Annotated in this window: 99 protein-coding genes and 1 pseudogene (2 of these 100 only partly in view); 49 read left to right on the plus strand and 51 right to left on the minus strand. The window is 62.2% G+C overall.

Features of this window, described 5'->3' with window-relative positions; genetic code table 11:
- Positions 1-137, minus strand: partial view of a MarR family winged helix-turn-helix transcriptional regulator gene (locus tag J2J99_RS23590; protein WP_168301926.1) — the 5' portion only. The gene continues 349 nt to the left of window position 1, outside the view; the window shows 137 of its 486 coding nt (coding positions 1-137); it begins with the start codon at positions 135-137; the stop codon falls past the left edge of the window.
- Between the two features lie 198 nt (positions 138-335).
- Between J2J99_RS23590 and J2J99_RS23595 the strand changes: the two genes are divergently transcribed.
- The 7 genes from J2J99_RS23595 to J2J99_RS23625 all read left to right on the plus strand — a co-directional run bounded on the left by J2J99_RS23595 (position 336) and on the right by J2J99_RS23625 (position 10428).
- Positions 336-1919, plus strand: coding sequence for an AMP-binding protein (locus J2J99_RS23595; protein WP_168301925.1), 1584 nt, complete (start codon positions 336-338; stop codon positions 1917-1919).
- A gap of 50 nt (positions 1920-1969) precedes the next feature.
- On the plus strand, positions 1970-2794 hold the full coding sequence (locus J2J99_RS23600; protein WP_168301924.1) for a p-hydroxycinnamoyl CoA hydratase/lyase: 825 nt from the start codon (positions 1970-1972) through the stop codon (positions 2792-2794).
- A gap of 56 nt (positions 2795-2850) precedes the next feature.
- The gene (locus J2J99_RS23605) at positions 2851-3957 is read left to right on the plus strand and encodes an NAD(P)-dependent alcohol dehydrogenase (RefSeq protein ID WP_168301923.1); all 1107 of its coding nucleotides are present in this window, start codon (positions 2851-2853) and stop codon (positions 3955-3957) included.
- A 20-nt stretch (positions 3958-3977) separates the two neighbouring features.
- Positions 3978-5417: a coniferyl aldehyde dehydrogenase gene (locus J2J99_RS23610; protein ID WP_168301922.1), complete on the plus strand. Its 1440-nt coding sequence runs from the start codon at positions 3978-3980 to the stop codon at positions 5415-5417.
- A gap of 441 nt (positions 5418-5858) precedes the next feature.
- Positions 5859-7748, plus strand: a complete 1890-nt coding sequence (locus tag J2J99_RS23615) for a diguanylate cyclase (RefSeq protein WP_168301921.1) — start codon at positions 5859-5861, stop codon at positions 7746-7748.
- Positions 7749-7861: 113 nt separating this feature from the next.
- Positions 7862-10156 (plus strand): FdhF/YdeP family oxidoreductase, encoded by a 2295-nt coding sequence (locus J2J99_RS23620; protein WP_168301920.1) that lies wholly within the window; start codon positions 7862-7864, stop codon positions 10154-10156.
- Entirely contained in the window at positions 10153-10428 is a 276-nt protein-coding gene (locus J2J99_RS23625; protein ID WP_168301919.1) for a hypothetical protein, read from the plus strand. Before J2J99_RS23620 ends, J2J99_RS23625 begins: the two co-directional genes overlap by 4 nt.
- Positions 10429-10482: 54 nt before the next feature.
- Here the strand turns inward: J2J99_RS23625 and J2J99_RS23630 are convergent, their stop codons facing one another.
- From J2J99_RS23630 to J2J99_RS23660, 7 genes are all read right to left on the minus strand, one after another.
- Entirely contained in the window at positions 10483-11481 is a 999-nt protein-coding gene (locus J2J99_RS23630; RefSeq protein WP_168301918.1) for an AraC family transcriptional regulator, read from the minus strand.
- A gap of 764 nt (positions 11482-12245) precedes the next feature.
- The gene (locus tag J2J99_RS23635; protein ID WP_246735455.1) at positions 12246-12587 is read right to left on the minus strand and encodes a hypothetical protein; all 342 of its coding nucleotides are present in this window, start codon (positions 12585-12587) and stop codon (positions 12246-12248) included.
- A gap of 249 nt (positions 12588-12836) precedes the next feature.
- The gene (locus tag J2J99_RS23640; RefSeq protein WP_168301917.1) at positions 12837-13913 is read right to left on the minus strand and encodes a quaternary amine ABC transporter ATP-binding protein; all 1077 of its coding nucleotides are present in this window, start codon (positions 13911-13913) and stop codon (positions 12837-12839) included.
- Complete coding sequence (locus tag J2J99_RS23645; RefSeq protein WP_168301916.1) at positions 13906-14793, minus strand: ABC transporter permease; 888 nt, start codon at positions 14791-14793, stop codon at positions 13906-13908. Before J2J99_RS23645 ends, J2J99_RS23640 begins: the two co-directional genes overlap by 8 nt.
- A gap of 94 nt (positions 14794-14887) precedes the next feature.
- Positions 14888-15889 carry an ABC transporter substrate-binding protein gene (locus J2J99_RS23650; protein WP_168301915.1) on the minus strand — a complete coding sequence of 334 codons (1002 nt, stop codon included), beginning with the start codon at positions 15887-15889 and terminating at the stop codon, positions 14888-14890.
- A gap of 68 nt (positions 15890-15957) precedes the next feature.
- The gene (locus J2J99_RS23655) at positions 15958-16752 is read right to left on the minus strand and encodes a pyrroline-5-carboxylate reductase family protein (protein ID WP_168301914.1); all 795 of its coding nucleotides are present in this window, start codon (positions 16750-16752) and stop codon (positions 15958-15960) included.
- A 13-nt stretch (positions 16753-16765) separates the two neighbouring features.
- Complete coding sequence (locus tag J2J99_RS23660) at positions 16766-17395, minus strand: TetR/AcrR family transcriptional regulator (RefSeq protein ID WP_168301913.1); 630 nt, start codon at positions 17393-17395, stop codon at positions 16766-16768.
- A gap of 146 nt (positions 17396-17541) precedes the next feature.
- Here J2J99_RS23660 and J2J99_RS23665 point away from each other — a divergent pair, with 146 nt between their 5' ends.
- The 9 genes from J2J99_RS23665 (at position 17542) to J2J99_RS23705 (ending at position 27054) form a co-directional block, all read left to right on the plus strand.
- The gene (locus tag J2J99_RS23665) at positions 17542-19578 is read left to right on the plus strand and encodes an NADH:flavin oxidoreductase (RefSeq protein WP_168301912.1); all 2037 of its coding nucleotides are present in this window, start codon (positions 17542-17544) and stop codon (positions 19576-19578) included.
- A 58-nt stretch (positions 19579-19636) separates the two neighbouring features.
- Positions 19637-20242: a dimethylsulfoniopropionate lyase gene (locus J2J99_RS23670; RefSeq protein ID WP_168301911.1), complete on the plus strand. Its 606-nt coding sequence runs from the start codon at positions 19637-19639 to the stop codon at positions 20240-20242.
- A 99-nt stretch (positions 20243-20341) separates the two neighbouring features.
- Positions 20342-21103, plus strand: a complete 762-nt coding sequence (locus tag J2J99_RS23675) for an electron transfer flavoprotein subunit beta/FixA family protein (protein ID WP_168296686.1) — start codon at positions 20342-20344, stop codon at positions 21101-21103.
- 25 nt (positions 21104-21128) lie between these two features.
- Positions 21129-22058, plus strand: coding sequence for an electron transfer flavoprotein subunit alpha/FixB family protein (locus tag J2J99_RS23680; protein ID WP_168296685.1), 930 nt, complete (start codon positions 21129-21131; stop codon positions 22056-22058).
- Between the two features lie 14 nt (positions 22059-22072).
- Entirely contained in the window at positions 22073-22765 is a 693-nt protein-coding gene (locus J2J99_RS23685; protein ID WP_168301938.1) for a dimethylsulfonioproprionate lyase family protein, read from the plus strand.
- A 90-nt stretch (positions 22766-22855) separates the two neighbouring features.
- Positions 22856-23983 carry an S-(hydroxymethyl)glutathione dehydrogenase/class III alcohol dehydrogenase gene (locus tag J2J99_RS23690; RefSeq protein WP_168301939.1) on the plus strand — a complete coding sequence of 376 codons (1128 nt, stop codon included), beginning with the start codon at positions 22856-22858 and terminating at the stop codon, positions 23981-23983.
- A gap of 3 nt (positions 23984-23986) precedes the next feature.
- Positions 23987-24820, plus strand: coding sequence for an S-formylglutathione hydrolase (gene fghA / locus J2J99_RS23695; protein WP_168301940.1), 834 nt, complete (start codon positions 23987-23989; stop codon positions 24818-24820).
- A 55-nt stretch (positions 24821-24875) separates the two neighbouring features.
- Positions 24876-25448 (plus strand): S-(hydroxymethyl)glutathione synthase, encoded by a 573-nt coding sequence (gene gfa / locus J2J99_RS23700; RefSeq protein ID WP_168301941.1) that lies wholly within the window; start codon positions 24876-24878, stop codon positions 25446-25448.
- A 592-nt stretch (positions 25449-26040) separates the two neighbouring features.
- Complete coding sequence (locus tag J2J99_RS23705) at positions 26041-27054, plus strand: GlxA family transcriptional regulator (RefSeq protein ID WP_168301942.1); 1014 nt, start codon at positions 26041-26043, stop codon at positions 27052-27054.
- A 215-nt stretch (positions 27055-27269) separates the two neighbouring features.
- Here J2J99_RS23705 and J2J99_RS23710 read toward each other — a convergent pair whose 3' ends face one another.
- Positions 27270-28922 carry an acyltransferase gene (locus J2J99_RS23710; RefSeq protein WP_168301943.1) on the minus strand — a complete coding sequence of 551 codons (1653 nt, stop codon included), beginning with the start codon at positions 28920-28922 and terminating at the stop codon, positions 27270-27272.
- A gap of 67 nt (positions 28923-28989) precedes the next feature.
- Entirely contained in the window at positions 28990-29484 is a 495-nt protein-coding gene (locus J2J99_RS23715) for an Lrp/AsnC family transcriptional regulator (protein ID WP_168301944.1), read from the minus strand.
- 174 nt (positions 29485-29658) lie between these two features.
- On the opposite strand from J2J99_RS23715, the gene J2J99_RS23720 reads away from it, so the two are divergent.
- From J2J99_RS23720 to J2J99_RS23730, 3 genes are all read left to right on the plus strand, one after another.
- Positions 29659-29865 (plus strand): hypothetical protein, encoded by a 207-nt coding sequence (locus J2J99_RS23720; RefSeq protein WP_168301945.1) that lies wholly within the window; start codon positions 29659-29661, stop codon positions 29863-29865.
- Between the two features lie 28 nt (positions 29866-29893).
- The gene (gene putA, locus J2J99_RS23725) at positions 29894-33604 is read left to right on the plus strand and encodes a trifunctional transcriptional regulator/proline dehydrogenase/L-glutamate gamma-semialdehyde dehydrogenase (RefSeq protein WP_168301946.1); all 3711 of its coding nucleotides are present in this window, start codon (positions 29894-29896) and stop codon (positions 33602-33604) included.
- 368 nt (positions 33605-33972) lie between these two features.
- Complete coding sequence (locus J2J99_RS23730; protein WP_168301947.1) at positions 33973-36513, plus strand: methyl-accepting chemotaxis protein; 2541 nt, start codon at positions 33973-33975, stop codon at positions 36511-36513.
- 37 nt (positions 36514-36550) lie between these two features.
- On the opposite strand, the gene J2J99_RS23735 is transcribed toward J2J99_RS23730, so the two are convergent.
- Complete coding sequence (locus J2J99_RS23735; RefSeq protein ID WP_168301948.1) at positions 36551-37876, minus strand: NAD(P)/FAD-dependent oxidoreductase; 1326 nt, start codon at positions 37874-37876, stop codon at positions 36551-36553.
- A 231-nt stretch (positions 37877-38107) separates the two neighbouring features.
- Here J2J99_RS23735 and J2J99_RS23740 point away from each other — a divergent pair, with 231 nt between their 5' ends.
- On the plus strand, positions 38108-38584 hold the full coding sequence (locus tag J2J99_RS23740) for an Lrp/AsnC family transcriptional regulator (RefSeq protein ID WP_064693246.1): 477 nt from the start codon (positions 38108-38110) through the stop codon (positions 38582-38584).
- Positions 38585-38923: 339 nt separating this feature from the next.
- On the opposite strand, the gene J2J99_RS23745 is transcribed toward J2J99_RS23740, so the two are convergent.
- The 10 genes from J2J99_RS23745 to ltnD form a co-directional block, all read right to left on the minus strand.
- Positions 38924-40579 (minus strand): ABC transporter ATP-binding protein, encoded by a 1656-nt coding sequence (locus J2J99_RS23745; protein WP_168301949.1) that lies wholly within the window; start codon positions 40577-40579, stop codon positions 38924-38926.
- On the minus strand, positions 40576-41442 hold the full coding sequence (locus J2J99_RS23750; protein ID WP_168301950.1) for an ABC transporter permease: 867 nt from the start codon (positions 41440-41442) through the stop codon (positions 40576-40578). Before J2J99_RS23750 ends, J2J99_RS23745 begins: the two co-directional genes overlap by 4 nt.
- Positions 41439-42389: an ABC transporter permease gene (locus tag J2J99_RS23755; RefSeq protein WP_168301951.1), complete on the minus strand. Its 951-nt coding sequence runs from the start codon at positions 42387-42389 to the stop codon at positions 41439-41441. Before J2J99_RS23755 ends, J2J99_RS23750 begins: the two co-directional genes overlap by 4 nt.
- Positions 42390-42462: 73 nt before the next feature.
- Positions 42463-44073 carry an ABC transporter substrate-binding protein gene (locus tag J2J99_RS23760; RefSeq protein ID WP_168301952.1) on the minus strand — a complete coding sequence of 537 codons (1611 nt, stop codon included), beginning with the start codon at positions 44071-44073 and terminating at the stop codon, positions 42463-42465.
- A gap of 62 nt (positions 44074-44135) precedes the next feature.
- Entirely contained in the window at positions 44136-44849 is a 714-nt protein-coding gene (locus tag J2J99_RS23765) for an HAD-IA family hydrolase (protein ID WP_168301953.1), read from the minus strand.
- Positions 44850-45068: 219 nt separating this feature from the next.
- A complete protein-coding gene (locus J2J99_RS23770) occupies positions 45069-46445 on the minus strand; it encodes an aspartate aminotransferase family protein (RefSeq protein WP_168301954.1) in 1377 nt (458 codons plus the stop codon).
- Between the two features lie 11 nt (positions 46446-46456).
- Positions 46457-47293, minus strand: a complete 837-nt coding sequence (locus tag J2J99_RS23775) for a GNAT family N-acetyltransferase (protein WP_168301955.1) — start codon at positions 47291-47293, stop codon at positions 46457-46459.
- Positions 47294-47440: 147 nt separating this feature from the next.
- Entirely contained in the window at positions 47441-48721 is a 1281-nt protein-coding gene (otnK, locus tag J2J99_RS23780; RefSeq protein ID WP_168301956.1) for a 3-oxo-tetronate kinase, read from the minus strand.
- A gap of 3 nt (positions 48722-48724) precedes the next feature.
- Positions 48725-49501, minus strand: coding sequence for a 2-oxo-tetronate isomerase (gene otnI, locus J2J99_RS23785; protein ID WP_168301957.1), 777 nt, complete (start codon positions 49499-49501; stop codon positions 48725-48727).
- An 11-nt stretch (positions 49502-49512) separates the two neighbouring features.
- Positions 49513-50457 (minus strand): L-threonate dehydrogenase, encoded by a 945-nt coding sequence (ltnD, locus tag J2J99_RS23790; RefSeq protein WP_168301958.1) that lies wholly within the window; start codon positions 50455-50457, stop codon positions 49513-49515.
- Between the two features lie 199 nt (positions 50458-50656).
- Here ltnD and J2J99_RS23795 point away from each other — a divergent pair, with 199 nt between their 5' ends.
- The 4 genes from J2J99_RS23795 to J2J99_RS23810 all read left to right on the plus strand — a co-directional run bounded on the left by J2J99_RS23795 (position 50657) and on the right by J2J99_RS23810 (position 54489).
- The gene (locus J2J99_RS23795; RefSeq protein ID WP_168301959.1) at positions 50657-51655 is read left to right on the plus strand and encodes a LacI family DNA-binding transcriptional regulator; all 999 of its coding nucleotides are present in this window, start codon (positions 50657-50659) and stop codon (positions 51653-51655) included.
- 15 nt (positions 51656-51670) lie between these two features.
- Positions 51671-52339 (plus strand): 3-oxo-tetronate 4-phosphate decarboxylase, encoded by a 669-nt coding sequence (gene otnC, locus J2J99_RS23800; protein ID WP_168301960.1) that lies wholly within the window; start codon positions 51671-51673, stop codon positions 52337-52339.
- A 193-nt stretch (positions 52340-52532) separates the two neighbouring features.
- Positions 52533-53201: a haloacid dehalogenase type II gene (locus J2J99_RS23805; protein WP_168301961.1), complete on the plus strand. Its 669-nt coding sequence runs from the start codon at positions 52533-52535 to the stop codon at positions 53199-53201.
- A gap of 13 nt (positions 53202-53214) precedes the next feature.
- Positions 53215-54489, plus strand: a complete 1275-nt coding sequence (locus tag J2J99_RS23810; protein WP_207600976.1) for an NAD(P)/FAD-dependent oxidoreductase — start codon at positions 53215-53217, stop codon at positions 54487-54489.
- Between the two features lie 90 nt (positions 54490-54579).
- On the opposite strand, the gene J2J99_RS23815 is transcribed toward J2J99_RS23810, so the two are convergent.
- From J2J99_RS23815 to argE, 6 genes are all read right to left on the minus strand, one after another.
- Complete coding sequence (locus J2J99_RS23815; protein WP_168294263.1) at positions 54580-56037, minus strand: NAD-dependent succinate-semialdehyde dehydrogenase; 1458 nt, start codon at positions 56035-56037, stop codon at positions 54580-54582.
- A gap of 65 nt (positions 56038-56102) precedes the next feature.
- Positions 56103-57146 carry a tartrate dehydrogenase gene (locus tag J2J99_RS23820; protein ID WP_168294264.1) on the minus strand — a complete coding sequence of 348 codons (1044 nt, stop codon included), beginning with the start codon at positions 57144-57146 and terminating at the stop codon, positions 56103-56105.
- 9 nt (positions 57147-57155) lie between these two features.
- The gene (locus J2J99_RS23825) at positions 57156-58619 is read right to left on the minus strand and encodes an aldehyde dehydrogenase family protein (protein ID WP_168294265.1); all 1464 of its coding nucleotides are present in this window, start codon (positions 58617-58619) and stop codon (positions 57156-57158) included.
- Positions 58620-58832: 213 nt separating this feature from the next.
- Positions 58833-59186 (minus strand): cupin domain-containing protein, encoded by a 354-nt coding sequence (locus J2J99_RS23830; RefSeq protein ID WP_168294266.1) that lies wholly within the window; start codon positions 59184-59186, stop codon positions 58833-58835.
- Between the two features lie 39 nt (positions 59187-59225).
- Positions 59226-60149, minus strand: coding sequence for a 2-hydroxyacid dehydrogenase (locus tag J2J99_RS23835; protein ID WP_168294267.1), 924 nt, complete (start codon positions 60147-60149; stop codon positions 59226-59228).
- A gap of 23 nt (positions 60150-60172) precedes the next feature.
- Positions 60173-61297 (minus strand): acetylornithine deacetylase, encoded by a 1125-nt coding sequence (argE, locus tag J2J99_RS23840; protein ID WP_168294268.1) that lies wholly within the window; start codon positions 61295-61297, stop codon positions 60173-60175.
- A 265-nt stretch (positions 61298-61562) separates the two neighbouring features.
- Here argE and J2J99_RS23845 point away from each other — a divergent pair, with 265 nt between their 5' ends.
- Positions 61563-62465 carry a GNAT family N-acetyltransferase gene (locus tag J2J99_RS23845; RefSeq protein ID WP_168294269.1) on the plus strand — a complete coding sequence of 301 codons (903 nt, stop codon included), beginning with the start codon at positions 61563-61565 and terminating at the stop codon, positions 62463-62465.
- Between the two features lies 1 nt (position 62466).
- Here the strand turns inward: J2J99_RS23845 and J2J99_RS34140 are convergent, their stop codons facing one another.
- Positions 62467-62688: a hypothetical protein gene (locus J2J99_RS34140; RefSeq protein WP_168294270.1), complete on the minus strand. Its 222-nt coding sequence runs from the start codon at positions 62686-62688 to the stop codon at positions 62467-62469.
- Positions 62689-63001: 313 nt separating this feature from the next.
- On the minus strand, positions 63002-63313 hold the full coding sequence (locus J2J99_RS23850; protein ID WP_168294271.1) for a hypothetical protein: 312 nt from the start codon (positions 63311-63313) through the stop codon (positions 63002-63004).
- A 257-nt stretch (positions 63314-63570) separates the two neighbouring features.
- Between J2J99_RS23850 and J2J99_RS23855 the strand changes: the two genes are divergently transcribed.
- Positions 63571-64476, plus strand: coding sequence for a LysR substrate-binding domain-containing protein (locus J2J99_RS23855; protein WP_168294272.1), 906 nt, complete (start codon positions 63571-63573; stop codon positions 64474-64476).
- 58 nt (positions 64477-64534) lie between these two features.
- On the plus strand, positions 64535-65665 hold the full coding sequence (locus J2J99_RS23860; protein WP_168294273.1) for an HPP family protein: 1131 nt from the start codon (positions 64535-64537) through the stop codon (positions 65663-65665).
- Positions 65666-65725: 60 nt separating this feature from the next.
- Here J2J99_RS23860 and ydiJ read toward each other — a convergent pair whose 3' ends face one another.
- The 4 genes from ydiJ to J2J99_RS23880 form a co-directional block, all read right to left on the minus strand.
- Positions 65726-68794, minus strand: a complete 3069-nt coding sequence (ydiJ, locus tag J2J99_RS23865; protein WP_168294274.1) for a D-2-hydroxyglutarate dehydrogenase YdiJ — start codon at positions 68792-68794, stop codon at positions 65726-65728.
- Between the two features lie 119 nt (positions 68795-68913).
- Positions 68914-69180 carry a hypothetical protein gene (locus tag J2J99_RS23870; protein ID WP_168294275.1) on the minus strand — a complete coding sequence of 89 codons (267 nt, stop codon included), beginning with the start codon at positions 69178-69180 and terminating at the stop codon, positions 68914-68916.
- Positions 69181-69237: 57 nt separating this feature from the next.
- Positions 69238-70866 (minus strand): chaperonin GroEL, encoded by a 1629-nt coding sequence (gene groL / locus J2J99_RS23875; protein WP_207600977.1) that lies wholly within the window; start codon positions 70864-70866, stop codon positions 69238-69240.
- Positions 70867-70914: 48 nt separating this feature from the next.
- Positions 70915-71229: a co-chaperone GroES gene (locus J2J99_RS23880; RefSeq protein WP_168301210.1), complete on the minus strand. Its 315-nt coding sequence runs from the start codon at positions 71227-71229 to the stop codon at positions 70915-70917.
- 352 nt (positions 71230-71581) lie between these two features.
- Between J2J99_RS23880 and J2J99_RS23885 the strand changes: the two genes are divergently transcribed.
- From J2J99_RS23885 to J2J99_RS23900, 4 genes are all read left to right on the plus strand, one after another.
- On the plus strand, positions 71582-71872 hold the full coding sequence (locus tag J2J99_RS23885; protein ID WP_168301209.1) for a hypothetical protein: 291 nt from the start codon (positions 71582-71584) through the stop codon (positions 71870-71872).
- 83 nt (positions 71873-71955) lie between these two features.
- On the plus strand, positions 71956-72312 hold the full coding sequence (locus J2J99_RS23890) for a hypothetical protein (protein WP_168301207.1): 357 nt from the start codon (positions 71956-71958) through the stop codon (positions 72310-72312).
- Positions 72313-72357: 45 nt separating this feature from the next.
- Positions 72358-72684, plus strand: coding sequence for a DUF2934 domain-containing protein (locus J2J99_RS23895; RefSeq protein ID WP_168301205.1), 327 nt, complete (start codon positions 72358-72360; stop codon positions 72682-72684).
- 5 nt (positions 72685-72689) lie between these two features.
- On the plus strand, positions 72690-73109 hold the full coding sequence (locus tag J2J99_RS23900; protein WP_168301202.1) for an HD domain-containing protein: 420 nt from the start codon (positions 72690-72692) through the stop codon (positions 73107-73109).
- A 54-nt stretch (positions 73110-73163) separates the two neighbouring features.
- On the opposite strand, the gene J2J99_RS23905 is transcribed toward J2J99_RS23900, so the two are convergent.
- Positions 73164-74267, minus strand: coding sequence for a flavodoxin family protein (locus J2J99_RS23905; RefSeq protein WP_168301195.1), 1104 nt, complete (start codon positions 74265-74267; stop codon positions 73164-73166).
- A 256-nt stretch (positions 74268-74523) separates the two neighbouring features.
- Here J2J99_RS23905 and J2J99_RS23910 point away from each other — a divergent pair, with 256 nt between their 5' ends.
- Complete coding sequence (locus J2J99_RS23910; RefSeq protein WP_246735434.1) at positions 74524-76878, plus strand: PAS-domain containing protein; 2355 nt, start codon at positions 74524-74526, stop codon at positions 76876-76878.
- A gap of 18 nt (positions 76879-76896) precedes the next feature.
- Positions 76897-77430: an HIT family protein gene (locus J2J99_RS23915; protein ID WP_168301193.1), complete on the plus strand. Its 534-nt coding sequence runs from the start codon at positions 76897-76899 to the stop codon at positions 77428-77430.
- Here the strand turns inward: J2J99_RS23915 and J2J99_RS23920 are convergent.
- The 7 genes from J2J99_RS23920 to J2J99_RS23950 all read right to left on the minus strand — a co-directional run bounded on the left by J2J99_RS23920 (position 77427) and on the right by J2J99_RS23950 (position 85496).
- The gene (locus tag J2J99_RS23920; protein ID WP_168301190.1) at positions 77427-79286 is read right to left on the minus strand and encodes a DUF2264 domain-containing protein; all 1860 of its coding nucleotides are present in this window, start codon (positions 79284-79286) and stop codon (positions 77427-77429) included. The two genes, J2J99_RS23915 and J2J99_RS23920, sit on opposite strands and share 4 nt — an antisense overlap.
- A 76-nt stretch (positions 79287-79362) precedes the next feature.
- Positions 79363-80637, minus strand: coding sequence for an ABC transporter substrate-binding protein (locus J2J99_RS23925; RefSeq protein WP_168301188.1), 1275 nt, complete (start codon positions 80635-80637; stop codon positions 79363-79365).
- Positions 80638-80672: 35 nt separating this feature from the next.
- Positions 80673-81386 (minus strand): DUF624 domain-containing protein, encoded by a 714-nt coding sequence (locus J2J99_RS23930; protein ID WP_168301186.1) that lies wholly within the window; start codon positions 81384-81386, stop codon positions 80673-80675.
- An 18-nt stretch (positions 81387-81404) separates the two neighbouring features.
- Positions 81405-82514 (minus strand): ABC transporter ATP-binding protein, encoded by a 1110-nt coding sequence (locus J2J99_RS23935; RefSeq protein ID WP_168301182.1) that lies wholly within the window; start codon positions 82512-82514, stop codon positions 81405-81407.
- A 15-nt stretch (positions 82515-82529) separates the two neighbouring features.
- Positions 82530-83702, minus strand: coding sequence for a glycoside hydrolase family 88 protein (locus J2J99_RS23940; protein ID WP_168301180.1), 1173 nt, complete (start codon positions 83700-83702; stop codon positions 82530-82532).
- A gap of 4 nt (positions 83703-83706) precedes the next feature.
- A complete protein-coding gene (locus J2J99_RS23945) occupies positions 83707-84543 on the minus strand; it encodes a carbohydrate ABC transporter permease (protein WP_168301178.1) in 837 nt (278 codons plus the stop codon).
- On the minus strand, positions 84540-85496 hold the full coding sequence (locus tag J2J99_RS23950) for a carbohydrate ABC transporter permease (protein WP_168301176.1): 957 nt from the start codon (positions 85494-85496) through the stop codon (positions 84540-84542). Before J2J99_RS23950 ends, J2J99_RS23945 begins: the two co-directional genes overlap by 4 nt.
- Positions 85497-85709: 213 nt before the next feature.
- Between J2J99_RS23950 and J2J99_RS23955 the strand changes: the two genes are divergently transcribed.
- The 4 genes from J2J99_RS23955 (at position 85710) to J2J99_RS23970 (ending at position 90565) form a co-directional block, all read left to right on the plus strand.
- Entirely contained in the window at positions 85710-87506 is a 1797-nt protein-coding gene (locus J2J99_RS23955; RefSeq protein ID WP_168301174.1) for a heparinase II/III domain-containing protein, read from the plus strand.
- A 67-nt stretch (positions 87507-87573) separates the two neighbouring features.
- A complete protein-coding gene (locus J2J99_RS23960; RefSeq protein ID WP_168301172.1) occupies positions 87574-88410 on the plus strand; it encodes a carbohydrate-binding protein in 837 nt (278 codons plus the stop codon).
- Positions 88411-88506: 96 nt separating this feature from the next.
- Positions 88507-89175 carry a response regulator gene (locus J2J99_RS23965; protein WP_168301171.1) on the plus strand — a complete coding sequence of 223 codons (669 nt, stop codon included), beginning with the start codon at positions 88507-88509 and terminating at the stop codon, positions 89173-89175.
- Complete coding sequence (locus tag J2J99_RS23970; RefSeq protein WP_168301170.1) at positions 89165-90565, plus strand: sensor histidine kinase; 1401 nt, start codon at positions 89165-89167, stop codon at positions 90563-90565. The genes J2J99_RS23965 and J2J99_RS23970 overlap by 11 nt, the downstream gene beginning before the upstream one ends.
- Positions 90566-90815: 250 nt before the next feature.
- Here J2J99_RS23970 and J2J99_RS23975 read toward each other — a convergent pair whose 3' ends face one another.
- From J2J99_RS23975 to J2J99_RS23995, 5 genes are all read right to left on the minus strand, one after another.
- Positions 90816-91697 carry an ABC transporter permease gene (locus J2J99_RS23975; protein WP_168301168.1) on the minus strand — a complete coding sequence of 294 codons (882 nt, stop codon included), beginning with the start codon at positions 91695-91697 and terminating at the stop codon, positions 90816-90818.
- Between the two features lie 12 nt (positions 91698-91709).
- Positions 91710-92528 carry an ABC transporter ATP-binding protein gene (locus tag J2J99_RS23980; RefSeq protein WP_168301163.1) on the minus strand — a complete coding sequence of 273 codons (819 nt, stop codon included), beginning with the start codon at positions 92526-92528 and terminating at the stop codon, positions 91710-91712.
- Positions 92529-92625: 97 nt separating this feature from the next.
- Positions 92626-93639, minus strand: a complete 1014-nt coding sequence (locus J2J99_RS23985; protein WP_168301160.1) for an ABC transporter substrate-binding protein — start codon at positions 93637-93639, stop codon at positions 92626-92628.
- A 287-nt stretch (positions 93640-93926) separates the two neighbouring features.
- Positions 93927-94655: a FadR/GntR family transcriptional regulator gene (locus tag J2J99_RS23990; RefSeq protein WP_168301221.1), complete on the minus strand. Its 729-nt coding sequence runs from the start codon at positions 94653-94655 to the stop codon at positions 93927-93929.
- 295 nt (positions 94656-94950) lie between these two features.
- Entirely contained in the window at positions 94951-95958 is a 1008-nt protein-coding gene (locus J2J99_RS23995) for a LacI family DNA-binding transcriptional regulator (RefSeq protein ID WP_168301157.1), read from the minus strand.
- A gap of 208 nt (positions 95959-96166) precedes the next feature.
- Between J2J99_RS23995 and J2J99_RS24000 the strand changes: the two genes are divergently transcribed.
- From J2J99_RS24000 to J2J99_RS24015, 4 genes are read left to right on the plus strand one after another with little or no spacing between them, the layout of a single operon-like run.
- Entirely contained in the window at positions 96167-97489 is a 1323-nt protein-coding gene (locus J2J99_RS24000; protein WP_168301155.1) for an alpha-L-fucosidase, read from the plus strand.
- A gap of 49 nt (positions 97490-97538) precedes the next feature.
- Positions 97539-98762, plus strand: coding sequence for an ABC transporter substrate-binding protein (locus J2J99_RS24005; RefSeq protein WP_168301147.1), 1224 nt, complete (start codon positions 97539-97541; stop codon positions 98760-98762).
- Between the two features lie 37 nt (positions 98763-98799).
- Positions 98800-99726, plus strand: coding sequence for a carbohydrate ABC transporter permease (locus J2J99_RS24010; RefSeq protein WP_168301219.1), 927 nt, complete (start codon positions 98800-98802; stop codon positions 99724-99726).
- Positions 99716-100600: a carbohydrate ABC transporter permease gene (locus tag J2J99_RS24015; RefSeq protein ID WP_168301144.1), complete on the plus strand. Its 885-nt coding sequence runs from the start codon at positions 99716-99718 to the stop codon at positions 100598-100600. The genes J2J99_RS24010 and J2J99_RS24015 overlap by 11 nt, the downstream gene beginning before the upstream one ends.
- Positions 100601-100621: 21 nt before the next feature.
- Here J2J99_RS24015 and J2J99_RS34510 read toward each other — a convergent pair.
- Together J2J99_RS34510 and J2J99_RS24025 are read right to left on the minus strand one after the other, a co-directional pair.
- Positions 100622-100835 (minus strand): annotated as a pseudogene (locus tag J2J99_RS34510) (methyl-accepting chemotaxis protein); the annotation flags it as partial.
- Positions 100836-100958: 123 nt separating this feature from the next.
- Positions 100959-102221, minus strand: a complete 1263-nt coding sequence (locus J2J99_RS24025) for a DUF3422 domain-containing protein (protein WP_168301142.1) — start codon at positions 102219-102221, stop codon at positions 100959-100961.
- A 111-nt stretch (positions 102222-102332) separates the two neighbouring features.
- Here J2J99_RS24025 and J2J99_RS24030 point away from each other — a divergent pair, with 111 nt between their 5' ends.
- Positions 102333-102620, plus strand: a complete 288-nt coding sequence (locus J2J99_RS24030) for a hypothetical protein (protein WP_168301140.1) — start codon at positions 102333-102335, stop codon at positions 102618-102620.
- 85 nt (positions 102621-102705) lie between these two features.
- On the opposite strand, the gene J2J99_RS24035 is transcribed toward J2J99_RS24030, so the two are convergent.
- Complete coding sequence (locus tag J2J99_RS24035; RefSeq protein ID WP_168301139.1) at positions 102706-103992, minus strand: ABC transporter substrate-binding protein; 1287 nt, start codon at positions 103990-103992, stop codon at positions 102706-102708.
- A gap of 190 nt (positions 103993-104182) precedes the next feature.
- Between J2J99_RS24035 and J2J99_RS24040 the strand changes: the two genes are divergently transcribed.
- From J2J99_RS24040 to J2J99_RS24065, 6 genes are read left to right on the plus strand one after another with little or no spacing between them, the layout of a single operon-like run.
- Complete coding sequence (locus J2J99_RS24040) at positions 104183-106705, plus strand: hypothetical protein (RefSeq protein ID WP_168301137.1); 2523 nt, start codon at positions 104183-104185, stop codon at positions 106703-106705.
- A gap of 16 nt (positions 106706-106721) precedes the next feature.
- The gene (gene bglB / locus J2J99_RS24045; protein ID WP_168301134.1) at positions 106722-107816 is read left to right on the plus strand and encodes a beta-galactosidase BglB; all 1095 of its coding nucleotides are present in this window, start codon (positions 106722-106724) and stop codon (positions 107814-107816) included.
- Positions 107813-109177: a polygalacturonase PglB gene (gene pglB / locus J2J99_RS24050; RefSeq protein ID WP_168301132.1), complete on the plus strand. Its 1365-nt coding sequence runs from the start codon at positions 107813-107815 to the stop codon at positions 109175-109177. The genes bglB and pglB overlap by 4 nt, the downstream gene beginning before the upstream one ends.
- On the plus strand, positions 109165-110271 hold the full coding sequence (locus J2J99_RS24055; protein ID WP_168301130.1) for an ABC transporter ATP-binding protein: 1107 nt from the start codon (positions 109165-109167) through the stop codon (positions 110269-110271). Before pglB ends, J2J99_RS24055 begins: the two co-directional genes overlap by 13 nt.
- Before the next feature lie 2 nt (positions 110272-110273).
- Positions 110274-111260, plus strand: coding sequence for a carbohydrate ABC transporter permease (locus J2J99_RS24060; protein WP_168301128.1), 987 nt, complete (start codon positions 110274-110276; stop codon positions 111258-111260).
- A 1-nt stretch (position 111261) separates the two neighbouring features.
- A complete protein-coding gene (locus J2J99_RS24065) occupies positions 111262-112320 on the plus strand; it encodes a carbohydrate ABC transporter permease (protein ID WP_168301126.1) in 1059 nt (352 codons plus the stop codon).
- Positions 112321-112485: 165 nt separating this feature from the next.
- Here the strand turns inward: J2J99_RS24065 and J2J99_RS24070 are convergent, their stop codons facing one another.
- A complete protein-coding gene (locus J2J99_RS24070; RefSeq protein WP_168301124.1) occupies positions 112486-113637 on the minus strand; it encodes an ROK family transcriptional regulator in 1152 nt (383 codons plus the stop codon).
- 264 nt (positions 113638-113901) lie between these two features.
- Between J2J99_RS24070 and J2J99_RS24075 the strand changes: the two genes are divergently transcribed.
- Positions 113902-114921 (plus strand): AraC family transcriptional regulator, encoded by a 1020-nt coding sequence (locus J2J99_RS24075; protein WP_168301122.1) that lies wholly within the window; start codon positions 113902-113904, stop codon positions 114919-114921.
- 33 nt (positions 114922-114954) lie between these two features.
- On the opposite strand, the gene J2J99_RS24080 is transcribed toward J2J99_RS24075, so the two are convergent.
- Positions 114955-115343, minus strand: the final stretch of a protein-coding gene (locus J2J99_RS24080; protein WP_168301110.1) for a LacI family DNA-binding transcriptional regulator. Its footprint extends 649 nt past the window's final position; the window shows 389 of its 1038 coding nt (coding positions 650-1038); its start codon lies off the right edge, out of view — the gene reads right to left on this strand; it ends in the stop codon at positions 114955-114957.

A 115343-nucleotide genomic window follows, 5' to 3' on the forward strand; every position in this document is an offset into this window, starting at 1 on the left:
GCGAAATCGCGATAGATCGCGACATGCGCCATACGCAGGTGAAAGCCCAGGAGATCGCCAAGCCGGCCGACGTCGAGCGGCGGCGCCAGCGTGGTCTCTTCGCCTTCTAAATCATCCTGCGGCGGTTTTGCAGCCATCGTTCCTCTCGCATCGTCAAGCGTCATAACCATCAATATCAGCGGGTTAGTCAATATCCGCTATGCCGATTCCCCTGCCTGAAATCAAATGACAGGATTTGCCGTGAACAGCCTCTTGCATTGTCGGAGAAAAATATTAGTATGTGTTACATACAAAATTGATGCCTGTCGGAGGAGCGGCTGGCATGGGAGGAGAAAATGGCGCATTCCTTTTCCGGGGTGGTTTCGTCGGCGGATTGCGGGCTCGTCACCGATGATCCGGTCCTTTACCGCGCCCGCGTCGCGCCGGATCGTCGGGCACTGTTCGAAATCGCCACCGGCCGGCAAATGACCTATGCCGAGCTCGATCTGCGGATCGCCCGCTGCGCGGGGTTTCTCGGTGCGGTGCTCGGTCCGCGCCGGGACGGCGCCCGTGTTGCCATGCTGGCGCGCAATGCGATGGATTCCATCGTGCTAGCCTTTGCCTGCCAGCGCGCCAACGCCATTTACGTGCCGCTGAACTGGCGCCTCAACGCCGCCGAGCTTCGCCCGATTCTTGCCGATTGCGCCCCGGCACTCCTGGTTCGCGATGACGAGTTTGCCGCCACGGCAGCGGACATCGCCGCGGCTGAATCCGAGATGATGGTGATATCGACGGCCGACGGACCGGCCGGGCTTGCGGCACGGATCGAGGCGAGCCTTCCGGCGGCTCCCGTGTCTTGCGACGCGGATCAGCCTTGCGTTCTTCTCTACACGTCGGGCACGACGGGACAGCCGAAGGGCGTCGTCATCACCCGCCGCAACGCCTTCTTCGCCGCCGTCAATTTCTCCTTCGTCGGAGAGATCGGGCAGGGCTCCGTCGCGCTCTGCGACCTGCCGTTCTTCCACACGATCGGGCTGATCGCGGTGGCGCGCACGACGTTGATGCTGGGCGGCACGCTCGTCGTCTCCGATCGCTTCACGCCGGCGCGAACGCTTGCCGCCCTTTCAGACCGGCAGCACGCCGTCACCCACTATTTCGCCGTGCCGCAGATCGCGCTCGCCCTGCGCAACGACCCTGCCTATAGCGCCACCGCCCTTTCAGGCCTGCATGCGCTGTTCGTCGGCGGTGCGCCGCTGACGCGGGCGCTGATCGAAAGCTATATCGAGGACGGCGTCGCGCTGGTCAACGGTTATGGCATGAGCGAGGCGGGAACCGTGCTGCACGTGCCGATCGACCGGCGCGCGGTGCAGGAAAATCCCGGCAGCGTCGGTCTTCCCGCGCCGCTGCTCGACATCCGTATCGTCGGCGAGGATGGCCGCGACGTCGGGGACGGCGAAATCGGCGAGCTCTGGCTGCGCGGGCCGGCGGTGACGCCGGGCTATTGGAACAAGCCGGCAGAGACGGCCGCCGCCTTCGCCGACGGCTGGTATCGGACGGGCGATCTCGGCCGGCGCGAAGCCAACGGTTTCTATCGCATCGTCGACCGGTTGAAGGACATGTATATCAGCGGCGGCGAGAATGTTTATCCCGCCGAGGTCGAGGCGGCGCTCTCAAGCCACCCCGATATTCTCGATGTCGCTGTCGTCGGCGTTCCCGACGACAGATGGGGCGAATGCGGCATTGCCTGTGTCGTGCTGCGGCCGGGTGCTGCAGCAACGAGCGAGGTCATCGCCGGCCATTGCGCGGCAAGGCTTGCCGCCTTCAAACGCCCGGCGCGCATCCTTCTTGTCGACGCCATCCCCCGCACCGCCTCCGGTAAGGTGCAGAAACATGTGCTGCGCCAGTTCCATTCCGAAGCCCTTCAACGACAGGCCTTGTGAGGCCTTGTGACGCCGACCCCGGCATCATGCCGAAACCAATGGAGTGACCCATGACTGAAAAGACATCGCCGGTTCTGGTCGAATTCGACAGCGGCATCGCATTCGTGACCCTCAACAGACCGGAAAAGCGCAATGCGATGAATCCTGCACTCAATGCCAGGATGCTCGAAGTGCTCGACGAACTCGAAGGCGACGAGCGCTGTGGCGTCCTCGTCCTGCGCGGCGCCGGCGAGTCCTGGTCCGCCGGAATGGATTTGAAGGAGTATTTCCGCGACAACGACGACAAGCCGCGCGACGCCACGCTGAAGGCGCGGCGCCAATCCGGCGGCTGGTGGGGCCGGCTGATGTATTTCGAAAAGCCGACGATCGCGATGGTCAACGGCTGGTGCTTCGGCGGTGCCTTCACGCCACTCGTTTCCTGCGATCTCGCCATCGCTGCCGAGGAAGCGAATTTCGGCCTCTCGGAGATCAACTGGGGCATTCTGCCGGGCGGCAACGTCACGCGCGCCGTCGCCGAGGTGATGCGCCATCGCGATGCCCTTTATTACATCATGACCGGCGAATTGTTCGGTGGGCGCAAGGCCGCCGAAATGGGCCTCGTCAACGAGGCTGTACCGCTGGCGGAACTCGAAGCCCGCGTGCGCAAGATCTGCGCCAGCCTGCTGGAAAAGAACCCGGTGACGCTGAAGGCGGCCAAGGACACCTACAAGCGCGTCCGCAATCTGCCGTGGGATCTCGCTGACGACTACATCTACGCCAAACTGGAGCAGATGCTGTTTCTCGACAAGACCAAGGGGCGCGACGAGGGGCTGAAGCAGTTCCTCGACGACAAGACCTATCAGCCCGGGCTCGGCGCCTATAAGCGCGACCGCTGAGGTCAGGCCCGGCTTGCCGGGCCGGTCGCAGATAAATAATCGGGGGGGAGAATGAAATGAAGATCCATGCCGCGGTGGCGCGAGCGCCGCATATGCCGTTTTCGCTGGAGAGCCTCGATCTGGAAGAGCCGCGCGAGGGGGAAATCCTGGTCCGCGTCGTCGCAACAGGGGTTTGCCACACCGACATCGTCATGCGCGACCAGCACCTGCCGGTGCCGCAGCCGGTGGTGCTCGGCCATGAGGGCGCCGGCATCGTCGAGCGCGTCGGCCCCGGTGTCGCCAAGGTGAAGCCGGGCGATCATGTGGTCATGACCTTCAATTCCTGCGGTCACTGCCCGAGCTGCAACGATCACGAGGAGACCTATTGCCACGAATTCTTCCCGCGCAATTTCTTCGGTTCGCGGGCCGATGGTTCGAGCGGGCTCTCCCACGGGGGAGAGCGGGTGAACGGCAATATTTTCGGACAGTCCTCTTTTGCGAGCCATGCGCTCTGCCATGAGCGCAACATCGTGAAAGTGCCTGAGGACGTCGATCTGGCGCTGCTCGGGCCGCTCGCCTGCGGCATCCAGACCGGCGCCGGCGCGGTCATGAATGCGCTGAAGGTCGAGCCGGGGAAAGTGCTTGCGGTTTTTGGCATGGGGTCGGTCGGCCTTGCCGCCGTCATGGCGGCGCGGGTCGTCGGCGCTTCCAGGATCATCGCGGTCGACGTCAATGCAGCGCGGCTGGCGCTTGCGGCCGAGCTCGGCGCGACAGAAATTGTCGACGCCAAGGCCGGCGATGCGGTCGCCGCGATTATGGCGCTGACCGGCGCCGGCGTCGATTATGCGATCGATGCCTCCGGCGTGCCCGCCGTCATCGACCAATGCGTGCGGGTGTTGGCGCCGCGTGGCACCTGCGGCATCGTCGGGGCGTCGCCGCACGGTGCGACGCTGACGCTCGACCTTACCCACATCCTGTCCGGCGGTCGCCGGGTCCGCGGCATCGTCGAGGGTGATTCCAATCCCGACGTGCTGATCCCGCTTTTGATCGACCTCCACAGACAGAGCCGCTTCCCCTTCGACAGGCTCGTCACCTTCTATGATTTCGCCGACATCAATCAGGCGGTGGAGGATGCGGAAAAGGGCATCGTGCTGAAACCGGTCGTGCGTCAGCCGGCCGCCTGACATCTTCAAGGGAGGAAAGAATGAACACCGTCAGCCCAATCGCGACCGATACCAGCCCCGACGTCATGAAGGCGCTGCTCGCCCGGCAAAAGGCGTCTTTCCTGAAGGACGGGCCGCCGAGCATTGCGACCCGCATCGATCGCATCGATCGCGTCGTTGCCCTTCTCGTCGATCATAAGGATGCAATTGCCGCCGCCCTATCGGAGGATTTCGGCAGCCGCAGCGTCGAGGCGAGCCTGCTTCTCGACGTTTTCACCTGCGTCGGTTCGCTGAAATATGCCAGGGCCAATGTGGCCGAGTGGCTGAAGCCCGAGCAGCACGAGGCCTTGTTCCCGGATGCGGTCGCCGAGGTGATCTACCAGCCGAAAGGAGTGATCGGGATACTCAGCCCGTGGAATTTCCCCTATCAGCTCGCGCTTGCCCCGTTGGCCGGCATTCTCGCCGCGGGCAATCGCGCCATGATCAAGCCGTCGGAGGTGACCCCGGCGTCGGCAGCCTTGATGGCGCAACTCATCGCAGGCTCCTTCGACGAAACGGAAATCGCCGTCGTTCAGGGCGGGCCGGCCACCGGCACGGCCTTTACATCGCTTGCCTTCGACCACCTGATCTTCACCGGCGGCACCGCGATCGCCCATCATGTCATGCGCGCGGCGGCGGAAAACCTGACGCCGTTGACGCTCGAACTCGGCGGCAAGTCGCCCGTCGTCATCGGCCGTTCGGCCGATCTTGCAGATGCGGCGCGCCGGGTCATGGCGGTCAAGACACTGAATGCCGGCCAGATCTGCCTGGCGCCGGACTACGCCTACGTGCCCGAGGAAAGCGTGGCGGCTTTCGCCGAACATGCAGTCGCCGCGGTCGGCGCGATGTATGCGGGATTGAAGGAAAATCCTGATTACACCTCGATCGTCAATGCCCGCCATCACGCCCGCGTCCAGGGGTTGATCGACGACGCCAGGGCCATGGGCGCCCGTGTCGTCGAGATCAACCCGGCGGCCGAGAATTTTTCCCAGCAATCGGCCCACCGCATGCCGCCGACCCTGATCCTCGATCCCACGGAAGACATGCGTGTGCTGCAGGAGGAGATCTTCGGGCCGGTGCTGCCGGTCATCGCCTATCGGAATCTCGCCGATGTCATCGACCGCATCAATGCCAAGCCGCGCCCGCTTGCGCTCTACTTTTTCGGCCGAGACCCCGAGGAGGAGCGCCGTGTGCTCGACAACACGACCTCCGGCGGCGTGACGGTCAACGACTGCATGAGCCACGTAACAGCCGAGGGCCTGCCCTTCGGCGGCGTCGGCCATTCCGGCATGGGCGCCTATCACGGAAAGTTCGGCTTCCTCGCCTTCTCGCATCCTCGCGCCGTCTATCACCAGAGCAGGATGGTGGAAGCCGAATACATGATGCGGCCGCCTTTCGGCGAGGCGATGCGCGGCTTTCTGGCCGCCGCAATCTGCAAGTAGCGGAGAGTGTGCCTGGTGAACGGGGCATTCTGCGTTTCGAGACAAGGTGCCGCGAACTCCTGTCTGCGTCCGGCAATGGGGGACCCGGCAACTGCCGATACATGCATGATCTTCTCTTGTGCACGCAAAAATGGTCCGATTGCGCAGCTTCTATCCGAATAGCGCATCGTTGCGTCTTGGCTGTACTGATCTCGGCGATTATCGGGCGTTATTAAGCATGCCTTATGTTCTGTGTGACAGCGTGTCGTGGTCGATCGTCCGTGCCGTCCCATGAGATCGGAAGACGCTGCGGTATGAGCTTCGGCGGTTCGATCGGGGGCGAACCGTTACCCGTGAGCTTTCGCAACGGAACACAGTTCGATCGGTTCCGATTTAACCAAGCTCAAACCAGTTTTGCCTATGATGAGTCCGTGACTTGGTTTGGAAGGTGGACCCAACGCGGTGAATGGCATTTGGACGCAATTTGGTGGCAACCTTTCTTTCGTGTGCTTAGCCATTGCGCTCTGGGCGCTTTTTTCGATTCAGTTTCAGCGCCGTTCGTTCAGGCTGGAAAAGATCGCGTTCGGAATCATAGCTGGCTGCGCCTCCATCGGATCCATCTTGCTGGCCATTGAATTCCATCCCGGCATCTACATCGACCTGCGCTTTGCGCCGCTCGCATTGGCCGGCATGTTCGGCGGTCCGATTGCGGCGGGTCTCGCCCTATCAATGGCGGCGGCCTTTCGCTTCGTCGTCGGCGGCACAGCCATGGTCGACGGCATCACAACGATGGCTGCCGCGGCCGGCATCGGCATGGCCGGGCATTTCTGGAGCCGCAAGCGGTCACTTGGGCTCTTGGATGTTGCTCTGCTGGGCCTTGCTGTTGGCGGTGTTCTGGTCGTGTCGATGGCCTTGCTTCCCACCCTCGTGATAGCACATGTGCTTTCCGGCGTCGGTTTCCCGCTGACGGCTTTGAATTGCATGGCGACTGCACTGGGCGGTTTCGTGCTCTTGAAGACGCAGCAATGGGAGTTGGAGCGGAGCATATTGGTGACGGCATTCTCGCAGTCGCCCGACTATCTCTATGTGAAGGACCGGAACAGCCGGTTCATTACTGTTAATGAAAACATGACCCGCCTCTTCCGTTTCCGATCGACGGCGGAAATGACTGGCTTGTCCGATTTCAATCTGCTGTCACGGCCGCTCGCCGAGGAATTATATTATCTTGAGCAGCAAGTGATGGATACCGGAGTGCCTCTGATCGATTCCAATGAACTGATCGAAGGCCGCTGCCTGCTCGCCTCCAAGGTCCCGGTGAGGGACAAGCAGGGGCGGGTGATCGGCCTTGCGGGCGTAACACGCGATGTGACCGAGCGCACCACGCTCGAGCGCGAATTGCGCGAAAGCAAGAATCTGCTGTCGCACGCGATGGCGAATATGTCCGACGGCATCGCCATGTACGACAGCAGGGGATTCCTGATTTTTTGCAATGAGCAATATCGCAGCGCCTTTCCGCTGTCGGGGGACGCCCGTGTGGTCGGCGCCCATATCAGCGACATCCTGCGGCGCATCATTGAAACAGGCGAGCGGCCCGACATCCCGGACGGCGACCCGGAAGAATGGATCAAGGCCGCCAGCACTTCCCTGCACAGCAACAAGGATGAGGAGGTCCAGCTTCACAACGGCGACTGGCGCAGCATCCGCACGAGGCTTGCCGAGGACGGCACGGCGATGGCCGTCGTCTCGAACATCACCGCGACGAAGGAGGCGGAAATCGCGCTCAGACTGTCGGCGGAGCAACTGAAGAATTTGGCCGAGACTGACGGGCTCACGGGAATGGTGAACCGCCGGGCTTTCGACGAAGCCTTCGCCCGCGAGACGGCCGGCAGCGCCCGAAAGAACACGCCGTTCAGCCTTCTGATGGTCGATGTCGACCGCTTCAAGGCCTATAATGATACTTATGGTCATCCCGCCGGCGATCAGTGTTTGCGTACCGTCAGCAAGTGCCTGCGCCAGTCCGTCAGCCGGCCGGCGGACATCGTCGCGCGCTACGGCGGCGAGGAGTTCGTCGTGTTCCTGCCCGACACCAGCGCAAAGGGGGCAATGATCGTTGCCGAGCAATTCGCGCGGCGCCTCGGCCAAGAGAATATCAATCATTCCGGCAGCGAATTCGGTCGGGTGACCGCGAGCATCGGCATATCGTGTGCAACGGGGGCCGTCCTGCGCACCAATCCGAATCGTCTCCTGACCGAGGCGGACGCCGCGCTCTACGACGCCAAATCGCAAGGGCGCAATCGCATTCTGGCCCATTCGCCAAATCCCGAACGGCACGCGCTGAAGGACGTCGGGTGATCGACCAACCGGATCGACCTTTGGCGTACTCCTTCTAATTCGATAGGTTTTTTCTATCGAACCATCGTTCTCGTGGCCTTGATGTCTTCGTCGCTTCGACAATAGAGGAGCGCATGGACACGAAATTTATTGGCAAGAAATCGGCGGCAGCCGGCGGTTGGGGCGCTCTGAAGAGTTGCGGCAGGCAATTGCTGCAAAGCGGCATGCCCATTTCAGGGGCACGGACGATGCTGAAGGCGAACCAGCCGGATGGCTTCGATTGCCCGGGTTGCGCCTGGGGCGATCCGGAACATGGATCGTCTTTCGAATTCTGTGAGAACGGCGTGAAGGCTGTCGCCTGGGAAGCGACGGAGAAGCGGGCGACACCCGGCTTTTTCGCGGCGAACACGGTATCCGATTTGCGTCGGCTCGGCGATTACGAACTGGAACGCAACGGCCGCCTCACGCATCCGATGCGCTACGATGCGGCAAGCGACCGTTACCTGCCTGTCGCGTGGGAGGATGCCTTCGCAGAGATCGGCCGCATCCTCAAGGGGCTCGATAATCCGGATCGTGCGGAATTCTATACGTCCGGCCGGGCCAGCAACGAGGCCGCCTTCCTCTATCAGCTATTCGTGCGCGTCTACGGCACCAATAATTTTCCCGATTGCTCCAACATGTGCCACGAGGCCAGCGGCATCGCCATGCGCCATGCGGTCGGCGTCGGCAAGGGCACCGTTCTTCTGGAGGATTTCGAGCAGGCCGATGCGATTTTCGTCATCGGACAGAACCCGGGCACCAACCATCCGCGAATGCTCGGCGACCTGCGCCGGGCAGCCCTTCGCGGCGCGCGCATCGTCGTCTTCAATCCGATCCGCGAGCGCGGCCTGGAGCGCTTCTCCGACCCGCAGGACAAGATCGAAATGCTGCGCGGTGCTTCGACCGATATCGCCAGCCATTATCTGCAGCCGCATCTCGGCGGCGACATGGCAGCGGTGCGGGGGATGGCGAAGGCCGTGCTGGCTGCGGAAGACGCAGCCGTGGCCGCCGGTCTGTCGCCGGTTCTCGATCATGTGTTTCTTGCCGGACACTGCGGGGGTTTTGCCGAATACCGGGCGGCTGTGGAGGCGACGTGCTGGGCCGACATCGAAGACCAGTCGGGGTTAAGCCGAGAGGAGATCGAACGGGCCGCCGATGTCTATATCAAGTCCGAAAGGGTGATCTGCACCTGGGCGATGGGCGTCACCCAGCATCTGCATTCGGTGGCGACGATCCGCGAGATCGCCAACTTCATGTTCCTGCGCGGCAATATCGGCCGGCCCGGCGCCGGCCTTTGCCCGGTGCGCGGCCATTCCAACGTGCAGGGTGACCGAACTGTCGGCATCGACGAAAAGCCTGCGGACGATTTCCTCGATGCGCTGGAGAAGCATTTCCGCTTCGCTGTCCCGCGCCAGCACGGCCATAACGTGCTTGCCGCGATCGGGGCGATGCTCGACGGCTCGGCCGAGGCCTTCATCGGACTTGGCGGCAACTTCGCCCGCGCCACACCCGACAGCACCCTCGTCGAAAGAGCGCTTCGCCGGCTGAAACTGACGGTGCATATCGCGACCAAGCCGAACCATTCGCATCTGATGCCGGGCGAGAGGGCCTTTATCCTGCCGTGTCTCGGACGGACCGAGATGGATCTCAACGCGGCCGGCAATTCCCAGCTCGTGAGCGTCGAAGATTCGATGAGCATGGTGCATGGTTCCGCCGGCATCAATCGTCCGGCCTCACCGCATCTCCTCTCGGAAGTCGCCATCATTGCCGGTATCGCGCGCGCGACGGTCGGCCTTTCCGTGGTCGACTGGGCGGAACTTGCCGAGGATTACGACCGCATCCGCGATCATATCGAGGCGACCATTCCCGGCTTCGAGGATTACAACAGGCGCCTGCGAAGGCCGCGCGGTTTCCATCTGCGCAATGCCGCCGCCCATCGGGAGTGGAAGACGCCCACTGGCAAGGCGTCATTCTCCTGCCAGGCACTTCCCGAACAGACGGTGCATCAGCGCGCACGAAAACGCGAGGGACGCTTCGCCCTGCAGACGTTCCGCTCGCACGATCAGTACAATACCACGGTCTACGGCCTCGACGACCGATACCGCGGCGTCTACGGAGAGCGTCAGGTCATCTTCATTCATCCTGAAGATCTGAAGGCGATGAACGCCGAGGCCGGCGACCGCGTCGATGTGGTCGGCGAGCACGATGACGGCATCGAGCGCGTCGCACGGGATTTTCGCTTTGTGCCCTATGACATTCCGCGGGGCAGCATCGCCGGCTATTATCCCGAGCTGAACGTGTTGGTGCCGCTTGGCAGCGCCGGTGAGGAAAGCGACACGCCGACCTCGAAATCGATCTTGGTTTCCTTCCGCCGGCGAAATGCCGCGTGAGCGAAGAGGCATTCGACGCCGCCCGATTTCTCGCCCTTGTCACTGCTGCGCAAGACAGGGATGCCAGGCTGACCGCGATGCAGGCCGGTCTGGTCGTCGCCGCGGATCTCGAGATAGCATCTGACAGCCGCTCCTTTGCACGCAGGCTGGGGATCGCGCATGCGCTTGTGCTGCGGGAACTCAACGCGCTGGCCGAGCGTGGCGATACGCTTGAAATCGTCAAGCGGGATCCGAGGACGATGCGAGCGTTTTACAGATTGGCCAAGCCCTGAAGCAGTCGCGCAAAATCGTGCATTGATCTTGCAATGACGGCGATGCAGGCCGACTTATCGCCGGTTCACGCGCTTCCTCGTCTCCGAGGGGTATTCCCCATAGGTGGTTTTATAGACCGCGGAAAAGCGGCCGAAATGAAAGAAGCCCCATTTGAGGCAGATGGCCTTCATCGTTTCTCTGCTTTCGGGATCGAGCAGATCCTGGCGCGCCGCGCGCAGACGAAGCATCAGCAGATAGGCGGCGGGAGACGTTCCCTTGAAGGCGCGGAAACCGGTTTCGAGCGCCCTGCTCGAGACGCCGGCCGCTTCGGCCACCTTCGGCATGGTGATAGGCTGATCGATATTCGCCTGCATGAACTCAATCGCCCTGCGCACATGCCTCGGAGCGATCAGGGCCGCCCCCTTGTAGAGGAAATGCGACAGCCGGTGCGGCACCACGCGCACCACCAGATCGGCCAGCGCCTGCGTCATGTGCGCCATGGCGATCGGCGACTGCAACAACGGGCCGTCGTCGCGCATCCCTGACATGATCGTTTCGGTGAGATTGCCGATCGTCCGGCCAACCGGCGTCGACAGATCCAGTTCCGGCAGCAGGTCGAGCGATCCACTGAACGGCATTTCGAAAGTCTGGCCGATTGTCTGGAGGATAACGGGCCAGTTGATCAGCAGTTCGTCAATGACGTTCCCTTGCCCATGCATGAGAACGCTGTCGGGTTCAAAATTGTTGTAGAGAAGCAATTTCCCTTGCCCGGCCTCGGCCTTGCGCGCTCCATAGGTCACCCCCATGCCGCCGCGGCGGGGGACGACGAGCGACAGATATTCCGCCGTGCTGACGGTCGGCTCGATGTTGAACTGAAATTCCGCCTCATGATAGCCGGTCACCAGGACCGCGCTGTCCGCCACCGAAAAATCCAATCCCCAATGGAAGTCCTTGGCGCGGCCGACGGGCTCGGCATCAAACGCGCCAAAAGCGCCCCCGAGGGTTTCCACCATGTTGTCGAAGGACGAACCATGGAATCGGAAGGAGAATGGCTTTGCGCTGTTTTCCGTCATGCTGCTCCCGCCATTTCTTCTGGCTGAACATGGAGCACGGCGTCGGTTGCATGGCGATCGAGATGATGTACGTCCCTCTTTCTCGCCGCCGTTGCTGGCATCGCCTTTCTCCTTCGCACTTTCTCAGGATCTGATGGATGGAACGATGTGCGAGACCTGCGCGCATATTAGCGAAAATGAAGGCTCAGCGCAGCACGCGGCTGCACAGAGGCCAAGCTTCGGGCTGATGCGGGGGTCGAAGGGATTTCGGTCAAGCGACCTCGGGTCGAAAAAAGGGAATCTTTTGAATGTTTTATCGACAATGCCCATCGGTCGGACTTTCCTGGCCGGCAGGAACTGACAGAACCGGCAGCGCTTGACAAGTCTTGGCCGTGCCGCCTTTGATGATAATCCGATGATGAAACGATTGGCCAGCCTGCACAGAGGGCGCGGTTCGATGCGCAACGCAAAAGTCGCCTGCCGAAGGTTCTAAAGTGGACCGCTCGAGGTAGCCTTCGGCAGGCTGACAGGCAGTTGGCATACGCACGGGATGGAGTGCGTATGAATGGAGCCCCTCCCATCATTTGGGGTGATCGATAGAGGGGTTTGGCTTCAGACCGTAGGCCATCATGGCCCGGTCACAGTTACTTTAGTGTTCCGCAGCCATGGAGCAATTGTCGCGCGTCGTTATTGTTCATCGGTCGGCTTTTCGCGACGCAGTCTGGACTGGTCCTGCGCAAAATGTATAGGCCGGCGCTTCACTCTCCAGTCTTCGCCGCTGCGCATCAGAGCTCCAATGCGACTCGCCGTTCCTCATGGAAGGCATAGGGTGCCCGGCGCCGTGCGGCGCAGTCGCCGCTCTCCATGGCATCGATACCCCTGCAGACGCAATTCCCGGCCCAGCCAATCGGCCGCGCCATTGGCGGTGGCAAGCACCAGGCTGTCGCCTGCCTCGAAAAATGATCCAGCAACGCGGCGCCATTGCCGTGCCATTCCAGCGCACTCACCTCCAGAACCCATTTGCCCCTGAGCCTCTTCAAGGTCCGCCGAAGCGGCACGTCGGCAGTCGTGCGCTGAAGCTCCTTGCCGATGAAGGGATCGGGGGAGAGCATCGTCCAGGTGCCCATCCTCAGCCAGCTTCCAGGCACTGCCGCAGCCGCGCCAGCCGCCTCCTTCGTCCAGCGTGGCCATGTTTGCCGTATGCGCCCCGAAGACGATCCGGTTGCGCAAGCTGCGCCCGCGCAGGTTGACGGGCGAAAACAGACGCGTAAAAAGCATCGACATCCTGATCTCTCAGACAGCCGGCGTGCGCGGTATGGCACGGTGACGCCTTCAGTCGGGGTCGCCGGCCAAGCCGCGAAAGGCCGCGCGGAGCTTCAGAGCGCGACCGAAAGGGGACTGTTGTGCCGGGCGGCCACCTCCTGCGAGTTCACCATCGCGCCGGCGAGCTGGCGGAAGGTGACAAGCCCCAGGGTTTCCCCTGTTGGCGACACCACCCTGGCATCGTCGTCCGGGGTGGCGGCCAGCATGCGGACGGCCTCTTCGACCGTCGTGCCCGAGACGATCGTCAACCCGCCGGGTGCGGCGGAATGGAGCGGCGTCATGACGGCTTCGACATGGACGACCCGTCCCCGGTTCACTTCCTTGACGAAGTTGGCGATGTATTCGTCGGCCGGGCGCAGCACGATGTCCTGGCTGGTGCCCTGCTGGATGACTTCACCGTCGCGCAGGATGGCGATCTGGTCGCCGAGACGCAGCGCCTCGTCGAGATCGTGGGTGATGAAGACGATGGTCTTCTTGATCTCCTTCTGGATGTCGAGAAGCACTGTCTGCATGTCGGTACGGATCAACGGGTCGAGGGCCGAATAGGCCTCGTCCATCAGAAGCACCGGCGCATCATTGGCCAGTGCCCGCGCCAGGCCGACACGCTGCTGCATGCCGCCGGAGAGCTGGTTGGGATAGCGCTGCTCGAAGCCCTTGAGCCCGACCCGCTCCAGCCAGCGCATGGCGATGTCGATGGCTTTGGCCCGCGCCATGCCCTGCACTTCAAGGCCGAAGATGGTGTTGTCCAGGACGTTGCGGTGCGGCAGCAGCGCAAACTTCTGGAACACCATCGCCGTCTGCTGCCGGCGGAACGTCCGCAATTCGGTCTCGTTCATTTTCACGACGTCGATGCCATCGACCAGCACTTCGCCTGATGTTGGGTCGATCAGCCGGTTGATGTGGCGGATGAGCGTCGATTTGCCCGATCCCGAAAGACCCATGACGACCTGGATGCAGCCGGAGGGAATCTCGAGATTAATATCTCGGAGGCCAAGCACATGACCGTATTTCTGGTTGAGCTCGGTCTTCGTCAAGCCCTTCTGAACCGCATCGACGTGAGCGGAGGGGGTCGGGCCGAAGATCTTGTAGAGGTGGCGGATCTTGATGCCGCCGAAATGATGCTCAGCCATGGACGGTCTCCCGATGCTTCTGGAGCCTTTTGCCATATGCCTGGCTGACCCGGTCGAAGATGATGGCGATTCCGACAATGGCAAGGCCGTTGAAAATGCCCAGCGTGAAGTACTGGTTGGCGATCGCCTTCAGCACCGGTTGGCCAAGGCCCTGGACGCCGATCATCGAGGCGATGACCACCATGGCGAGCGCCATCATGATCGTCTGGTTGATGCCGGCCATGATGGTGGGCAGCGCCAGCGGCAGTTGCACCTTGAACAGCTTCTGCGATCGCGAGGTGCCGAAGGCGTCGGCGGCTTCGAGCACGTCCTTGTCGACGAGGCGGATGCCGAGATCGGTCAGGCGGATCATCGGCGGGATGGCGTAGATGACGACGGCGATCAGGCCGGGTACCTTGCCGATGCCGAGCAGCATGACGACGGGGATGAGGTAGACAAAGCTCGGCATGGTCTGCATGACGTCGAGGATCGGATTGACGACGCGCTGCAGGCGGTCGGAGCGGGCCATCAGGATGCCGATCGGGATGCCGATGGCGATGGAAAGAACTGTGCAGACGAAGATCATCGAGACCGTCCGCATCGTGTCGTCCCACATGTCGAAATAACCGATCAGCATCAGCGTCACCAGACAGCCGAGGACGATCTTCAGGCTGCGGCTGGCAAACCAGGCGATGACGAGAATGATCGAGGTGATGATCGGCCACGGGGTCTGGGTCATGAAGCGTTCGGCGGCGATCAGGAAATGCTGCAGCGGCACGAACAGGCTTTCGATGCCGTCGCCATAGCTGCGGGTAAAGCCGCGAAAGCCGTCATCGATCGCCTTCTTTAAATTGCGAAGCGCTTCATCGTTCATGTGCGGAAATTTATAAAACCATTCCATCTTGGTTCCCCTTTCGTCAAACAGCCGTGGCAGTCTTTTTGATCTTGTCGGCGTGTGAGAGGCGGTGCGCTTGTCGCGCACCGCAATTTTGATTTTAGAGAGCAGCTTCGATCTTCGCGGCCGCCTCCGGCGAGACCCACTTGGTCCAGATGTCCTTGTTCTCTTCCAGGAAGTGCTTGGCACCGTCTTCGCCGGTCGCCTGGTTGTCGGTCATCCACGACATCAGCTTGTTGACCGTGTCGTTGCTCCAGGAGCGCTTCTTCAGGTAATCCATCACCTCGGGGCTAACCTTTTCGGAGAACGGCTTGGCGACGAGGGTGACGACGTGGTCGACCGGCCAGGCCGCCGGCTTTGGATCGGGGCAATCGGCAACGGTGATGCAGCGCTTCCACTCGGCGGCATCTTCCGGAACGCCGGCTTCGAGCTTGACCATTTCATACTTGCCGAGCAGCGCGGTCGGCGCCCAGTAATAACCGACCCAGCCCTCCTTGCGTTCGTAGGCCTTGGCGATCGAACCGTCGAGGCCGGCAGCAGAACCGGTGTCGACGAGGGTGAAGCCCGCCTTCTCGGCTCCGAAGGCCTTGTAGAGCTGCGAGGTGACGACCGTGCCGCCCCAGCCCTGCGGGCCGTTGACGATGGCGCCCTTTTTCGCGTCCTCCGGATCAGGGAAGAGTTCCGGATGCTTCAGCACGTCGCCGATGGTCTTGATGTCGGGATGGGCGTCGGCGAGATATTTCGGAATCCACCAGCCCTGTACGCCGCCGTCAGGCAGCGGCGAGCCGGCCTGCACGATGCGGCCTTCTTCCGTGCCCTTCTTGACGACATCCGGCAGCAAATCGATCCAGGCTTCGGGGGCGATATCAGGCTGACCCTTTTCAGCCATGGACGTGATCGTCGGGACGGTGTCGCCGACGGTGATGTCGGCGCTGCAGCCGTAACCTTCGTTCAGGATGAACTTGTCCAGGTTGGAGAGAACTTCGGCGCTCTGCCAGTTCATGCTGGCGATGGTGACGGTGCCGCATTCGGCGGCGCTGGCGAAAGACGCGCCGCTGAGCAGGCCGAACGTCAAACATGTCGATGCGAGTAGTTTCTTCATTCTCGTTCCCTCTATTTAGCGGCGGATCTAGCCAGGCGGGGTGCCGCAGTACCTGCCCTCAACGGTCGTCAGGAGGCGTCTCCCATACTCACCGATTTCTTGAATGCTGCCGATAGTCCGCCTGCCACCGCATCGTCGAAGCCGGCGGCGCGCATGCCTTCGATGGCCGCCGCCGCTGTGCCGCGATAGTCGAGAAAGGCACCAACGGTATCGTCAGGAGATTCGTCGCGGTGTTCCAGCAGGTGGCCGGCGCCAACCAGCACGGTATTGACGGCGCGCCGCGCAATCCCGGCCGAAAGTCCATGGGCGACGGCGTCGCTCATCATGGCGGCAGCGAGCAGCGCCGGAAATGCCGGCCCTGATCCGGAAAGGCCCGTGAGGTAGTCGATGTCGCGTTCGCTTGCGACTTCGTCCTGTGATCCGCAAGCCTCGAAAATGGCGCCGACAATGGCCCGGTCGTCTGCCGTGACACCGCTCGCGCCGATCCAGGGCGTATAGGATCTGGCTACTTCGGCGGCAGCATTCGGCAGCGCGCGGACGACGCGACCGGTGTTATGGCGCTCTGAAAGGGCGCCCAGTCGGATGCCCGCCATGACTGAGACGACCAGCTTGCCGCCGGCATCGACCCTCAGGCCATGCCAATCACCGGGGCGAACGGAGAGAATGATTACGTCAGAATGGTCGGCAAGCGCCTGATTGTCAGAGGTCCAGGAGGCGTTCGGGAAGCGGCGCAGCTGTGCGCTGCGATAGGAGAGGCAGAGATTTCGAGAATCGACCAGGCCGGCATCAATGATCGAGCCGGCGATTGCCCCGCCAAGCCAGCCGCCGCCACCGATTATGCCGATCCTCAAGGAAACGCTCATCTCCGGCCTTCCTCTAACTGGGCCTATAGCCATGCCGAGAGAAGAAGCGATCAAGCTCTCTCTGCTGCGGCACTTCGCCAGTGTAGATCGCAATATACTCCGGAATCCGTTTCATGCGGACGGCGATATCCTCCTTCGACTGCATGGAGATGTACCCGATCTGCACGAGGTATGTTGTTCGCGCTCTGACATCCGATGTCGTTTCTGGTAACCCGAACCGAATAAACATGCGCTTCAGCGCCTCCAGCCGGATCAGGTCGGCCTGCTGAACCTCGGCCAAAAGCTCGTCCGACTGCAGCGCCCAGCTGCGGATGGCGAATTCGAATTTCGCGTCGAAGAGATCGGTGTTGAGCCAGCAATCGAAGACGTTGAGCATGGCCTCGGCTAGCGATTCCGCGTAAGCCTCGGACTGCTTGATGATGTTGCCGGTGTTTTTGTCGCGCCACCGCGCCACCAATGCGCTCAACAGTTCTTCCCGATCCTTAAAGAACCAGTAGAAGCTCGTTCGCGAGAGATTGAGCTTCTTCGCCAGCGGCAGAATTTTCACCGAGTCGACGCCCGACTCGAGAAGCGATTGGTACGCTGCCTCCAGCCACCCCTCCTGTGATCCGCGCCAACCAGTGTCGTTCAAAGCCTGATCCATGAACAATCTCCTATCAAATTACGACACGGCGCACAAGAAAAATGTACATAAGTGTCGAAAAGAACGACTTAACTGTTTTCTGCGTTGACACATGTGTACATTACGCCTAGCGTTCCCTTGTCGTTTTTAATCCGGAACCACGGCCCATGTCGAATGATCCTCTTCTTCAGCCTTACCAGCTCAAGCATCTGAAGCTGCGCAACCGTATCATCGTGACCTCGCACGAGCCGGCCTATCCGGAAGACGGTATGCCGAAGGAAAGATATCGCGCCTATACGGTGGAGCGGGCAAAGGGCGGCGTGGCCCTGACGATGACGGCGGGGTCGGCGGCCGTCTCCAAGGACAGCCCGCCGGTCTTCAACAACCTGCTCGCCTATAAGGACGAGATCGTCCCCTGGATCAGGGAAATGACCGACGCGGTGCACGAGCAGGGGGCGGCGATCATGATCCAGCTCACCCATCTTGGCCGGCGCACGCGCTGGGACAAGGGCGACTGGCTGCCTGTTGTGGCGCCGTCGCATCATCGCGAGGCTTCCCATCGCGCCTTCCCGAAGAAGATAGAAGACTGGGACATCGAGCGCATCATCAAGGATTTCGCCGACGCGGCCGAGCGCATGAAGGCGGGCGGCATGGACGGTGTCGAACTCGAGGCCTACGGCCACCTGATCGACCAGTTCGTGTCTCCGCTCACCAATGAGCTCGATGGCCCCTATGGCGGTTCGCTCGACAATCGTCTGCGCTTCTGTTTCGACGTGTTCAAGGCAATCCGGAAAAGGGTGGGCGACGATTTCATTCTCGGCCTGCGCTATACGGCCGACGAATGTCTTCCTGGCGGCACGGGCAAGGCCGAGGGCCTCGAAATCTCCAAGCGATTGAAAGAGAGCGGACTCATCGATTACCTGAACGTGATCCGCGGCCACATCGACACCGATGCCGGCCTGACAGACGTGATCCCGATCCAGGGAATGGCGAATTCGCCGCATCTCGAATTCGCTGGCGAAATTCGCGCCGCGACCGATTTTCCGACCTTTCATGCGGCGAAAATCCCGGATGTCGCCACGGCGCGCCACGCGATCGCGGCCGGCAAGGTCGATATGATCGGCATGACACGCGCCCACATGACCGACCCGCACATCGTTCGCAAGATCATCGAAAAGCGGGAAGAGGAAATTCGGCCCTGCGTCGGCGCCAACTACTGTCTCGACCGCATCTACCAGGGCGGGGCCGCCTACTGCATCCACAATGCCGCCACCGGCCGCGAACTGACCATGCCGCATATTGTGGCCAAGGCCGATGCGAAGAAGAAGGTCGTTATCGTCGGCGCCGGTCCGGCCGGTCTTGAGGCGGCGCGTGTGGCCGGGGAACGCGGCCACACGGTCGTTGTTTTCGAAGCGGCGAACAATCCCGGTGGCCAGATCCGCCTCACCGCCCAAAGCGAACGCCGCAGGGAGATGATCAGCATCATCGACTGGCGTATGAGCCAGTGCGAGAAACACGACGTGACCTTCCACTTCAACACCTGGGCGGAGGCCGACACGATCGAAGCCGAAAACCCCGATGTCGTCATCATCGCGACCGGCGGCCTGCCGCATACCGAAGTTCTTTCGAGGGGCAACGAGCTGGTGGTTTCCTCATGGGACATCATCTCCGGCGACGTGAAGCCGGGTGCCAACGTCCTGATCTTCGACGATGCCGGCGACCATGCCGGCCTTCAGGCGGCGGAAGTGCTCGCCAAGGCGGGCGCCAAGGTTGAGATCATGACGCCCGACCGGTCGTTTGCGCCCGAGGTCATGGCGATGAACCTTGTGCCCTATATGCGCTCGCTTCAGAAGCACGACGTGACCTTCACCGTCACCTATCGCCTGGAAGCGGTCGAGAAGAGCGGCAATCAGCTTGTCGCCCATGTCGGCAGCGACTACGGCGGGATTGCCAAGCAGAGCAGCTACGACCAGATCGTCGTCAATCACGGGACCATTCCGCTCGATGAGCTCTATTTCGAGCTGAAGCCCAATTCGAGCAACCTCGGCGAGATGTCGCACGACCAGCTTCTGGCCGGCGAACCGCAGTCGGTCGTACGCAATCCCAAGGGCAAATTCCGGCTGTTCCGGATCGGCGACGCTGTCGCTGCGCGCAACACGCATGCCGCGGTTTATGACGGCCTGCGCATCGCGAAGGATATATGATCGCAGAAGGGGCCACCGGTGGCCGGCCTAAAATCGTCTGTTTTAGGGAGGGGATGGCATGAGTTCACGCGGGGGAAGCCTGCAGCTTTTCTTGGACGCAGCGTCTCAGGCTTTCCAGACGTTTGCGACAGCCCCTGAGGCCAGGCGCTCGATCCGCCAGTTTCTCGCAACGCTGGAGCAGCCGGGAACCGCACGTGCGGGCGACGGAAGCCGGTTGTCGGTCTGCGCTCACCTTGATGTGGCGCTTGCGATTGATACCTCCTATGATCCTTCGCTGGGCCGATTGGTCGAGGCGTTCAAAGGCATCGAGCCAATGCTTGAATGGCGTCGGCGCACCAAGTATGACCACTCGGCGAGCGACAGTTTTGCCGATGGGCATGCCAATGCGATGATCATCGGTCCCGGCGGATTGGAGGAGCGGAGCGACCTTTGGCTGGGGGTGACGTTGATGGCGCCGCATGTGCGCTATCCGGATCATGATCACGCGCCAGAGGAGGTCTATCTCGTGCTTTCCGAGGGGGAGTTCAGGCAGGGGGAGGGGAACTGGTTTTCGCCTGGCATCGGCGGATCGTTCTATAATGTCCCGGGGATCAAACATGCCATGAGGTCGGTCGATACGCCGCTCTTCGCCTTCTGGGCGCTGCTTGCCGATCGGCCGCACTAGCGCGATGCGCGAACTCAAGAGCTTGCAGCGTCCTGTGCGCATATGAAAAGACGTCCGGCGCAGTAGAACCGGCATTCGGAATAACAAAGGGGTTTGCAAATGAAGATTCTCGTGCCCGTCAAACGGGTTGTCGACTACAACGTGAAGATCCGGGTGAAGCCGGATGGTTCGGGTGTCGAGCTTGCCAATGTGAAGATGTCGATGAACCCGTTCGACGAGATCTCGGTGGAAGAGGCGCTGCGGCTGAAGGAGGCCGGCAAGGCAGAAGAAGTGGTGGTCGTGTCGATCGGTCCGGCCAAGGCCGAGGAAACCTTGCGCACCGCCCTGGCCATGGGCGCCGACCGGGCGATCCTGGTCGAGACCGACGATCAGGTCGAGCCGCTCGCCGTCGCCAAGATTCTCAAAGGTGTGGCCGATGCCGAACAGCCCGGCCTCATCATCGTCGGCAAGCAGGCGATCGACGATGATAGCAACCAGACCGGCCAGATGCTGGCGGCGCTGCTCGGTTCGGCCCAGGCGACCTTCGCCTCGAAGATCGAGATCGACGCTGCCGTCCCTGGGGGCAAGGCTGAGGTGACCCGCGAGGTCGACGGCGGCCTGCAGACGATCGAGATCAAGCTGCCGGCGGTCATCACCACCGATCTGAGGCTCAATGAACCGCGTTATGCCTCGCTGCCGAACATCATGAAGGCGAAGAAGAAGCCGCTCGACAAGAAGAGCCCTGCCGATTTCGGCGTCTCCACGACGCCGCGGCTGAAGGTGTTGAAGACCGAGGAGCCGAGTGGCCGCAAGGCCGGCGTCAAGGTCAAGTCGGTCGCTGAGCTGGTCGACAGGCTGAAGAACGAAGCCGGCGTGCTGTAATCGGGTTGGAACAGGAGCAATTATCATGACCATTCTTCTTCTGGCCGACCATGACGGCAATCACCTCTCCGACCAGACCGCCAAGGCGCTGACCGCTGCCTCAAAGATCGGCTCCGACGTGCATGTGCTGGTCGCCGGCAAGGCCGCCAAGGCTGCCGCCGAACAGGCTACCAAGCTTTCCGGCGTTTCCAAGGTGCTGCTGGCCGAAAGCGATGCGCTTGCCAACAATCTCGCCGAGCCGCTTGCCGATCTGGTCGTCTCGCTCGCCGGCTCCTATGACACGATCGTCTCGGCCGCCACCTCGGTCGGCAAGACGGTGCTGCCGCGGGTCGCCGCTCTGCTCGATGTCGCCCAGGTGTCGGAGATCATCGAGGTCGTCAGCCCCGATACCTTCAAGCGGCCGATCTATGCCGGCAACGCCATCCAGACGGTGCAGGCAAGCGATGCCAGGAAGGTGATCACCGTGCGCACCGCCTCGTTTGCCTCGGCGCCGGAAGGCGGCTCGGCCAGCGTCGAGGCGATCGCGGCTGTTTCCGATCCAGGCCTGTCGCGCTTCGTCTCCGATGCGCTGTCGACGTCCGAACGTCCGGAACTGACCTCGGCCAAAGTCATCATCTCGGGCGGCCGGGCGCTCGGTTCGGCCGAGAAATTCAAGGAGGTGATCCTGCCGGTTGCCGACAAGCTGGGGGCCGCCGTCGGTGCATCGCGCGCCGCCGTCGATGCCGGTTATGCGCCGAACGACTGGCAGGTCGGCCAGACCGGCAAGGTGGTGGCGCCCGATCTCTATATCGCCTGCGGCATCTCCGGGGCCATCCAGCATCTCGCCGGCATGAAGGATAGTAAGGTGATCGTCGCCATCAACAAGGACGAGGAGGCGCCGATCTTCCAGGTTGCCGATTACGGCCTTGTCGCCGATCTGTTCGACGCCCTGCCGGAATTGCAAAAGGCGCTTTAACGGGGAGACCGAACGTGGCGCGCATGGCGGGACGTCCAATCAGGCCGGGTGCCGACCTTCTCCTGAACGATGAGGAAAAGCCGGCCTACATAAGGCTGCACGACATCGGAAGGGAAAGGCGTCCCCGACCGCTGCAGGAATTTCTCAACGACGTCGGGGGGTTGATGCTGTCGGCCGACGCTCCGGCCGTTGCCAGTTTCGTTGCGGGCAAGGTCCTTCAGAGGCTGCTCAAGACAGGCAAGGTGCACCCGGAAGGAGGCCCTCTTCCCGGGGTGCCCGAGGGATTGGATGACGCCATCGGTCATTTGGCGAGATCCGGACGGAAATACGAGGCGATCGCCGGCCAGTTCAAGCACCTCGCCGACAGGCTGCTCTGGAGACGCGGCCGCACTGGCCCGTTTGCCAGTCTGAACTTCGGCAATACACACTCTCATGCGGTTCTTGTCGGTCCTGGCGGCATGGAGGAGCGCGCCGATCTCCGGGTGGGCGTGATCTACATGGATCGCTACACCCGCTTCCCCGATCATGTTCAGACGCAGCCCCGCGCCTTCATTCTGCTTTCGCCGGCAGAAATCTGCCTTGGCGATTCCCAGTGGTTTTCTGCCGCGACCGGAACGGTCTTCGCGAATGATGCGGGGCAATCCTTCGCGATCAGATGTACGGCCCAGCCGCTTCTCGCGGTATGGTGTCAGGTCGAGCCGGGATGATACCGCGCTGAGGCCGTCGGATCGTGTCGGTCTCAGCTGTATCTCGGCATATCTAACAATCGAAATTGAATAAACAGGAGGGATTATCAAATGGACGTTCGCGCCGCCGTAGCCGTTCAGGCTGGAAAACCGCTCGAAGTGATGACCGTGCAGCTGGAAGGGCCGAAGGCCGGCGAAGTGCTGGTCGAGGTCAAGGCGACCGGCATCTGCCATACCGACGATTTCACGCTGTCCGGCGCCGATCCGGAAGGCCTGTTCCCGGCGATCCTCGGCCATGAGGGTGCCGGCATCGTCGTCGATGTCGGCCCCGGCGTCACCGCGGTGAAGAAGGGCGACCACGTCATCCCGCTCTACACACCGGAATGCCGCGAATGCTATTCCTGCCTCAGCCGCAAGACCAATCTCTGCACCGCCATCCGTTCGACCCAGGGCCAGGGTGTGATGCCGGATGGGACCTCGCGCTTCTCGATCGGCAAGGACAAGATCCACCATTATATGGGCTGCTCGACCTTCGCCAATTACACGGTGCTGCCGGAGATCGCCCTTGCCAAGGTCAATCCCGACGCCCCCTTCGACAAGATCTGCTACATCGGCTGCGGTGTGACGACCGGCATCGGCGCGGTGATCAACACTGCCAAGGTCGAGATCGGTTCGACGGCGATCGTCTTCGGCCTCGGCGGCATCGGCCTCAACGTGCTGCAGGGCTTAAGGCTCGCCGGCGCCGACATGATCATCGGCGTTGACATCAATCCTGACCGCAAGGCCTGGGGCGAGAAGTTCGGCATGACGCACTTCGTCAATCCGAAGGAGGTCGGCGACGACATCGTCCCCTATCTCGTCAATATGACGAAGCGGAGCGGCGACCTGATCGGCGGCGCGGACTACACCTTCGACTGCACCGGCAACACCAAGGTGATGCGCCAGGCGCTGGAAGCATCCCACCGCGGCTGGGGCAAATCGATCATCATCGGCGTTGCCGGCGCCGGCCAGGAAATCTCCACCCGGCCGTTCCAGCTGGTCACCGGCCGCAACTGGATGGGCACCGCCTTCGGCGGCGCGCGCGGTCGCACCGACGTGCCGAAGATCGTCGACTGGTACATGCAGGGCAAGATCCAGATCGACCCGATGATCACCCACACCATGCCGCTCGAAGACATCAACAAGGGCTTCGAGCTGATGCACAAGGGTGAAAGCATCCGGGGCGTGGTGGTCTACTGAGCGATGAAAACCATCTCGACCGACAAGTCTTACGGCGGCACGCAAGGGGTCTACGTCGATCGCTCAGAGGCCTGCGGCTGCGACATGACCTTTGCGGTCTTCGTGCCACCTCAGGCGGCCGAAGGCAAACGTCCGGTTCTGTGGTACCTGTCCGGCCTGACCTGCACCCATGCCAATGTCATGGACAAGGGCGAGTATCGGCGGCTTGCCGCCGAGCTCGGGCTGATCATCGTCTGCCCGGATACCAGCCCCCGCGGCGATCATGTGCCCGATGAACCCGACAACTGGCAGTTCGGCAAGGGCGCCGGCTTCTATGTCGATGCCACCGAGCCGCCGTTTTCGACAAATTATCGGATGTACAGCTACACTGCCGACGAACTGCCGCGCCTCCTCGCCGAGGAATTTCCAGCGGACATGGACCGCCAGGGAATCTTCGGCCATTCGATGGGGGGACACGGCGCCATCACCATCGCGCTCAAGAACCCGGAGCGCTTCCGGAGCTGCTCGGCCTTCGCGCCGATCAGCCACCCCTCGGTTTCCGGCTGGTCGAAACCGGCCTTGCGGAAATATCTCGGCGCCGATGAGAAGGCCTGGAGGGCCTACGATGCCTGCTCGCTGATCGAGGACGGGCACCGGTTCTCGGAATTCTTCATCGACCAGGGAACGGCGGACAGCTTCCTGGAGGACGGGTTGCGCCCAGAGGAGCTCCGGCAAGCCTGCGAGGCGGCCGGAATTCCCCTCAAGCTTCGCATGCAGGAAGGCTACGGCCATTCCTACTTCTTCATTTCGACTTTCATGGAAGACCATCTGCGCTGGCACGCGCAGAGGCTCGAATGACTGCAGGGCTCGGCCGTGCATAACGCGAACGGCCAGGGAGGGAAGGAGAGAAGCAATGAGCAGTATAGCCATTCATCCGGCAGTGGATTCAGGCTTTCGAGCGACTGACGCTGCTTTCACGGGCGGGACGCTCGTATGTAATTGCGCGAGCAATCCGGTCAAGGTGAGGATCAAGGGTGATATCGCCCATAACCACGCCTGCGGCTGCACCAAGTGCTGGAAGCCGGAAGGTGCGGTCTTCTCGATCGTAGCGGTCGTGCCGACGGCGAGCGTCGAGGTGCTCGAGAACGGCGACAAGCTCGCGGTCGTTGACTCCGCAGCCCTGATCCAGCGGCACGCCTGCAAGGAATGCGGCGTGCATATGTATGGGCCGGTCGAGCGCGAACACCCGTTCCAGGGACTGTCGTTCATCCATCCTGAGCGCTTCCAGGAAAGCGGCTGGGCAAAACCGACCTTTGCGGCTTTCGTGTCGTCGATCATCGAAAGCGGCTTCGATCCCGCCAAGATGGATATGATCAGAGCACAACTGAAGGCGTCGGGTCTCGAGCCCTATGATTGCCTTTCGCCGGCGCTGATGGACTATATCGCGACCTGGACCGCCAAGAAGAGCGGCGTGCTCGCCGCTTGAATTTTTCGGGGAGCGCCGACGCCGGCGCTCCCCGGTCAGCCGGGCATCGGACGATAGACGTTCCACAACGCCCTTAGGGGCCGCGGATAAAGCGGCAGAGCGCACACGTACGCCTCGATGACGGCGGCCTTCTCCCAGAACGAGTTCGGCGGCGGCGTGCCGGGTGCGGAATGGGAATGAAAAGCAGGAGTAACAACAATGAACTTTGTGGACGGCTCTCTATGCCGACAAAGATCCAGTTCAAAATCCTCCTTCCCGAATGCACTGATCGTGGAATTCGGGTGACGGCGGAAAGAAGATCTAAGGCGCGATCAGGATGATCGATATCGCGACCTCTATCAATGCAGCAATCCCAATCATGGTATTGGGCTTGCTGAGAGACCGAACAAGACAGAGCGCCGAGCGCTTGGGAACGGGGAGGAGGTCATGAATCTTTCGGACCTGTACGTCCCCCTGCGCTTTCCTGGCACCAGCCGTCAACCGGAAGCTGGACGCGGATGAGCAGACAAAATGCTTTTTCGTCGGCGATCGCGACCCGCTGGCGCACGGTTTTCAAATTCGATGAGGGCGTTCGAAGGGGCGGGAGATGAACATGCGACCTGAGCAGCATCGGTTGATAGACGATGGCGCAAAACAGCCGGCCCGACTGAAGGTGGGCTTCGTTCTATCGCGGTCCTTCACGCTGTCGGCCTTCGCCCTGTTTGTGGATACGCTGAGACTCGCCAGCGACGAGCAGGATCGTTCCGGGAGGGTACTTGCCGACTGGCAGGTGATCGGCAGCACGCGGCACCTGATCACGTCGAGCTGCGGCGTCCAGGTGGCGCCGACCTCGGATTTTGTCGATCCCTCAAGGTTCGATTACATCGTTGTCGTCGGCGGCCTGCTGACGGTCGAAAATCCGGTCGACCAGCAGACGATCACCTTCCTGCGACAGGCGGATGCGAAGAAAGTGCCGCTGATCGGCGTTTGCACCGGCTCGTTTATCCTTGCGGCGGCGGGCCTGATGAAACGGCACGAATCCTGTGTCAGCTGGTTGCATTACAAGGAATTTCGGGAGCGATTTCCGGAGCTTGCCGTCCGTTCCGACCGGCTCTTCAATCTCGATCGGCAGCGCGGATCCTGCGCCGGGGGCAGTAGCGCGGCCGACATGGCGGCATTGCTCGTGCGGAAGTACATCAGCCGCGACGCCGAACGAAACGCGCTTGAGGTGCTTCAGATCGAGAAGGCCCGAACGCCATCGGATATTCAGCCGCGGCGACCGCTCTATGACGACTATGACGACGCCCGCGTCAAGGCGGCGATGATCACCATGGAGCAGTTCGTCGACGGCAGCATGCCGATCGAGAAGCTTGCGGCCATGGTCGGTCTTTCCAGACGCCAGCTGGAGCGAATCTTCATCGAGAAGACGGGCATGTCGCCCGCCAAGGCCTATAACCGCGTTCGCATGGAACGGGCAAAATCGATCCTTGCCCAGTCGAAGGCGCCGCTCATCGAGATCGCGTTGGACGTCGGTTTCGAAAACGCCTCGCAGTTCACGCGGACGTTCAAGCGCACATTCGGGCAAACGCCCTCGCAGCATCGCGCGGCGGCCTTGAGAGCGCACTGAAGTGGTTTGGCATCGACGTCTCAGACGTCGTCAGCATCCGGCCGATCCCCTGTTCGGTGAGTAAGCGATGTCGCACTTTCCGGGAGGATGGTGCCCGCCACGGAAAACGAGCTTGCCGCCGAAGGCCGCTATAACGTGATCGTGCCGATCAAAGCCAAACCCAGCCAGGCGCCTGATCTCGCCGCTGCCTGGCTGACGGCCCACTGCACGGTTGATCAGAGGCCGAGGCCGGGTGTCGCCGTACGATGAACGCCCTTCGGCAGGAAGGCGAACTGATCCGCCAGGCCGAGGAAGTCGGCCGCCAAGTGCATGACCGAAAGCCACATTTCCGTTCCCTGCAGGCTCGCTTCGCCGCCGTCGGCGAATGGGAAGCCTTCGCCGTCCCGCCATCTGTCGAGCCCCCTGGAGATCACGTCGCGCGCGATCGCCCCGCCGTCGGCCCGGCGGTAATCGGTCTGCCGCCCGATCAGCAGCAGCGGATGGATCGTATCGAGAAGGTTGCACGCATTGTATTTCTCGGCAACGAAGCCTTTGTGATTGCGATAATTCAGATGAACGGTCTCGATCGCGGCATGCGGATGTGGAAGCGGCATGCCGAACTGCGCATAGGTGCCGCGCGTCAGGCGGTAAAAGCCGTTCACCGGCTGGAGCCATCCCTCCAGCGCCGTCGGCTCGCCCCAGAGGCCGGAGACACCGTTGGCATTGCGGCTCAGCCACTCGAAGAGCGCCAGCCGCGGCCCTTTGATGCCGAAATACCTGGCGTTGAAGTACATGGCGGTTCCGATGGCGTCGACGACGCTGCCGGCGTGCCACGCCCGGCTCGACCAAGGCAGGGCGCTCAGCCATTGCTCCAGCTCCGAAGCATCGATCTGAACCGCCTGGATGCTGTGCCGTGGTCCGGAGCCGAGCAGCTCGAGCGCATAACCGACTGAAAGCACATTGTAGAGCGCCTTCGGATCCTCCCTCAAAGCCCGGCCGTGCACACGCGAATGCAGTTCCGGGAAAAGGCCGGTCCGCCGATCCTGAAGACCCTGGAGACGCTCGACGGTTTGCGCTGGATCGAGCCCGGGCGGCAGCTGTTCGAAGCCGGCCGCGATCTCGATGGCATCACAGAGATGCCGGATCGCCGGCCGCCTGATCCCGTCCGCTCCCAGCGATTCATAGCACTCAGGTGTTTTCCAGCGCGCGACGATATCAGGCCATTGCTCTTTCGCCTTCTGTCCGAGCCTGACCAGTCGATCTTCGATCTCTCCAATGCCGGATCTCCTGGCCGGTGCGCCCCGGCTCCGCAGCACTTTTGCCGGTACGCCGCCGGCAATCGCGAGGGCGGGAATATCTTGCGTGACCACCGCCCCGGCAGCAATGATGGCGCCGTTGCCGATGGTGACGCCATCGAGGATCACGCAATTGGCGCCGATCCAAACATCATCGCCGATGACGATGCCGATGCTGACGACGCCCTGGCGATGGATGGGCCGATCGGGATCGTCGAAGCCGTGATTGAAGCCGACGATCGATGCATGCGAGGCAATTCTGACCCCATTGCCGCACGTCACCTTGCCGGAAACGCAGGCATAGGGATTGATCGAGCAATCGTCGCCGAGGATCACGTCGCCTCGCACAAGCGCATGTCCTGCAATCCAGGACCGCTCGCCCATCCTCAGGCTCTCGGTATAGATCGCAGCATTTTCGGCGATATACGAAGTCTCGGCCAATTCGGCGTCGCATGACTGTCGAAGCTCCGCCTTGCGGGCGAGGTGAGCGGGATGGTCGAGATCCGCCGCGATGCGCTCCCAGGGGAGATATTGCAGCCGACGCGATTCGCGCTGCTCGTCTGCCGATAAGGGGACGCTATTGGCTTGGTCCATCTTGATCTCGCACTCAGCTTCAGTCGCCGAATATCGGCTTAGCAGGACTGTCGGCAGCCGTCTTCCTTCACGAAAGGCTTGAGCCGAATTTGTCCCAGCCTTCCTTGATCGTCTCCATCGCCACATTGGTCGAGGTGTTGGCAACATGGGGGAGTGTCGAGATGCGCTCGCCCAGCACGCGACGGTAGCGGCCGATGTCGCGGGTGCGGATCTTCAGGAGATAGTCGAACCGGCCGGCGATCATGTGGCACTCCTCGACTTCCCTGATCTTCTTGATGGCCTCGTTGAAGCTTTTCAGCGCATCCTCGCGCGTGTCGGAGAGTTTCACTTCGACGAAGGCGATGTGGTCCAGCTGCATCTTCGATGGATTGAGGACGGCCTTGAAGCCTTCGATGTAGCCATCGCTGATCAGCCTTTTGAAGCGGATCTGGCACGGCGTCTTCGAAAGCCCGACGCGCGCGGCGAGATCGGTGATCGACAGCCTGCCATCCTCGGCGAGTGCGACAAGGATCTTTCTGTCGAACTGGTCCAATTCACTAAAGATGTCGGTTTCTGTGGCCATTTGAACTCTCGATAATCGGCTTATAAGTTCATACAGCTTGAAAACCGTTGAAATCAAGTGAGATCGCAATTTGCGACTGTGGTAGATTATGCGTAGGCAATGGGCGGACCGGCGCAGCCGCTTGGCGCGTTGCCGGGCCCGGTGGCTGCGGCGCGCAAAAAGGGAGGATCATAGATGCATCAGAGAAAAGCGGATGGCGAACCAGAACCCGATCTGCTCGCTCACGATCGGCCGGTGGCGATAGGAGCGGTCGCAGCGGCATTCACCCTCAAGCGCGACGAGCACAATACGCCTCCGCTTCACGAAACGGAATATTCCGGCAAGATTTTTGCGGATAATGACACCTGGGACGACGAACCCGCTGTTCCTTTTATCCGTTAGACCCAACATTCACTGATCAGGGACTCCCATGTTGAACGCAGCGATCGACCCCGCATCCTCTAAAGAACCTGCCGGCGGCGCGCCCTTCGCCGCCTTTGCGCCGCCGATCCGGCCGCAATCCGAACTTCGCCAGGCGATCACGGCAGCCTATCGCCGTCCGGAAACCGAATGCTTGCCGCCGCTCGTTGCGGCCGCGCGCGTTTCCGAGGCGAAGCGTTATGATATCCGCAGCACGGCCCGCAGCCTGATCGAGACGCTGCGCGCCAAGCACAAGGGCACCGGCGTCGAGGGGCTTGTGCAGGAATATTCGCTTTCCAGCCAGGAAGGCGTGGCGCTCATGTGTCTCGCCGAAGCGCTGCTGCGCATTCCCGATACCGACACCCGCGACGCGCTGATCCGCGACAAGATCGCCGAGGGCAACTGGACCTCCCATATCGGCGGCGGCAAATCCATGTTCGTCAATGCCGCCACCTGGGGCCTCGTCGTCACCGGCAAACTGACCTCGACGGTCAACGACCGCAGCCTGTCGGCAGCGCTGACGCGGCTGATTGCGCGCGCCGGCGAGCCGGTCATCCGTCGCGGCGTCGATATGGCGATGCGCATGATGGGCGAGCAGTTCGTCACCGGCGAGACGATCGAGGAGGCGCTGAAGCGCGCCCGGCCACTCGAAGCGCGCGGCTTCCGCTATTCCTACGACATGCTGGGCGAGGCCGCGACAACGGCCGCCGACGCCGAGCGCTATTTCAAGGATTATGAAAAGGCGATCCACGCCATCGGCAAAGCCTCGAACGGACGCGGTATCTATGACGGCCCGGGCATATCGATCAAGCTTTCGGCGCTGCATCCGCGTTATGTCAGGGCGCAGGCCGGTCGCGTGATCGGAGAATTGCTGCCAAAGGTCAAGGCGCTGGCAGTGCTCGCCAAGACCTATGACATCGGTCTCAACATCGACGCCGAGGAGGCCGATCGGCTGGAGCTTTCGCTCGATCTGCTCGAGGAGCTCTGCTTTGCCCCCGATCTCGCCGGCTGGAGCGGGCTGGGCTTCGTCGTGCAGGCCTATGGCAGACGCTGCCCCTTCGTGCTCGATTACATCATCGATCTCGCCCGCCGCTCCGGACGCCGGATGATGGTGCGTCTGGTCAAGGGCGCTTATTGGGACGCGGAGATCAAGCGCGCCCAGCTCGACGGTCTCGACGGATATCCTGTTTATACCCGCAAGATCTACACCGACGTTGCCTATATCGCCTGCGCGCGCAAGCTGCTCGGTGCGCCGGATGCGGTTTTCCCGCAATTCGCCACCCACAATGCACAGACGCTGGCGACGATCTATCATCTCGCCGGTCCCGATTTCGCGGTCGGCAAATACGAATTCCAGTGCCTGCACGGCATGGGCGAACCCCTTTATGACGAGGTCGTCGGCAAGGAGAAGCTCGACCGGCCCTGCCGCATCTACGCACCAGTCGGAACCCATGAGACGCTGCTCGCCTATCTGGTGCGCCGCCTTCTCGAAAACGGCGCCAATTCCTCCTTCGTGCATCGCATCTCCGATCCGAACGTCACGGTCGAGGCCCTTATTGCCGATCCCGCCGAGATCGTCGCCGCCATGCCGGTCGTCGGTGCGCCTCATGTGCAGATCGCCGCGCCAAAGGCGATTTACGGCAATGCCCGCGCCAACTCGGACGGGCTCGATCTCTCGAACGAGGACACGCTCGCGAATCTCACGCAGGCGCTCGCTTCCACGGCCGAGAGCCCCTGGCATGCGCTTCCGATCCTCGCCGACGGTTCCACGGATGGTGTGACGCGTGACGTCCTCAATCCCGCGGATCACCGCGACGTCGTCGGCACGGTCACCGAAGTGAAGGTCGAGGAGGCCACCCATATCGTTGCGATGGCGGCCGACTATGCGCCGCAATGGGCGGCAGTGCCGCCGGCCGAGCGCGCCGCCTGCCTGGAGCGGGCGGCCGACATCATGCAGGCCCGCATCAAGACCCTGATGGGCATCGTCATGCGCGAGGCCGGCAAATCGGCGGCCAACGCCGTCGGCGAAGTGCGTGAGGCGATCGACTTCCTGCGCTATTATGCCGAACAGGCGCGCAAGACGCTCGGGCCGTCCCACGCGCCGCTCGGGCCCATCGTCTGCATCAGCCCATGGAATTTCCCGCTGGCGATCTTCACCGGACAGGTGGCCGCGGCGCTGGTGGCCGGCAATCCCGTGCTGGCCAAGCCCGCCGGCGTGACGCCGATCATCGCCTCGGAGAGCGTCAAGATTCTCCACGAGGCGGGCGTCCCGGTCGGCGCTCTGCAATTCGTGCCCGGCAGCGGCCGTCTCGGCGCCGGCATGGTCGGGGCTCCTGAAACCGCCGGCGTCATGTTTACCGGCTCGACCGAGGTCGCCCGCATGATCCAGGCGCAGCTCGCCGAACGGCTGTCTTCGACCGGCAAACCGATCCCGCTGATCGCCGAAACCGGCGGCCAGAACGGCATGATTGTCGATTCCTCGGCATTGGCCGAGCAGGTCGTGGCCGACGTCATTGCCTCGGCTTTCGACAGCGCCGGTCAGCGCTGCTCGGCGCTCAGGGTTCTGTGCCTTCAGGACGATGTCGCCGACAGGACGCTTGCCATGCTGAAGGGCGCCTTCCGTGAACTGACGGTCGGCCGGACCGATCGCCTGAGCGTCGACGTCGGCCCCGTCATCAACGACGGCGCCAAGTCCGAGATCGACCAGCATATCGAGCAGATGCGTGGTGCCGGCTGCAAGGTGGAGCAGCTGCCGCTGCCGGCAAGTGCCGCGGCGGGCACCTTCGTTCCGCCGACCATCATCGAGATCAAGGCGCTGTCGGATCTGACCAAGGAGGTCTTCGGACCGGTCCTGCATGTCTACCGCTTCAAGCGGAACGGGCTCGACCGCCTGATCGACGACATCAATGCCTCGGGCTACGGCCTCACCTTCGGGCTTCATACGCGGCTTGACGAAACCATCGCGCATGTGACGAGCCGCATCAAGGCCGGCAACCTCTACGTCAACCGCAACATCATCGGCGCCGTCGTCGGCGTCCAGCCTTTCGGCGGCCGCGGCCTGTCGGGAACGGGTCCGAAGGCAGGCGGTCCGCTCTATATCGGCCGTCTGGTGCAGCGCGCTCCGGTGCCGCCGCAACAGGATTCGGTTCATACGGACCTCGCCCTTCGCGATTACATCGTCTGGCTCGACAAGAAAGGCCTGACGGGCGAAGGGGAGGCGGCGCGTGGTTATGCCGGCCGCTCGGCACTTGGGCTGGAACGGGAGCTCACCGGCCCGGTCGGCGAGCGCAATCTTTATGCGCTGCATCCGCGCGGCCGCATTCTGCTTGTGCCGCAGACGGAGAGCGGGCTCTATCGCCAGATCGCCGCAGCCCTCGCAACCGGCAATCATGTCGCGGTGGATGCCGGCGGCTCCCTCTCGAAATCCGTGCTCGCCGGTCTTCCGGCGGCGGTCGCCAGCCGCATATCCTGGACCTCGGACTGGGAAAAAGACGGACCTTTCTCGGGCGCCCTCGTCGAGGGCGATCGCGACAGAGTCCACTCGGTCAACAAAAGGATCGCGGCCCTGCCCGGTCCGCTTCTCCTGGTTCAGGCCGCCACGAGCGAAGAACTTGCCAGCGATCCCGAGGCCTATTGCCTGAACTGGCTGCTGGAAGAGGTCTCGACTTCGATCAATACTGCCGCTGCCGGCGGCAATGCCAGCCTGATGGCGATCGGTTGAGCGAAGCTGACGAGGGCGGCAAAGGTGCGCCCTCAAGGCCGCTGACAAAGCCCTCTTTCGTCATGCTCGGTCTTGCCCGGGCATCTGCTTCCGTCGAAAGGGCAGCTGATCCTCGGCATAAGGCCGACGATGACGTCGAGGAGAGGGCGAGGTTGCCGGCAAATCGGGGGTAAAGATGCAGATAAATTGCCTTCGGCCGTCCTCGCCAACAAACTCGACACAATTGACCATTCCTTTAAGAGTTGTGCCTATCGTCATGGCCTCGGGCGCAGCCGCCGACTGGAACGGGTCTATTCGCATATAAGCGTGCCGTTGCATGGTGGGGCGCCGGATTAAAGCCGAATTTCCTGGGCGGGAGCCACCATTTCATGTCGTTGATTGACCGTCTGTTGCAGCGTATGCGGATCGTGACGAAGGTCCTCTTCTTCGTGGTGCCTCTCGTCGTCCTCATCGCGGGCATCGGCCTGTTCGGCTATTTCACGGCTGGTACGCTGAATGGCCAGATGACCCTGACCCGGCAGACGATCGATACGCTTTCCAGTTTTCAGCAGTTGCGATCCTCGCTGACCGCCTTTACCGACCTTCCGACGCCGGCCACCCGCGATCGGCTGGTCGCCAGCATCGCCGATCAACAGAAGGGTGCGGCGACGCTCGATGCCATGCTGAGCAATCCCGCCCAGAAACAGCAGATCTCCGCCGTGCGCGACCTCGGCGGCAAGATGCAGGGCGGGACCGACGCGCTCTGGGCGGTGGCGCAGGAGCGTGCCAATACCGAACTGACGATCGACGGGGCGGTGGCGCAGCTTTTCAAGGAAAGCCAGACCGCCCGCAAGCAGCTCGACGTTCTTCAGGACCAGGCCAATGGCAAGGAGGCCTTCGTCCGGGCGCTTCTTCTCGACGCCTCGGCCTACAAAAATCTCTCGGGACGCGTTGCAAAATTGCGCAAGGCGACCGCGGCCGCAACCGATCCTCAGAAGCTTGGCCAGGCCATCGGCAGCCTTCTGCCGCCGCTCGTCAAGGAAGTCGGCGAGAGCGAGTCGGTCGGCTCCGATAAGGCGAAAAGCCAGATCGTTCCGCTGAAGCTGGTTCTGGACAAGCTTGCCGCGATGGCGAAGGACGGCGCCAATCTGTCGCTCGACGCCTATGCTCCCGTCGACCAGGATCTGCAGCGTTTCGAGGAGCAGTTTGCAAAACTTGCTTCCGGCAATGCGGACACGTCGATCGAGCGCTTTGCCGGAATGGATGCGAGCATAGCAACGCTTCGCGCGATGGTCGTGATCGTCAATGCCGCCTTCAAATCGATCGACGATCTGCGACTGCACCTGAGCGAACTGAACAGGCGGGTCGATGCCGGGTCGCGGGATGCGGTTCTGGTGGATCTCAAGACCCTGCGCGAAAGCGCTGCAAAGCTCGAGTCCTTGAGCGGCAAGAACGCCGCTTTGAAGGATCTTGCCAACAGGATCGAGCCTTCCCTTGCCTTGATCGAAAAGGGTACCTCGGATCTGATATCGATCGCGGATCGGTGGCAGGGCAACAAGCAGGCAGCGACCGAGCTGGTGGCAGCCGCAAGTCACACGCTCGAGCAGTTCGTCAGCACGGCGCAGGAGAGCGGCAGGGAAATCAGCCAGCGCTCGGCCACCATGTCGCTCTCGGCCATGATCGCCGGCACGGTGCTTGCCATCATCGGCGGATTGATGTTGATCGAAACGCTGCGCGGACCGCTGAAGCGGATTACTCAGACGATGACGAGACTTGCTGCCGGCGATCTCAATGTTGCGATCGGCGATGGCAAGCGCGGCGATGAAATCGGCGATATGATCCGCTCCGTGACGGTCTTCCGCGACCAGGCGCTCGAAAAGACGAGGCTCGAAGAGGTCGCGGAAGCGAACAGGGCGCGGGACGAACAGGAACAGGCCCGCCGCGCAGCCGAGCTGGCACGCATCGAAGCCGAGCAAAGCGAGGCCCTGGATGCGCTGTCCGACATGCTTGGCAAACTCGCCGACGGCAACCTCGCCGCCGTGATGAGCGAGGAACTGGCCGCCGATTATGTCGCGCTGGCCAGGACCTACAACCAGGCGATTGATGCGCTCCGCCGCACGCTCGCCGAGGTCCGCAACACCACCTATGAAATCGCCGAGGGCAGCACCAATCTTTCGGGTGCGGCCGACGATCTGGCGCGGCGCACGGAACAGCAGGCGGCTGCCCTCGAAGACAGTTCACGCGTACTCGGCGAGCTGACCGCCAGCGTTCGCACGACGGCGGAAAATGCGCGCCAGACATCGGTTTCCGTCGCAGAGGCGCACCGGCAGGCGGAGCATTCCGCGGCCGTCGTCGCCAAGGCCGTCGACGCCATGGACGCCATCAACCGGTCGTCGGACAAGGTCACCAGCATTATCGGCGTGATCGACGAGATCGCCTTCCAGACCAATCTTCTCGCACTCAATGCCGGCGTCGAGGCGGCGCGGGCGGGAGAGGCGGGCAGGGGCTTTGCCGTCGTCGCTCAGGAGGTGCGCGAGCTTGCACAGCGCTGCGCCAAGGCCGCCCGCGAGATCAAGGAACTTATCTCCAACAGCGCATCGCAGGTCGGCACGGGCGTCAAGCTCGTCGAGGAGACCGGCCAGGCGCTATCGGCAATCATGGAACATTTCACCTCGATCAACGGGCTGGTGCAGGTCATTTCGACGGCCACCAGCACCCAGTACAAGGGGATCGACGAGGTCAATAACGCCGTTCGTGACATCGAGCATATCACCCAGCACAATGCCGCCATGGTCGAGGAAAACACCGCCGAAATTCATAGGCTCCGGCAGCAGGTGGAACTTCTGAATGAACGCATCTCCCGCTTCCAGACCGCCGACGCCCGCAGGGCGTCGCCAGCCGCCGGCCCGCGAATGTTGGCCGCCTCCTGAGCGATCTATCACACCGGCCCGCCGGACCGGTCCGCATCTAGAAATCGGCGACTTTGCCCCAGGCGGAGGCCGCAAAACGGCTGGGGTGGTAGGGCCGCGGATCGACGATCGGCTCTTCCCCGGTCGCGATATCGGCAATCAGATGCCCGGCGCCCGGGCCGATTCCGAAGCCGTGGCCGCTGAAGCCTGCGGCGAGGATGAAACCCGGAAGGGTGGAGATCTCACCAATTCCCGGCACGCCGTCCGGCGTGCTGTCGATATAGCCAGCCCAGGCTGCGTTGATTTCGGTATTCCTCAACGCGGGCAGAAGCTGGAGCGCCCGCGAATGCGTCAGACGAATGGTGGCCTCGTCGACCGCCGGGTCGAGGACGCGCATGTGCTCCATCGGCGTCTTACTGTCGAGCCGCCAACGCGCCAGCGATTCATGTCCCGAGCGAATTCCCTCCAATCCGCCGGGTGCGAGGCTTCGCCAACGCCGCGCGAACATCGGCAGGAACTGCGGCGCGAAACGCAACTGCTGCGCGGTGGGATCGACGCGGCCGCGGCCGCTGATCGCCAGCGTGTAGCCGCCGTCGCCACGGCGTGTCACGGAAACCGCCGATGTATGCAGCGCATCCGGCAGGTTGCTCGCTCCCGGTGAAACCGAGAGGATCGACGAGCGGATCGAGGCTTGTGGGAAACGAATGCCGAGATGGCGGCAGAAGGAGGAGGCCCAGGCGCCACCGGCCAGGATCGCGATCTTCGTCCGGATCGTGCCGTGCTCCGTGACGACGCCCGAAAGCCTGCCGCCTTCGATCTCGACGCCGCGGGCCGCACAGGATTGATGCACCGTGCCGCCGAGCTTGACGATCGCGCGCGCCACGGCCGGCGCGGCATTTGCGGGATCGGCGGTGCCGTCAGTCGGTGAAAATACCCCGCCTTTCCACGCGGCGCCGGTGGCGCCCCCGCGTTCGGTTGCCTCTGCACCGCCCAGCATATGTGTCGTGACGCCGACCGACCGGGCGAAATCGCGCCAGCGGGCCCAGCCGGAGAGTTCTTCGTCGCTGTTGCTGAGATAGAGGAGACCGCAGCGGCGGAAGCCGGTGTCCTCGCCGGTCTCGGTCGCGAAGCGCTCCCACAGATCGAGGCTCTTCGTCGACATCGGCAATTCACGCGCGTCGCGGTTCTGCTGCCGGCACCAGCCCCAATTGCGGCTCGACTGCTCCGCCCCGATCAGACCCTTCTCGACTAGGGCGACCTTCAATCCGCGCCGGGCCAGATAATAGGCGGCGAAAACGCCGACGATGCCGCCGCCGATCACCACCGCATCGGCGGCAGCCGGCGGCTGTGGTGTGGTGTCGACGCGCGTAAGCGGTGCGGGCATGGCATGGTCTCCGGTTCAGGGCTAGTCTAACGGATCCGAAGCCGCGCCTTTGCCGGAGATCGGTCGATGACAGCAGAAGATTCTGTCTTGTGGGGAGTCCGGCAGCCATTTGTGCTTCCGCATCCCCCGCAATCTGATCGACACGGCCTCGGCATGTGTTAAGCTCGACGTTGCAAGGCCGCAGCATAATCTGCTGCGTCGCTGGCGATCTCAAGCAGACGAAGGCGCGCGATGAAACTTGACCGGATCGACATAAAAATCCTCTACGAACTGCAGAAGAATGGCCGCGTCACCAATGTGGAACTCGCCGAACTGGTCAATCTGTCGCCGAGCCCCTGCCTGATGCGCGTGAAGAAGCTGCAATCCGAAGGCTACATCGAAGGCTATTCGGCGCAGATCAATGTCAGCAAACTCGGACAGACCCTGACCGTCTTTACCGAGATTACACTGAAGAACCATCGGCAGATCGACTTCGCCCGCTTCCTCGCGGCGATCGAGAAGGTCGATCAGGTGATCGAATGCCATCTGGTTTCAGGCGGCTATGACTACCTCCTGAAATTCGTCACCGCCGGCATTGACGAATATCAGACGATCATGGAGAGGCTCACCGATATGGATGTCGGCATCGACAAATATTTCAGCTTCGTCGTGCTGAAGTCGCCGATCGTCAAGGCCCACATGCCACTGACGACCTTGTTCCCGCATTAAGGATATTCAAGCAAATGGCATAGCGGTTTTGCGTCTCTTACCCCGCGTGCATATCGGTTCTCTGTGTCGCAGGTTGTTCCCCGCATAAATAGAAGGCATCCAATGGTTGGAAGGACTTGCGACAAAATCTCATCCTTGCCTTCCAGAGCCATGTTGGCTGCCACTCGCTGGGGTTTTGCAGTCGAGTCGAGGCTTTCCAGCACGACCCGACCCGGCGTGCGCTCAATTTGGTTATAGCGGCTTGCTTTGATTTTAAAAAGGGTGGATCAGTCGCGCATAGAACGACGGCATAATTCTTGGGGCAAAAGCTGAGCCAAGAAATGCGCGCGGGACCGGCCCTCAGTGCCGGCAATAGGCCCGCACTAGTTCTGGATCCTGCTGGAGCTCGTCGAGCCAGGCCGGATCAAGCGTCGGCACCGACGAGAAGAGCAGTTGCGAATAGGGATGCTGCGGCCCCTTCACCTTCGCGGGGCTGATTTCTTCGATCTTACGGCCGCCATACATGACGACGATCTCGTCGCAGATCGCCTCCACCACCGAGAGATCGTGGCTGATGAAGATGTAGGAGAGGCCGAGTTCGCGCTGAAGTTCCTTGAGGAGATCGATGACGGCGGCAGCGACCACGGTGTCAAGCGCCGAGGTGATCTCGTCGCAGAGGATGAGCTTCGGATCGGCGGCGAGCGCCCGGGCGAAGTTGACGCGCTGCTTTTGCCCGCCCGAGAGTTCCCCCGGCCTGCGGTGGCGCAGATTGCGGGGAAGGCGCACCATGTCGAGGAGTTCGTCGATGCGGGCATTTCGCGCCTGTCGATGCATGCGATGGTAAAAAACCAGCGGCCTGGCGAGGATGTCCTCGACGGATTTTGCCGGATTGAGCGCCGTATCGGCATATTGGAACACGATCTGCATCTCGCGCAACTGATCACGTGAGCGCTCGCGAGCGCTGCGGCGCAGTTCCGTGCCGTCGAAGATGATCTTGCCGACGGCTGCCGGCAGGATGCCGGCAATGGTGCGGGCGAGCGTCGACTTACCGCAACCGGATTCTCCGATGATGCCGAGGTTGCGCCCTTTTTCCACCGTCAGGCTCACGTGCTCGACGGCGCGAACCAGGGGAAGGCCGTCGGCTTGGCGCTGTCCGTACCCAGCGACGAGATTTTCGATCGTCAGAAGCGGCGCCGTCGCGGCCTCTATTGCGCCCGCCCTGCCGCGCGATTTCGGCTCGAAGGCTGCAAGCAGTTCTCTGGTATAGGGATGCTTTGGATCGTTCAGAATCTCTTCGGTGGTGCCGGTTTCCTGGGCTTCTCCGCCTTTGAGAACGACGATGCGGTCGGCGATCTGGGCGACGACGGCAAGGTCGTGCGAGACATAGACGCCCGATATGCCGCCTTTTTTCATCACCGATTTGAAAGCGCGCAGAACTTCGATCTGGGTCGTCACGTCGAGCGCCGTTGTCGGCTCGTCGAAGATGACCAGAGTGGGATCGCCGATCAGCGCCATGGCGGCTGCAAGGCGCTGCAACTGGCCGCCGGAAACCTGGTGCGGGTACCGGCTGCCGATCGTCTCCGGTTCCGGTAGGGAAAGCGCCCGAAAGAGCTCGATGGCCCGGGCACGCGCATCTTCCGGCGACATCAGCTGATGAATGCGGGTAACCTCGATCACCTGGTCCATGATCGATGTGGCCGGGTTGAAGGCGGCGGCGGCCGATTGCGGCACATAGGCGACTTGCGTGCCGCGCACCTTGGCGCGCTGCTTCTCGCTGAGGGTGACCATGTCCTTGCCGCCGACCGAAACGCTGCCGCCGGAGATGCGACAGCCCGCGCGGGTATGGCCCATCAGCGTCAGGGCGATGGTCGTCTTGCCCGAGCCGCTCTCACCGATCAGCGCGACGATCTCGCCCTCGGCAATATCAAGACTGACACCCTTGATGATCTCGACGCGTCGGCCGGAATCGGTGGTGGCTTCGACCTTCAGGTCACGAATTTCGATGAAATTGCTCATGACGGGCTCCGGTCGCGAATCTTCTGCGGCAGGTTGTCGATCAGCAGATTGACGCTGATCGTGAGGCTGGCGATGGCAAGTGAGGGGAACATCACCGCCGGCGCGCCGAATGGCAGGCCACCGATATTCTCGCGCACAAGCGCGCCCCAATCGGCATAGGGCGGCTGGACGCCGAGGCCCAGAAACGAAAGCCCGGAGAGCAGCAGCACGATGAAGACGAAACGAATGCCGAGATCGGCAAGCACCGGGCCGACGATGTTGGGCAGGATTTCCGAGCGAATGAGATAGAGGGTGCTTTCACCGCGGATGCGCGCGACGGTGATGAAATCCATTGCATTGATGTTGACGGCGAGTGCCCGGGCGAAGCGATAGGAGCCAGGGATGTAGATCACCGACAGCGTCAGGATCAGAACCGGGATCGAAGAGCCGACGGCGGCAACCACCACCAGACCGAAAAGCTTGCTCGGAATGGAATTCATGGCATCGAGGAAGCGGCTGAGGATCGTGTCGAGCCAGCCGCCGGCGACCGCCGCGATCATGCCGAGCACCACACCGCTGAAGCAGGCGATCGTTACCGCCGCGAGCGAGATGCCGACCGTATAACGCGCGCCCATCAGAATCCGCGACAGCATATCGCGGCCGAGATAATCAGAGCCCAGCCAGAGCTCCCGGCTCATCGGGCCGAAATAATCGAGATCGACAATTTCGCCGATGGGATAGGGGATAATCAATGGCGCGAAGATCGCGACGAGCGCCCAAGCGAGGATGACGGTCAGGCCGATCGCTCCGACGAGGTTGAAGCGATAACCAAGCCGGGTTCCGGGCAGCCGGGCGGAAGTGGTCTCGGAGCTGGTCATGGTCATCGGAGCCTCGGATTGGAAAGAATGGCGATGATATCGGCGATGGTGATCAGCAGCAGATAGCCAAGACAGAAGATCATCGCGCAGCTCTGGATCAGCGGCAGGTCGCGGGTGGCTACGGCGTCCAGCATCAGCTTGGCGATACCGGGGTAGTTGAAGATGGTCTCGACGATGATGACACCCCCGAGCAGATAGGAGAGCGACAGCGCGACAGCATTGACGATCGGGCCGAGAGCATTCGGCAGCGCATGGCGAAAGACGATGCGCGGCCGGGAGGCGCCCTTGAGCAACGCCATCTCGACATAGGGCGTGTTGAGCGTCTCGATCACCGCTGCACGCGTCATCCGGATCATCTGGGCCGAGACGACGAAGGTGAGCGTAATCACCGGCATGGCATAGACGCGCAACAGGTCGCTCAGACTGTGGACTTCGTTGGCCAAGGAGAGCGCCGGCAGCCATTTCAGGTAGACGGCGAAGATGAGCGCGGCGGAGGTCGCGACCATGAATTCCGGCACTGAGATGACGCCGATGGTGATCACGGTGACGATCCGGTCATAGACGGTGCCGCGCAGCATCGCAGCGGTGATCCCGAGCGTCAGGGCGATCGGCACGGAGAACAGCGCGGTGACGCCGGCAAGTTTCAGCGTATTAATGAAGCGGCCGGCAATCAGGGCAGCGACCGGCATCTCGTTGGCATAGGACGTGCCGAGGTCGCCCTGCAAAAGACCGACGATCCAGCGCAGGAAACGAAAGAGGGCCGGCTCGTCGAGATGCATTGCCTTGCGCAGCCCTTCGACGGCTTCCGGCGTGGCGGCCTGACCGAGCAGGATCGTCGCCGTATCGCCCGGCAGGAGCGTTGTTGCGAAGAAGACCGCGAAAGAGACGATCAGCAGTGTGATCACGGCGACGAACAATCTGCTCAGCACAAGCGATAAGACCTGGTTGTTCACGGGTGGCTCCCCTTTCGTCTCGGTCGGTTTCGAAAGAACCGGGGCTGGGCCGCAGCCCCGGTTCTTTAATCTATCAGGCTTCAAGCCAGACGTATTCGGCGAAGGCATATCCCATCTGGCCGCCAAGCGGGTTGGGCTCCAGGCCCTTGAGTTTGGCAGTGGTGGCGTCGACATTCGAGAGATAAGCCGGAATGATCGTGCCGGCTTCATTGGCAATCATCGCCTGCATCTCGTCGTAGATTGCCTTGCGCTTTTCCTGGTCGAGCGATCCGCGTGCTTCGATCAGCATCTTGTCGAACTTTTCCGACTTATACTGGCTCTCGTTCCAGGGAGCCTGCGAGGAATAAAGCAGCGAGAACAGGATGTCCGGGGTAGGACGTGGATTGATATTGCCGAAATGGATCGGCGCCTTGAGCCAATAATTGTCCCAGTAACCGTCGGAGGGAACCCGCTGGACATCGAGCTTGAGGCCGATCTCGGCGCCTGACGCCTGAATGATCATCGCCATGTCGATCGACGAGTTTGCCGCCTCGGAGGCGATCACGGGAATGGATTGACCGAGCACGCCAGCCTTGTCGAAGTGGAATTTCGCCTTGTCCGGATCGAAGGCGCGCGGCTTCAGATCGGCGTTGCGGTAATAGTTGACGGGGGAAACCGGCTGGTCGTTGCCGATCTCACCGAGGCCACGAAGCGCGGATTTGACGATCTGTTCGCGGTTGACGAGATACTTCATGCCCTCGATGAAGTCCCGCTTGTTGCCGGGATCCATGTCCAGCCGCATGTTGAGGTTGGTGTAGTTGCCGGACGTCGTCTTCGACAAGGTGAAGCCGTCACCCTGGGCTTCGACAAGGCGCATCGAGCGCGGATTGATCGAGGCTGCGAGGTGGATATCGCCTGATAGCAGGGCGTTGACGCGGGCATTGTCGTCGCTGATGGCGAAATATTCGAAGGAATCGACGTTGGGGCCGGATTTCCAGTAGTTCTTGTTCTTGATCCCGACGGAACGAACGCCCGGCTCGAAGACTTCCCTGACGAAAGCGCCGGTGCCGTTGGCCTTGGTGAAATCGGTCGTCCCGTCGGCAACGATCATGAAGTGATGCATCGACAGGATGGTCGGCAGGTCGGCATTCGGATCGGCAAGCGTGATCTCGACGGTCTGCTTGTCGATAGCCTTGAAGCCGGTCATCTGGGCGGCGATCTTGGCAACCTTCGAACCGACGGACGGGTCGAGATGGCGCTTCAACGAGAAGACGACGTCTTCAGCCGTCAGCGGTTTGCCGTCATGGAAAGTGACGCCCTTCTTCAGCTTGACGGTCCAGGTCTTGGCGTCCTTGGATTCGATCGCCTCGGCAAGCTCCATCTGCGGCGTACCGCTCTTGTCGAGGAAGGTGAGGCGGTTATAGAAGGAGCAGCAGCGGACATAGTCGGTAGAGAGCGACGCCTTTGCGGGGTCGAGTGTATCAGCCGTCGACGACGACCAGCCGGCCGCCTTGAGTGCTCCGCCGGCAACGGGCGTCGCGGCGAGAGCCCTGCCGGCGCGGCCGAGCACAAATCCGCTGGCGGACATGGCGACGCCGCCCGCGAGCATCATATGCAGCAGTTCACGACGGGTCGCGCCGCGACGAAGGGCGGTTTCGACCATGGCGTCGTCGGATCTGGTCCAATTGGTGATCTTGTCGTTCATCTCATTCCCCTTTTCTTCTGTGGCGGGCGGCCGTGCAGGGCGAGCCCGATGCGGTTTTAAAATCAGGCGCGCGCGGCGGCCACGGCATCGGCAAGGTCGGCCATGGACGTGAAATGATAGTCGGGTGTCGTGAACTCGGCCGGTTCTATCGTGCCGCCGTAACCCTTCTCAGCATGCCGCCTTTCGATCCAGCAGTTGGTCAGTCGGAGTTTCCTGGAAATCCCGATATCGTGATACTGGCTCTGGGCGACATGCAGTATGTCATCCTTCGAATGCCCTTCCGATGCGATGTAGGCGAACACCGTCTCGAAGAAGGCGGGGTCGGGTTTCTCGGTCCCGGTATCGTCGGCGGTGAAGGCGGCATGGAAGGGATTGCCGAGTTCCTTCTCGAAGAAGGCGAATGCCCAGCGGCGGGCATTCGTCATCGCAACGAGGCGGTAGTTTTTCGCAAGCCTTGCCAAAGCCGCGGCGCTGTCTGGGAAACCCTTCCAGCTTTTCGCCGAGTCCCGCAGTCGCTCGCCGTATTTGCGATCGGCGGGCAGGCCGAGCTTCGGTGCGATTGCGAGGTAGACGCGCACGAGGTCGTCGGGAAAGAGGTCGGCGTCGTCGGAGTAACGGGCTTCGCGATAGAGGCTGAGCGCCCGTTCGCCATCGATTTCACTTCCCGCTTCGGCCGCGATCTCGGCGAGACAGGTCTTAAGGCCGCCCTCGAAGTCGATGAGGGTGCCCACAACGTCAAAGGTCAGATACTTGAATTCCGGAAGGCTCTTGCTCACGCGAATTCCCCAGTGTTCGGCTCCGATGGAGCGCGCTTCTCAAAGAAGAATATTCTGTTCCCGGCGGGATCATCGTCCCGCTTTTGTTGGAAAGGCCCGCAATTCGTCGGGATCCGGGTCTTTCGTCGATTTCAGTTTGTCACCTGCACCGCGCCGGATTCTCCGAAAAGACGCCATCGAGCGGCACAAAATACCGAATCTGACCGTTTCGCGGTATTCTCAGGCCCGCAGCGCCCGGCGCACATCCGGGTCCTCAAGCGTCTGGTTCAGCGTGGTGCGCGTGCGCTCGACGATCGCATCGATTTCCGTTTCGGTGCAGCACAATGGCGGCGCATAACCGAGCGCGCCGTTGCCGAAGGCGCGGATGACGAGGCCGTTTTCCCAGGCGCGATCGAAGATCCGGCGGGCGGGTTCGGTGGATGCCGGCAGTGGTGTCTTTTTGACTTTGTCGACGACGAGCTCGACGGCGGCGAGCATGCCGCGACCGCGGACATCACCCACGAGCGGGTGATCCCTCAGCGATTGGAGGCCCTGCATCAGCCGCGCCCCGGCCCTGACGCCATTGTCGAGCAGACCGTTCTCGTATAGCTTGAGGACTTCGAGGCCGACGGCGGCACTGACGGGATGAGCCGAATAGGTGTAGCCGTGACCGATCGCGGCGGCACCGGCACCCTCGGCAATGGTTTCATAGATGTGGTCGGCCATGAAGACGGCGCCCATCGGGACGTAGCCGGAGGTGAGACCCTTGGCGGTGGTCATGAAATCCGGCACGACCCCTTCCTCGCTGCAGGCAAATAGCGGTCCGGTGCGGCCAAAGCCGGTGATCACCTCATCCGCCACGAAAAGGATGTCGTGCTCGCGGCAGAATTCGCGCATCGCCTTAACCCAGCCTTTCGGCGGCACGAGGACGCCGCCGGAACCCTGGATCGGTTCGACGTAGAAGGCGGCGACGCGCTCCGGCCCGATCGCTTCGACTTTGCTTTTCAGCGCCGCGAGCGAGGCCGCGATAATCGCCTGCGGATCCTCGCCGACCGGGTTGCGGTAGGCATAATGAGACGGAATTTTATGCTGCCAGTCGAAGGGAAGGCCGAAGCCGGCATGGAAGGCAGGCAAGGCGGTCAGGCCCGCACCTGCCGTCGAGGAGCCGTGATAGCCCTGTTCGACCGAAATGAATTGATCGCGCTCCGGCCGTCCACGTGCATTCCAATAATAGCGGATGAACCGGATCGTGCTGTCCACCGCGTCGGAGCCGCCGAGGGTGAAGTAAACATGGTTGAGATCACCGGGCGCCCGGTCGGCGAGTTCTGAGGCAAGCCGGATCGCCGGCTCGGAGCCGAGACCGAAATAGGCCGTTGCGTAGGGAAGCTCCCGCATCTGCCGGGCCGCCGCCTCGACGATGCTCTCGTGGCCGTAACCGGCATTGACGCACCAGAGGCCGGCGAAGCCGTCGATCAGCTGTTTGCCGGAGGCATCGGTGACCGTTGCGCCCTTGGCCGAGGCCAGCACGCGCACGCCGTGCTTTTCATGACTGCGGTAGGAGGCCACCGGATGGATGAGATGAGCGCGGTCGAGTTCAATGAGCGAGTTGGCGTACATGGATTCTCCGATCAGCCGAGCGCCTGGTTGGCAAGGGCGAACGTGGTGGCAGCAGGGGCGGCGGCGTCGCCGACCGATGGATTTGTCATTGCGATGCCGCCGCCGACATGGGCGAAGCCGTGTTCGGCGAGCCAAGGCGAAAGTCCGGCCGCGGCGGTGGTATCCAGCCTGAGGAAGCGTCCTGGCCGCCTGGCAATGTGATGTTTGATGAGTTTCCTGGCGTCTTCGATGTTCGTTGCAACCACGGGTCCGATCACTTCGCCACGCCCGAAGACGCGCAGGCATGCGAACCCCGACAAGCCGCCGTCGCGGCGAATGACGGCGAACGCGCCGACCTTGGCCAGATAGGAGAGCAGGTTTTCGCGATCGGCGCCGAAGGCAAGGCAATCGAGCGCCATGATGCCAGGGAGATCGTCGGCGGTGGCGGCCTCCGTGCCGGCCGGCGCAGGGATCTCTCCGGCAAGGCCTTGGTGCTGCAGCACGGTTCCGGTTTCATGGAAGCCGAGCTTTTGATAGAGCGGCAGGCCTTCCGTCGTTGCGACCAGCCGCAGCGGCCGGTCCCCTGCGATCCGCAGCGCGGCGTCCATCAGCCTGCGGCCGAGGCCGCGCCCGCGCATGGTTTTGGCGACGATGACCATATTGATGGTCGCGCAATCTTGCTTGTATGGCGTGACGAGAACCGTGCCGACGACCCTGTCGCCTTCGATTGCGACCATCCCGTCGCTCAAGGCGAGCGCCATCTGCCAGTCTTCCGCTCGATGCGGCCAGCCCGCCTGTCGGGAGAGCGCGACGGCGGCGTCAAGGTGGTCGGGGCTGAACGGGACGATTTCGATCTGGCTAGCTTGCATGGGACGTCCTTCATGTCGTGCCCGTCACTCTGCCGGAGCGCCGGCGGGCAGATCGTCTGAAGGCCGTGGTTCAGGCAGTATCTTATGGCTTTGCGATCGCCGGCCGCCGCATCTTATGCTGGGACACCGCGCCTTTGGCAAAGTCTGTCACCGCATCATCGCCAGCGCTGCGGCGAAGAAATCGTCGCCGCCGAAATTTCCTGATTTCAACGCCAGAAGCATGTCGCCCTGCCTATTGCCGATCGTGCGCAGGACCGGCACCCCGGCAGCAATTTCGGGGCCGATCAGAAATGCCGGGATGGCGAGCTTGTCGACCGCCGCTCCCGAGGTCTCGCCGCCTGCGACCACGAGGCGGCGCACACCTTTCTCCACCAGCTCGGCGGCGATGATCGACGTGGCGGTTTCGATCGCGTGGCCCGAGGTCTCGCGCCCATATTGCGATTGCAGCCGGGATACGCTTTCGGGCGCCGCGCTCGCTGCGACCACGACCGGGCCGGCAGAAATGCGGTCTCCCGCCCAGGAAATCGCTGCGGCGATCTCATCCGGACCGGCGGTCAGCAGCCGCTCCGGATCAAGCCTCAGCACGGGCATCGATCGCTCGGCGACGTCGAGCTGACGCAGCGTCGCCTTCGAACAGCTGCCGGCAATGATCGCCGAAAGCCCACCCACAGGGCGAATGATGTTTTCGCCTGCGGCGCTTCCGGATATCCGGCCGGAGCGGACGAGCGCGCGGGCAAGGCCGAGGCCGAGGCCGGACGCACCGGTGGATACCGGCGTCTCCAGTGCGATCTCCCCCAGCGTTTCCAGATCCCGCTCGCAAATGGCGTCGGCGATAGCCATCGTCACGCCCGTCCTGCCCAAGGCATCGAGCTTCGCCTTGGCCGCGGCCGGTCCGGCGGCGATGGCTGCCAGATCGATCAATCCGACGGCGCCGCGCGATTGCCGGGCGAGAACCCGCACGAGATTGGCGTCGTGCATCGGGTTCAGCGGATGGTCCTTGAGCGGGCTTTCGTTCAACGGTTGGCCACCGACGAACAGGTGGCCGAGATAAACGGTGCGTCCCGTTTCCGGAAAGGCGGGTGTAACCAGCACGGCGCCGCCACCCGCCGCCTCGCTCAAAGCCGCGGTGACGGGGCCGATATTGCCGGCATCGGTGGAATCGAAGGTCGAACAGATCTTGTAAAGGACATGGGCCGCGCCCTGCTGGCGCAGCCAGCGCTCAGCTTCGGTCGCGGCGGTCACCGCCTCCGAAGCCGGAACGGAGCGGATCTTCAGGGAGACGACCATCGCATCGACCTCCGGCAGCGCCAGCGACGGATCGGGAATGCCGACTGTCTGCACCGTGCGCAGGCCGTTCTTCGTCAGCGTGTTGGCGAGATCGGACGCGCCCGTGTAGTCGTCGGCGATCGACCCGAGTGAAATAGCCATCGTCTAGCTCCGTGCAAAAGGGGCGAACCAGCCCAGGCCGTCGAGGGTGTGGCCGCGCGGGATGTATTCGCAGCCGATGAAACCGTCATAACCCAGACGGTCGATTTCACCGAACAGGTAGGGGTAGTTCAGTTCCTCTCCATCCGGTTCGTTGCGTGAGGGTACACTGGCGATCTGGATATGGCCGGTGATCGGCAGCAGGCGCCGCAACGCCATGGCAACGTCGCCATGGATGATCTGACGGTGATAGATGTCGAATTGCAGCTTCAGGTTCGGCAGGCCGCATTCGGCAATCAGCCGCTCGGCAATCGCGAAGTCGTTGAGGAAATATCCCGGCATATTGCGCCCGTTGATCGGCTCCAGCAGGAGATCGATGCCCTTTTCGGCAAGCCGGCCGGCGGTGTAGGCGACCGAACGCCGATAGGAGGCGGCGGCCTCTTGATCATGAGGGTCGGCGATACCCGCCATCAGGTGCAATCGCCTGACGCCCGTTGCCGCCGCATAGTCCAATGCCCGCTCGACATCCGCTTTGAGGTTGTCGAACCGTTCGGGAAGCGCCGCGATGCCGCGCTCACCCGCGCCCCAGTCGCCCGGCGGCAGGTTGAACAAAGCCTGCTGCAGGTCGTTGCGGGCAAGCCGTTCGGCGATGGCCTCCGGTGCGGCCTCGTAGGGAAAGAGGTACTCGACGGCGGAAAACCCGACATCGGCTGCGGCGTCGAAGCGGTCGAGGAAGTCCCATTCGTTGAACATCATCGTCAGGTTGGCGGCGAAAACGGGCATCTCGATGTTCCCTACCGGCTCTGTGTTTCTTTGGTGGAGCCGGGCAATTGCGCGCCGGAAAGCTGCGCGTAGAGGCGCGCGAGCGAGGAATCGTCGTCACGGCCCATGCCGGCTCCGGCGGCCGCGAGGTACATCTGCAGGGCCGCTGCTGCGAGCGGTGCCGGATAACGCTCGGAACGGGCCATATCCTGGACGATGCCGAGATCCTTGACGAAGATCTCGATGCTGCTGAGCGGCGTATAATCTCCAGCCAGCACATGCGGCACGCGATTTTCGAACATCCAGGAATTGCCGGCCGAGGCGGTGATGACTTCATAGACCTTGTCGAGGTCGAGGCCCTGCTTGGCGGCAAGGCTTATGGCCTCGCAGGCGGCTGCGATGTGCACGCCGGCGAGAAGCTGATTGATCATCTTGAAGGCAGCGCCTGTTCCGGCCGCGTCGCCGAGCTCGTAGACCTTACCGGCCATGGCGTTCAGGGCAGGGCGCGCCCTATTGAAAGCATGCCTGGAGCCGGAAGCCATGATCGTCAGCTCGCCAAGCGCCGCCTTGGCCGCGCCGCCTGAAATCGGCGCGTCGAGATAAAGCAGGTCGAGGGCCTCCGTCCGCCCCGCCAGATCGCGCGCGACGGTGGGATCCATGGTCGCCGACGAGATGAAGACGGTGCCCGGCTTCATCGTACCCGCGACGCCCTGCGGCCCGAACAGCACGGTCTCGGTCTGCGCACCGTTGACCACGACGGAAACGACGATGTCGGCGTCCTTGGCGGCCTCGGCTGGGGTCGCGGCGCCACGGCCGCCTTCGGCGACGAAGCGGTCTACCGCTGCCGCGGTTATGTCATATCCAACGACGTCGAGACCTGCGCGCTTCATCGACCGGGCCATTCCCAGCCCCATGGAGCCAAGGCCGATCACAGCCGCGACGACGTCGGCATCTGAGTTTTCAGTAAGCAGGCTCATGGAACGTCCTCCCGGTCAGCAACCACTTTGGCAGCGCTGCCATTATTTTTAGAGCATTCCGGCGCCGCTGCCAATGGCAGATTGGCAGCGCTGCCAAAAATATCTTGCTTCTTGCCGGAAGTGATGAAAAATGAAAGCCGCGGCGACGGTATAATGACTGCTCGCTCGAAGCTACCTACCGCCGGATTCGATATTGACGATGGAATTCAAACATCAGGCGACGGTCACCCTTGCAGAGGTCGCGGAAGCGGCCGGCGTCGGCGAAAGCACGGTGTCGCGGGTGCTGCGCAATCATGGCTCGTTTTCAGGCAAGACCCGGGAGCGGGTGATGGCCGCCGTCGAGCGGTTGGGCTATGTGCCGAACCGGATCGCCGGAACGCTCGCCTCCACCGGTTCGCGCCTCGTCGCTTTCGTCATTCCTTCGCTGTCCAACATCGTCTTCCCCGATGTGCTGCGCGGCGCCAGCGCCGTCCTGGAGGAAAACCGATATCAGGCGGTTTTTTCGGTGACCGACTATGATCCGGGCAAGGAGGAGGCGCTTGCCGCTGCGATGCTTGCCTGGCGGCCGGCGGCGGTGATGCTGGCGGGATACGAGCATACCGACGGCACGGCCAAGATGCTGCGCGCCAGCGGGTGCCGGGTCGTTGAACTGCTCGATCTGGACGGCGACGCCCTCGATATCGCAGTCGGCTTCTCGAACCGCGCGGCCGGACGGGAGAGCGCTGCCTTCCTGCTCAAGCGGGGCTATAACAGGATCGGCTATGTCGGTCATGACCTCAAGCGCGACACCCGCGCCGGCAAGCGCTTTTCCAGCTTTTGCGAAACGCTCGATATCGCCGGCGTCCCCCTGGTCGCCCACGAGATTCTTGCCGGCCCTTCCTCGGTGGAGGACGGCAGGCTGGGGCTGGAGCGACTGCTTGCACGGGCGACCGATCTCGATGCGGTCTATTTTTCCAATGACGACATGGCGCTGGGCGGTTATTTTCATTGTCTCGCCCAGGGGATCGCGATCCCTTCGCAGCTCGCCATTTTTGGCTATAACGGCCTCGACATTGGCCGGACGATACCGCAACCCTTGTCGACCATTCGGACGCCGCGCGTGGCGACGGGTGAGATAGCCGCGCAGCTCATCGTCGCCAATGCGCCGCCGCAAGTCGTCGATCTCGGCTTTGAACTGATCGAGGGGGCGACCGCATGAATTGGAGGACCTGTCATGTCCGACGCGCGCCTGCGTGAGGAAATCTGCCGATACGGCCGCTCGCTGTTCGAGCGCGGGCTGACACCCGGTTCGTCGGGCAACATATCGTTGCGGCTGGAGGACGGCGGCTGGCTGGTCACGCCGACCAACGCCTCGCTTGGCTTTCTCGATCCGGCGCGTATTTCAAGGCTCGATGCCGAAGGCCGGCTCCTGTCCGGCGACAAGCCGACCAAGGAAATCCCGCTGCACACCGCCCTCTATGACACGCGTAGCAGCGCCCGTGCCATCGTCCATCTTCATTCCACGCATGCGGTGGCGCTGACGATGCTGCCGGAGATCGATCCGCGCGCCGCCTTGCCGCCGATGACGCCATACTATCTCATGCGCGCCGGCGAAACGGCGCTGGTGCCCTATTATCGCCCCGGCGATCCGGCGGTGGCCGATGCGATCCGCGGGCTGGCCGGCAAATATTCATCGGTGCTTCTGGCCAATCATGGACCCGTCGTCGCTGGCGACAGCCTGGAAGCGGCGGTCTTCGCGACCGAGGAACTGGAGGAAACGGCGAAGCTCTATCTGCTGCTGCGCAACCTCAATCCCCGCTTCCTCAGCCCGGAGCAGGTGGCCGATCTGGTCAAGGCCTTCGATCTCGATCTTCCCTCGCATCATGACCACGATCACGATTGAACCCGTCCTCGTTTCGCGGACCATCGAGCTTGACGGCATGATCCATCTGCGGGAGCGCGCAACCTTCTGCCAAACCCCGCTTTCGATACGATAGATTCTGCTTCCGATGCCGCCGATTCAGGCAAGCCATGGGCCAAGCTGTGCCTATGATTGTCAACACGTCCCCCAGTTCCGATCGTGCGAGGATATGCAGATGACCACGTTCCGTCCGAAATACATCACCTTCGATTGCTACGGCACGCTGACCAATTTTCAGATGGCGGAAGCCGCCCGCGACCTCTACGGCGACCAGCTCGATGAGCCGCGCATGATGGAGTTCATCAAGAATTTCGCCGCCTATCGCCTGGACGAGATCATGGGCGCCTGGAAGCCTTACGCCGAGGTTGTCCACAATTCGCTCGAGCGGACTTGCAGGCGCAACGGCGTAACATTTCGCGACGAAGCCGCCCAGATGATCTACGCGCGTGTTCCGACCTGGGGGCCGCATCGCGATGTACCCGAGGGGCTTGCCAGAATTGCCAAGGAAATTCCTTTGGTCATCCTGTCTAATGCCATGAACTCCCAGATCATGTCGAATGTCGAAAAGCTCGGCGCGCCCTTCCACGCGGTCTATACCGCTCAGCAGGCAAATGCCTACAAGCCGCGTTTCCAGGCCTTTGAATATATGTTCGACATGCTCGGCTGCGGGCCGCAAGACGTGCTTCATTGCTCGTCCTCCTTCCGCTACGATCTGATGTCGGCCCGCGATCTCGGCATCAAGAACAAGGTCTGGGTCAATCGCGGTCACGAGCCGGCAAATCCCTATTACGGCTATGTCGAGATTCCCGACATCTCCGGCTTGCCTGGCGTTGTCGGCCTCTGACGGAGATAAGAGGATGCAGTTCCAGTCCTACTGGCACGACACAGCGCGTGCTTTTGCCGATGCGGCTCAAGGTCCTGTCGAAGGACATTATGATGTCGCCGTGATCGGCGCGGGCTTTACCGGGCTTGCAGCGGCGCGCCAGCTTGCGAAAGCCGGCGTTAAGGTCATCGTACTGGAGGCCGAACGGGTGGGCTGGGGAGCATCGGGGCGCAATGGCGGCCACCTCAACAACGGACTGGCCCATAGCTTCCTGTCCGCGAAGTCAGCGCTCGGCGCGGAGAAGGCGATTGCGCTGTATCGGGCGTTCGATGAGTCCATCGATACGATCGAGGCGATCATCGCCGAAGAGGGCATCGATTGCAATTTCCGTCGCGCGGGAAAGCTCAAGCTTGCCTCCAAGCCTCAGCATTTCGATGCCATTGCCCGTAACTTCGAGGCTGTGCATAGAGAGGTCGATCCGGAGACGGCGCTTCTTTCGGCGAACGACTTGAAGAGTGAGGTTGGCTCGCCCTTCCATGGCGCCATGCTCTCGAAAAAGAGCGCGATGATGCATATGGGCCGCTATGTCGCCGGACTCGCCGCGGCGGCCGTCCGCCACGGCGCCGTCATCTTCGAAAAGGCTGCCGTGACCGGTCACAAGCAGGGCAATGGGCGCCACAGCCTTGAGACGGGGCGTGGCACCGTCACGGCCGACCACGTGTTGGTCGCGACGGGCGCCTACACGCCGTCGCTCTTCGGCTATTTCCGCCGCCGGATCATCTCCGTCGGCAGCTTCTTGCTCGCTACCCGTCCGTTGAGCGACGCCGAAATCGCAGCGACGATGCCGGGAAACCGGACCTGCGTCACCTCGATGAACATCGGCAACTATTTCCGGCTTTCGCCGGACAAGCGGCTGATCTTCGGCGGCCGCGCACGCTTTTCCGCCACGTCTGATCAGCGGTCGGACGCAAAGAGCGGCGATATACTGCGCTCCAGTCTCGCCGAGATCTTCCCGCAGCTTGCCGGCGTCGAAATCGACTATTGCTGGGGTGGGCTCGTCGACATGACCAAGGACCGCTATCCGCGCGCCGGCTATGTCGATGGCGTGTGGTACGCCATGGGTTATTCCGGCCACGGCGCCCAGTTGTCGACCCACCTCGGCATGATCATCGCCGACGCTGTCATGGGCAAGGCGGAGCGCAATCCGGTAAAGGGGCTTGAATGGCCCGCCGTTCCCGGTCATTTCGGCAAGCCCTGGTTCCTGCCGATGGTCGGGCTTTATTACAAGACAGTTGATCGCTTCAAGTAAGCGGCGCGCGCGAGCGCGCTTCGGTCTATCCAGAACATAGATGGGTGCGGGCGCCGGGATGAATTTCCGGCGCCCATTGTTTTGCGCCGGTCAGGAAAGCCCGCCGATGTGGAAGCTCTTCATTTCCAGATATTCCTCGATGCCGCATTGCGCGCCTTCGCGGCCAAGGCCGGATTGCTTGACGCCGCCGAACGGGGCGACCTCGGTGGAAATGGCGCCGGTGTTGAGGCCGATCATCCCGAATTCGAGCGCCTCGCCGACACGCCAGGAGCGTTTCAGGCTCTCGGTGTAGAAATAGGCGGCAAGGCCGAAAGGGGTGGCATTGGCGATGCGGATCGCCTCTTCCTCCGTGTCGAAGCGAAAGAGTGGCGCAACCGGTCCGAATGTCTCTTCATTTGCAAGCTGCATGTCGGTCGTTGCCCCGCCAAGCACCATCGGCGCTGCATATTGATCGCCGGTCGGCATCGAGTCCGCAGTGGCGAGGATCTTGGCGCCCCTTTCCACCGCGTCGTCAACGTGACGTTTGATCTTCTCGATCGCCGCCCTGTTGATCATCGGCCCGATATCCGTGCCGGCATCCGTACCGGCCCCGACCTTCATGGCCGAAACCCGCGCGCCAAGCTTGGCGGCAAAGGCCTCGTAAACGCCGGACTGGACGAGAAGGCGGTTGGCGCAAACGCAGGTCTGGCCGCCATTGCGGAATTTCGACGCGATCGCGCCTTCCACGGCAAGATCGAGGTCGGCATCGTCGAAGACGATGAAGGGCGCGTTGCCGCCGAGTTCGAGGCTGAGCCGCTTGACGCTGTCGGCCGCGCCGCGCATCAGCAGCGAACCGACGCGGGTCGAGCCGGTGAAAGAAATCTTGCGGACGGTGTGGTTGGCCATCAGTTCATCGCCGATCCCGGCCGGCACGCCGGTGACGATATTGATCACCCCATTGGGGATGCCGGCGCGCTCCGCCAGGACCCCGAGCGCCAGCGCCGAAAACGGGGTCAAATCGGAAGGCTTGATCACGACTGTGCAACCCGCCGCAAGCGCCGGCCCCACCTTGCGGGTGATCATCGCATTCGGAAAATTCCACGGCGTGATGATCGCCGATACGCCGACGGGCTCCTTCAGAACGACGATGCGCCGATCCGCTGTCGGTGAGGGAATGGTCGTGCCGCCGATGCGCCGCGCCTCCTCGGAAAACCATTTGACGAACGAGGCGCCGTAACGGATTTCGCCGCGCGCTTCCGCAAGCGGCTTGCCCTGTTCCCTGGTGAGGATCAGCGCCAGGTCCTCGATATTGTCGAGCATCAGATCGTGCCAGGCTTCCAGCAAGGCGGCGCGCTCGGCATGAGTCTTGGCCCGCCATCGGCCAAAGGCCTTTTCCGCCGCCGCGATTGCCGCACGCGTATCGGCCCCGTCCATATCGGGCACCGTGCCCAGCACATGCTGCGTTGCCGGATCTGTCACCTCGATCGTACGTCCGGCCGCGGCACCGCGCCACTCGCCATCGATGAACCCTTGCTGGCGAAGCAGGCTGCCGTCTCTCAATCCGTTCATTTTCTCGCCTTTCGTCAAAGCATTTGTCTTCTACATTCCGGCCGCGCAGTTTTGCGTGACATGCGTTAGCCGAGCACCGAAAGCACCGATGCCGTGATCGCGTCGGTCTTGTCCTTGCCGGGAATTGCGCCGATGCCGCGCGCCGTCGTCGTTTCGATTGCAGCCATCACCCTTCCGGCGGCGGCCGTTTCTCCGAGATGTTCCAGCATCATTGCTCCTGACCAGATGGCGGCGATCGGATTGGCGATCCCGAGATGGGCGATGTCGGGTGCGGAGCCGTGGACCGGTTCGAACATGGACGGCGCCTGGCGATCAGGATTGATGTTGGCGGATGCCGCAAAGCCGAGCCCGCCCTGGATGGCGGCGCCAAGGTCGGTCAGAATGTCGCCGAACAGATTGGACGCGACCACGACATCGAGACTATCCGGCGCCATGACCATCCGGGCGGCAATGGCGTCGATATGGTAGCTCGTCACCTCGATATCCGGGTATTCCGCCGAGAGCTTGTGGGTGATTTCGTCCCAGAAGACCATCGAGTATTTCTGCGCGTTGGACTTTGTCACCGACGCGAGTTTGCCGCGCCGCACCCGCGCCTGCTCGAAGCCGAAACGCAGGATGCGTTCGACTCCCTTTCGGGTGAAGATGGAGGTTTCCACCGCCACCTCGCTGTCTGTGCCCTGATGGACGCGGCCGCCGGCGCCGGAATATTCGCCCTCGGTGTTTTCGCGGATGCAGAGGATATCGAAGTCTTGCGACCGCAGCGGTCCCTGCACTCCGGGCAGCAGTTTGTGCGGGCGGATGTTGGCATATTGTACAAAAGCCTTGCGGATGGGCAGCAGCAGCCCGTGCAGCGACACGGAATCCGGCACCTTGCTGGGCCATCCGACGGCGCCGAGCAGAATGGCATCGAAGGACCGCAGCGTTTCGATGCCGTCGGCAGGCATCATGCTGCCATTTTCGAGATAGTAGTCACAAGACCATGGGTAGCGGGTCGCCTCGAGAGAAAATCCACTCGATGCGGCTGTCTTTTCAAGCACGGCCCAGGCTGCTTCCGTTACGTCGCGGCCGATGCCGTCTCCGGGCAGAAGGGCGATCTTATAGGTCTTCATCGCAGTTCCTTAAAGGCTGATGAGCACGCTCTTGCTCTTGCGGTTGGCATGATAGGCTTCGCGGCCGAGATCCTTGCCGATGCCCGACTGCTTGTAGCCGCCGGTCGGCAGGATATGGTCGCGCGAGCGGCCGTAGCGGTTGACCCAGACGGTGCCGGCCTGCAGGCGGCGGGTGAGGCGGATCGCCCGGGAGAGATCGCGGGTGAAGAGGCCGGCGGCGAGCCCATAGGCCGGATGATCGGCCAAGCTTAGCGCCTCTTCCTCGTCTTCGAAGGTCTGAATCGTCAGCACCGGTCCGAAGATTTCGTCGAGAACCGCCGGCGATGTCGCCGTCACGCCGGAAATCAGGGTCGGCGCATAGAAATAGCCGTCGCGGTCGAGGCGGCGGCCGCCCGTCAGGCACTCGGCCCCGTCGTCGATTGCGGCGCGGACGATGCCATCCATGCGGGCGATCTGGCGTTCGGAGATCACGGGCGAATAATCGGTCGTTTCCTCCCAGGTCGGGCCGGGACGGATGGTCGCCAATCTTTCGAGAATTGCCGTTGCAAGCGCGTCGGCCACCTTCGCCTCGACGAGGAGGCGAGATCCGCAAACGCAAGCCTGACCGGCATTGGACAGGATGCTGCCGGCGATGGCGCCTGCCGCGAGATCGAGATCGGCGTCGGCGAAGACCAGCTGCGGGCTCTTGCCGCCGAGTTCCAGCGTCATCGGCTTCACCCCGGTCCGGGCGATATTGCCCATGATCGCCGCACCGGCTACGGTCGAGCCGGTGAAGCTGATCTTGGAAATTCCCGGATGTCCGGTGATCGCGGTTCCGGTGGTCGGGCCATCGCCAAGGACGACGTTGACGAGGCCGGCGGGCAGGCCGGCCCGCACCGAAAGTTCGGCGAGATAGAGTGTCGAAAACGGCGTCATCTCCGATGGTTTCAATACCACCGCATTGCCGGCCGCCAGCGCCGGAGCGAGCTTCCACCCTGCCATCGACAAAGGGAAGTTCCATGGCGTGATGGCGCCGACGACGCCATAGGGTTCCGTCATGATCATGCCGATATTCGCGTCGTCGGTCGGGACGAGATCGCCGCCTTCCTTATCGGCGAATTCGGCAAAGAAGCGGATCTGCTCGGCGGTGACGGCGATATCGCCGGCAACGAGCTGGCCGACGGGCCGGGTCGAGGAGAGCGCTTCGAGCCTGGCGAGGGTTTCCGCCTCGGCTTCGATCAGGTCGGCCCAGCGCTGCAGCGCCATGGTGCGCTCGCGTGGCCGCACGCCACCCCAATTGCTGGACTTCAATGCCGCTTCGGCCGTTTCGACGGCGTGGTCGACGAGGGCCTCGTCGGCAAGCGGGCAGCCGGCATAGGCCTTGCCGTCGGATGGCCGATGCATGTCGATGACGGCTTTGGCCGGAAGCAGTCGGCCGCCGATGAAATGTCCGACGGGCAGTGAGATCGTGTTCGGATCGAAGCTGAGTGTCATTGCGTGTCCTCGGAATGAACCGAGGACAAGCCTAGCCGGGAAAGGCGAGCAGCATGCATCGACCGGGAATGCTGCGACGGCCGAAAATTGCGTTTTCCGCACTGCCGCCAGTCAAATCTACGGCGGGTGTCCGGCGCCGTTGCCGCGCTGTCTGCCTACCGGAAACAACTGCCCCGCAGGCACCGAAGGCGATCGCGGCGCGCGGCATCAGCGTCATGATACGGTGACGTAAATCTTGCGCACTGTCTCGATCGTCTTCCAGACGCCGACGAAACCTGGCTTCATCACAAAACTGTCGCCGGCCTTATAGACCACCGGCTCGCCGCCGTCCGGCGTGAGTTCGACCAGGCCGGAAAGGATGTGGCAGAACTCGAACGTCTCGCCCTTGATCGAACGCGTCTCGCCGGGCGTTGCCTCCCAGACGCCGGTATGAACCGTCTCTGCGCGGGCGACATCCTGCGCCCAGGTCTTGAAGGTGGGATTGCCCGAGATCAGGCGCTCGGGAAGCGGGCCGGACTCGCGTGGTACCTGGGTTGGGTTGGTGTCGATGGTCTTGAGCAGGGACATGGTATTCCTTTCGAGAGTGCAGATTTTGGGTGGGATGAATCAGTAGCCGCGGCTGCGATCGATCAGCCCGATCGGGTCAAGGCCCGCCCGATGCCGCTTGATATTGTCGATCACGGCCGCCGCAGCGGTTTCTGCTTGGGTGACGCTGGCAATATGCGGCGTCAGCAGGATTTGCGGATGGTTCCAGAAGGCGTGGCCCGCAGGCAGGGGCTCCGGATCGGTGACATCGACGACGGCGCCGGAGAGATGCCCCGCATTAAGCGCGTCGACGAGCGCCTGATGATCGAGCTGCGCGCCGCGGCCGACATGGACGAGTGCTGCGCCGGCCGGCAGCCTTGCGAAGAGCTCAGGATTGAGGAAGCCGCGGGTTTCCTCCGTCAGCGGTAGCAGGCAGACGAGAATGTCGGTGGTTGCAAGCAGGCTATTAAGTCCCTCGCCGCCGCTCAGGCATCTGACGCCGCCAATGGCGCGCGGACTGCGGCTCCAGCCGGAAAGCGGAAAGCCGAAGGGTTGCAAACGTTCGAGCACCGCGCTTCCAAGTATGCCGAGCCCGAGCACGCCGATGCGGCGTTTTGCGGCCTGTACCGGCGCGATCGGCTGCCAGATCCCGCGTCGCTGCTGGTCGAGATATGCCGGCAGGTCGCGATGGAGCGCAAGGACGGCGAGTGTTGCATATTCCTGCATCATCCTGACGATCCCGTCCTCGACCATTCGCACCACCTTGACCCGTGCAGGCACGGCGTCGATGCGGAACTGGTCGATGCCGGCGCCGATCGAGAACACGATTTCGAGATTGCTGTAACGCGCGAGATCGTCGGGCACGGTCCAGGTGATCAGGTAACGCACGGCCTCTGGTTCGACCGATGCCGGGTCCATGGAAAAAGCGATATCGGGCAGTTCGCGCGCGAAAGCTTCGGCGAATGTGGCGCCGCGCTTAGCGTCGGAATTGAAGAGAAAGGTCATTTCATCGGTTCCTCGATCTCAGGTCAGGCGGTGCAACGGCGGGCGAGGGCTTCGACCACTGCCCGGCAGGCCATGAGTTCGCTGGCGAGAATGAATTCGTCCGGCTTGTGGGCCCGGCCGATATCGCCCGGCCCGCAGATGATCGCGTCGATGCCGGCGCGCTGGAAAAGGCCGGCCTCGGTTCCGTAGCTGACGGCGGCGAGCGGCTCGATGCCTGTCAGTTCGCCAAGCAGGCGGGCAAGCGGTGCATCGGCGGCAAGCGATAGGGCCGGATAGGCACTGAGGTCGCGCCATTCCACCTCGAAACCCAGTTGCGGCAGCGCCCCGGCTGCGGCCCGCAGCGGCGCCAGCAGCACGGCCGGGTCGACGCCGGAAATGGCTCTCGCCTCGAACTCGGCCTCGCAGATATCGGGAATGATGTTGACCGCCTGGCCACCCTTCAACGTGCCGACCTGAAGAGACGAATAGGGCGGCTCGAACACATCTTCGAATGGGCCGTGCGTCAGCCGGGCGGCCTCGGCATTGGCGCGAGCCAGGACGCCCGTCATGGCATGGATCGCGTTCAGTCCCTGGTCCGGGCGGGAGGAATGGCCGGACCGGCCCCTGACCGTCAGCCGGGCGGCGGCCTTGCCCTTGTGGGCGCGGATCGCCCGCATGCCGCTCGGCTCGCCGATGATCGCGCCAAGCGGCGGCGCACAGAGTTCCGGCAGGCGTGCGATCATGTGCGGGACGCCGCGGCAGCCGGCCTCCTCATCGTAGGAGAAGGCGAGGTGGACCGGCCGGTGGAGCTGTGTCGCCGCGAGCGCCGGGACGGCGGCAAGAACGGCGGCCAGGAAGCCCTTCATGTCGGTGGCGCCGCGGCCGTAAAGGCGATCCGCTTCAGCGCGCAGGCGGAAGGGATCGCTGCTCCAGCCGGCCTCGGCTGCGGGCACCACATCCATATGGCCGGAGAGAATATAACCTGGCACTTCGACCGGTCCGATCGTCGCGAAGAGGTTGGACCGGTCACCCTCGGGGCCGGGAAGCTCGGTGGCGGCAATGCCGTGACTTTTAAGATAGTGGCGGATCCACGCAACGATCTCGCCGTTCGGCGTACCAACGACGGAGGGAAAGCTGACCAGCCTTTCGAGAATTTCAATAGCCTGCATGGGCGTCCTCACGGCGCTGGATGTCGGGTGCAACCGGGCTCGTGCGGTCAACGGCGCCGTCGGCCGGTCGGGGTCTGGCCAATGACTATAGAGACCGGCCCTGGCTTTATTTGCCGAAAGTGCCTCGGATTTGGTCGATTGTTGTGTTTGCGCGGGCCTCGCCAGTGAATTGTATCGCTCGATCCGTCCTATTCTCGATAAAGGAGTTCTCCGTGTGGCGGCTTTCGCTGAAGGACTTCGCCAGAAATGTGGTAGGAGGGCAGGAGTGAGCGGACCGACATCCGAATCCAGGTTTGTCGACAGTTTCGAGACGCGCATTTCCGACATCGACAGCGTCGATATCGATAAGCTGCACGCGCTCTCAATGTCAGTCGCCTGGCCGCACCGCCGGGAAGATTGGCAATTCTTGCGCGAGTTCGGCCAGGGCATCGCGGCGGTGGATGAAATCGGCCGCATCCTGGGCTCAGCGATGTGGTTTCCCTATGACGGCCGATTCGCCACGATCGGCATGGTCGTCACCTCGCCGCGCCTGCAGGCCAATGGCGCCGGGCAATGGCTGATGGGCCACGCGCTCGATCAGGTCGCCGGGCGCAACCTTGGGCTGAACGCGACGCGGGCGGCGCGACGCCTCTATCTGTCCCTCGGTTTTGTTCAGGAGGCGCCTGTCTTCCAATGCCAGGGCGAAGCGATCTTGCCGCCGGATGTGGAACTGCCGCCAGGTGCGGAGGTGCGGGGAGTGGAAGCCGATGACCTGGAGGCGATCGCGACATTGGATCGTTTGGCCTTCGGTGCGGACCGCAGGCTGCTCCTGTCTCGGCTCCTTGCCAATTCCAAAGGTGTCGTCCTGATCCGCGCCGGCCGGATCGAAGCCTTCTCGCTTTGCCGGAGGTTCGGGCGCGGCCATGTCATCGGTCCGGTCGTGGCAGGCAATGACGCAGACGCGATCGCCGTCGTTCATCCGCATGCGATCGAGCATGCGGGAGCATTTCTTCGCCTCGACACGCGCGAAAAAGGCGGCACATTTGCCGATTTCCTCTCCCGCTGCGGCCTTCCCATTTTTGATATCGTGACGACCATGTCGCTGGGTTACCCTTGGCTGCCGGTTCCGGGACGGCGCGGGACGCACGAGCCGAAGACCTATGCTCTCGTCAGCCAGGCGCTTGGCTAATCTAGGCGCCCGGACAGACGGGCAGCGATGCCAGAGCCTGAGCGCGCTCGCATTCGTGCCGGAACGAGCGATATTGCCAAAAACCGTCCGGAGATTCGCGCCGGTATACGGTCTCGAGCCAGTAGATGGTGTCGTCGACCGGCAAGACGGGATGCCAGGCATACCACTCCGTCCAGATCCTTCCTGTCGGTTCCCTGTCCGTGATCGTTGCCCACCTGCTCATCGGTGACCTCGAAAATCTCTGCGGTGTCTTCCGGAGGTCGTGGCGCATGGAACACCTCTCCGGTTCCCCCGAACGCGCAATTATCGTTCGACGAGTGAGAATAACAGCAAGGCACCGTTCTTCAACAGAGATGATGTGGCTGGGTCGGCGATTGTTCTGCGGCCCCGGTCTCAACGCAGTGCCCCGTTGCAATTTGAGCCCCGAAAGCGTGCGTTGGCTTTGCTGACGAATGATCTTCGTCTCTGGATGCAGCGCCTCGACCGGCATTTCGACATTGGGGAAGGCGACGCGTTTAATCGCCGCAGGTCTTCGCTCAGTTGATCGAACGCAGTCCGAGATAGGCCGCCAGACTGACCGCCGAGATCGCAATCGTCAGCTTGGATCTGCCGTCGTCGAACATCGCCGCCAAAAGAAGGCCGAGCATCAGGATGGCTGATTTCGCCCAAAGTTCCTGGTCGGAGATGGTGAAAGCGATCGTCGCCAGAAAGACTGTGCTGGCGACCATCGTTGCAGGAGCGGACTTCTCCGCCAGATCGCCGCTCGGGAAATAGGGCAGGAGAAATCGCCGCATGCTCAGGCCCGAGGCGACGCCTAGAAGAAGACAGGTCAAGACAAGATGCAACATGAGGCCGTCGCCGATCGATCTGCAGGTGGAATCGTGGAAGCAAGCGGCGTGCCAGCTGAAAACCTTCAAGTCTTCGTCCGATAACGATAGTGGCGGGCTCCGCTTGGCTATTTCCTCGGCGTCACGATCCTTTTTTCGGCAGGCGTACCGGCCTCGCTCGATCCGCCAAATTATGTCGCATTACGACTTGAGCTGTGGGGATGGTTTCTATATGCAGAATTACCCATCAGTTTAATTCCGGAAACGAGATCTTTTCATTGGACCTTTCGTCAATCGAAATATTCCTTGCCGTTGCCAGCGATTGCAGCGTGACGAAGGCGGCCAAAGCCGTCGGACGAGTGCCGTCGAACGTGACGACGCGCATCCAGCAATTGGAGGAGGATCTTGGCGTCGCCCTCTTCAGCCGTGACGCCAAGAAGATGACGTTGACGCGGGAAGGCGAGACGTTTCTCACCTATGCCAACAGGCTTATGGCACTTGCGCTTGAAGCGCGCCAGGCCGTGCGGCCTCTTGCTCCATCCGGTACATTGCGGGTCGGCACGATGGAGAGCACGGCGGCGAGCCGCCTGCCCGCGGCGCTGACGCAGTTCAACCAGATGTGGCCTGATGTGTCGCTGCATCTGACGATGGGTGCGTCCCGCGATCTCGCCCGCGATGTTCTGACCGACGCACTGGATTGCGCCTTGATCGCCCGACCGCCAAAGACGATGCGCGAGGATGACCTGGATTTCGATGCCGAACTCAAGGCGCTGGAGATGGAGACGGTCTTCGTCGAAGATCTGTTGATCGTGCTGCCGTCGGGACATCCCGCCATCAAATCCGCCGCTGACCTGCGTGTCGGAGCGCTCGCCGCTTTGGAGCCTGGCTGCACCTATCGCAGGATCGCCGAAAGCTGGGCGCGCAAATCGAGTGACCTGCCGACGAGCGAGCTCGGCTCCTACCACGCGATCCTGGCGAGCGTTGCGACCGGCAATACCGCGGGTGTGATGCCGAAATCCGTGCTCGACCTCATGCACTGGCCGACTACTGTCCAGACTCATCAGCTCGGCCAGGTCGAGACGCTGCTGGTCTACCGTAGGGATAGCCGCCCCAGCGCCTTTAGCGCCTTCCACGAAGTACTCAGCACTAAAAAAGGCAGAGACATCAGACCGGCGACGAACTAGCCTCTGCGTCCTCCTCCTTTGCCCTGCCAGACAATCCTCGCTCATAATTGGTCTTCGCATGCAATATCCCGTTTCCCCGAAAGTGGGGCCGAGCCGTTTTCGCCGCTTTCGCCTGTTTTCGCCCATCCTGGCCGGAGCGACGTTACGAGAGCGGTTGATCGCCTGTTTCGGTGCGTTGCTGGGCATCGGTCTCACCGGCGTCATCAGCGGCTATCTGTTCGGCCAGGGGCCGCATCTCCCCCTGATCGTTGCACCGATGGGAGCTTCGGCAGTACTGCTTTTTGCGGTGCCGGCAAGCCCGCTGGCGCAGCCATGGTCGATTATCGGCGGCAATACCATTTCCGCGATGATGGGCATCATTGCCGCATATTTCATTCGTGATCCGATCATCGCAACCGGCGTCGGAGTTTCACTGGCAATCGGCGCGATGTCGTTCACGCGATCGCTCCATCCTCCGGGAGGGGCTGCGGCGCTGACCGCGGTGCTCGGCGGTCCCGTCGTTGCCGGCTGGGGATTCCTTTTTCCCTTCGTGCCCGTCGCCCTGAACTCCTGTATTCTCGTCGCACTTGGACTGCTGTTCCACAAGCTTTCCAAGCGGAATTATCCGCATGTCGTGCCGAAGCCGGCGGAGAATACCCATCAGACGATCGACCTGCCGTCTGCGGTGCGGGTGGGCTTTCGCGAGGAGGATGTCGACGCTGCCCTGGAAGCGCTCGATGAAACCTTCGATATCGACCGTGCCGATCTTGGGCGGCTGCTGCAGCAGGTCGAGCTGCAGGCCGCCATCCGCTCGAACGCCAAGATCAGCTGTGCCGACATCATGTCGCGCGACGTCATCGCCATCGGGGAAACGTCGGAACCGGACGCCGCACGACATCTTCTCCTCAAGCATAATATCCGCACCTTGCCCGTGAAGGATCCGGAGGGCCGTCTGGTCGGCACCGTCGGCCTCAGGGAATTGTTTGCGAGAGGCGATACGATCGCCCATGCGCTTTCCAGGCCGGAGGTGGCGAGAGCCTCCGATGCCGCTCTGTCGCTGCTGCCCGTTCTGACGGATGGGCGTACGCATGCCGTCATCATTATCGATGATGATCACAGGATCCTCGGCCTGATATCACAGACCGATCTCCTGAGCGCCGTGGCGCGGCTGCTGCCGAACGACCGCGACGCGATCGCGGCCGTGGCGTAAACTCGCGAAGCGGCTCGGCTATCGCCGGCCGGTCTTGCGTCGCAGCAACTGACTTCGTCGTCAGCTCGTGGGAGCTGCCGTGTGTGACTGCCGGATTTCGGCGTTTTCAGACACGATCCCGGCGATGACCTGGAGCGGATGAGGCATCCGCCTTCCGTCGATTTCCTTCACCTGGGAGCGGCAGGAATATCCTGTCGCCATAAGGATATCGGCATCGCCAGCCGCATCGAGCTCCGGTTTCCAGCTCAGCGTGTAGAGGCGCTCGGCGATCGGCCGGTTGCGGGCCTCGTGTCCGAAGGTGCCGGCCATGCCGCAGCAACCGGTTTGCGCTGCCTGAAGATCGACGCCGAGGCTATTGAACACCTTTTGCCATTGTGCGACGGAGGCCGGCGCATTGGTGCGTTCGGTGCAATGAGCCATCAATCGGAAGCTGCTGCCCTTGATGACGGAAGGCGAAGCGGTAAGCCGCTCGAGGTTGGCGGCGAGCCATTCCTGTGGAAGCAGGACCGTCGCTTTCAGCAATCCCTCATATTCGCTGCGGAAGGCGAGGGTCATGGACGGATCGAGCCCGACCAGCACCACGCCGGTTTCATCCAGTCGCTGGAGATAACGCGCGGTCCGCTTTGCCGCAGCCTCGAAACGTCCGAGATAGCCATGGACATGCAGCGCTTTGCCATTGACGTGGGACGCTGAAAGAAAGGGCGTCAGTCCCATTTTCCGGGCGAGCCCGATGGCTGCGAGCGCGACATCGGGATCGAAATAGGCGGTAAAGGCGTCGGCGACGAAAACCACGCTCCGCTGCCTTTCCTGCGGCGACAGGGCTTCGATCGAATGCGGCTTCGCAACCGGCACGTCGAGGCGAGCCGCTTCCTTTGCGAGCGAGATCTGCGGTAGGCGCGGCAGGGAGGTCAGTCCGGTCATGCGCATTATCATTCTGCCGGCGGGCGTGCCCACGACCAGGTTATAGGCCGGCCGAATGCGCCGGACCAGCGGCAGGGTGGTCTCGATCGCCGCGACCAGCGGGTCCTTCAGCGGACGGAGATAACGTCCATAATAGAGTTCCAGAAATTTGGAACGGAAGGCCGGCACGCTGACCTTCACCGGACACTGCCCCGCGCAGGCCTTGCAGGCCAGACACGTATCCATCGCCGCGCGCACCTCGTGGGAAAAGTCATCCCGGTTTGCCGGGTTCAGCGAGTTGAAGGCGCGCCGTGCCAGGCTGGCGAGTGGCGTGCTCCGCCGCAGGCGCGTTGCCTCCCGACGGGGATCGATCCCTTTTTCGGCAAGCAGCCTCAGCCATTCCCGCATCAGTGCAGCACGGCCCTTGGGTGAAAGGCGCCGGTCGCGCGTCGCCTTGTAAGACGGGCACATCGGGCTGGTTTCGTCGAAATCGAAACAGGCGCCGTTGCCGTTGCAATAGGCGGCGTTGTCGAAGGCGGAGCGGATCTCATTGCCGATGATGCGGTCGGTATCTCCCCGCAATGGAAGATCGTCGATCTTCGTCAGCGTCTCGGCAGAGGGAGTTGCGATCTTGCCCGGATTGAGGCGATTCTCGGGATCGAAAGCCCGCTTGATCTCCTGCAGACTGGGATAAAGATCGCCGAAAAATTCCGGCACATATTCCGACCGCACGCCCTTGCCGTGCTCGCCCCAGAGCACGCCGCCATATCTGCGGGTGAGGGCCACGACGGCGTCGCTGATCTCGCGCACCAGCCTGATATGGTCGTCGCGGGTGAGGTCGAGCGCCGGCCGCACGTGCAGGACGCCGGCATCGACGTGGCCGAACATGCCGTAGGAAAGGCCGGCGCCATCGAGAAGCGCGCGGAACTCGCGAATATAGGCCGCGAGGTTTTCCGGCGGCACGGCGGTATCCTCGACGAAGGCGACGGGTCTGACCGACCCTTCCACGTTTCCGAGCAGACCGACCGCGCGCTTGCGCATCGACCAGATCGCCTCGACGTCGGCATGGCCCCGGGCGATCGTATAGCCGGCATGGCGCGCATTGGCGCCCATGTCGAGCGCGGCGGTCACGTCCGCAAGCTTGCGCTCGAGTTCGTCTTCATCGTCGGCCAGCACTTCGGCGATGTTGATGCCGCTGGTCACGCTGCCCGGATCGTCGGGAAAGAAGCGGGCGATGCCGGTCCAGACGATATCGCTCTTCGCCAGGCCGAGCACTGTCTCGTCGACCGTTTCCACCGAGGCGACCTTCAGCGCCACGAGGTCGCGCGCGTCCTCCAGGGCGGTGTTGAAGTCCTCGTAGCGGATGTTGATCAGCGCCGCATGGGTGGGGATCGGCAGAAGGTTGAGCTCGGCTTCGGCGATCATCGCCAGCGTTCCCTCCGAGCCACAGAGAACGGCGTTGAGGTCGAAGCATCCGTCGCCGCGCCTGATATGGGCGAGGTCGTAGCCGGTCATGTAGCGGTTGAGCTTCGGAAAGATCTCGGCGATCCGCTCGTGCTTCTCCCGCGCGATCCGTTCGACCGTCCTGTGGATATCGCCGACGCGGTCTTCGCGCGCGACGATCGCTGCGAGCGCCTCTGGGTCGAGCGGACGCGACCAGAAATCGGACCCGTCCATAAGGACGATGCGCAATCCGAGGACGTGGTTGCTGGTCTTCCCGTAGAGGCATGAACCCTGGCCGCAGGCATCGGTGGAAATCATGCCGCCGATGGTGGCGCGGTTGGAGGTGGAAAGTTCGGGCGCGAAGAACAGGCCGTAAGGCTTCAGGGCCCGGTTCAACTCATCCTTGACAACGCCAGCTTGGACACGCGCAACCCCGCGAACGGGATCGATGTCGAGAATGGAGGTCATGTGCCGCGAACAATCCACCACGACCCCCGATGTCAGGGACTGACCGTTTGTGCCGGTGCCACCGCCGCGCGGCGCGATACTTATCCCTTTGAAGGCTGGTTCCGCCAGCACGACCGCCACGACCTGCAGGTCCTGAACGCTTCTGGGAAAAAGGACCCCGGTCGGTTCGACCTGATAGATTGAATTGTCGGTCGAAAATGCGGTTCGGCTTGCCGGCCCGTTCTCGATATCGCCGTCGAACCCCGCCTCGACGAGGCGCTGGAAAAACCCCGCGGCTGGAAGGGGAATGGAAACCTTCGACGGGAGGCGTGGAATCATTGCGAAACCTTCAGAATGCACTCGAGCCTCGTCACTAGCGCATCGGCCCGAAAATCGGAATCGATTTTCGGAGGGAGCGGCAAACCTATGCCGCTCCTGAAGGCATCGTCAGCGGCCTGTCAACCGGTGGACGTAGCCGCCGGCCGGTTGACAGAACCGTCCGTTTCGAAGAGCCCGCGGGCCGCCTCGACCATCGCCTGCAGGTGGTTGGGGTCGCGCACGCCCTGCCGGTAGAGCTCGATGATGATGCTCGCCATTCGTTCGGCTTCGTCGCTGTCCCTTGCCACCGCGTAGCCGGCGCTGAGCTTGTCGAAGACTTGCTGGCAGCTTGCCAGATCGCGGGAGTCCAGCGGCACCTGCGATCGGTTTGCGATCGTTTGAACCATCTTCATTCCCTCGAAAAAGGCCCGCCCGGCGGGGCGTGCGGGCCGATGCCTCATCTGTTAGAAATCCATGCCGCCACCGGGGGGCATTGCCGGAGGGGCCTCCTTCTTCGGCTTCTCGGCGATCATGGCCTCCGTCGTGACGAGAAGACCGGCGATGGATGCGGCATCCTGAAGCGCCGTACGCACCACCTTCGCCGGATCGATAACGCCCTGCGCATAGAGGTCGCCGTATTCACCCGTCTGGGCGTTCCAGCCATAGGAGAACTCGCTCTTCTCGCGCAGCTTGCCGACGACGACCGAGCCTTCCGCGCCGGCGTTCTCGGCGATCTGGCGAGCCGGCGCCTCCAGTGCCCGGCGGACGATGTCGACACCGACGCGCTGGTCGGCATTGGCGGTCTGAACGTTTTCAAGCGCCTTGACGGCGCGCAGCAGCGCCACGCCGCCGCCCGGCAGGATGCCTTCCTCGACCGCCGCACGGGTTGCGTGAAGGGCGTCGTCGACGCGGTCCTTCTTTTCCTTCACTTCGACTTCCGTCGAGCCGCCGACGCGGATGACGGCAACGCCGCCAGCGAGCTTGGCAAGGCGTTCCTGCAGCTTCTCGCGGTCGTAGTCGGAGGTGGTTTCTTCGATCTGGGCCTTGATCTGGGCAATACGGCCTTCGATGTCGGACTTGGCGCCCGAACCATCGACGATCGTGGTGTTCTCCTTCTCGACCGACACTTTCTTGGCGCGGCCGAGCATGTCGAGCGTCACGTTCTCGAGCTTGATGCCGAGGTCTTCGGAGATGACGGTGCCGGCGGTGAGCACGGCGATGTCTTCGAGCATGGCCTTGCGGCGGTCGCCGAAGCCAGGCGCCTTGACGGCAGCGATCTTCAGGCCGCCGCGCAGCTTGTTGACGACGAGCGTTGCAAGCGCTTCGCCCTCGACGTCTTCGGCGATGATCAGGAGCGGCTTGCCGGACTGAACGACGGCTTCGAGAACCGGGAGCATCGACTGCAGGTTCGAGAGCTTCTTCTCATGGATGAGAATATAGGGATCCTCGAACTCGACCCTCATCTTGTCGGCATTGGTGACGAAATAGGGGCTGAGGTAGCCGCGGTCGAACTGCATGCCTTCGACGACTTCGAGCTCGGTTTCGGCGGTCTTGGCTTCTTCGACCGTGATAACGCCGTCATTGCCGACCTTTTCCATCGCCTCCGCCAGAAAGCTGCCGATCTCAGCATCGCCATTGGCGGAGATCGTGCCGACCTGGGCGATCTCGGAGTTGTTGGAAATATTGCGGGCGTTGGCCTTCAGTTCTGCGACGATGGCGGTAACGGCGAGATCGATGCCGCGCTTCAGGTCCATCGGGTTCATGCCTGAGGTAACGGCCTTGGCGCCTTCGCGAACGATCGCCTGGGCGAGAACCGTCGCCGTCGTGGTGCCGTCGCCGGCGATGTCGCTGGTCTTCGACGCGACTTCGCGGACCATCTGGGCGCCCATGTTTTCGAACTTGTCTTCGAGTTCGATTTCCTTGGCGACCGAAACGCCGTCCTTGGTGATGCGCGGGGCGCCGAAGGACTTGTCGATCACGACGTTGCGGCCCTTCGGGCCGAGCGTCACCTTCACGGCGTTGGCCAGGATGTCGACGCCGCGCAGCATCTTCTCGCGGGCTTCAACGTTGAATTTGACTTCTTTAGCAGCCATGTCCTCACTCCTTCATAGGCAGCTAGCATTGACCACGTCCTGAGGGCCTCAGGCGGCCTGCTTCCCTTCGCTCTGAGCTTCGATGATACCCATCACGTCGTTTTCCTTCATGATCAGCAGGTCTTCGCCATTGATCTTGATCTCCGTGCCGGACCACTTGCCGAACAGGATGCGATCGCCGACTTTGACGTCGAGCGCCTGGATTTGGCCGACATCATTGCGGGCGCCGGGGCCCACGGCGATGACCTCGCCCTCCTGTGGCTTCTCCTTGGCAGTGTCGGGAATGATGATGCCGCCCTTGGTCTTTTCCTCGGAATCGACGCGGCGGACGAGAATGCGGTCATGAAGCGGTCGGAACGACATGTCTTCCTCCATCGACAAACAATGATGACGTTGTTCGCCAGACCGGGCCGGATAACGAGGTCCGGGCAGGTGCAAGGTCGCGCGCCTTGCGCGATTGATCTGGTTCGGTAGTTTTTCGATTTCAAGGGGCGGCGCGGAAAAATTAGCACTCGCTACCGCTGACTGCCAATGGCCCCCGGGGAACAGAAGACCGGCTCCTGCGTTCGACCTGATGACGATGGTCATCCTCTCGTCTCGGAGACGAGTTCAAAACTGGGTTCCGGCTTGAATCCGGATATCGGCGTTCCTAGCTCTCAGGCGATCGAGGCTCGATGAGCTCGATCACCGTCCCACGTCTTTAGGAGTGAGTGACATGGAAGAGAAGACCAAGATAATCAAAGATCTCAGTATCGAGGAACGCGAGGAAATTTTCGTCGATATCGCTCGTACGCTGGAGGATACGGCGCGAGAGGCCCTCGTCGAGGGCAATATGCGCTTTGCTGTGCTGTCGAACAACATGGCCGAAGCGATCCGCGTCAACGCCGACGAACTGGCCCGGGACGATCCCGAAAATGCCGAGCGCGTCTTGCTCGAGGCGACGGCGATGATCTCGCAGTTCGAGGCCGTGCATCCCTATCGCATGGTCAGCATGGCCGTTCACTGATTGCCCCGTGCAAATCAATCGCCGGCATGCGGAACTCTGACAGCCGGCGAAGGTTATTGGATCACAGCATCAAAAGGTGATCCATGACCACTTCGAAAATCAGCACGCCACCCGAAAGCGGAACCGACGATGCGCGTTCCTTCGACACGCAACGGGCCGAGGCCGATCGTCAGAGGGCATCGGACGCAGCCCAGCGCAATGCAGATTCGACACTGGATCGCGACTGCGGCACTGAAACTCAAAGCCTGAAACTCGCGAAACAGTATCTGAGCCTCGGGGGACGCCGTCGGTCCAAGATCGACGACAACATCACCACTGTTCGCCAATGGGAGAAGGATCCCCCGGCGGCCGAACGCTTCTGGCAAGAGCGGGTGGAGACGCTTTCAAAGGAAAACCGCAAGCAGGTGGAGGATTTTCTTCCCACCATCAACACGCCTTGAAACACCGCCACTCGAGGCGAGGTCAGGTCGGAACTGGAGAAGATCATGGCCACAGACAAACACGAACAGATACGCCGGCGAGCCTACGAAATCTGGGAGGCAGAAGGCCGCCCTGAAGGGGCAGACCTGCGTCATTGGATGCAAGCTTGCGACGAGCTGGCTGGCGAGGACGAGCACGAGACGCTGCAGGACCTACTCGATCAAGACGACAGGGACGACGCGGCGCTGCTTCAAGGCGCCGGGGAAAGCGGCGACTTCGACCGGCCACGCCTCGGACGTGGTCAAGGCGCCGGAGCAGCTGCGCCCGATATCGAGATAACCACGGGGGAGAAGTCTTCTCGGCAGAGGATCAGAGAAACCGAAGGACCGTAATCGTCATGCAGCATCTCGACCACGCCATGCAGATCGCTATGGACGCACATGACGGACAGACGGATAAAACCGGCCGGCCGTTCTTCGAGCACTGTCAGCGGGTGGCGCTGCTCGTGTCGGGCGAGGAGTCGCGAACCGTCGCGTACCTTCACGACGTCGCAGAAAAAGGCAGTGGCTGGACGATCGACAGGTTGAAAGAGGAAGGCTTCCCGGCGGCGATCATCTCTGCGGTGGATGCGTTGACCCAGCGGCCCGACGAACCGGACGAGGAATTCGTCAGACGTGCGTCCGCAAATCCGCTCGCGTTGCCTGTCAAGCGCGCCGACCTCGAAGACAATCTCCGGCAGGCCGAACGGACCGGCAAGGACAAGGAGAAGTATCAGCGCGGCCTGGATCTGCTTCGCGATATAGAGAACCGACAGTAGGTGTTCCGTTCTGCCGTCGCAGCGAAGTCCTGCCGGCAAGAGTCGTTCGCGGCGCTATTTCTGACGCGGCTGCCGCAGGCCGGCGCCGGCAGCGATTTGGCGGCCTTGACGTTTGGCGGTCGCGGCTTCGTACAGCGTTCGGGCCGCGTTGCGGACCTCCTCCTGCATTGCCTGGTCCCTTTCGTAGGTCGCATGGCTTGTCGCATAGGGCTCCCAGTAACCAATATAGCGATCGACTTCGGCAAGCGGCCCGGCGGGTATAAGATCCATCGATTTCAGCCAGTCCGAGAGGTTCCTGCGGACATCTTCCGCACCTTCGGTATCCCCATGAACGACGGCGGAAAACAGGCGGCCTTCCAGATGGCGGGGATAGGGCCATCCGTCCATCTCCAGCCGTTTTGCCTGGCCGGCATGTTTTCCATGGGTGCTTGTCGGATCCGGGTTGCCGCCGTCGGCACAGACAAGCCGGTCGATCATCAGCTTCAGGGATGACGGCGCCTGGTACCAATGCACCGGCGTGATGATCATGATGCCGTGCGCCTCGACCCACATCGGGTAGATCTCGTTCATCCAGTCATGGATCTGTCCGAGCGAATAGTTAGGATAACAGGAACAGGGCCAGTGACAGAGAGCCGCCGCAGTGGAGAAGCAGGCTTTGCAGGGATGGATCTGCCTGCCGTATTCCGAGGCGAGCCGACTCAAGTCGAGGATTTCGACCGTCACATGGCGCTGCTGCTCCAGCACCTCTCTGGCGATATCGACCATGCGGTAGCTCTTCGAAATCTCACCCGGGCAAGTGTGTTCGCTGCGCGTCGAGCCGTTGACAAGAAGCAGACGAGTGGGCCCGTTCGGATCCTCATGCCGCTTTTGCGCTTCACGAATGGCGTCGCGGGCCGCCAGCCAGTCTTCAGCCAGATCATAATCGGGATCGGCGAAGCCGGGTCCGGCCTTGCGGGTCTTGGGGCTTTTTCTCGAATCTGCGTAGGCTTCCCAGGCCGCCGAAGCGAGCTTCGCAAGCTCCTCCTGCAATTTGCCGTAGGCCGGATCATGAAATTGATTGAGGAAGCGCCGCTTGAATTCATGCTCGTCGAGCCGCCGGCTGGGGCTACCCTTGCGCGGTTCGAGAGTGGAGGCTGAAGTGGAAACATTGGCTGGCATGGAGAACCTCCTGAAGCCGGTGCTTTGCTGAACGCGCCGGCAGATACTGTGTTCCCGTCATGCGATCGATGGCCGATGCAACCGGAGTGTCGAGAGCGAAACTCTTCCCAAGTTCAAGAAATAGCTGCCACCCGCTAACTATTTCCTGACTCTGAATGGCATGTCCACCGGCGGTAAGTCGCTTATTAACTCATACGACTTATGGTCGCGTTCACTTTCGGCGAACGGGGGAGTAGTCTTGTCCGACGAGCTGCACATGATCTTAGCAATGGGTGGGGTGTTGACGGGCCTGCCCGGAATTGGCGATTGCCTTGATCAACACCATATCGTGCTCGGCGTTCACCTCGATCGAGATGAATTTCATGAATGCGCCGTCCAGCGGCCGTTGCCGAACCTTATCCTGCTCGACGCCCTATCGCCGGAAGGACACGGTCTCGAAGACTGCCGGCGTCTCAAGGAAAACGCCGTAACGCGTTATATCCCGGTGATTATCCTGGTCTCGCCTGAGGACGAGCAAAGCAGGATTGCGGGGTTTGCCGCCGGTGCGGTGGATTGTATCTCCAACCTCGTGTCCGCGGCCGAACTCGTCGCCCGCATCAAGCGACACATCGAGCTCGGCGCGGCGCAGGCGCGCCTGCGGCGGCGCAATGAGCAACTCGAAACGGCGCTTGCCAGCATGGGACAGGGTGTCTGCCTGTTTGACGAGGATAGCCGGCTGCTTCTTTCGAATAATCGTTATGCCGAGGTTTACGGACTCGATCCCGCCGTCATCCATCCGGGCCAGTCACTGGAAGACATCCTGAATCTGCGACAGGAGGTCGGCGCCGTTCCCGCCACCTCCACGTCGGACTATCTCGCTTGGGCCGAAGCGACCAATGTGGACGACGCGCCCCAGGATTGGATCAAGGAACTCAAATCCGGCCAGATCATCCGCGGTTATCATCAGCGCACACCGGAGGGCGGCTGGGTATCGACCCATGAGGATATCACACAGGCCTGGTTCGCGGAAAAAGCTCTTGCAGAGGCGCACGCCCAGGCAGAACGCGCCGAGCAGGAGGCGCGAGCGGCGCATGCCCGGCTTCTGGCAGCTTTCGAAGTCGTCCCCGAAGGCCTCGTCCTGTTCGACGCCGAAGACCGCTTCGTGCTGTGGAACCGCCGATACGAACAGCTTTACGCCGAAAGCGGCGATATACTTGTCAAAGGGATGCGCTTTGAAGAGCGCCTGCGTACAGGCCTCGAACGCGGCCAGTATCCGGACGCGCTAGGACGCGAAGAGGAATGGCTTGAGGAGCGGCTGGCCCATCATGCCGCGCCCACCAGCAAACACGAGCAGCGCCTGCCGGGGAACCGGTGGATCCGGATCGAGGAACGCCGGATCTCCGAAGGGGGCAGCGTCGGCATCCGGGTCGACATTACCGATCTCAAGATGCAGGAGGCGTCGTTCAGGCTGCTGTTCGAAGGCAATCCGATGCCGATGTGGGTGTATGACCGCGATACCTTGAAATTTCTCCATGTCAACCAGGCCGCCATTGATCACTATGGCTACGGTCTTAAGCAGTTCCTGACCATGACGCTGGGTGACATCCAGGCGCCCCTGGACGCCGACCGGGCAACGGCGGCCGTCTTCGACGCCGAGGATCCAGCCGCCACGACCTGCTCCTCCCGCCACCTCAAGGCAGATGGCGGCGCCATTGAAGTCGCCGTCTATTCCACGTGCTTGAACTACAAGGGCAAGGCGGCATCGCTGATGGCCGTTGTCGACGTCACCGAGGCCAAGCGCGCCGAAAAGGCATTGCTGCAGCACCGCGACACGCTGGAAGAGATGGTGCGCTCGCGCACCGTCGAACTGGCGCGGCAGACGGAAGAACTCGAACGCATGCTCGAACAGGAAAAGCAGATCAACGAGTTGCAGCGCCAGTTCGTCTCGATGGCGTCGCATGAATTCCGCACCCCGCTGGCGGTGATCGACGGGGCGGCGCAGCGGCTCACTCGGCGCAAGGAGGCGACGACGCCGGAATTCCTTGCCGAAAAGGCCGACCAGATCCGCAGCTCGGTTTCCCGTATGCTCGAACTGATGGAAAGCATTCTTGCTGCCGGGCGGTTGGATCATGGCCGGATCACCATCGTGCCCAAGCCGTGCTCGATTGCCGAAATCATCGAAACCTGCAGCAGGCGTCAGGAAAGCATCCGGCGGTCCCATCGCTTTCTGCTGAAATTGGACGAGCTTCCCGAAACGATCTACGGCGATCGTCCCGCCCTCGACCAGGTTTTCAGCAATCTCTTCTCGAATGCCGTCAAATACGCGCCGGATTCTCCAAACGTCCACGTCTCAGGATGGCAGGAGGGAGAAAGCGTCTGCATCACCGTGCGCGACGAAGGCATCGGCATCGACGCCGACGACCTCCCGAAGATGTTCCAGCGTTATTTCCGCGCCAGAAGCTCCACAGGCATTGCCGGCACCGGCATCGGCCTCAATCTCGTCAAACAGATCGTCGAGCTTCATGGCGGAACGATCGAGGTGACGAGCAGCCGCGGAAGCGGTACGACGTTTACCCTCAGGATACCGATCGGTGCCGAGATATCGGATGAATTGCGCGTCGCTACGCGATAGGAACCCAGGCGGTTCGTCATGAAAAAAACGTCAGGCGGTCGACCGGACGACCGGCACCCATTTGATATCGAGACCTATGTGCGGGACATTGCAATCAGACCATGCTTTATATGCGGCTTGGTCAAGGGTGATCCAATTTACTTTCATCATCGCATCTTCGAAGACGAAGAGACGATTATCTTCCTTAGCAAATATCCGACCCTGCCCGGTTACTGCCTTGTCTGTCCGAGGGAGCATCGCGAGGATCTGGCGAGGGGTATGTCGACAGACGAATATCTTCGGCTGCAGGAGAAGGTGCACGTTCTGTCTCGCGCCCTTAAAAGCGTGTTCGACGCCGAGCGAATTTACGTCCTTTCACTGGGCAGCCACCAGGCTAACAGCCATCTGCATTTTCACGTAGTTCCCTTGCCGCCTGGCGTGCCTCTTGAGAAGCAGCAATACCGCGCGCTGATGGCAGAACACGGCGTTTTGCAGATGCCGGACGATCAAATGGCGGAGTTAGCCCAGCGGATCGGTGCTGTGTATCGTTTGGAGCTGTCTGAACGCCGTTAGGTCTCACGCCGCGGGAGAACGAAGGCTGGTACGCGTTCGCCGTTCTCGCGGAAGTGCCTCTCCAGCTCGTCTAGCTCCGGTTGAACCGGCGGATTGCTCAGCGCCATCACCCAACTCTCTCCAACTGGCAAGGCCATCGCTGTCGTTGCGAGTAGTGTGGTCCCCGGGGCGATCTCGCCTCGTAGCTGCGGCAGCACTGTCTTGGCATAAATGAGGTTGGTGTTTGGTATCGGGCTCATCGCATGCCCGACGCGGGGGGACGGCGACAGATCGATGATCGCGCTGACATCCGTCTGTCCGTACCAGACAGCCCGGCCTTCCGCCTGTTCGGATCGGTCGGCATTGAAATCGGCGCGTTCGATCGCAAAACCACCTTCTATGGTGCTGAGCGCACGCGGCGTGGTTATGCGGTGAATGCGGACATGCCAGGGGTTTGCGGGAATGAGCCAGGTCTCGATGCTGACGTCATTCCACGGACGCCAGCGCGAATAAAGCCGATCGCCCGATATCAGCGCCTCTTCGAGGGTTTGCCGAATCCGGAAATGGACGCCGTCATCGGAGAGGCCGAGCATGCCGTCGAAGCTCGCGGCGGCAAAGTTCCGGTCGTCGGCCTCGATGTTGAAAGCGTAGCGGGTGGAGTAGACGAATTTCGAGTATTTCTCGTTGGCGCCGCGCATCTTGTCATGCTGCTGGCCGGAGGAGAGCACGACGACATTTCCCGGCGTGTGCATGGCGACCATGCCGGCCGGCTTCAAAGCCACCGGCTCTGAGAATTCCGGCTGCGGCGCTTCTTCGGCGGCCCAGAAGGGATGGTCCTCGGGAAGGGCGAGCGGCAGGAAGAATTTCAGCGCCCAATAGGGTGAGCCGGGTGAGTTGTAGCTCTCGCTCATCAGGAGGTTCGGATAGCCGTAGCCGATGGAGAGAACGCCGTCACGGTCGGCGATCGGCAGCGCCGACCACCAGCGGATATGGCGCATGTAATAGCCCTTGATCTCAGCCCAGGGCAGCGCCTCGACGCCGGCAAAGGCAAGCGCGCCCCAGAAGCCGCCGGCCGCAAAGCGGTAGGTCTGGCTGCGGCCGAAGGCAAGGGCGGCGCCGTCAGGGCCAAACCAATGGCGGATATCCCGGGCGAAGATTTCGGCGCGAGCGCGGAAACGCTCCTTGCGCGCCTCGTCTCCACGCGCCAGCACGGCATAGATCAGGCCGTAGAAATGCATGGCGAAGGGGATGTAATAATCGACCCGCCTGACCGGGCCGTCGCGATACCAGCCTTCGCCGAGATCGAAAGCCTCGGCTTCGTCGAGGTAGGCGATGGTTTTGCCGTGGTCGAACGGAACACCGACGCGCTCCAGCCCGAGATCGATGAGGACGCGGAAGAATTTCCAGTTGTTGTCGATGAATTCCAGGTTCCGCGCGGCGACCAGATAGGCAGAGACCGTCTTCTTCTCGTTGTCAGCAAGCGGCTCCCAGATATGTTCGGGCACGAGCGCCAGTGCAAAGCCGACGGCGGCAAGCTCGACCAGCCGCTGGTTGCGGTCGGCCAGATCGCCCCAATATTCGGGGTGGTCAGGATTGGTGCCGTTTGCCAGCCCGCTCCGATAGAGATTCCAATGCGGAAAATGGCCGCCGCCAGCGACGAGCGGGACGATGCCCCAGAGCGGTCGTGCAAATCCCTCCAGATCCGCCGCCGCCCGGTCGAAGATCGCGCCGGCAGCACCCAGGCGCACGCGGGCGCCGCCCTCAGAGAAATAGGGCAGAAGCGGTTTGAAGAGATCGATGACGGCCTTGGCCAGATCGTCGCGTGTCGTCAGCGGATTGCCGGAGAGCGGGTTGGCCTTGGTGGGATCGTAGATCATCGCCAGCTCGGAATTTCGTGAAAACAGATTCGGCCGCGGGCCGATGTTGACCCGCGGCCGCCGATATCTCGTGAGGTTACTTGATGGCTTTCACACCCTCGGTCATTTCCTTCAACCCGTCGTCGACGGAAGTGTTGTCGGTCATGATCGCGTCATGGGCGCGGTTGAGCACGACCTCGATCTTGGCGGCGTTCGGATTGACCGCCATCTCCAGATAGGTTTTCGACGGTATCAGCGCTTCCTTGCTGGCCGCGTCCTCGGGGAAACCGGGCGTCGAGGCGATCTTGGCGCTGACGTCAGCCGTCTTCAGCGCCGGGAAGGTGCCGGTCGAGGCGATGACGGCCGCGCCCTCGGGGCCGGTGACGAACTTGATGAAATCGAGGGCTGCATCCTTGTGGGTGGAATTGGCGTTGACCGCCAGCCCTGAGATCTGCGCGGCGGTGGTGCCGGCTGGCACGCCATCGGGATGCGGGAACTTCACGATGCCCCAGTTCTTGCTCTTCGATTCACCCGATTTGACCTTGGCGATCTGGGTGCCGACGAACCAGGTGCCCATCGGCAGCATGCCGATCGTGCCGTTGAAGAAGAGCGCCGAATAATGCGTGTTCGAAGTCTTCAGGAAGGCATAGGAGGGGATCGCGCCATCCTTCTGCAGAGTGAGGGCCCGCTCGTACCAGGGCTTCAGGAAGGCGTAGTCGCCATCAACAAGCGTGTGTTTTCCGTCGAGGATGCCGGGCAGCTGGACAGTTGAGCGCCAGGTGTGCAGCAGCGCGCCATAAGTCTTGTTGGTGCCCATGCCGCCTGCAAGCTTCTCGGCGGTCGCGTCGAACTGCGCCCAGGTCATGTCGTTGGTGGGGTAGGGGACGCCGGCTTTGTCGAAGATCTCCTTGTTGTAATAGACGATCCAGAAGTCGGAGCGGAACGGCAGCGAATAGATCTTGCCGTCGACGGTCAGCTCCTCGATCAGGCCGCCATAGGGCGCCGGATCGATCTTCTGATCCTTCAGGAAGCTGCTGAGATCGGCGATGTTGCCGGCGCGCACCAGATTGGTATAGCCCGGCACGTCCTTGATGGTGACGATGTCGATATCCTTCGAGCCGCCGGTCAGCTGCGTCGAGATCATCTGCTGGTAGTCCTGCGAGCCGAGATCCATCGGCTCGAACTTCACGTTCGGATGCTTGGCCTGATAGGCTTCAATCAGCGGCTTATAATAGGCGGTCTTGTCCCAGTCCCACAAAGCCCATTTGAGCGTCACGGCATCCTCGGCCAGCGCTGCGCCGGCCGTCGTCGCGGCCAGAGTGAAACCTGCCACGGCAAGTTTCACCGTCCTTCCGAATTTGTCCAAATACATTCCTGTTCTCCTTCCCTGGATCGTCTCTGGATCAGTTATTTTATGAAGTGTCGGTGCGGCCGCATTGCCTCTGGCAGGTCCAGAACCAACACCACTGCCCGATGGACGCCGAATGCGACGGCGAACATTCCGAGTGAAAAATTGAAGGTCGCCGGCATGAACACGGAAACCGGATAGAAGAGGATGTGCGCCAGCCACAGGGCGGCGTTGACGGCGAGGGCGGCAAGCGCCGGCAGCGGGCGGGCGACGGAGGCGAGCGCGGCGAGGCGAAGGAGCCGCAGCGCCGGCAGGTCGCGCATCACCATCAGCACGACGAGATGGCAGGCGGTGACCGCAAGAAAGGCGGTGGCAACAAGCGCGACCGCCAACGGTGCGGCGAGCACCAGGTTGTCACGCGCGCTGGCTGCATAGGTGAGGATTGCATGGATGCCGAGCGCGAACCCGCCCGTCAGCGCCAGACCCCAGGCGGTGGCGCGCCAGAAAAAGTGCAGGAATGCTTCGGTGAAGTCCCTGAGCAGATAGGTGTTGCGATCCTCGACGAACGCCACCGAGACCCGGGCCATGGCGGCGATTGCCGCCGGCAGCGTTACGACGGGGAGGCAGGCCAGGATGAACAGGATGTTGAGCTTGACCAACTCCCACCATTCGCGGGCGAGGATGTCGGCGAAGAGGGCAAGGCCGGTCTTCGCGGGCGCATCCTTCGGAATACCCGGCCCCTCCTTCGTCCACATGTCCCGCAACCACTGCATGGCCGTCTCCCCAAGTGCTCAGCAGAGAATCGATCGTTCGGTTTCCTTGTCGAACAGCTGCGCGTTGCTCATGTCGGCGACAAGCGTCGCCTCGTCGCCGATATCGGGCCGGAAGCGCGGCGACACGCGGGCGATGAGATTGCGTCCGCCGGCCACCATGTTCAGGTGCACTTCCGAGCCCATCGGTTCGGCAAGTTCGACCACCGCCTTCAAAGGCGCCAGGTTCTCGGCCGGAATGTCGGCCGGCGGCAGTTCGTGGAAGTTCTCCGGGCGGATGCCGAGCACCACTTCGCGGCCCTCGTAGGGAGCGATCCTGCTCTTGTCGAAATGATCAGGCAGCGGCAGCTCGCGGCCATCGAAGACGGCGACATAGTCCTCGCCCCGGCGCTGAATGGTCGAAGGCAGCATGTTCATCTGCGGTGCGCCGATGAAGCCGGCGACGAACATGTTGACGGGCCGGTCGTAGAGGTTCTGCGGCGTGTCGACCTGCTGGATGTGCCCGTCCTTCATGACGACGATCCGGTCGGCCATTGTCATGGCTTCCACCTGGTCGTGGGTGACGTAGATGAAGGTGGCGTCGAGGCGCTTGTGCAGCTTGGTGATCTCCGAGCGCATCGTGCCGCGCAGCTTGGCGTCGAGGTTCGACAGCGGCTCGTCGAGCAGGAAAACGGCCGGGTTGCGCACCATGGCGCGGCCGAGCGCGACGCGTTGGCGCTGCCCGCCCGAAAGCGCTTTCGGCTTGCGGTTCAGGAGATGGGTGATGTCGAGGATCTTGGCGGCATCCTGCACCTGCTTATCGATGAAATCGCGCGACACTTTGCGCAGCTGCAGACCGAAGGCCATGTTCTTGTAGACGGTCATATGCGGGTAGAGCGCGTAGTTCTGGAAAACCATGGCGATGTCCCGATCCTTCGAGGGGACGTCGTTCATGACGTCGCCGCCGATCCGGAGCTCCCCGCCTGAGATCTCCTCGAGACCCGCGATCATCCTGAGCGTCGTGGACTTGCCGCAGCCGGAGGGGCCGACCAGGATGATGAATTCCTTATCGGCGATCTCGAGATCGATATCGTGGACGACGGTGAGCGCGCCGTAGGTCTTGTTCAGCTCTTTAAGCGAAATGCTGGCCATCGGCTTCTCCTGACCTCACCAATAAGAAGACCAGCGGCGCGACAGGCGCGTCAGAGCTTCCATGTAATAATAATCTCCCCAGGAGACGCACTCATCGACCCCCTCGCCGCGGCAGGTGTTGAAGGGCGATTTCTTCGAATAGGTGGCGTGCAGCACTAGGCCGTTGGAGACGGTGGGATCGTTGACCGCATAATGATCGGCAAGGCTCTTCATCATGCGCCGCGCCAGCATGCGGTAGCGCTCGGCGGCTTCGGCATCGACGAGGTCGGCCATCTCAAGCAGGCCGCAGGCGGCGATCGAAGCCGAGGAACTGTCACGCGGCTCGCTGTCGCCATCGGAAAAGACCAGATCCCAATAGGGCACCATGTCGGCAGGCAGCCGGTTGAGATAGAAGGGGAGCAGCCGGTCGAAGGTCTGGCGATATTCCTCGATCCGCTCGTAGCGATAGGAGATCGCCATGCCCGCGATGCCCCAGGCCTGCCCGCGCGCCCAGGCGCTGTCGTCCCGGTAGCCTTGCTTGGTGGCGCCGCGCACCGGCGCGCCCGTGACCGGGTCCATGTAGAAAGTGTGATAGGTGGAATCATCCGGCCGCACCGAATTGGCGAGCGTGGTGCGAGCGTGGGCGAGCGCGATCTCGCGGTATTTCGGATCGCCCGTTTCGCTGCTGGCCCAGTAGAGAAGCGGCAGGTTCAACAGGCAGTCGATGATGTAGCGGTATTCTTCCGGTCTGCCCTTGCGGCCCCAGGCTTGGATGAACTGGCCGATCGGCTGGAAGCGCTCGATCAGCTGGTCGGCGGCGAGGATCGCCGCCTTGCGGCCGTCCTCGTCCCCGACGAGTTTCCAGGCGGCGATGCAGGAGGGCGAATAGAGAAAGCCCATGTCATGATGATCGGTCTCGATGCGGTTGACGATCCGATGCAGGAAGGACTGGACCTGGATCTGCGCGGCCAACCGGAACACGGGATCGCCGCTATGCTCGAAGGCAAGCCACAGCTCGCCCGGCCAGAAACCGGCCGTCCACTGGTCGTTGGCAACAGCGGGATAGAAGTTGTTGACGCTCGAATGGTTCTGCGCGGCGTAGGTGAACTGTGGAAGGTTGCGCCTGACCTGCTCGACGGCAAGATCGAGCGCGGCGTTGACTTCCTTATCGGTGATCGGCTGCGGGGCGACTGTTGAAACGGCATTCATGGATTTACCCCTTCAATCCCGTCGAGGCGATGCCCTCGACAAAGAAGCGCTGCAGAGCAAGGAAGACGACGAGAACGGGGACGAGGGCGACGACGGAGGCCGCCATGATGAGCCCGTATTCGGCCGAATATTGCGAGATGAACATGCGCAGGCCGATCTGGACGGTCTTCAGCTCTGTCTTGGTGAGATAGATCATCGGGCCGAGGAAATCGTTCCAGGTGCTGACAAAGGTGAAGATCGTCAGCGTCGAGAGCGCGGGCTTGGAGAGCGGCAGCATGATGCGCGCCCAGATCTGATATTCGTTCATGCCGTCGATGCGGGCCGCCTCGCAGAGCTCGGTCGGGATCGACATGTAGAACTGCCGCATCAGGAAAACGCCGAAGGCGGTGAAGGCCTGCAGGCAGATCAGCGCCAGATGCGTATTGTTGAGGCCGAACTCCCGCATCAGCAGGAATTGCGGCACCATATAGACCTGCCAGGGCATGGCGATGGTGGCGATATAGCCGAGGAACAGCGTGTTCTTGTGAGGGAAATTCAGCTTGGCGAAGGCATAGGCGGCAAAGCTGGAGGTCAGAAGCTGCAGCAGCGTGACGATGATCGTCAGCTTCGAGGTGTTGTAGATGAAGAGCGCAAGCGGGATCTTCGTCCAGATGTCGACGTAGTTCTGCCATTGCGGCTGCGACGGGATCCATTCGATCGGGAAGGCGAACACGTCGCGGCTAAGCTTCAGGGATGCCGAGAGCATCCAGGCGAAGGGCATCAGCATCACCATCGTCACCGTGAGGACGATGACATAGAGCAAGACCGTTTTGGCGGTCACCCTGCGTCCGGCGATCCTCATGCCTCGTCCTCCCTCTGCCGGCGGAACTGGACGATCGTGACCGCGAGCACAAGGAAGAACAGCACCAGGGAAATCATGCTGGAATAGCCGAGATCCCAAGAAATGAACGCCTCGTTATAGATGTGGTAGACGAGGACGAGCGTCGATGTGCCGGGGCCGCCCTGGGTGATCATGAAGATTTGGTCGAACACCTTAAAGGACTGGATCGTCAGCATGACGGTGACAAAGAAGGTCGTCGGCCCGAGCTGCGGCACGGTCACATGGATGAATTTCTGCCAGGAATTGGCGCCATCGAGATCGGCGGCCTCGTAGAGTTCGGCATTGATGCCCTGCAGGCCGGCCAGATAGATGACCATGTAATAGCCCATGTTCTTCCAGATGCCGAAGAGGATCACCGTCACCATCGCCCAGCGGCGGTCGGCCGCCCAACCCGGCATGTTCTTCGGGTCGAGGCCGAGCGTGTAGAGGACCATGTTCACCGGTCCCATCTCGGGATTGAAGATCATGTTCCAGACGACGGCGACGGCGACCAGCGAGGCGACATAAGGAAAGAACATCGCCGTGCGGAAGAAGTTGCGCCCGGCGATTTTCTGGTTGAGGAGGACGGCCAGGCCGAGCGCGCAAAGCAGCGTCGCCGGCACCGAGGCGGCCGTATAAATGATCGTGTTCCAGAGGGCTGCGATGAAGGCCTTATCGTCGAAAAGCCGCCAGAAATTGTCGAGCCCCGCGAATGTGATCGCATTCGAGCCGTCCCAATGCATGAAGGCGAGGGCGAAGGCGAACAGGATCGGACCGAGCGTGAAGACCGCGAAGCCGAGGAAATTCGGCGCGATGAAGGAATAGGCGACAAGGGCGCTGCGGATCTTGCGCTGCCGCTTGGTCAGGACTGCAGCCTTCCGGCCAGAAGTTGCCGGAGCGGCATCCGTCGCAATGACCGAGTTCGATATGGACACGAGAATGCCTTCCTCCTGGACGGACCTTCCGCAGCTGACGGCTTGCGAATGCCTCCGTCGCCGCTCCCCTTCAGTCAACGACATAACACATATCCGGCATTGGTCAAACAAGTTCTGAATAGGTCATACAAATTTAATGGAAAGCGCCAGAAACATATGATAGGTGAGCAAAGAGACCAGACGCTCGTCGAGGCTTTCCGGCGCAGGAGGAACATGTTCAGCGAGATTTCAGGGGAACTGCCGGACTTCTTGGGCGACTTCACGCCCGGAGCGGTCCGTTCCGATCGCGAAAGTTGGAGCGCGGTGCCGCAGGTCCTGCGCAATGCCGTTCTTTGCGATGCCGAGGCTGCAGTTGCGAGCGCCTGGCCTCTGATCACCGCTTCCGATTACCGGGAATATACTGCGACCGGCAACCGCTCTCGTTTTGAGGAACTCTATTTCACCCGAAGGCGGATGCTCAACGATTTAGTGCTGGGCGAACTCATCGAGGGGGAGGGGCGGTTCCTGCCTGACATCGTCGACGGCATCTTCTTGATCGCGGAGGAGAGCGGCTGGCAGCTTCCGGCTCACAATGCCTATGAACGCAGTGGTGCGCGTCTGCCGCTTCCCGACAACTCGCAGCCCGTCATCGATCTCTTCGCCGCCGAAACGGCGGCCCTGCTTGCAACGATCGTCGCCCTGCTGGGCACGGCGCTCAACGACATCAGCCCGGAGATTTCGGCACGGGTAGGGCGCGACATCGAGAGCCGCATTCTTCTGCCCTATCTCGGCCGGCATTTCTGGTGGATGGGCCGCGGCAGTGAGCGGATGAACAACTGGACGGCCTGGATTACCCAGAACGTCCTGCTGGCGACCTTCTCTCTGAGGACCGATCAGGCGACGCGCCGGGCGGTCGTCGAGAAGGCGCTCGCCAGCCTCGACGCCTTTCTGAAGGACTATGCGGGCGACGGGGCTTGCGAAGAGGGCGTGCTTTACTACCGTCACGCCGCTCTCTGTCTTCATGGCGCCGTGACCGTTCTCGATACCGTAGCGCCGGGCCTGTTTGCCGGGATCTGGCAGCAACCGAAGATCCGCAACATGGCCGAATACATCGCCAATATGCATGTGGCCGGCCGCCATTATTTCAATTTCGCGGATTCCTCCGCCGTCGTCGGGCCCTGCAGCGCACGCGAGTACTTGTTTGGAAAAGCGGTCGGTTCGCCGATGCTGGCGGACTTCGCCGCGGCCGACAGGGCTGCGGCCGAACGTCCGCACCTGCCTGAGGAATGGAACCTCTGGTATCGCGTGCAGGAGTTGCTGGTCGGTCATCGGATCCCCCGGACTGAAGCGAAACCGACACCACCCAAGGGCGATATTTTCTATCCCGGCATCGGCCTGTTCATCGCGCGCGACCAACAGTTTTCGCTTGCGGTCAAGGGTGGCAACAATGGCGAAGGCCACAATCACAACGATGTCGGCAGCGTGACTCTCTACAAAACCGGACGCCCGCTGCTGATCGACGTCGGCGTCGAGACCTACACGGCCAAGACCTTCTCCCCGCGGCGCTACGAGATCTGGACGATGCAATCGGCCTATCACAACCTGCCGACATTCGAAGGTGTCATGCAGTCCGCGGGCGAAGCCTTTGGCGCCCGGGAAGTCGAAGTCGAATTCGGTGAGGCGAGTGCGCGCGCCTCGATGGAAATATCAGGCGCCTATCCCGCGGAAGCACAACTGCGCAGCTATCGCCGCACCGTCTCTCTACAGCGCGGCCGGCATGTGGAGATTGTCGATGCTTATGACGGAGATCGATCGGCGGTGCTGTCGCTGATGACGTGCCTTGCGCCGACCGTCACCGCGGAGAGGATCGATCTCGCAGATCTCGGCAGCATTTTCGTGGACGGCGCCGACACGATCGAAATCGACGAGATCGAGGTCAATGACGCCAGGCTGAGATCGGCCTGGCCCGGTAAGCTTTACCGGCTGCGTCTGCCGTTTGCCGGCAGGCTCCTGAAATTGCGAATAAATTAAATGGTTAGAGCATGGTGGCACCGAAACCGCTGACGCTTTTCGGCATCATGCTCTGAGGAGGGCGAGCATGGAATTGACGCTGAAGATCGTGGACGCCGATGGGTTCGTCCTGGCAAGCTCCACAGGGCAGGATGAGACCTTCCTGGTCTTTCGCCAAAGCTATCGCGAAGGCGAGCAGGTGGTCGTTGAGGCCTCCCAGCCCGGACATGTCTTCCTCGCGCTGGACAGCGCGATCCAGCCCGGCCTGGTCTATATGAAGGAGTGCTCCTATTCGCTTGCCGTGCCGTTCGGCGACAGGCGCCGGCCCTATTCCCCGAACGCCTTCAAAGGCGATATCCACCGGCTGTCGGTGCGCAGGGCGCGGCACGGGGAGATCGCGCACCGGCGCAATATGGCGCTCAATCCCTGGGATGATCACGCCAATCGGACGCTGTTTCCGCATGCGCGCGCCAATGTCGAAACCCGGGGCGAAGCGGTCTTTGCCGCCCGGAACGCCATCGACGGCGAAAAGGCCAATGATGATCACGGCTTCTGGCCCTATACGAGCTGGGGCATCAATCGTGATCCGCAAGCGGCGCTGACGGTGGAGTTCGGCAGGCCCGTGCGGATCGACGAGATTGTCTTCTATCTCCGCGCCGATTTTCCGCATGATTCCTGGTGGGAAGAGGCAAGCGTCACCTTCTCGAGCGGCAAGACCTTTTCCTTCCCGCTGGTCAAATCAGGCGCCGCCCAGGGTTTCCCGATCGAGCCTTGCCTCGTCGAATGGGTCGAGCTGCATGGCCTGATCAAAGCCGAGGATGTCTCACCCTTTCCGGCGCTGACGCAGATCGAAATCTGGGGAACCGAGGCGCCGCGCGCCGGAAATCTGGACGTCGTCGTTGCCGCCGCTGACGAGCACGCCTAGATGTGAGCCTCTCCTGATCAGCATGAATGCGGGTGCTCGCCAGCGGCGGCAACGGGCCGCTTCCGCTAGCCCATCCCCACGTGCTAAGGGGATCGGATGCGACTGCTTGTGGTGGAGGATAACAAGGATCTGGCGGCCTGGCTGGGCAAGGCCCTGCGGCAGGCGCAATATGCCATCGATATCGCCCATGACGGTGAGGATGCCGAGCATATGCTGAAGGTCGCCGAGTATTCGGCGATGATACTCGACCTTGCGCTGCCCAAGCTCGACGGCTTGACGCTTTTGAAGCGGCTGAGGCAGTCCGGCAACAAGCTCCCGATCATCATCCTGACAGCCAATGCGAGTCTCGACGGCCGCGTGGCCGGGCTCGACAGCGGCGCCGACGATTACCTCGCCAAGCCTTTCGAAATTGCCGAACTCGAAGCCAGGATCCGGGCGGTGGTGCGCCGCGGGCAGGATCGGGCCTCGTCTGAGATCACGGTCGGGAACCTGCGCTTTTCCGGCGGGACGCGGCAGTTCTTCGTCGAAGGTGAGCCGCTGCAACTGACGCCGCGCGAATATGCCGTTCTCGAGCAACTGGTCATGAAGCAGGGCAACACGGTCTCGAAGGCCGCGCTTTCCGAAAGCGTCTTCGGTTTCGACGACGAGGCGGATCCGAGTGCCATCGAAATTTATGTCCATAGGCTTCGAAAGAAGCTCGAGGCCAGCTCCGTGCAGATCGCGACATTGCGCGGCCTCGGCTATCTCCTCAGACATGTTCAGTAGCGTCTTCAGCAAGACCGGCGCCGCCATCGGCCGGCTCAGCCAGAGCCTCAGGGTGCAGTTGCTGTCGCTGGTGCTGCTGACGCTGTTCGGCGCGATCGCCTTCAATCTCTACGACAGCTTCTGGTCGGCCGATGCGACGGCGAAACTGGTGACGGACCGCACGCTACTGGCCTCGGCCCGGGTCATTGCCGAGGCGGTGCGCGTCGATGAGGGCGGCAATGTCCAGGTCGATGTGCCGCCCGCAGCGCTCGAGATGTTCGATACGGGTTTCGGCGACCGCGTCTTTTATCAGGTGATCACCGTGTGGGGCAATCTGGTGAGCGGCTTTCCCGACCTGCCGCTGCCAACAGCCCAGCGCGTCGGCGAGGATCGCGCCTTCCACGGCGCCGATGTGCGCGTCCTGATGCTCGACCATCCCGTGGTCGGACTTCCCGATGACGGCACGATCTCCGTGACCGTCGCGGTAACGCATAACAGCCAGCATGCGATGCGAAGGCAGCTGTGGCTTTCGGATTTTTCCAAACAGTTCGTGCTGGTCTTCCTTGCAAGCCTGGTGACCATTCTCGGTCTGCAGCGTGGCCTTGCGCCGGCCCTCAGGCTGCGGGACGCGGTGCGGGAGCGCGGCCGCAACCGTCTCGATCCGCTGCCGCCGGAGATGGTGCAGAGCGAACTGCGCCCGCTTGTCCATGCGCTGAACGACCATATGGAGCGCGTGCAGAGCCAGATGGCCGCGCAGCGGCGGTTCGTATCGAATGCGGCGCATCAGCTCAGAACGCCGCTCGCATTGATTTCGACGCAGGCGAGCGTGGCGGCCCGCGAAAGCGATGCGGCTCGCCGCGACGAGGCGCTTGCCGCGCTTCGGTCCAGCACCAGGCAGATTTCGCGCCTCGCCGGCCAACTCCTGACCTTGTCGCGGGCCGAGCCCGGCAGCCGGCGTCCGCGCAGCGACGTGACCGATCTCAGCAAGGCCGCCCGTGAGATATTGGAAGCGCAGGCCGAAGAGGCGTTGAAGCGCAATATCGATGTCGGCCTGGAAGCGGACCGCCCCGTCATCGTCGAGGGCGACGGCACGATGCTGCGCGAAATGCTGGTCAACCTCATCGACAACGCGATCCGCTATAGCGGCGCGGATGGACGGGTGACCGTCTCGATCGGGCAGTCGGGCGGAAGCGCCGTCATCACCGTCGAGGATAACGGGCCAGGCATTCCCGAGAGTGAGCGCGACCAGGTGTTTGAACGCTTCTACCGGATCATGGGAACCGAAAGCGAGGGGAGCGGCCTCGGCCTCGCGATCGTCCGCGAGGTCGTCGAAGGCGCTGGAGGATCGGTGTCGCTCGGTGATGCGGAAGGCGGCGGTCTCGTCGTGACCGTGCGGCTTCCGCTTGCATAGACGCGAAGCGCCTCGATAAATGCGCCGGATCTGGCGCCGTAACCGGGTTGGTGGCAACCCTCGCTCGCTATTCGGCGTGATCCTCGGCCTTGAGGAACTGCCGCCCAATCGACCGAAGGCAGATGCTCGGGACAAGCCCTGGGACAAGCCCTAGCATGACGAAGTGGGCTGACTTTGTCATCAAACGCAGGATGGCCGGGCTTCACACCCGGCCTTCCCTTGATCTGCCTTGGGAGGGAGGCCGATCTGATTACTGCGTGTCGAGGTGCTGCTGCGGCCGCCATTTCGCCAGGCGGTTCTCGATCAGCGTCATGATGTATTCGGCAACGAGTGTGACGACCATGACGAGGAGGATTGCAGCGAACATGCCGGCCGCATCGAAGGTGCCCTTGGCGATCGAGATCAGCTGGCCGATGCCGAAGCGCGCGCCGACGAATTCGCCGACGATCGCGCCGATGATCGCAAAGCCGAAGGAGACGTGCAGGCTGGCGAAGATCCAGCTCATCGCCGAGGGAATGACCACCGTACGGGTCACCTGCCAATCCGAAGCGCCGAGGATGCGGGCATTGGCGATCATGTTGCGGTCGGCCTCGCGCACACCCTGGAAGGCGTTGGCAAAGACGACGAAGAACACCATGATGAAGGCGAGCGCCACTTTGGACGGCAGCCCGAGGCCCATGATCATGATGAAGATCGGCGCAAGCACCACGCGAGGGATCGAGTTGATCGCCTTGATGTAGACGGAGAAGATGTCCGACAGGAAGCGGTTGCGGCCGAGGCCGATGCCGACGAAGACGCCGGTGATCGAGCCGGCGAAGAAGCCGATCAGCGCCTCTTCCATCGTCACCCAGAGATTATACCAGAGCGACCCTTCGGTCGTGCCCTCTGTTGCCCACTCATAGAGACGCTGCAGGACGCCGCTCGGGCTCGAATAGAAAAACGGATCGATCCACTGCATGTTGGAAGCGAGCTCCCACATGCCGATGACAGCGACCAGAATGGCGATCTGCCAGAAGCGCACCAGCGCATCGCGCCGGCGCATGGCCTTCAGTGCGGAGGCTTCGATCTCGGCATCGGACGTGCCAGGACGAAACATAGCGGCCGAACCGGCCTCGAAAGTCGTGTGTGCCATGATATCCTCCCGTCAGGCCGCTTCGCTTGCGCGGCGGTAGCTGGTTTCGACCTCCTCGCGCAGGTCCTCCCAGATCGTCTTGCAATAATCGATGAAGTTCTGCTCGTAGCGGATCTCCGACACGACGCGGGGCCGGGGAAGGTCGATCGGATAGACCGACTTGACCGTCGCCGGGCCGGCGGTCAGCACATAGACCTTGTCGGCAAGCGCCACCGCCTCTTCGAGGTCGTGGGTGACGAACACCACCGAAGCCTTGCGCTCCGCCCAGAGCTTCAGAAGTTCCTCGTGCATGACGGTGCGGGTCTGCACGTCGAGCGCCGAAAAGGGCTCGTCCATCAGCAGGATCTCGGGTTCGTTGATGAAGGTCTGCGCCAGCGAGACGCGCTTGCGCATGCCGCCGGAGAGCTGATGGGGATAGTGTTGCAGAAACTTCGACAGGCCGACACGCGCCAGCCAGTCGCGGGCCATCTTCTCAGCCTCGGCGCGTGGCTTGCCGCGAAACAGCGGACCGGCCATGACGTTGTCGATGACATTCCTCCAGGGAAAGAGCGCGTCGGTCTGAAATGCGAAGCCGACGCGCGGATCGATGCCGGTGATCGGCCCGCCCATCAGGCGGACTTCGCCGGCGGAAGGGCGTGCGAGGCCCGTTACGAGATTGAGCGTCGTCGATTTGCCGCATCCGGTAGGGCCGACGACGGCGACGAACTCGCCGCGGGCGACCGTCATGTTGAAATCGCGCAGCGCCGTCAGTGACTTGCCGGTCGGCGAGACGAAGCGGCGGCTGACATTGATCAGCTCGATCGCCGGGGTCTGATTGCTGGTCTGTTGCATGGTGATACCCGAAGCGTGCTTTTTGGACGCGCGCACGCAATGCCCATGATCGAAGGGAGGCCGCTCCCGCTTGGGAGCCGGGAGCGGCGCGACTGACCTACTTGACGTTCTTGACGAATTCCGTCGTGTAGGTCTTGGAAAGATCGATCTGCTTGCCCTTGACGTTCTTGGAGAATTCCGAGAGCACGGCAAGGACGGTCTTCGGACCGTCTTCCGGCATGACACCATCGGCCGTGAACATGCCCTTGCCCTCGTCGAGAGCCTTGACGTAGCCGTCCTTGTCGCCGACGTAGAAGTCTTTCGGCATCTTGTCGGCGATCTCGGCGGCGGAATGGGTATTGATGTACTTCAGCGTCTTGACGAAGGCATTGGCGAGTTTCTGCGCCTCTTCCTTGTGTTCATCGACCCAGGCGGTCTCCATGTAGAGGGAGGCGGCCGGATAGGTTCCACCGAGCGCCTTGCGGGTCGCCTCGACCGTGCGCATGTCGACGAGGACACTCGCCTCGCCGGTCTTGATCAGGCGCGAGATGGTCGGCTCGGTCGTCATGCCGGCCTGGATCTGATCCTGCTGCATCGCCGCGATGAAGGTGCCGCCGGCGCCGACGGGAATGGTGACGACGTCGCCCGGCTGAAGACCGGCCTTCGAGGCCATGTAAAGCGTCAGGAAGTTCGTCGACGAGCCGAGACCGGTGACGCCGAGGCTCTTGCCCTTGAAATCGGCCGGCGATTTGATTTCTGGGTGTTTGCTCGAAACCATTTCGACTTCGCCCGGCGCCTGGCTGAACTGGACGATGGATTCAACGAATTTGCCTTTGGCCTGCAGGTCGACGCAGTGATCGTAGAAGCCGACAACGCCCTGGACGGCACCAGCCAGCAGCTGGTTTTCGGCATCGACGCCGGCCGCTTCGTTCAGGAGCTCGACATCGAGCCCTTCGTCCTTGAAATAGCCAAGGGATTCGGCGAGCTTGGCGGGCAGATAGATCTGCTTCTCGTAGCCTCCGACCATGATCGTGATCTTGTCGGCCGCATGGGCAGCTGTTGAAGCAAAGGATGCCGCGGTCAGCAGCGCGGAAAAAGCGACGGTGTGAAAAAGGCTGCGTGAAGAACGCATGGAAATCTCCTCCTGGTGGTTTATCCGCATCGTCGTCTCGCCACTTAGACCGTGTCTCCTCCACGATGCTGCCCTTTTCCTATGACGTCGAAGCTTTCAACTAGCTTTCAGCCGCGGAAGGGTCAGGCGGTCCTCGCAAATCATCCAAGCGTCTCGCCGTTCATAGTCCTCTACCATAGGCGCGGACGCCTAAACCGGCCAGGCGGTTGCTTCCTGACCGAGCTATATGGATGGGTTGGCTCTTGATGCCCGGGAAGCTTGCAATGCTACGGAGCTTCTCTTTGCTCTCAGCTCGTAAAGCTGCGCAGATCCTTCAGCAGATTCCGGTACCTGGCCTGGCTGCCGACGAGGTGATCGCGCATGGCGTGGCGTGCGGCCTGGTCGTCCCTGTCAGAGATCGCCATGATAATCGCTTCATGCTCCCGGTGGATCAGCTTGCGATAAGCGGTCTGCTCGGCGGTTCTCGATTCGGGAACGACCCTTGATTGCGGGATGATCGCCATGCCTTGGGATTCGAGAAAGTGCTTGAAAAGCGGGTTGTTGGTCGCCTCGGCGATGGCGACATGGAGCTCGAGATCCGCCTCGCGGATGGATTGATCTGTCTCGATGCAAAGCAGGATCTTCCGGTGGCATTCGAAGATCGCCTCCTCCTGCGCCGGCGAGCGACGCAGCGCGGCAAGTCCCGCCGCCTCGATCTCGACGGGCGTGCGGATTTCCAGCACCTCAAGATCGGAAGCGACACGAGCCTTGTCGACCTTCCGCCCTGACAGCGCCGGGTCGGGGCCGATGACGAAAATTCCCGCGCCTTGTCGAACTTCGACGAGTCCGTCGGAGCGAAGTGCGGCGACGGCCTCGCGCACCACGGTTCGGCTGACGCTGTGCGTCTCAGTGAGTTCATGCTCACTCGGAAGCTTCTCGCCGGCGGCATATTGGCCGCTGAGGATCGCTTGTCGAAGACTTTCGCCGACCCGTGAAACCAGCGAACCCGAGCCTCTGCTGCGATCCTTCACCTGTATAGCCATGCCTCGACCCCCGCATCGGCTTTGATCCGGATGCTGCCAGGAGCGACGGCATCGAAATCCTCGATTCATCACACATGTATGACAAATTTCTGGTTATTTCAATAATGAACGAGGCATCTCGCCAGGGTGGCTGCACGGTGCGGTATCTCTTCGGCGTTGGAGCGTGGCATCCTCGTACGCATCTCATCCCGAGGTGCATAGCCCGGAGGGCGAAGCCTCGAAGGACGTGGCGCAACTTGCTCCTTGCATTTGGGCTTCGCCCGCTTGGAGTAGTTCAGGAGAGAATTGCTCAAAGCCGCCTGGTCGATTCCCCCCGCACGAATCTCGGCGTCAGGATGAAATCCTGCGGCGGCTCGGCGGCTGCCTCGGGGCTTGATATCCTTGCCAACAGCCGCTGCGCCGCCAGTTCGCCAAGCTTCTGCGCATCCTGAACCACCATGGTGATGCGCGGCGTGATGACGGTGCTCCAGGGCACGTCGTCGACCATCGCCAGCGATACGTCTTCAGGGCAGCGGAAACCCATTTCCTGCATTACCTGCAGCGTCGCGAGGCCCATCATGTTGTTGGCGCCGATGATTGCGGTCGGCCGGTCGCGGCGGGTCAGCAGCCGCATCGCCTGAGTATGGCCGCCGGTTCTCGTATAGCCGCCTTCGGTCACCAGCGAAGGATCGACATCGACGCCGGCGGCGGCCATCGTATCCATGAAGCCTTTCAGGCGCTCGTCGGCGGTGTGCAGCCCGCTCGGGCCGGAGATGAAGGCGATGCGCCGATGGCCGAGCTGCAGCAGGTGCTCGGTCAGGATCGTCGTCGTCAGCGGATTGTCGGAGCCGACGAAGTCGCGTTCGGCACCCTCAACCTTCTGGTCGAACATCACGATCGGCGTCTTGAAGTCGCGCAGAAACGCCGCGTATTCCGCGCCGTGGCCGTTTGTTGCCAGCGCAATGCCGGCGATCTTCTGGGCTTCCATCCGCTCCAGCAGCGCCCGTTCGAGATCGGCCCTGCCGGAGGAGTCTGCGATCAGGACGAAATAGCCGTGGTCGAGCGCCTGATGCTCGATCTCGCGGCGGATGTCGCCGAAGAACATATTGCTGAGATTGGCCGACACGAAACCGATGAGCGAGCTGCGCCCGCGCGCCAGCGTCTGGGCCACCGGATCGACGCGGTAGCCGGTCGATTTGATCGCGTGCTGGATGCGGTCCAGCGTCTCGGCGCCGACCCGCTTCGGGCTGTTGAGCGCAAGCGAGACGGTTGAGATCGAAACTCCCGCCAGGCGCGCGACATCTCGTATGGTTGTCATGTTTATCGAACCGGTTCTAAGGTTTTTCTTTTGTCAGATTTCTTTCGTCTGCGCAACTTCTCCTGCGTGGTAGGCCAGGATCCTTGCCAATGGCGCCGCGTTCTACGATTTTCGATTTTCGGCTTGACAGGCGCAGGATCAGGCAAGATGATCAGCCACCGAACCGGTTCGATATGATGTCGAGCCGGAGAACAGGGAGGAGAAACCTGTGACGAGTTCGGAACGCCAGCCGGAAAATCCTGTATCGGGAGGGGCGGGCAAGCACGCCTGGTTCAGCCATGATCGCCTTGGCATGTTCATCCATTGGGGCCTTTATGCTCTCGGGGCGAGGCATGAGTGGTTGAAGAACCGCGAAGAGCTGAACGACGACCACTACCAGCGCTATTTCGAGAATTTCGATCCTGATCTTTACGATCCCAAGGCGTGGGCGCGCCGTGCCCGGCTCGCCGGCATGAAATATGTCGTGGTGACGACCAAGCATCATGAAGGCTTCTGCCTGTGGGACAGTCAGGTCACCGATTACAAGGCACCGAACACGCCCTGCGGCAGGGATCTGCTGACGCCGCTGGTCGAGGCCTTCCGCGCCGAGGGGCTGAGGATCGGCTTCTACTATTCGCTGCTCGACTGGCACCATCCCGACTTTCCGATCGACGTCCACCACCCCTTGCGCAACCATCCCGACGCCGAGGTGCTGAATGCGGGGCGCAACATCGCCAATTACGCCGCCTATATGCGCGAACAGGTGCGCGAGCTTCTGACCGGTTTCGGCCCCATCGACATCATCTGGTTCGATTTCAGCTATCCCGGCCGCGAATATCGGGGGCTGCCCGGCAAGGGTCGCGCGGACTGGGAGAGCGAGCGGCTGCTCGAACTGGTGCGCGAGCTGCAGCCGGAAATCATCGTCAACAACCGCCTCGATCTGCCGCCGGGCAAGCTGCCGGACGTGACGACGCCGGAGCAGTATACGCCGCGCGTGGCGCCCGCCATCGCCAGCCAGGGTGTGCTCTGGGAAGCCTGCCACACCTTCAGCGGCTCCTGGGGCTATCACCGCGACGAGAATAGCTGGAAGAGCCCGGAGCAGATCATCCAGTTGCTGATCGATTCCGTCGCGCTCGGCGGCAACCTCCTGATGAATGTCGGCCCGACCGGCCGCGGCACCTTCGACGCCCGCGCCATCGCCGCGCTCGAGGTTTACCAGAACTGGATGGAGGTCAACGGGCGCTCGATCTACGGCGCCGGCCCGTCCGAATTTACGGTGCCGCCCGGCTGTCGCTACACCCAGCGCGGCAACCGCCTCTATCTGCATGTCTACAACTGGCCCTACCGCCACATTCATATCGAGGGCCTCGCCGACAGGATCGCCTATGCGCAATTCCTGCACGATGCCAGCGAAGTGCGCTGGCTCAGCCAGACGAAGGAAGTGGATTCCAATATCGGCGTAATGGTGCCGGAGGGCATGATCACGCTCGAACTGCCGGTCCGGCGACCTGACGTTACCGTCCCGGTGATCGAGATCATCCTCAAGGCGTGAAATCGGTCGCATTCGCGTGTTCATTGCGTCATGGAGGGAGGAGAAACCCATGAAGGTTCTGAAGAAAACGCTTTTGCTTGCCGCAATCGGCGGCAGCCTCTTTGCGACAACGGCATCGGCCGAGCAGATCAACCTGACTTGGCAGATGTGGAGCGGTTCCGATGCCGACACCAAGGGCTGGCAGCACCTGGCCGAAATGGTGACCGCCAAATATCCCGATATCAAGGTAACGCTGACGACGACGGGTTGGGTCGACTACTGGACCCGCCTGCCGGTGCTGGCGGCCTCGGGCCAGCTCGCCGACATCGTTTCCATGCAGTCGTTGCGCATGCCGAATTTCTACTCGCTGCTCGAACCTTTGAACGACCGGATCGCGGCCGACAAGTTCGATGTCGGCGCATTCACGCCCTCGATCATCGGCGGCATGTCCGTCGACAAGCAGCTCTACGGCCTGCCCTATGACGTCGGCCCATGGGTCATCTACTATAACCAGGATGCGTTGGAATCCGCCGCCGTTCCGCTGCCGAAGCCGGGCTGGACGCTCGCCGAATTCACCGACGCCGCCAAGAAACTCACCAAGGACGGCAAATACGGTTTCGGCATCACGCCCCAGAACTATTCGGTCCTCGCCTCGGCCTGGGGCGATAAATATGTCAATGATTCAGGAGAGCTCGACCTTACCAATCAAAGTGCCATCGCCGCTGCCGACAGGGTGATAGGCTTTGCCGCCAAGGACAAGATCGCGCCGCTGGTGCCATCGAGCGCCGATGCTGGCACTGTCATCCAGGGCCGGTTCAATTCGGGCAATGTCGCCATGTATATCGACGGTCCCTGGTCGATCATCGGCATGAAGGACAAAGCCAAGTTCAAGATCGGCCTCACCACCCTGCCGCGCGAGAACGACAAGGACCTTGCCGCGGTCACGGCCGGCTCCGGTTTCGGCATTGCCACGACGAGCAAGAACAAGGATGCGGCCTGGAAGGCGATCCAGGTGCTGACCAGTCCCGAGGCGCTGCAATATCTCGCCGAGCAGGGGCGTGCACTCCCGGCCCGCTCGGCCTCGCAATCCTCCTGGTATAAGGTGGCTGCCAAGGACATCACCAATGGCGGCGAGGCGCTCGACTATTCGCTGGAGCATTCGGTGCCTTATGCGATCACCAATAACTGGGCGGCGGTGGAAAACCTCTTCAACCAGTATTTCCCGCCCGCCTTCGGCGGCAGCGCCGACGCCAAGCAGACGATGGAGTCCATCCAGAGCCTCGCGCAGCAATAGAGCGCCGCGGCAGGAATCGCCGCGCATGGAGGAAAAGATGTCGGAAAGCGCCGTCGTCGAAATCAGCCTGCAGCCCGGTCAGCCCCGGCGCTTCCTGAAGCCGGAAACGCAGACGGCCATGCTGTTCCTGCTGCCAAGTTTCCTCGGCTTCATGATCTTCATGGCCCTGCCGATCCTGGCGTCGCTGGCGCTGTCCTTCACCAATTGGCAGTTGCTGACGACGCCGTCCTTCGTCGGCTTTCAGAACTATGTCAAGCTCTTCACCATCGATCCGGCCTTCTATACCATCCTCGGCAATACGCTGTTCTTCGCCGTCGAGTATCTGGCGCTGAATATCATCGTCTCGCTGACGATTGCGGTCTGGATATCGAGCCTCAAGCGCGGCAAGGCGATCTTCCGGGTAATCTTCTTCCTGCCGACCTTCACCCCGACGATCGCAGCCTCTGTGGTGTGGCTGCTGATCTTCACGCCGGACGGGCTCGCCGACAGCGTCATTCGGTGGCTCGGCCTCGGCCTTCCGAATTTCCTGCTGAGTTCGAGCTGGGCCATGCAGGCGGTCGTGCTCGTGACACTCTGGGCCAATGTCGGCTACAACGTCGTGATGTTCAACGCCGCGCTCGACCTGGTGCCGAAGCACTATCTCGAAGCGGCGATGATCGACGGGGCAGGGCCCTGGCGGCGCTTCTGGCGCATCCGCCTGCCGCTCATCTCGCCGACCGTGTTTTTCGCCACCGTCATGACGGCCATCACCTCGCTGCAGGTCTTTGACGAGGTCTTCGCCATGACGCGCGGCGGCCCGGGCTCGGCGACGGCCACCCTCGGCTTCGCCATCTACCAGAAGGGCTTCACCAATTTCCAGATGGGTTATGCTTCGGCGCTCGCCTGGGTGATGTTCGTCATGATCATGGGCCTCACGATCCTGCAGTTCCACATGCAGCGCAAATGGGTGCATTATGACGACTGACGCGTCCTCACGGCACCCGCATTCCCTGTCGCGGAACCGGCACCGCCTCCTGCGGCGCATCGGCACCTTCATCAGCTATGCGGGCCTTTCGCTGATCGCGCTGCTCTTTCTCTTTCCCTTCTTCTGGATGGTGTCGAATGCGGTGCGCTCCAATACCGAAGTGCTGGCCGTGCCGGTGCGCATCCTGCCCGAGGAATATCATTGGGGCAATTTCGTCGAGGCGCTGGTTTCGCTGCCCTTCGGCACCTTCCTGATGAATTCCTTCATCGTCGCCTGCGGCGTGACTGCGATCGTACTCGTGGTCTCCTGCCTGTCCGCCTACGCCTTCGCCCGGCTCAGGTTTGCCGGCCGAGAAGGGCTGCTGCTCACCCATCTCAGCACGCTGATGATCCCGCAGGTGATGCTGGTCATCCCGCTCTTTCTCGTCGTCAGCAAGCTCGGCTGGATCAACACCTATTACGGCATGATCCTGCCGGTCGCCTTCTCCTCTTTCGGCACCTTCCTGCTGCGCCAGTTCATCCTCGGAATTCCCAAGGATCTCGACGAGGCGGCGATGATGGACGGGGCCTCGCGCCTGCGCATCCTGGTCACCGTCATCGTGCCGCTCGCCATGCCGGCGATCGGCCTCTTGTCGCTCTTCACCTTCATCGCCCAGTGGAAGAGCTTTCTCTGGCCGCTGATCGCCACCAGCGGTCTCGACAAGGCCACGCTGCCGCTCGGGCTCACCCTGTTCCAGACGCAGCAGGGCACTGCCTGGAACTACATCATGGCCGGCGCGACAATATCCATGGTGCCGGGCGTCATTCTCGCGATCGTGCTGCAGCGGGTGATTTATAAGGGCATCACCGTCGGCTCCGGCTTTGGCGGACGCTGATATTTGAAAACAAAGACTTTCGACGATCTGTTCGAGCCACAGGCCGGATTCGCCCACCAGCTCAACGCCGGTCTTGACCTGTGCCGAGGAGGTCGAGATCACTTCCTTGATCTCGCGTTCGGCATTGGCGGAACGCTGGGGCGAGCTCGCGGACTTCCTGGGCGACGACGGCGAAACCCTTGCCGGCCTCGCCGGCACGCGCCGCCTCGACGCCGACATTCAGCGCCAGCAGGTTTGCTGCGGCGGTTCAAGACGGGCAGCGGCCGGGTATCGGAACTCCGCCATTACGCGATGGCGTCGTAACGTTCGGCTGACGCAGCCAAGATCACGCCGCCGCCTCGAAAGAGCGGCGGTCGCGTTAGTGGCTTCCTGATGTCGGGCCGTGTGGTGTGCCGGCGATGCTTCTGCGGACATGGCGAACCGCGGTCCAGACGGCGAAGAGCACGAGCGGGATGGCACCGAGAACGGCGAGTTTCGTCACGTGCGGATCGACACCCAAGGCGGAAATGCTTTCGAGGCAGATCTTCGCCAGGCCGATGGTGTAGTAGGTGATGGCGATGACGGAGAAGCCTTCGACCGCCTGCTGGATATGCACCTGGATGCGCGCCCGCTCTTCCATCGAGGTCAGCAGTGAGGCGTTTTGATCTTCGAGCTGAACCTGCACCGTGGTTCTGAGCAGGTCACCGGCCAGGCTGACGCGCTCGGCCAGCTCGTCGAGGCGCCGTTCTGCCGCATAGACCGAGCGGACAGCAGGTTGGAAGCGTCGGTCGATGAATGTACCGAGCCTTTGTCTTTGCTCGACGCGCTCTTCTCGAAGCTCCGACAGCCTGCTCGCCACGATTTCGGCATAGGCTTTCGTCGCCCCGAAGCGGTGGCGGGCGAGTGCCGAAAAGTTGAGCACATCGGAGGAGAGCCTCGTCACCTCGGATAACAGCGCCTTATCGACTTTGACGGCGCTCTGCATATGGACGATCAGGAGATCGAGGCGCTGGTCAAAGGCGGAAAGCTTCGACACGGTCTCGCGCGCCATCGGCAACGCCAGCAGCGCCATCATCCGATATGTCTCGATTTCCAGGAAACGCCGGACCATGCGGCCGGTGCGATAGGCGTTGAGGTTGCGGTTGAAGAACAGGAACTCGAGGAAGCCGCTGTCGGTCAGTCGAAAGTTCGAATGCACCTCGGCGTCGCCGCCGCCGACCCGCGAAGCGACATAGTCGAGCCTAGGTTTTTCCAGGATGCGCCCGTCCTTTTCGTCACGCACCAGCACGCGCACGGCGGCTATGACCTTTCCGCCAATCTGGCTGCAGCAGGCTCGAAAGGCGTCCGGCGGGTTGCTGCCGGGTTCGGCCGACGCCGGCACGACGAAGGTGAGTGTGAGGAACTCGGTATGGGCTTCCCATTTCAGCCGGCCGTCGCCGACGCGGCCGATGCCGTGGTTGCCCTCGCCGGTCGTGGTCACATCTTCCAATCCCGGTACGGAACCGGGCAGCGAAGGAGGGCCATTCTCGCCGACGATGGCGACGTGCCAGACATCGGTGTCGCCATCGAAGTAGAGCGAGGGGCGCGCATGGAGCTCGTTGTGAAGTTCCCTTCGCAGCGGATGCTCGGAGCCGAGTGGCATGGAAATGCACCTCAATGGGCTGGACCGCCGCCGGTTTGCCGGCTTCAGTAAGTTGAGCCTGACGCCGGCGCGCCGCGCAGGCCGACACGCCTATAGCCTCTCGTGAAGTCCGTGTCACGACGTCAACGAACCATCCTTTCCGTCCGCGCCGATCTGCCGCGGCGGCCAGCCGGGTCGCTCGAGCGTGCGCCAGAAACCACCAACCGTAAAGAAGAGGCAGCCGGTGACGAGCATAAGCCGCCCGTCGACCTGCGCCACGATAACGCCGAGGCGGGTTTGCGGTCCGAGCGGGGCCCTCTGTTTCGTTCGTTGACGTTCATGACGCTACCTTTCTGGCGTAGCGTGGTCCAGCTCATCGACAATTCGAAACCGATCGAACTGTTCGAGACGGTGGCGTAGGCGGGGGTAGAAAACGATCAGCCACGGCCTGTTGCGAGGTCGTGGCTGATGCAGCGCGCAATCTGTGGGAGACAGGCGCGGCCGGTTACTTGTTGGCGGCGAGCGCCACGTTGACCTTGTCGACGTCCGCGCTCATCGCCTTGAACGTGTCTTCGAGGGAAAGTTCGCCGACGATCAGCTGGCTCATCCGCTGGACGATGAGCTGATAGATGGCCCCGGATCCCTTGAGCCGTTCCAGATCGCGGGCGGCTTGCGGCGCACTGTCGCGGGCCGCGAGGAAGACGGCCATGGCGTCCTTGGCATTCTGGCTGTCGAGCTTGTACTGCGGATCCTTGATGTCGGCGCCAGTCAGGATGACGTAGTTTTCGGCGATTTCACGCTGGACCTTTTCAGACCCGAGGAACTCGATGAAGGAGGCCACGGCCTGGGGGTACTTGGTGCGCTTGAAGCCGACGATTGCGGTACCACCAGGCATCGCATAGCAACCGGCATCTCCGCAGGGCGCGCTGATCGCCGTCCAGTCGAAGGCGTCGCCGATCTTCTTCTGGAACGGATTGACCATCCAGTTGCCGGCGAGATAGGTCACGACATTGCCGTTAACGAACTCGTCACCCATGTTCTTGTACTGGGTTCCGCCGGCCGCGCCCCACATTTCCTTCGGAAAGGAGCCGTCCTTGGTCCAGTTGTAGAGATCGGTGATGTAGCGCTTGGCGGCATCGTCGGGGAACGAGAACTTGCCGTCCTTGACGTAGTTGGAGCCGTAGGAGAAGGCCGCGCCGGAGAAGCGGTGGCCCGAGCGGTCCATCGTGAAGGGGATCTGGGCGCCGGTCGCCTTGGCGACGCGCGCCGAGGCTTCGACGATGTCCTTCAGCGTGGCGGTCGGCTTCGGAAGCGGTTCTTTCGCCTGCTCGAACAGCGTCTTGTTGACGAAGGGCAGGTTGAAGGTCTGCGAGGCGACATAGCCGTTGATCGAGTTCGGCTCGTTGACGCCGGGGAAACGAAGTGTGTTCAGGCTGTCGCCGTGCAGTTTGGCGAAGCCATCGGGATCCTTCATCAGCGGTCGCATGTCGAGGTAATAGGGCGCCAGCTGCCAGTCGGTGATCTTGGCGACGTCGGGACCTTCACCGATGGCAAGCTGCACCGGCAGCTGCTTGGCGACGGCATCGTAACCCGAGGAGACGAAGTTCACCTTGATGTCGGGATGCGCTGTCTCGAATTCCTTGCTCAGCGCTTCCATCCGCTCGACATAAGCCTGGTCGTCGTCGGTGAAGAGAAAGGTGATTGTCTGGGTTTCGGCCATGGCGACGCTCGACCAGGCAAAAGAAACGGTGGCCAGCGCCAATGCGAAAGCCCCTGAGAGATACGTTTTCATTTTCATCCTCCCATGAAAACATTTTCATCAATCGCGGCATCAGCCATCGATAAGTGAATTTCATATACTTGACATTCATTCCGTCAAGCTGTTTTGTGGGCGAATAGCGATGTTTTTGAGCAATTATAAAAATATCGCACCAAAATCACCTAATGAAAATATTTTCATAGGATTGCGGAGGAGGCGATCTGTGAAAACGGAAAGCATCAAGCGGCCTGATCGCATGGCCCCGGCATACAGCGTGGCCGAGGGGCAGACGGTGACGGCCTGGGCCGTTTCCGGCCTCATTGCCAGCTATTTTCCCGGCGAGCCGGCACCGGCCGAAGATCGCGTGAACTACCGCTTCATCAACGGTTTCGTCGATGTCGGCGACCTGCCGTGCCGCAAGGCCTTCTGGTCCACCATGGTCGGGCGGGCGCTGGAGCCGGACACGTCCTGGCCGACGGAAAGCCTCTGTCTTCCCGGTTCGAACCGTCGCGTGGAGTTTACCAGCTTCTGGCATGTGCCCACACATATCAGGCGATGGTTGAAGGGCACCTTCAGGACGGAAGCACCGCGCACGCTCAATCTCGCGCTCAAGACCTGCGGCGGTGTCCGCATCTGGGTCAACGGGCAGGAGGCTGTGCGCTTCGAGCCCTTCAGGCGCAACGTCGAGAGCGCAACCGAGATCGCGCTGCCGCTTGCGGCCGGCGACAACGAGATTCTCGTCCATACCGAAGACCTCGCCGAGCGTGACACGATCTGGTTCTTCGAGCTTGAAATGCTGGACAAGGAGCCGCTCTGCGTGCTGTTGCCGGTAGCGCTGGACCAGAACGAAGTGCGCGAACTGGAAGTTCTTTCGCGCGGCGTGCGCCCTGCCCGAGACGTCTTCGTCAATCAGCCGCTGGAAATCATCTTCGACACCGCCCCCGAGCGCGACCTATCCGTCGAACTCAAGGTCGTCGGCCATGGCCATGAGCGGCCCGTTCTCGCCCATTCGAAGCTGACGTTGCGTGCCCATCAGAGCCGTCTGATCGCCGAGGATGTCTGCGGCATTGCCGATGGTTATCACGGCATCCACATGACGATCGGTTCCGGTCCTGGCTCCGTCATCCGCGTCATCGATGCCGCCTTCATGAGCAGCATCTCGCCATTGCCGGCAGAGGCGTCGCTTTCCGCCCGCAAGCGGCAGGCGCTGGAATACAGCGCCCGTTTCGGCGCCAACCGCGCCGGGCGTCTCATCGCGATGATGGAAACAGGCCATCACGATCCGGAAAGCTTCGACCGTATCGTCGATGCGACGCTTGCCTCGATCGATGCGCGCGAGGATTGCTCTGATTTCATCATGGTGCCGCTCCTCTGGCTGCTCGGCGCCTATGGCGAGCGGATGCCCGAGGCGACGGTCGACCGCATCCGGCGTTCCGTTCTCTCTTATCGCTACTGGGTCGACGAGCCGGGCAATGACGCGATGTGGTTCTGGAGCGAGAACCATGTGCTCTGCTTCCATACCAGCCAGTTGCTGGCCGGTCTTCTTCTCCCCGACGCGGTGTTCTCGGCCTCGGGCCGCACGGGACGGCAGCAGGCGGAACTTGCCGTCGAGCGCCTCGGGCGCTGGTTCGACAGCGTCGAGGCTCATGGCCTGGCAGAGTGGAATTCGGCCGCCTACTACCCGATCGATTTCATCGGCCTGCTCGCGCTGGAGCGCTGGGCGGAGAGCGGGATCGCCGATCGTGCCCGCGGCCAAATCGACCTTATCTTCCGCATGATCGCCCTCCATACGCTCGCCGGCGTTCCGGCCGGCTCGCAGGGTCGAGCCTACGACAAGGAACTGCGCGCCGGCCCGCTGACCGAGCTTGCACCCTTTGCCCAGGTCGCCTTCGGCACCGGCTGGCTCAACAACGGCGTGGCGGCACTGACGATGTTCTGCGCCGGCGGCTACGAGCCGCCCGCCGATCTGACCGAGCTTGCCGTTCTTCCCAGGGGCAGAAGCGTCGAGGTGCGCTATAGTCAGGGGCTCGAGAGCGGAAAGCTGGTGCTGTTCAAGAACGAGGCGGCACAGCTCTCGACGGTGGTCGATCACAAGACCGGTCGGAAGGGTCACCAGCAGCACGTCCTCGACATCCGGCTCGCCGGCCATCCAATGGCGAGACTCTGGGTCAATCATCCCGGAGAGGACGATCCCTGGGGCAATCAAAGGCCGTCCTATTGGGCCGGCAACGGCATCCTGCCGCGTGTCGCCCAGCATCGCGATGTCGCCCTGCTGATCGAGGACACAAGCGACGCGCGGCATGCATGGACGCATGCCTATATCGGCCGCGATGGCCTCGACGATCTCATCGTCGAAGACAAATGGCTGATCGCCCGCTCGGGCCGGGGATTCTCTGCCCTATGGGCGTCCAACGGCTTGGAACTGATCACCGAGGGGCCGACCGCCGGTCGCGAGGCGCGCTCCTACGGGTCGCGCTGCGGCTGGGCCGCTATCGTCGGATGCGGCAATGGCGACGCCTTCAAGGCCTTCCTCGAACGCCTCTGCCAGACAACGGTTGCCTTCGATCCCGCGCTTCGCCTGCTGACGCTGACGCCGTCCGGCGGGGCGGCGCTCTCTCTTTCCTATGCCGACGGTTTTTCGATCGGCGGCAAGCCCCGGCCGTTCACCCATGAGCAGCCGCACCCGATCCTCACCCACGACAGTGCGGCCTCCGGCGCCGGCACTGACGGACCGCTCTACTCCTGAAATATAGGCCTCCAGCATGAACACAACATTTGTCGATAACGCCGCCCTCCTGACGACAATCGATCGAGTGGCAACGGCCTTCAGCCGGCTTAGAGGCATCAAGGAAGGTCTCGTGACGGGAGGCACCACCTCCGGGATCCAGTTCGATGAATGGGACTGGGAAGTCGGCGTCGGCCTCTACGGATTCCTCAGGCGCGCGATCTCCACCAACGATCAGAAAGCGCTGCAGGAGCTTGTCGTCTGGTACAGCGGCCAGATTGAACGCGGCCTGCCGCCGCGCCAGATCAACAGCACGGCGCCGATGCTGCCGCTGGCGATCCTCGTCGAGCATGTCGATCGTCCGGATTTTCGCGCCCTCGTCGAGGACTGGGCCGATTGGCTGGTCGAGGAGCTGCCGAAGACGGAGGAGGGCGGCTTCCAGCACGTCGTCAAGGAACGCCTCAACGACGGCGAATTGTGGGACGACACGCTGTTCATGGCCTGCCTGTTCCTCGCCCGCGCCGGCGTGCTCTGCGAGCGCAACGACTGGATCGACGAGGCCGTCTATCAGTTCGTGATCCACACACGCTATCTCTCCGATCCGGTCAGTGGTCTCTGGTATCACGGCTGGACCTTCAACGGCCGGCACAATTTCGCCAATGCCTTCTGGGCGCGCGGGAATGCCTGGATCACCGTCGCCATCCCCGAACTCTTCGATCTCGTTCCGAAGCTCGGCGAGAAGGACCGGCGCTTCCTGTCGAACGTTCTCGTCAGCCAAGTTCGCTCGCTGAAGGCATATCAGCGGCCGGACGGCATGTTCACGACATTGCTGGACGACCCGTCCTCGCCGCTGGAAACCTCGGCCACGGCGGGCATCGCCTATGGCATATTGCGCGCCATCGATGCCGGCATTCTCGGCGAGAGCGACAAGGTCCATGCCGAGCGCGCGCTCAAGGCCGTACTGGCCCAGATCGACGAGGAGGGTGTCGTCCATGGCGTTTCGGACGGCACGCCGATGGGTCATGATCTCGATTTCTATCGGCGCATCCCGAACCTGCCGACGCCCTACGGCCAGGCGCTGACCATGCTGCTACTGACCGAAGTCCTTATCGAGAGTGGCCGACGCCAATGATTTCCATCTCCCTCGTCGCAATTGAGGCGCTCGACGGCGACAATACCGGCCGCCTGCAGGCGGCGATCGACGAACTCTCCGCTTCTGGCGGCGGACGCCTGGAGCTTCTGGCGGGCATCCACCTTTGCCGGGGGCTCCAGCTCCGTTCGGGCGTCGACCTGCACCTGGCCGCCGGCGCAATCCTGCGTCCAGTTCCCGATTATGAGGCTTACGCTCATACGACCGTTTCAGTGATCGCAGAGAAGTCGGACCGCGGTATGATCATCGCCAAGGGCGCAAGGCGGATCGGCCTGACGGGCCCGGGGCGCATCGAGGCCGGCTGCGAGAGCTTCATCATCGGCGACGACGAGACGGTGGGGACCTTCATCCCGGCGGAATTCCGCCCCCGCGTCGTCGTCTTCGAGAGCTGCGACGAGGTCGAGATCAGTGCCGTCCATATCAGCCGCTCGCCGATGTGGACGCTGCACTTCGTCGACTGCACCGACGTCGCGGTCCGCAACGTCACCATCGAAAACGACCGCCGTCTTCCCAACACGGATGGCATCGTGCTCGATGCCTGCCGCGGCGCCGTCATCGAGGACTGCGCGATATCGACGGCCGACGACGGCATCTGTCTGAAGACCAGCATCGGTCCGCAGGGTGTCGCCATCGGGCGATGCGAGAATATTCTTGTCCGCCGCTGCTCCGTTCAGAGCCTCAGCTGCGCGCTGAAGATCGGCACGGAAACGCATGGCGACGTCACCAACGTCGTCTTCGAGGATTGCAGCGTCTCATCCTCCAACCGGGCGCTCGGCTTATTTTCGCGTGACGGCGGCCGGATCTCGAACGTGAGGTTTTCCAGGATTGCAGTGGAGTGCCGCGAAACGCTTGACGGCTTCTGGGGCTCCGGGGAAGCGTTGAGCGTCAACGTCGTCGACCGCGTCACTGAGCGCCCGGCAGGTGCGATCGAAAACCTGATTGTCGAGGACATTACCGGGCGCATGGAGGGGGCGATTGCCGTCGTTTCGACTTCGCCCGCCGGCATCCGCAATGTATCGCTGGCGCGCATCGGCATAGACCAGCGGGCCGGTGAACTCGGCACTGCGCAGTCCTACGATCTGCGGCCGACCAATGCCGATCTCGCCCCGAAGGCCGAAGGCGGTGGCCGCGCCAATGCCTGGACCCGCGGAGCGGACGGGCGGGTGATCGGTCTCGAGCATTATCCCGGCGGTATGCCGGCCGTCTACGTGGCAGGAGCCACCGGCATCCTGATGAACGAGGTGCGGATAACAAGGCCGACACCGCTGCCGCAAGGCTGGAACGCAATCGACGTCGTCTTCGAAACGGCGGCACCTGATGGGAGTGGGGCATGGCAGAACTGAAACTTTCCACCGTCAACAAGTCGTATGGTTCCGTCAAGGTGCTGCATGACGTCGAGCTCGATATCAAGGACGGCGAGTTCGTCGTCTTCGTCGGCCCGTCGGGCTGCGGCAAGTCGACCCTGCTGCGCGTCATTGCCGGCCTCGAAGAGGTCACGTCGGGCGGGATCGCGATCGGTGGCCGAGACGTCAGCGCCCTTTCGCCGGCCGAGCGCAAGATCGCCATGGTCTTCCAGTCCTATGCGCTCTATCCGCATATGAGCGTGCGCAAGAATCTCGCTTTCGGCCTTGAAAACCTGAAGTTCAAGCGCGCCGAGATCGACGCTCGCATTGCCGAAGCCGCCAGGATGCTGGCAATCGAACCCTATCTCGACCGGCGGCCGAAGCAGCTTTCCGGCGGCCAGCGCCAGCGCGTGGCGATCGGCCGGGCGATCGTGCGCGAACCGGATATTTTCCTCTTCGACGAGCCGCTTTCCAATCTTGATGCGGCGCTGCGCGTCCAGACCCGGGCGGAGATCACCAAGCTCCACCGCGAGATCAAGACGACGATGATTTATGTGACGCACGACCAGGTCGAGGCGATGACGATGGCCGACAAGATCGTCGTACTGCGCGCCGGGCGGGTCGAACAGGTCGGTGCGCCGCTCGAACTCTTCGATCATCCGCGCAATCTCTTCGTCGCCGGTTTCCTCGGCTCGCCGCGCATGAACATTGTCAAGGGCAAGGTCTCGGGCATCGGCGAGAGCGGCGTGGTCGTCGATGTCGTCGGCGGCGGCAGGATCGTCAGCGATGTCGATCTCGCGGGCATCTCGGTCGGGCAGGATGTGCTTGCCGGCATAAGGCCCGCACATTTTTCCCGTTCCAGCGAAAAGGGCCTGCCGTTCATCGTCCAGTATCACGAGGGGCTCGGCACCGAGACCTATGTCTACGGCAATCTTGCCGGGCAGGAGGAGCAGATCATCATCCATGAAGCCGGCCATTTCGCACCTGTTCAGGGCGACCGGATCATGATCGATGCCGATCCGGCCCGTGTTCATCTGTTCGATCCCGAGAGCGGCCTGGCTTTTGGCCGCCGATCCGGACAGGGGAGGCGCTGACCATGGCTGCTGCTGCATTGCTCTCCCAGGCGGGCGACACGGCGATGAGGGTGGTCGAGGCTCCGATGAATGCGTTCCAACGTATCCTCGGCCGCAAGCGCATGCCCTGGCTGTTCCTGGCGCCGAACCTTGTTCTCTTCGCCATCTTCACATTCCTTCCGATCGCCATCGCCGTCGGTTACGCCTTCACCGGCGGCACCAATCTCTTCGTCTCGGAGCGGCCCTTCGTCGGCTTCGACAATTTCCGCACCCTGCTTTCCTGCGGCAATTATCTGCAACCGGGAACCTGCCAGGAATCGCTGTTCTGGACGGCGGTGTGGAACACGCTCTGGTTCGTCGCGTTGAACGTTACCGCTACGTTGCTGGTGGCGCTGATCACGGCGCTGATCCTCAACCGGGCAATTTTTGCGCGCGGGTTCTTCCGGGCGATGTTTTTCTACCCCGTTCTGCTGTCGCCGGTCGTCATCGGCCTGATCTGGAAATGGTTCCTCGATCGCAACGGACTGCTGAACGCCTTCTTTCAGATGCTCGGCGTTCCCCCCGAAATATTTCTGCTCGATGTCGGCTGGTCGCGCTTCTTCGTCGTCGTGGTCTCTGTCTGGTTCCACATGGGTTTCTACACCCTCATCCTGCTCGCCGGTCTCCAGGCGATCCCGAAGGAACTCTACGAGGCCGCCTCCATCGACGCCGCTTCGCCGCGCCGCACCCTGTTCAGGATCACGCTGCCGCTGCTTGCGCCGAACCTGCTCGTCGTATTCATCCTTCTGATGATCAAGTCCGTGCAGATCTTTGACGAGGCTTGGGTGCTGACGAATGGCGGCGGCCCGGGCACGGCCAACAGCTTCATCGTCCAATATATCTACCAGATGGCCTTCAGCAGCGATCTTCGCCTCTTCGGGCTTGCCTCGGCCGCGTCGGTTTTGATGGGCCTGGTGCTGCTGGTTCTCACCCTCATACAGCTGCGCCTCGGCAAGCGAATGGAGTCCTGAGATGAACAGATCTTTGAATCCGATCCGCTTTATGACGCGCACGCGCCGGGCCGGACGCATCGACATCACCGATATCCTGTCCTGGGTGTGGCTGATCGGCGGCACGCTCGCCGTGCTCGTTCCCGTCCTCTGGGCCGGTCTGTCCTCGTTGAAGCCGGCGGCCGAAATCACCCGCTTTCCGCCGACGCTGCTGCCGCGCGCCGCAGTGGAGCAGACCGTGCCCGGCTTCGACAAGCCGCTCAGCCTCTGGCAAGTCACGATAGACGGCCAGGCACGTGAAATGGCGATGGTCCGGCGCATCGGCCTCAAGGCCCAGATGGTCGATCCCGCCAATCCGGGACGGCCGGTCAGCGTCGACGTGAAGGGGATCAGGCCGGTCCAGCACCTGACCGTCGCCACCGAGAATTATACCGATCCGCTGACACGCTTCAGCTTCCTGACCTTCCTCAAAAATTCCGTGTTCGTCACCGTGGTCGCGACGCTTCTGACCTTGATCGTCAACGCCATGGCGGCCTTCGCGCTATCGAAATACAAATTTCGCGGCGACACGACGGTTTTCGTCATCATCATTTCGACCCTGATGATCCCGCTTGCCGTCGTCATGGTGCCGGCCTATCTCGTCATCGTCGGGGTCGGGCTTGCCGACAATCTCTGGGGCGTCATCCTGCCGACGATCGCCTCTCCGACCGCCGTCTTCCTGCTGCGGCAATATATGCTGACCATACCCGACGAACTGATCGAGGCGGCGCGCGTCGATGCGGCGAGCGAATTCTGCATCTTCTGGCGCATCATACTGCCGCTGACGGCGCCGGCGCTTGCGGTCCTGGCGATCTTCTCCGTGCTCTGGCGCTGGAACGATTTCCTCTGGCCGCTCATCGTCCTCAACAGCCGGGAGAATTTCACCCTGCAGGTCGGCCTCAACGCCTTCCAGGGCGAGTTCTCCGTGCAGTGGCACTATATCCTGGCGATGACCTTTCTCAGCCTGCTGCCCGTCACCGTCGTGTTCCTGTTCCTCCAGAAATACATCACCACAGGTATTGCCGGAACGGGGATGAAGTGAACGACTGCTGGCGCGCAGTCCCATAGAGCTGGGATGTGATCTCCCAAGCACGGAAGGCCACATCTGCGTCTCACCGCGCCGCCAGCAGCGCACCGCCGTTGGTCTTTCGTGCGCTGCTCAGCCTTGTAGATGTGAGCGGCGCAGGCTTGGCTGTCTGAGCGTTTATCACAAAACGGTTTCGAACAGCGGGATCAAGGCCGCGCCGATCGCGCCGGGGGCATCGATGATCTGCGCCACGGCAAGCTGCGGAACGTCGCGCAAGGCGCCGTGCCGAGGCAGATTGTTGAATTCTGTCCGGTCGATCAGCATTCTTGCAAGCGAATGCGGAAGCTCGCCGCCCAGCACGATCAAAGCCGGGTCGAAGATCGCGCAGATCGCATTGATGGCCCGATTGTGGGCCGGCGTGACACGGTCGACCCATTCCTCAACGCCGTCCCAATCCACCAGGCTTTCGTTCTTCAGGTCCTTCAGGGTGAGCCCCAGGCGCCCCTTGGTGCGAAGATGTTCGAGCAGTTGGTTGAGTGCGGGTCGATCGTCGTAATCCTGACGCCCGAACAGAACCGAGAATTCCCCGGCGTTTCCGAAGCTGCCGCGAAATGGCATGCCCCCGCAAACCAGGCCGCCGCCATAGCCATGGAGGTGGGCGATATAGGCGAAATCGGCGACGTCACGGCCGACGCCGAAAATTGCTTCCGCCAAGGCAGCGGTCCTGGCGACATTGTCAGCCCAGACCGGCAGGCCAAGGCGCTCTCCAAGGACCGGCGCCAGGTCGATCAGCGACCAATGGGCGAGCGGCAGCGGACAGTTGAATGCCGTCTCCAGCATGCGGTGGCCGGCGACTGCCAGGCCGACGCCGAGAACATCGCGCCGGCCGGCGCCGCGACGGGCAAGAATGTCTCCGACCGCCGCTTCGATCCGGTCCATCTCTTCCGATAGCGAGGACCCCGTCTGCGGGATTTCCATGTTTTCCAGAGGCTCGCCGAAGCCCATGAGGCAAAGACCGATCGAGCCGACGTTGATGGAGATGCCGAGCGTCAGGCACCAGTCCTTTCGGAGCGTCAGCTCCGGACTCGGCGGTCCCGCGCGCCGGTTTTCCGATTGGGAAAAGACGAGCATTCCGCGCTCGTGAAGGCGTGCGACGATCCTGTGCAGCGATTGCTGAGTGAGATCAAGCGGCTCGGTAAGGTCGGAGCGCTCAATCCCTGGGGACTTCCAAATGAGCCGCAGGAGGTCCCGTTCGTTGCGGGACGCCACTCGCGGCGGTTGTGCGTCTCGCAAAAAATGCGGGGCAATATGCTCTAGCGGATCATACTTCATTTGCAGATCGTTTTAATTTACACTGTAAGTGTGAAGCACATTGCGGGTGCATTTTGCTTCTGTCAAATGAGGAGGTTTGGACCCCTCGTTTGCCCAGATTGCTTACCTCATCAAGATTGGCCAAGCCAGCCGCGATGAGTGGGTTTCAAGGACTCGAGGCGGGTCCATGCGTTTGAAGGAACCCATTCGCCCTCACTGCAAGGTCGAGCTCGACGGAACCTCGGCCATGCGGAAGGCGAATGTTGAAAGGGAGGATCGAGCTGCATGAGGTACGAGAATACGGCGCGCGCTGCTGAGCGTGAGGATTGTCAATTCGCACCTACGCACCAAGGCCGCGACTTCGAGTCGATGGTTCAAACACTGTCGGGCGGTTATGGGGTTTTCGCCGCGCAACCGTTAGGCAACGATCGAAACTTCCCTTGGGCTGCAGACTTGAGAAGAGGCGATGGGTTTACTGTCCTTCACTCCATCTTTCAAAATTCTTGGACAGTTCGAACGCTCAGCGAGACGCCGCAGCACCTTGCCTTCTACCTTCCACAGACCGGATCCTTTCGGGTGTCCATTGGGAAAAGGGCGGTTGAAAGTGGATCGGGTTATCTTCTCATGGCCAATAACCATGAGGCTGGTGATCGTTTCGTCCAGGGTCCGCACACTTCGGATGTCCTCTTTCTCGATTGGAAAGTCGTGAAGCGAGTGCTCGTTTCACTTCTGGAAACGCCGCTTTCCGAATCCATCGACCTAGAGCCCATTCTGGATCTCTCGACACAGTCGGGCCAGCTTATCGGCAATTTGGTGCAGACGATCGTGCAGGGCGCGCGCAACGGCGGCCCCCTTCTTTCTTCCCCTCTCGCGATGGCGACGATGAGCGAAACGCTTGCGCATCTTGTAGTCCGATTTGGCCACCATCGCCTGTCCAGCCATCTGGAGAAAAAGAAGGTGTCGTTGGTCGCGCCTTGGCATGTCCGACGGGCCATCGACTACATGCATGCCAATATCGCGCAGCCCCTCACCATGGCCATGGTTGCCGATAATGTCGGCGTTTCCCTTCGTGCACTGCAAACCGGTTTCAAGGCCTTCCGGGGGACGTCGCCGGCAGGCTACCTCCGGACGATTCGGCTGCAGGCAGCCCGTGAGCAACTGCGGGATCCGACGAATCAGCAATCTGTCCGCGAAATCTGCGCGATATGGGGGTTTGCGCATGCGGGCAGGTTCTCCATCGTCTATCGCAGCACTTTTGGAGAGAGCCCGCGCGATACGCGGCTACGGGCCGAGCGCCTGCGCTGAAGTGAGCCTCAGGAAGCTGTCTCTTCCGGCCGTTCAGCGCGGCGGTGCGATGCTGCCGCGCAGGACGAGATGGCAGCCGAGTTCCAGGCGATGGGCCGGCCGCTGCGGATCGTTGGAGATCAGCCGCTGTTCGATGAGTGCGAGTGCTGCGGCGCCGAGCCTGTCCGTGGGAACGCTGACCGTCGAAAGCGGCGGGCGGCTGAACTCGCCGGGAACGATGTCGTCGAAGCCGAGAACGGAAACCGCCTCGGGCACCCGTATGTCGCGATCGGCCAAGGCCTTGAGGCAGCCGAGCGCCAGATTGTCGGCCGCGCAGAAGACGGCGGTGGCGCCTTTCATCGTCGGATCGCGGTCGAGCAGCGCGTCGATGGCCGCCTCGCCATGCCTGGGCTCATATCCCTCGGCCTCGACGATCATCTCCT

It is taken from the genome of Rhizobium binae (genome assembly GCF_017357225.1).
Lineage (GTDB): Bacteria > Pseudomonadota > Alphaproteobacteria > Rhizobiales > Rhizobiaceae > Rhizobium > Rhizobium binae.

Bases quoted from the DNA above. Each gene is read 5' to 3' on its own strand.
- J2J99_RS24005 (WP_168301147.1), top strand. From the start codon at position 97,539: ATGAAGGTTCTGAAGAAAACGCTTTTGCTTGCCGCAATCGGCGGCAGC.
- pglB (WP_168301132.1), top strand. From the start codon at position 107,813: ATGATTTCCATCTCCCTCGTCGCAATTGAGGCGCTCGACGGCGACAAT.
- J2J99_RS23810 (WP_207600976.1), top strand. From the start codon at position 53,215: ATGCAGTTCCAGTCCTACTGGCACGACACAGCGCGTGCTTTTGCCGAT.
- J2J99_RS23835 (WP_168294267.1), bottom strand. From the start codon at position 60,149: ATGACCTTTCTCTTCAATTCCGACGCTAAGCGCGGCGCCACATTCGCC.
- J2J99_RS23760 (WP_168301952.1), bottom strand. From the start codon at position 44,073: ATGAACGACAAGATCACCAATTGGACCAGATCCGACGACGCCATGGTC.
- J2J99_RS34140 (WP_168294270.1), bottom strand. From the start codon at position 62,688: ATGAGCAGGTGGGCAACGATCACGGACAGGGAACCGACAGGAAGGATC.
- gfa (WP_168301941.1), top strand. From the start codon at position 24,876: ATGAGCAGTATAGCCATTCATCCGGCAGTGGATTCAGGCTTTCGAGCG.
- J2J99_RS23970 (WP_168301170.1), top strand. From the start codon at position 89,165: ATGTTCAGTAGCGTCTTCAGCAAGACCGGCGCCGCCATCGGCCGGCTC.
- otnI (WP_168301957.1), bottom strand. From the start codon at position 49,501: ATGCCCGTTTTCGCCGCCAACCTGACGATGATGTTCAACGAATGGGAC.
- J2J99_RS23710 (WP_168301943.1), bottom strand. From the start codon at position 28,922: ATGGACCAAGCCAATAGCGTCCCCTTATCGGCAGACGAGCAGCGCGAA.
- otnC (WP_168301960.1), top strand. From the start codon at position 51,671: ATGTCCGACGCGCGCCTGCGTGAGGAAATCTGCCGATACGGCCGCTCG.
- J2J99_RS23975 (WP_168301168.1), bottom strand. From the start codon at position 91,697: ATGGCACACACGACTTTCGAGGCCGGTTCGGCCGCTATGTTTCGTCCT.
- J2J99_RS23825 (WP_168294265.1), bottom strand. From the start codon at position 58,619: ATGACACTCAGCTTCGATCCGAACACGATCTCACTGCCCGTCGGACAT.
- J2J99_RS23660 (WP_168301913.1), bottom strand. From the start codon at position 17,395: ATGGATCAGGCTTTGAACGACACTGGTTGGCGCGGATCACAGGAGGGG.
- fghA (WP_168301940.1), top strand. From the start codon at position 23,987: ATGAAAACCATCTCGACCGACAAGTCTTACGGCGGCACGCAAGGGGTC.
- J2J99_RS23910 (WP_246735434.1), top strand. From the start codon at position 74,524: ATGATCTTAGCAATGGGTGGGGTGTTGACGGGCCTGCCCGGAATTGGC.
- J2J99_RS24055 (WP_168301130.1), top strand. From the start codon at position 109,165: ATGGCAGAACTGAAACTTTCCACCGTCAACAAGTCGTATGGTTCCGTC.
- J2J99_RS23595 (WP_168301925.1), top strand. From the start codon at position 336: ATGGCGCATTCCTTTTCCGGGGTGGTTTCGTCGGCGGATTGCGGGCTC.
- J2J99_RS23735 (WP_168301948.1), bottom strand. From the start codon at position 37,876: ATGCCCGCACCGCTTACGCGCGTCGACACCACACCACAGCCGCCGGCT.
- ydiJ (WP_168294274.1), bottom strand. From the start codon at position 68,794: ATGATTCCACGCCTCCCGTCGAAGGTTTCCATTCCCCTTCCAGCCGCG.
- J2J99_RS23690 (WP_168301939.1), top strand. From the start codon at position 22,856: ATGGACGTTCGCGCCGCCGTAGCCGTTCAGGCTGGAAAACCGCTCGAA.
- J2J99_RS23655 (WP_168301914.1), bottom strand. From the start codon at position 16,752: ATGAGCGTTTCCTTGAGGATCGGCATAATCGGTGGCGGCGGCTGGCTT.
- J2J99_RS24025 (WP_168301142.1), bottom strand. From the start codon at position 102,221: ATGCCACTCGGCTCCGAGCATCCGCTGCGAAGGGAACTTCACAACGAG.
- argE (WP_168294268.1), bottom strand. From the start codon at position 61,297: ATGCAGGCTATTGAAATTCTCGAAAGGCTGGTCAGCTTTCCCTCCGTC.
- J2J99_RS23900 (WP_168301202.1), top strand. From the start codon at position 72,690: ATGCAGCATCTCGACCACGCCATGCAGATCGCTATGGACGCACATGAC.
- putA (WP_168301946.1), top strand. From the start codon at position 29,894: ATGTTGAACGCAGCGATCGACCCCGCATCCTCTAAAGAACCTGCCGGC.
- J2J99_RS23605 (WP_168301923.1), top strand. From the start codon at position 2,851: ATGAAGATCCATGCCGCGGTGGCGCGAGCGCCGCATATGCCGTTTTCG.
- J2J99_RS23610 (WP_168301922.1), top strand. From the start codon at position 3,978: ATGAACACCGTCAGCCCAATCGCGACCGATACCAGCCCCGACGTCATG.
- ltnD (WP_168301958.1), bottom strand. From the start codon at position 50,457: ATGAGCCTGCTTACTGAAAACTCAGATGCCGACGTCGTCGCGGCTGTG.
- J2J99_RS23830 (WP_168294266.1), bottom strand. From the start codon at position 59,186: ATGTCCCTGCTCAAGACCATCGACACCAACCCAACCCAGGTACCACGC.
- J2J99_RS23860 (WP_168294273.1), top strand. From the start codon at position 64,535: ATGCAATATCCCGTTTCCCCGAAAGTGGGGCCGAGCCGTTTTCGCCGC.
- J2J99_RS23885 (WP_168301209.1), top strand. From the start codon at position 71,582: ATGGAAGAGAAGACCAAGATAATCAAAGATCTCAGTATCGAGGAACGC.
- J2J99_RS23665 (WP_168301912.1), top strand. From the start codon at position 17,542: ATGTCGAATGATCCTCTTCTTCAGCCTTACCAGCTCAAGCATCTGAAG.
- J2J99_RS23620 (WP_168301920.1), top strand. From the start codon at position 7,862: ATGGACACGAAATTTATTGGCAAGAAATCGGCGGCAGCCGGCGGTTGG.
- J2J99_RS23715 (WP_168301944.1), bottom strand. From the start codon at position 29,484: ATGGCCACAGAAACCGACATCTTTAGTGAATTGGACCAGTTCGACAGA.
- J2J99_RS23985 (WP_168301160.1), bottom strand. From the start codon at position 93,639: ATGCGTTCTTCACGCAGCCTTTTTCACACCGTCGCTTTTTCCGCGCTG.
- groL (WP_207600977.1), bottom strand. From the start codon at position 70,866: ATGGCTGCTAAAGAAGTCAAATTCAACGTTGAAGCCCGCGAGAAGATG.
- J2J99_RS23805 (WP_168301961.1), top strand. From the start codon at position 52,533: ATGACCACGTTCCGTCCGAAATACATCACCTTCGATTGCTACGGCACG.
- J2J99_RS23940 (WP_168301180.1), bottom strand. From the start codon at position 83,702: ATGAATGCCGTTTCAACAGTCGCCCCGCAGCCGATCACCGATAAGGAA.
- bglB (WP_168301134.1), top strand. From the start codon at position 106,722: ATGAACACAACATTTGTCGATAACGCCGCCCTCCTGACGACAATCGAT.
- J2J99_RS23630 (WP_168301918.1), bottom strand. From the start codon at position 11,481: ATGACGGAAAACAGCGCAAAGCCATTCTCCTTCCGATTCCATGGTTCG.
- J2J99_RS23980 (WP_168301163.1), bottom strand. From the start codon at position 92,528: ATGCAACAGACCAGCAATCAGACCCCGGCGATCGAGCTGATCAATGTC.
- J2J99_RS23645 (WP_168301916.1), bottom strand. From the start codon at position 14,793: ATGGAATGGTTTTATAAATTTCCGCACATGAACGATGAAGCGCTTCGC.
- J2J99_RS23905 (WP_168301195.1), bottom strand. From the start codon at position 74,267: ATGCCAGCCAATGTTTCCACTTCAGCCTCCACTCTCGAACCGCGCAAG.
- J2J99_RS24035 (WP_168301139.1), bottom strand. From the start codon at position 103,992: ATGAAAACGTATCTCTCAGGGGCTTTCGCATTGGCGCTGGCCACCGTT.
- J2J99_RS23880 (WP_168301210.1), bottom strand. From the start codon at position 71,229: ATGTCGTTCCGACCGCTTCATGACCGCATTCTCGTCCGCCGCGTCGAT.
- J2J99_RS23995 (WP_168301157.1), bottom strand. From the start codon at position 95,958: ATGACAACCATACGAGATGTCGCGCGCCTGGCGGGAGTTTCGATCTCA.
- J2J99_RS24065 (WP_168301126.1), top strand. From the start codon at position 111,262: ATGAACAGATCTTTGAATCCGATCCGCTTTATGACGCGCACGCGCCGG.
- J2J99_RS23820 (WP_168294264.1), bottom strand. From the start codon at position 57,146: ATGAAGACCTATAAGATCGCCCTTCTGCCCGGAGACGGCATCGGCCGC.
- J2J99_RS23890 (WP_168301207.1), top strand. From the start codon at position 71,956: ATGACCACTTCGAAAATCAGCACGCCACCCGAAAGCGGAACCGACGAT.
- J2J99_RS24060 (WP_168301128.1), top strand. From the start codon at position 110,274: ATGGCTGCTGCTGCATTGCTCTCCCAGGCGGGCGACACGGCGATGAGG.
- J2J99_RS23955 (WP_168301174.1), top strand. From the start codon at position 85,710: ATGTTCAGCGAGATTTCAGGGGAACTGCCGGACTTCTTGGGCGACTTC.
- J2J99_RS23750 (WP_168301950.1), bottom strand. From the start codon at position 41,442: ATGACCATGACCAGCTCCGAGACCACTTCCGCCCGGCTGCCCGGAACC.
- J2J99_RS23815 (WP_168294263.1), bottom strand. From the start codon at position 56,037: ATGAACGGATTGAGAGACGGCAGCCTGCTTCGCCAGCAAGGGTTCATC.
- J2J99_RS23925 (WP_168301188.1), bottom strand. From the start codon at position 80,637: ATGTATTTGGACAAATTCGGAAGGACGGTGAAACTTGCCGTGGCAGGT.
- J2J99_RS23965 (WP_168301171.1), top strand. From the start codon at position 88,507: ATGCGACTGCTTGTGGTGGAGGATAACAAGGATCTGGCGGCCTGGCTG.
- J2J99_RS23680 (WP_168296685.1), top strand. From the start codon at position 21,129: ATGACCATTCTTCTTCTGGCCGACCATGACGGCAATCACCTCTCCGAC.
- J2J99_RS23795 (WP_168301959.1), top strand. From the start codon at position 50,657: ATGGAATTCAAACATCAGGCGACGGTCACCCTTGCAGAGGTCGCGGAA.
- J2J99_RS23850 (WP_168294271.1), bottom strand. From the start codon at position 63,313: ATGTTGCATCTTGTCTTGACCTGTCTTCTTCTAGGCGTCGCCTCGGGC.
- J2J99_RS23915 (WP_168301193.1), top strand. From the start codon at position 76,897: ATGAAAAAAACGTCAGGCGGTCGACCGGACGACCGGCACCCATTTGAT.
- J2J99_RS23935 (WP_168301182.1), bottom strand. From the start codon at position 82,514: ATGGCCAGCATTTCGCTTAAAGAGCTGAACAAGACCTACGGCGCGCTC.
- J2J99_RS23930 (WP_168301186.1), bottom strand. From the start codon at position 81,386: ATGCAGTGGTTGCGGGACATGTGGACGAAGGAGGGGCCGGGTATTCCG.
- J2J99_RS23740 (WP_064693246.1), top strand. From the start codon at position 38,108: ATGAAACTTGACCGGATCGACATAAAAATCCTCTACGAACTGCAGAAG.
- J2J99_RS23945 (WP_168301178.1), bottom strand. From the start codon at position 84,543: ATGAGGATCGCCGGACGCAGGGTGACCGCCAAAACGGTCTTGCTCTAT.
- J2J99_RS23960 (WP_168301172.1), top strand. From the start codon at position 87,574: ATGGAATTGACGCTGAAGATCGTGGACGCCGATGGGTTCGTCCTGGCA.
- J2J99_RS23730 (WP_168301947.1), top strand. From the start codon at position 33,973: ATGTCGTTGATTGACCGTCTGTTGCAGCGTATGCGGATCGTGACGAAG.
- J2J99_RS24075 (WP_168301122.1), top strand. From the start codon at position 113,902: ATGAGGTACGAGAATACGGCGCGCGCTGCTGAGCGTGAGGATTGTCAA.
- J2J99_RS23920 (WP_168301190.1), bottom strand. From the start codon at position 79,286: ATGATCTACGATCCCACCAAGGCCAACCCGCTCTCCGGCAATCCGCTG.
- J2J99_RS23745 (WP_168301949.1), bottom strand. From the start codon at position 40,579: ATGAGCAATTTCATCGAAATTCGTGACCTGAAGGTCGAAGCCACCACC.
- J2J99_RS23650 (WP_168301915.1), bottom strand. From the start codon at position 15,889: ATGAAGAAACTACTCGCATCGACATGTTTGACGTTCGGCCTGCTCAGC.
- J2J99_RS23600 (WP_168301924.1), top strand. From the start codon at position 1,970: ATGACTGAAAAGACATCGCCGGTTCTGGTCGAATTCGACAGCGGCATC.
- J2J99_RS24070 (WP_168301124.1), bottom strand. From the start codon at position 113,637: ATGAAGTATGATCCGCTAGAGCATATTGCCCCGCATTTTTTGCGAGAC.
- J2J99_RS23705 (WP_168301942.1), top strand. From the start codon at position 26,041: ATGCGACCTGAGCAGCATCGGTTGATAGACGATGGCGCAAAACAGCCG.
- J2J99_RS23670 (WP_168301911.1), top strand. From the start codon at position 19,637: ATGAGTTCACGCGGGGGAAGCCTGCAGCTTTTCTTGGACGCAGCGTCT.
- otnK (WP_168301956.1), bottom strand. From the start codon at position 48,721: ATGGCTATTTCACTCGGGTCGATCGCCGACGACTACACGGGCGCGTCC.
- J2J99_RS23870 (WP_168294275.1), bottom strand. From the start codon at position 69,180: ATGGTTCAAACGATCGCAAACCGATCGCAGGTGCCGCTGGACTCCCGC.
- J2J99_RS23635 (WP_246735455.1), bottom strand. From the start codon at position 12,587: ATGGGCACCTGGACGATGCTCTCCCCCGATCCCTTCATCGGCAAGGAG.
- J2J99_RS23675 (WP_168296686.1), top strand. From the start codon at position 20,342: ATGAAGATTCTCGTGCCCGTCAAACGGGTTGTCGACTACAACGTGAAG.
- J2J99_RS23770 (WP_168301954.1), bottom strand. From the start codon at position 46,445: ATGTACGCCAACTCGCTCATTGAACTCGACCGCGCTCATCTCATCCAT.
- J2J99_RS24015 (WP_168301144.1), top strand. From the start codon at position 99,716: ATGACGACTGACGCGTCCTCACGGCACCCGCATTCCCTGTCGCGGAAC.
- J2J99_RS24010 (WP_168301219.1), top strand. From the start codon at position 98,800: ATGTCGGAAAGCGCCGTCGTCGAAATCAGCCTGCAGCCCGGTCAGCCC.
- J2J99_RS23895 (WP_168301205.1), top strand. From the start codon at position 72,358: ATGGCCACAGACAAACACGAACAGATACGCCGGCGAGCCTACGAAATC.
- J2J99_RS23720 (WP_168301945.1), top strand. From the start codon at position 29,659: ATGCATCAGAGAAAAGCGGATGGCGAACCAGAACCCGATCTGCTCGCT.
- J2J99_RS23775 (WP_168301955.1), bottom strand. From the start codon at position 47,293: ATGCAAGCTAGCCAGATCGAAATCGTCCCGTTCAGCCCCGACCACCTT.
- J2J99_RS23640 (WP_168301917.1), bottom strand. From the start codon at position 13,913: ATGGCTGAGCATCATTTCGGCGGCATCAAGATCCGCCACCTCTACAAG.